Below are 112,569 nucleotides of genomic sequence, written 5' to 3' on the forward strand. Positions count from 1 at the left end.
TATTCGGTTCCGGTTTAGCGCGTGGTGATCTGCTTGGCAAAACCTCAGCGAACCCTTAGATGAAGCGCATGGCAAAAAACAAGTTTCATGAGGGCTCAGGCCCGTCGCAACGGCAGCTTCGCGTAGGCGAAACCATTCGTCGCGCCTTATCGGATGTTTTGGCGCGTGGTGATGTCCACGATCCCGAGCTGAACCGGATGTCGATCACCGTAGGCGAAGTACGTGCCTCTCCCGATCTAAAGATCGCGACGGCCTATGTGCTGCCTCTGGGCGGTAACGGGCAGGAGGACGTGCTAAAGCTGTTGGCCCGCAACAAAGGCGAACTGCGGCGCATGATGTCCAAAAAGCTGGCGTTGAAATTTGCGCCCGACTTGCGGTTCCAGCTGGACGAGACGTTCGACCGGATGGACGAAACGCGCAGGATGCTCGCGCAGGACGTGGTGCGCCGCGACGCCGACGCCCCGGACCGCGGATCGGATGACACGTGAAACGGTTCTGGGCAGCGCTTGGTTTCATGGGCTGGGCCGCTGCGCCCGTCCATGCGGAAACATGTGAAACGCTGACCTTTAACGGCACCGGCTACACCATATGCGACGTCGACCTGACGCAGGACCGGCTTGAGCTGTTCCTGTATGACCCCGATGGCAAACCGCACGGGTATTTCAACACTCTCAACACCGCGTTGAAAAAGCAGGGCCAACAATTGGGCTTTGCGATGAACGCTGGCATGTATCACGATGACCGTGCGCCGGTGGGGTATTACCTTGAGAACGGCAAAGAGTACCAAAAGGTCATCAGCAGCGACGGCCCCGGCAATTTTGGTTTGTTGCCCAATGGTGTGCTGTGTCTGCGCGATGGTCGGGCCGATGTGATCGAGACCAAAGCGTTTGTGCGAAAGGCCCCCGATTGCCGCAGCGCCACCCAGTCAGGGCCGATGCTGGTGATCGACGGCAAGCTGCACCCGCGTTTTCTGAAAGACGGGACGTCGCGCTATATTCGTAATGGGGCTGGCACCAGCGCCGACGGCAAACGAGCGGTCTTTGCCATTTCTAACGAGACGGTGAATTTCTACAACTTTGCGCTGCTGTTTCGCGATCATTTGAAACTGCCGAATGCCCTGTATTTCGATGGCAATATCTCGAGACTGCGCGCCCCCGATCTGGGACGCAATGATCTAGGTTTCAGCCCGCTTGGGCCCATTATCGGCGTCGTGAAACCGGACGCACCGTAGCGCATAAGAGTTTTCTTGCCGTCGGCGAGGATTTTTCACCATTTGGAAGCCAGAGTCTCTGGGCAATCTCGCCGGACCTTTGATAGGAGGCCGGTAAATCAATTAAGGGCATTTGATATGGGTCGCAGGCGCAAGGGACGGGATATTTCGGGGTGGTTGGTGGTGGACAAGCCTGCCGGACCGACCTCTACCACCGTGGTGAACAAGGTCCGTTGGGCGTTGAACGCAAACAAAGCGGGCCATGCGGGGACGCTCGACCCCGAGGCGACCGGCGTTTTGGCGATCGCGCTCGGCGAGGCAACCAAGACCGTACCCTTCATCACTGATGCGCTGAAAGCCTATGAGTTCACAGTGCGTCTTGGCATTGCGACGAATACCGATGACGCAGAGGGCGAAGTGATCGCGACCTCGGAACTGCGCCCTGACGATGATGCCATCAAGAACGCCTTGGGCAAGTTCATCGGAGATATCCAGCAGGTGCCGCCGCAGTTTTCTGCCGTAAAGATCGACGGCCAGCGGGCCTATAAACTGGCGCGCGAAGGCGAAACCATGGAACTGGCAGCCCGCCCGCTTTTTGTCGAGCAACTGTTGCTGCTGGACCGTCCCGACGCTGATCACGTGACGCTTGAGATGGTGTGCGGCAAGGGCGGTTATGTCCGTTCTATCGCGCGCGATCTGGGGCAGACTTTGGGATGTCTGGGGCACGTGCGCGAATTGCGTCGCATCTGGTCGGGCCCGTTTGAGGCGTCCGAGGGGCTGACCCTGGCGCAAATCGAGGAAATTGCCCGCACTGACGCCTTGGACGCACATCTGTTGCCGCTAGAACAGGGGCTGCAGGATCTGCCCGAGGTCAAAGCCACGGCCGAGGGGGCCACACGTCTGCGCAACGGGAACCCCGGCATGGTGATTGCCCACAATGTCGAATACGGCGACGAGGTCTGGGCATCGTTCGAGGGCCGCGCGATTGCCGTTGGGCGGTTCAAAGCCGGAGCGCTTCATCCGTCGCGCGTGTTCAATCAACCAAACCCTGCGTGATCACACGCAGCCATACCAAGGGTGATGCACCCTCGACGGCTGTTTACTCGGATTGCGAAAACTACCGCTACAGCCTGACCCGCGTGTGGAATCCCGATGCGGAGCGGGTGCTGTTTGTGATGCTAAATCCGTCAAAAGCGACAGAAATTGAGAATGATCCTACGGTCGAGCGTTGCGAGCGGCGCGCGCGCGCCTTGGGGTTCGGGGGCTTTCGCGTCACCAACATTTTTGCTTGGCGCGAGACCAGCCCAAAGCTGATGCGCCAGGCTAAAGACCCCATTGGAGGGGATAACGACCTGATTCTAAAAGAAGGCATCCTGTGGGCCGATCAGGTAATTGCAGCTTGGGGCACCCACGGGGCGCATCTTGGGCGGGGGCCTGAAGTGCAGGAGCAGCTCTCGCGCTGCGATAGGCCCGTGTACCATCTGGGCCTGTCAAAGGACGGGCACCCGAAGCATCCTTTGTATATCCGCTATTCTCAGGTGCCGATTGTGTGGAAGTCTTAGCGTCGACTTAACTTTATTGCGTCTATGCTTGTGACGCGACCCTGGGGTACCGGGGTTTCTTCATGAGTACGCCTGCCATTTTTGCGGGCAATAAAGTCGGGTTTTCAAATGCTATTTCTTGCTGGGTTAATGGGGTTGATCACCGTGGGGGCCGCCGCCTTTATCGACATCAGTGTCGAGGAGGAGGAAGAAGAAGACTCTGGTCTCGATGAAGATACCCCTACGTTCCAACTGATCTCTGGCACACCTGAGGATGACCTGATCACCGGCTCAGCCAGCAGCGATCATGTCGCGGCCTATGACGGCGACGATTTTGTGCATGCGGCGGGCGGCGATGACACTGTCTTTGGGGACGGCGGTGACGACACAGTGATCGGCGGTTCGGGGGATGATGACCTACACGGGAATGACGGCGACGATGTCTTGGCAGGTGCCGAAGCCGCGGATAGGCTTACCGGCCACAATGATGATGATGTGCTGCAAGGTGGGGCGGGCCAAGATACGCTGAATGGCTCTGCCGGGCAGGACTGGTTGTATGGCAACAGTGGTGCCGACGCCTTGATGGGCGGGCTTGGCGACGATGTGCTGACAGGTGGGCGCGGGGGGGATGCGCTATTTGGCGGGTGGGGGAACGATACGATCAACGGTATCGTTGACCAAGACCCGCAAGACGCGCGCATCAGCGATACCGACGAAGGTGATTATCTGAATGGCGGTGGGGGTGATGATGTGATCCTTGCTGGATCCAACGACACGGTGACCCCGGGTGACGGGCGCGATGACGTGATCCTCGGTGATTGGGTCAGCCCCGACGGCATCGTCGACATTCGTGCTTTCGACATCGTAGATGACAGCCTGTTGCTGGTCTGGGACGACAGCGATGCAACCGCAATAGCGCCGAGTGTTTTGATAGAACCGGACCCGAATGATTTACACTCTCACCTGATTTCGATGGACGGGACGGTCGTGGCGATGGTGCAATCGGAACAGCTTCTGATGCCCGGCGACCTATCGCTTATTCCGCTCAGCTCGGCCTTGGCTGCGGGACTGACGCGCGGATGAAAATTAAAATTGCACGCCCCTGCCCGCCCTTACCCCATGCGGGTTACACCTCGACCGGACAATAATGCTTTGCCAAGCGGGCTAAACTTTCCTATACGCCCCCATCGCCCGTTGATTCCTGTCAGCGGGGGATACTCCATGGGCCTGTGCTGGACGACATCCCGGCCTGAGCCATCACTTTAACCTTTCAAAAAGGAGACCCCGATGTCGATTACGCCAGAAGAAAAAGCACGCGTCATGAAGGAATTCGGCACCACAGAAGGCGACACCGGTTCGCCCGAAGTACAGGTTGCCATTCTGTCCTCGCGCATCGCAACGCTGACCGAGCACTTCAAAACCCACAAGAAAGACAACCACGGTCGCCGTGGCCTTTTGAAAATGGTTGCGACACGCCGCAAGCTGCTGGACTATGTCAAAGGTAAAGATGACGCGCGTTATCAGGACCTGATCAAACGTTTGGGCCTGCGCCGCTAACCCGCGCTGCAGTACCGCTAAGATTAGAACCGCACCCTGACAACAGGGTGCGGTTTTTTCATTTCATATCTTTATGTTCGTAAAAGCCCCCCCCCATGCCGATCCACCTGCGCGACCTGACCCCCATAGATACCAATGAGGCCGCCTTGCTTTTCTTTGCTGCGGTGCACCGGGGCACAGCTGATGTATATTCTGCCGCGCAGCGAGAAGCCTGAGCCGGAAAAGCACCTGCACCAGTGGCTTGGGAAAAGCGTTTTGATGGCGTTTCAGGTGTCGCCGCCGAGAGCGGTGGCGGGATGATCGGCTTCATGACCATTGATGCCAGCGGGCTGATTGATCTTGCCTTTGTGCATCCAGACCACACGAGAACAGGCGTCGGCCGATCAATGTACCATGCCGTTCAAATCCGCGCCCGTGTTTTGGGCGCGCCGCGGCTGCGGACCTTTGCCAGCGAACAAGCAAAACCGTTTTTCATTCGCATGGGCTGGACCGTCGACGCACCTAACACGGTGATCAAAGGCAAGGTCACCTTGCAAAACTACAAGATGTTCAAGAGCTTGCCTGACTGACCTCGTCAGCGTCCTCTGCCCGAGCCTGCGCAGGACGCGTGAAAGCCCCATGTCACACGGGCAACGCTTCCCTTCCCATCGCATCGAAACTGCTGTATGGCCGCACAATCTGAAAGCCGGCGCCCGGACTCCAGCGCCCGACAAAGAAGATACCGGAGTCAGGGGGAATATGCCCTCTACGCAAATGGCCCGATCCGGGCCGAAACAGGAAACGTAGATGTTTAATGTAACGAAAAAATCCATGCAGTGGGGCGAAGAAACGCTGACACTGGAAACTGGCAAAGTGGCCCGTCAAGCAGACGGTTCGGTGATCGCGACACTGGGCGAAACCAGCGTCATGGCGAACGTCACCTTTGCACGCCAGCAAAAACCCGGTCAGGACTTCTTTCCGCTGACCGTGCACTACCAAGAGAAATACTATGCCGCCGGTAAAGTACCGGGTGGCTTCTTCAAGCGTGAGGCCCGCCCCACCGAGAAAGAAACCCTGACAGCCCGTTTGATCGACCGTCCGATCCGCCCGCTGTTCGTTCCCGGCTTCAAAAACGAAGTTCTGGTGATGTGTACCGTTCTGTCGCACGACCTGGTTAACGATCCCGATATGGTCGCGATGATCGCCGCCTCGGCCGCGCTGACCATTTCCGGCGCGCCGTTCCGTGGTCCGATTGCTGCCTGCCGCGTTGGTTTTGAAGGTGGCGATTACGTTCTGAACCCAACTGTCGACGACATGCAGGACCTGCGCTTGAACCCTGACCAACGTCTTGATCTGGTTGTCGCTGGCACCAAAGACGCGGTGATGATGGTTGAATCCGAAGCCTACGAGCTGTCGGAAGAAGAAATGCTGGGTGCGGTGAAATTCGCGCACGAGCAGATCCAACCGGTTATCGACCTGATCATCGATCTGGCCGAAGACACCGCGAAAGAGCCGTTTGACTTCCAGCCGGTTGACTACTCGGATCTGTCCGCAGCTGTCAAATCCGCTGGCGAAGAAGCCATGCGCGCCGCGTTTGCAATCGCAGACAAGCAAGAACGCACAGCCGCTGTTGCCGCCGCCCGCGAGACAATCAAAGCAGCCCTGACCGACGAGCAAAAAGACGATGCGAACCTTGGTTCCGCGTTGAAAGGTCTTGAAGCGTCCATCCTGCGCGGTGACGTTGTTAAAACCGGTACGCGTATCGACGGTCGCAAGACCGACGAGATCCGCGATATCGTGGCTGAAACCGGCATCCTGCCCCGCACCCACGGGTCGTCGCTGTTTACACGTGGCGAAACGCAGGGCCTGGTTGTGACCACTTTGGGCACCGGCGACGACGAACAGTTCATCGACGCGCTGCACGGCAACTTCAAATCCAACTTCATGCTGCACTATAACTTCCCGCCCTACTCGGTTGGCGAAGTTGGCCGCGTTTCCGGCCCTGGTCGTCGCGAAATCGGTCACGGCAAGTTGGCTTGGCGCGCGTTGCAGGCGGTTCTGCCTGCCTCCACCGACTTCCCCTACACCATCCGCGTTGTGTCCGAGATCACTGAATCGAACGGCTCCAGCTCGATGGCGTCGGTTTGCGGTGGCTCCTTGTCCATGATGGACGCGGGTGTACCCCTGAAAGCGCCCGTTGCGGGTGTTGCAATGGGCTTGATCCTCGAAGACGACGGCTCCTATGCGATCCTGTCCGACATCTTGGGTGACGAAGACCACCTGGGCGACATGGACTTTAAGGTTGCCGGTACCGAAGCAGGGATCACGTCGCTGCAGATGGACATCAAGATCGCAGGCATCACGCCCGAGATCATGGAGAAAGCTCTGGCACAAGCCAAGGTTGGCCGCGTTCACATCCTTGGTGAGATGAACAAAGCTATCTCTGGCGCGGGTGAATTCTCGGTTCACGCACCACGCATTGAAACGATGCAGATCCCAACCGACAAGATCCGTGAAGTTATCGGGTCCGGCGGTAAAGTGATCCGCGAGATCGTTGAAGTGTCCGGCGCGAAAGTCGACATCAATGACGAAGGCATCATCAAAATCGCATCGCCAAACGGCGACTCGATCAAGAAAGCCTACGACATGATCTGGTCCATCGTGGCCGAGCCTGAAGAAGGTGCGGTTTACACCGGTACCGTCGTCAAGATCGTTGATTTCGGTGCGTTCGTGAACTTCTTTGGCAAGCGCGACGGTCTGGTCCACGTATCCCAGATCGAAAACCGCCGCCTGAACCACCCTTCGGATGTTCTGAAGGAAGGTCAGGAAGTGAAAGTAAAGCTGCTTGGCTTTGACGATCGCGGCAAAGTGCGCCTGTCGATGAAAGTTGTCGATCAGGAAACCGGCGAAGAGATCAAGAAAGAAGAAGGCAGCGAAGAGTAATCTTCCTCCTCGCTCTGAATACAGAAAGCCCCGGCATTAGTGCCGGGGCTTTTTTGTATCCTGTCTACGATACGTGTTTGCCGTCTTATCCCTCCATAAAGCCGTCCAGACGATCCCAGAGGGAGTTGTCGAGTAGCAGCTTGAACCGAAGGTAAAGCCCTTCCTGATACAGGTCGCTGCGCAGGGAGGATTTGTTCGTCGCGCGGTTATAGCCCAAGGCGATCAACGCACCCTTGGTCGGGGCAAAGCCGATCTCTGCACCGATGCCGTTGGTCATGTTGCCTTGGTTGTCCCACAGATGCGCGACGTTCATGCCAATCTGGAACCGGTTGTTGCCAAACTCGTAGTTAAAGCCGGCCTGAAGCAGCTGGGTTAGGGCACGGGCAGAGATGCCGCCCGATGTCGTCACCCGTTGCGACTGGCCCGCGTATTTAGCGTTCAAGCGCAAATCGGCATCCATTTCGTAGGAAGCATCAACAGACCACATATGGGTCACTGACTTGGTCTCGCGCTGCTCGATGCGGTGCTCATACCATGCCAGAACTTCGAGGCGTGGATCGTGAACCGGGCGATAGGCGATCCCGGCGCGCGACCGGATACGCCGGTGGTCACGGCCTTCACGCTTGTCCAATGCGACGCGGGTGCGCCCTAACATGGTGAAGTCCGGCGTGATCTTACCCGCGATACCAAAGCTCGCATAATGGGTGTTGCCGGTGTCTTCGAACGTTGTGTCCGCATCGGCATCCCCCACCCAGCTTTGCGCACTGGAACCCCATTTCGCGCCAAGGGCCACGCTGGTCAGGCGGTGATCGTCGGTTTCCATGCTGCGGGAATGTTCGATTCCGAAGCTGAAAGTCGTGTTCCCGTTCATCGCCCATTTGCCCATCATTGCTTGGGTAAACAAGGTGTCCGAAGACCCCAAGCCTTTGACGAAATCCGTGCTTCCGCGCAGCCAGTCGTTCAGGTCGTAAGAGAAACCAAGCTTGGCGTGTGTGGTCACGGTGTCGTCACCAAAGGTCATCTCGACCTCGCTATAGGCGCGCCAGCCAGGAACGGGCTCGCGGTACATGCCCAAGGTCAGCTCCGTCGGTCGGTCAGAGCTGCCAAAGGGATGACGCAGCTCTGCGGTGATGACGGTGCCGGGGCGGTTCGCCGGGGTCCAGTGGCCACCAAGGATCAGACCGGGATGGGTCTTTTTGGAGGTCGCAGTGTGGTCCAGGCGGTACTCCAGCCCGATGTAGCCCTTGAAGTTTGTGCTGAACTCCTTGGCATAGACAGCATCGACAGTCAGACGCTCTATGGCAGAGGTGCGGTCACGCACATAATCCACACCGAGCACAAAGTCGCTGCTCCCGTCGATTTCAAAACCGTAGTTCAACCTTGCACGGGTGGTACCGGGCAGCGCCAGACCACCGCGCGCGGCGAACTTGGTCCCTGTGTGCACCATTTCAAAGTTGAAGTGACCGGTTTCCTTGCGGATGTCATAGGACAGGCGGTAGGCGGTATCCGATACACCATTCGCATCTTCGGAACGCGCGGCTTCGGCTTCCCATACGCCACCCTGCGTCCCCTCGTGGCGAATATAGGCTGAATGCAGCCGCTCTCGGGCGGCATTGCCCCGTTCGGCGTCCGCATGAACAATACGCGCGCCAACGGTGGTGCGGTCGGTCAACGCGACGTTTACCTCCCCGCCATAGAGCCAGTAGCGATCAGCCCCTTCCACGTCCACTTCGTAGGTCACGCGGACCGACACAGGATTGCCCTGACCGTCGAACTGGCGCACGGCATCGTCAAAGGTGATCGAATTGCCAAAGAAATCGAGCAGGTAGTCGGTGCCACGGCGCAGTGCGGTGGTAGAGATCACATCACCGCCCTCTTCGTCACGCACCAGCAGTTCGACCCGTTCGGAGCCTTGAACATAGCCGTCCAGATCCAGATCGTAGGGGCCGGAAACACCACGCCCGGGGAATTCCTGCACGCGTTGCTCTTGGGCGGTGCGGGCACCGAAGAGTGTCACGCCGACCTTGTCGTTTTCCCAATGTGCCTTGGCACCGGTCACCACACGCCGCATCCCGTCAAGCTTCAAGGCGCGGGCTTCGGGTTCGATCGCGATGTCACCGTACAGGATATAGGAACGCCCCTTTTCGACTTTGACATAGAGGTTTTCCGAAGATTGCGCGTCAAAGCCGCGTTCGGAGTTATCGCCATAGACCGGATAGAATTCATCGCCGCGGATGTCGCGGAACAGGCGATCTTCGGTGTCGCGGTCCGAGCTATACCGCAAGGTCAGCAGCGCATCGCCCGAGATCACGCCCTTCAGATACACTTCGCCGCGCAGACCGGTGGTGGTATCTTCGAAAGAGCTGAAGCGGTCCGCGTTCAGCAGTTCGCCCTTCGCACCACCCAAGGCCACGGCTCCTTCGATCACGCCAATCATGATGCGTTGGTCCAGATCAGGAGTGAACGTGATGGTCTCTTCGGCGCGACCAAAGGCACCGCTGATGGTGATACGGTCCGTGCCGGCAACCTGTGGCGGGATCAGCCCAAAGGTCGCCTCGCCGTGGTCGAGATAGACCTGCACGCCGGGGGTGCCTTCGCGGATGTCTGTCACGTCCCACAGTGCCAGCTTGGCGCTTAGCGTAACGGTGCCGGAGGTAGGCACAGGCAGGCCACGGGCATCCAGAACACGCACCACAACCGGGATCACATCGGTCGGCGATGCAGGTGCGGTGGCGGGCAAGATCACCTCGAATTTTGCGGGCTTGCCGGGGGCAACAACAGTGATCTGCTGGCGCACACGTTCGATGCCGAAACCGTCACGGCCAACCAGTGTCAGGGTGTTTTTCCCCGCGTTCAGCTTAACCGCCACGAAATCCAGCGCCTGCGTGTTGTTTTTTTCGAAGCGCGTACGCTCGCCCACTCGGTCGCTGCTCAGCTCGCGTCCGTTCACCAGCAGGCCCAGCGACAGGTCGCCCTTGCCTTTGACCCGTACACTTTGGGTGCGGCGGTCTAGCGTCTGCCCGTCGGTCAGGTCAATAAAACCAGGCGCGTCGTCGAGGGTCTTGATCAGCAGCTCAAGCGATTGGCGCTGTGCCCTACCGGACGCTTTTTCAGCAACGGAGTTCGCCGCGCGGCTTTCGTCCAACCGCTGCATCAGGCGCGGTGTCAGCTGAGTGGTCGTCGCCACGCCGGCTTCGCTGCGCACGGAACGCACAGGCGCACGCTGGCCTTCGATGGGCAGATCGGCCGCCGTCAGCGCATTGGATTGAGGCTGCTCTTCGAAATCCTTCCGACGCTGCGCAACTTCGGCCATCGCTTCGGGGGTGCAGTCGCGCACAGCAAAATGTTCGGCTCGCAGTTCCCCCTTGCGCAGCGGGATCAACCGCGAACCACCGCGCAACAGATCGTTGGTGCGTGTTACGGTCACTTCGGTGCCTAGGGGCAGGGTCTCTTCCTGCACCAGAAACGCATGGGTGATAGGGCGCAGGCCGAACAGAGAGTATTTACCATCCATATCAGTCACGACCGACAGGCCTTCTTGCGTCACGATACGCACGCCGGGGATGCCTGGCTCTGTGTGGTCGCCGCGGATACCGTTTTTGTCGCAATCCAGAAAGACCGACCCGATTACAGTCGCTTCGCGGGCGAAGACGCCACCGCTGTTGTTCAGCTTGACCATCGCACGGGCGGTCTGGGACTGGATCACAATCCCGGTGCCGGCCTGACGCCCGGTCAGCACTGCCGTGTTCTCGTTGCGGCCTTCGCGGGCAGCTGCGGTGAACTGCATGACATAGCTCACCTCGTGGCTCGAGAGCGGTGCAAGCGGCCCCAAGGCATAGGTCATGTCACCCGATGGATCGATCGTGAGGTCTTCGATAGGTTCACCATTGAAGGTCACCGAGCCTGCAACCAATTGGCTGCCATAAGGCGGGCGATCCAGGATCTCTGCACCGATCAGCGCTTGGTTCATGTTATTAGAGAAATTCAGGGTATAGACGACGAACTCGCCTGCGCCGACCGTGTCTTTGTCTGCCTGCTTTCCGAGCGTGAGTGGCAGGCTGTAGTGCGGATCCGCAGGGATATCCGATACCGCCAGCATACCCCCGCTATGACGGAAGCTCGCCATGAAACCGGCACTGGCAACGCGACGGTTAAAGCCCGGGAAATCGGCACGCACCGAAGGCACGTCCCATTCAGGGGCGTTCATGACTGCGAACTGGAACTCACCCCCAGGCATCACCCCGAAGCTAAAGAAGCCGCGGGCATCGGTCATGCGACGCGCCATTTCAGCGCCCGTGTTCATATCCATGAGCGCAATGGTCACATCGCCAATCGGCTCGTTGGTCAGGGAGTTGAACAGAAAGTTACCGGGAGTGATCAGCAATTCATCTTCAAGCGCGGCATCGGCGCAATCAGCGGTGGCGATCAGGCGGTCCCCATCAGTGGTCGCAACGACATTGTCACCGGACGCAGGCATGTCCATCCGCGCCATGGGTACGGCCGGCGTAAGGAAAATGCCGCTGTTAGGCTCTGTTTCGGTCGCGGTCACACGCTCTACGTCGCCGGTCAAAAAGCTGCGCAGGGTAACGATCACACGGTCCACCGACATCGTGTCGTTGCAAGCACCCGCGGTCAGACGTAGGCGCGTATCGCTATTGGGCACAGCATGAGGCTGGTCCTCTGCGGTTTCAGGATGCTCGAACCGCAGGATGCCCGCGCCAGATGAATCGCGGCGATAAACAGTAGTGTTAGAGTCTATATCGACAGTGCGATCTTCCATTTTCATAAAGCTGCGGGCGGTGTTGGCGACCTCTATATCGCCCAGGCCCATGGGCGCGCTCACCATAAAGGCGGGGTCGCGGGCAAACCCGATTTCGTAGTCACCCTCGTGAAAGAACGCTACTGCGTCGACCTCGCCGGCGGGGCGCGTGGTCTGGTAGTCATGACGCGCGTCGCCCGCTGCGTGGTACAGTGCAACCATGGCGCTTGGATCGGTGATGCTGTGGAAGCGGGCGTTCAGCGGGATCTCGTCGCGCAGCAGAACCCCTGTGGCACCCGTCCCGTCGATGCGGATCTGCGCCCCATGCACGTCACCATAGGCCAGCACGTCCCCGTCAGAATCGTTGCGCAGGCGCAGCGTGTAGGTCAGCTGTGTCTCAACCTCCATCTCGCGAATGGTCTGTTCCTTTTGCAGTTCAAGCGTGCTGCCCACAATGGTGGTCTTGCCAACCGCTGCGCCCGACAGGATGCGACGGCTGGCGATGCGCGTGGCGCTGGTGGCCGACACCGACAACACCGACTGCATCAATGTGGCAGGCGTGGCGTGAAACGAGGTGCGGAATTCGTAGATAAGCTGAGCGGTGTCACCCACATCCATAAACATCGGCGCGCCGGAGTTCATCGTGGCCTCGCCATTGTCGATGCGCCCGTTGGCATTCGCGTCATGGACAAGACGCGTGTCGTTCATCATCGCCGCCCCGGTCTGGTGGCTCATGGTCATGTCGGCGTTCAGCGGCACGTTTCCGATGTTGGTGACCTCAAAATAGTATTGGGCCATCGCGCCGCGGGTCAGCATCAATTCAGAGTATCCGTCTACATCCAGCGCAGGCACTGCGGCGACTTTGGCGTCCACGGCATTCGAATAAACCGTTTCGATGATGCCCAGCGCTTCGTTAAAATAGATCGTCTGCGCGACGTTGCGGATAAGGGTTCCTGCGGGGACCTGCTTGGCAGCGGTACCTTGTGGCAGAAGGGAGATCACCAGCGCGAAGGTCCAGAAACACGACATCATGCGCAGAGCGGTTTTGTGAACGGTGCGGCCCATTTGATCTAACCCTGTTTTATTTTTGTTAAGAGGAAATGCGGCCCCCCGGAGCGAGGGGGGGGAAGGTGCTCCGGGGGACCAAAGGTACGCTTACTCGTCCACCTGAACGGTGAATTCGAGTTCAGCGGACCAACCCGGAAGAACCGTGCCGTGGTCACTCGAGATGTTGCTCGGCGTGACTGTGGCGGTGCTGCCTGCCGGGATGAGCGTCTCGCTGCATGTGCCGCCACAATCGACAATCGACGTGTAGGCGGGTGCGGCATCAGAGATGATGACGTCTGCAGCGGGAGAGGAGCCGGTGTTTTCAGCTACAACCTTGTAGCGGATACACTGACCTGGTTCGACGTCTTGACGGGTCTTGGTAAAGGTCCCGACAGCGCCAGTGCAGCCGGCGTCGATGTACTGGAACTTGCTCAACGTGATGTCACCAGAGATGATCACGATACGGTCTTCTACTGCGTTGTCAGTCGCATCCGCGTCGGTCGCTGTGGCATTGTTCAGCGATGAACTAAGCGTGATAACGCTGTTCTCGGTCACACCGCTTGTCGCTGTCGATGGCGTCTGGACACGGTAGATCACCGAGATGCTGTCACCGGGGGCAAGCCCGTTCACACCAGCCGATACCCCGTCCGTTAGATCATCAAAGTTGTCGATCACCAATTCGGTGGGGTCGATCACACCGTTGCCATTGGCATCCCAGAACAATGCGCCCGAGAAGTTGTCTAGCCCTGCGTCATCGATTGCACCCTCGGTGATAGCAACGTTACCGGTGTTGGTGATGGTGTGGATCATATCGACGATCCCACCGGGCGAAGCTTGAGCCGTCTGATCGTCGATGATCTCTACGTTGTAGACTTCCCTTACGGTGACTTCGTTGACGATCCGGTCGCCTTGGCCCGATACAGAAGAGACCAACGCGATGTCTACCAATGTGTCGCCGGGGACCTGATCTTCAGGCGGGGTGATCACAACGGTGAAGGTATCGCTTGAACCAGCCGGGATGGTCCCGGTGTTGGTAATCGCAGACCCGTCAGCAGAGCGGAATTCGACGGTCCAGCCAGCGGGCAAAGCTTGCGCAAGCGAGAGGTTGTAGCTGTCGGATACCGGACCGTTGTTTTGAACGACCATGTCATAGGTGACCGGCGCACCGGGATCGGTGGGGTAGTTCACCCAGGGCGCGCCACCGTTGGTGGGGTCAAGGCCATCGCCTTCGGACCCTACGACCGCGTTCTCAAGATCAACTGACGACGCGAGGATGGCACCCGTGAATGTCGCTGTCGATATATCCGAGACACCCGACGCATCCGATGTGGTTGTCACGGACGCGCTATAATTGGCAGCGGCGGTTGGTGCGACGTCTGTTGGCAGCGTAGCGATCAAGGTGACCTTGACGCTGTCACCTGCAGCTATCGGGCCTACAGAACCGATGATCGGTGTCACCCCATCTGCGCCTACAAACCGGAAGGTTGTGCCGTCTGGGTAGGTATCGGTAAGGGTGTCGACGTCGAGCGTCAGGCTGTCGGTCTGGTTGGAACGGTTGGTCAGAACGAACTCGTGTTTGACTGTGCCACCTTGGGCCGCATCGCCGGTCTCTGTCACGATATCGTCGTTCAGCCCGTCATCATCTGTTCCAGAAGCTGTGGCTGGAACCGCAGCACCGGCACCGTCAATCGCTGTATCAGAGATGGAAACTGCGAACTGGTCATCTACGATGATCGAAGCTGTGTTCGATGGCGGGAAGTCGACGGTGTCAATTACCTGTGTCGCGACGTTTTCGATGATACCCGCATCCGCAGTGCCTAAAATCACCGCTTGGAAGGTCACACTACCAGAACGGCCGGAGCCGATGCGCGAGATGGTGAAGTTCACGCTTTGACCGGCGTTGTCAAAGGTGATTTCGTCCGGCGTTGGACTCGCACCGTTTTGATCGTCGACTTCAGAAGACGGATTGGTGTCATCTAGCGGGTCAGCGACGTCAGACCACCGAGCCGAGCCCGGGACGTACTCCAAGCGGCCGTCAAGGATGTCGTCGACAACATAGTTTTCCGCTGCAGCAAGACCGGTGCTAGAGTAGGTCAGCTTGATGGTCACTGTGTCACCGGCGTCGACGATGTTTGTGTTACCGCCTGAAGCTGCATCCGCAACCATAGACTTAACCAGTTCGACGATCGCACCGTTAGAAATGGTCAACTTATCAGTATTGAGGGCTGTCTCGGTGCCATCGAGGTTCGAGACCGCAGTGACGGCGATGTCGTCGGTGCCTGTTGCATTCGATGGGACAGAGACCTCGATGACGACGCCGAATTGTTCACCTGGTGCCAATGTAGGTGTCTCGCCCAGCGGCGTGGCGCTATCGGCGACACCATCCATATTCGCATCCGGATAGAAGACGATGTCAGAGGTATTAAGAAAGCCTGCACCTGTATCGGCTGCGTCAAGTATGAAGAAGTCTGCGCCATTCCCGTCGTTGGTGATGATGTGCGGTAGGAAGGCTTTGCCACCAGGTGCGATGGTTTCGATGTTATTCGACGTCATTGTGACGCCAGCAACCTGCTGCACGATCGTTTCAACTGTGTTTGACGTGACCGTAATGGTATCGCCAGCTTCGTTTGTATACGTCGCAACCGCTTGGTTGCCGATCACGGACCCAGCATCTGGCGAGGCAGCCATGGCGACTGCGCCAAATGCGGCTGTGACCGCCATCGCGCTTGCAGAGCGCATGAAGAATGATTGATGTTTCACGTTAGTCGTTCCTTTGATTTAATTTGAGATAAGCAAATTCGATCAGGTTCCCCCCGATCAGTTGACGCGCACCCGGTAGCTGTTGAGTGCGATTTCGCCTGACTCCAAAGGTTCGCTTAGCGTCCAACGGACGGCAGCGATCTGATCCTCAGGAAGCGGTTCTGGTTGAAGTGTGCCATCTGTACCGGCGACCATGCGTGTGGCGGGGAGTGTGGACCATTCGAGGCCATCGTTTTCAGGGTCGAGGTCGGCCTGCACTTCGAACACAGCCTTGATGGAGGTGCTTTCGGCGCCCAGCGTCAGGGTCACCCCTTCGGGTACCGGCGCCGCAATGACGATCCCTGCAAGTGCTTGCTCGGTCGTGTTCTCGTGCTGCAGCTGGTATTGAATGACCTCGCCGGGGCGTACCGTACCCCGTTCGATCAGAGCTTCTTCGCCCTCGGTTGCTTCAACGATGCGGAAGGAAAAGGTGCTTGAAAGTGCGTCCGCAAAAGCCGGCACACCGGCGACAGAAATCGCAACACCTGCGAGCAACGCACGGGCAATCTGGTTGGTTTTAAGTGACATATTGTTTCCCCTTTAGACCGGCCCTCGCCGGCAGTTTTGATGAACTGTCCCAGTGGCTGGGCTGTCCTGAATTCATCATCACGGGAAATATCTCGCGGTGCATTCTCGCTTAGGGTTAGATTTTTGATCTGCTGGGCAGCCTTCTACCCGTCCGTATATGCGGCGCTATCAATTCGAGGGCACAACACGCAATTCGCGCGGTGATTGCAGCTGCAATCCCGCGCCGCACTGCGCAAGGCAGGCGGTTCGCCCGCGTGAAACAGGGCGTTGATTCTATCTATTCGGGGGGATTATCGCCCCGATCTGGGGCGAAGAATATGCGACACCCCGTCCGGATAACTGGACAGGGTGTTTCGTATAGTTAACGATTAGTGAGAGTGACCGTGCCCACCGTGGTCGTCCTCATCCAGCGATCCGTGCACGGCAAATTGGTCAATCCCCGCATCCTGCGGTTCGATGAAACGATAGCTTTCGCGCACACCACTGTCGGACAGTTCGCGTGCGACGGTCAGCAGCGTGTTGGGGGCGTGGTCGGCGCAAAGCTCCATCATCTGGGCGACTTCCTCTTCCGCCACAGGGCGCGCGGCTTCGGGAGAGGGGGCACCATAGATCTCGACGAAGTGCCTCATCAGCTGCAATGTGATTGCCTCGACCTCAAACGGTTCCGCCTTGGTCACCGCGACAAATGTCACGCGGCCAAAGGTTTCCACGCCAATCCAGCCGTTCGCAAACGCCTGCCGCGCCTTGCCGGTCAGATCGCCTTGGGACCAGTTTGAAAACTCGAACCCTCCGGATACGCACCATTCGCCCGTACGCGCCGGAGAATGAAATACATTACGGTCGCTTTCATCAAAGTGGATGGCGCGGGCGAGGAATAGATCACTCATGAGGCTGGCTCCAGCAGGTCGGTCAGTGGAATAAGATGCGTGGTCGAGTCGGTTTTCAGCAGCAGGCCAAAGTTTTCGTCAACACCGGTAAAGCTGCCGGTCAGGTCGCCATGGGTCATCTGCTCTCTCATGGCCCAGGCCAGCCCCGTCCATTCTTTATGGAGCGGGCCTGCGCCGTCATCCATCCAGCGGTTCAGCGCAACCAGCATATGCCGCGCCCAGGCCTCGAGAAGGTCGACCGGGCTCACTTCGGCACAGCCTTCGCCATACAGCGTGGTGACATCCGGCGTGTCGCCTGGCGTGTCATTTTGCGGCAATAGCTTCACGTGAAACGCTACAACCAGCCAGTCAGGCACTTGGGTCGGATTGCTTTCAGAGGACGCTGCACGCATCTGCCCGCAAATCGCGCCATTCAGCCGCAAATCACCGTTCCATGCCAGATGTACGCCCACCTCGGGCGGCGCTAGCGCGCCAAGGGCATTCTGGAACCCCACGGCGCAAAGCGGCAGCATCGCCATTGCTTGGGCCAGCGGCACCTCGGGCGCAAAGACGATGGCGACCTGCAAAACGCTTGACCCCAGATCATACAGCACCAGCCCCGCATCACACCCCTGCCGCGCCTCTGCGCAGGCCTGCGCGAAGGGGTCATCAGCCTGCGCACCCGCCAGCAAGGGTGGAAAAACGGGGCTGTCGCTCATGCGTAACCGCCTGCGATCAGCGCTTTGGCGACCTTGCGGAAGCTTTCGGCCTGCGTGCTTTCGGGTTTGGAGACGACAATCGGCGCGCCGCCGTCAGCGGCGACACGAATGTCCAGATGCAGCGGTATCTCTGCCAGCAGCGGCACGCCCAGCTTTTCTGCCTCGGCGACGACACCGCCATGCCCAAAGACATGTTCCTCGTGCCCGCAGTTGGAACAGATATGGGTGCTCATGTTCTCGATCATCCCGATGATCGGAGTCTTGAGCTGGTTGAACATGTCGATCCCCTTGCGGGCATCCAGCAGCGCTACATCCTGCGGCGTGCTGACAATAATCGCACCGTCTAAATGGGCTTTTTGCGCCAAGGTCATCTGCACATCGCCGGTGCCGGGCGGCAGATCGACGATCAACACATCCAGCGCGCCCCATTGCACCTGCATCATCATCTGCTGCAACGCGCCCATCAGCATCGGCCCGCGCCAGACGACCGCCTGATCGTCATTGGTCATCAACCCGATAGACATCATTGTCACGCCAAAGTTGCGCATCGGCAGGATCGTCTTGCCATCAGGCGACGCAGGCCGTCCGGAAACACCCAGCATCCGCGGCTGCGACGGGCCGTAGACATCGGCGTCCAGCATGCCCACGCGGCGGCCTTCGGCGGCCAGCGCACAGGCAAGGTTCGCAGCAACGGTAGATTTTCCGACGCCGCCCTTGCCTGACGCGATGGCAATAATCCGGTCCACGCCCGGAATTTTCTCTGGCCCAGCGGGTTCGGATTTGCGGCCCAGTTTCAAATCGGGCGGCGGTGCCTGTTTCGAATGGGCGGTCAGCACAGCCGAGACAGAGGCAACCCCCTCAAGCGCTTTGACCGCGGCATCTGCCTCGTCGCGCAGCTTGGCGTAGGCGTCGGCATGGCTTGGGTTCACCTCAAGCACAAAGCGCACCGCGCCCTCGTCAACGGTCAACGCTTTAACGAGGCCCAGTTCGACGATGTCCTTGCCGGACACGGGGTCATTCAGGGTTTTCAGGCAGGCCAATACGGCATCACGGGTGACGCTCACGCTTCGGACTGCCCTTGGATTTTGCCGGTCACGACATGTTCAAGGTCCAGCCCGTCAACGGTCAGCACTACTTTGGCCTCGAATGTCTTGCCGCCGGTATCCCCGTTCTCGCGCATCGCTTCTTCGATGGCTTGCTGCGAGGTCACGCCGACCTGCTTGAGGAACTTGCGCATCGACATGTTGAAATCATCGCTCATGATTTTCTCCTGTTCTGGGGTGGGTCTGCACAGCGCCTAGTGGTCTTTGCGCTTGCTAAAATAGTCTTCGGATGTGCGTACGCGGGGGCGTTCTTTGCCCGCTAGCGGATTGTTCTGCGCGTGGTACTGCGCGTTGATCCTGCAATTGTCGCACATCTGGATCATCTTTGCCGCCTCGGACGAGGCGAACATAGCGTGCTTGCCCGCCAGCTTTTCGGTGATCTTTTCCACGGTGGATTTCACGCCGAACAGCGACCCGCATTCGATGCAGGCAAAGGGTTCTTCCTCGTGCAGCACCACTTGGGTAAAGGCCTGCGCGGTCAGGTTCAGCTGGGGTTTCAGCGTGATCGCGTCTTCGGGGCAGATATTGGCACAGAGCCCGCACTGCAGGCAGGCATCTTCTTGAAAGCGGAGCTGCGGTAGATCGGGATTATCGCCAAGCGCGCCCGACGGGCAGAGCGACACGCACGACAAGCACAGCGTGCAGGCATCCGTATCCACCAGCACGGCACCATAGGGAGCGGCATCGGGCAGATCGATCACCTTGGCCTCGGGCTGCAAGGTCTTGCCCGCAAGCCGCGCGACCTGACGACGGGTGCCCATGGGCAGCAGGGTGTCATGCGCGGGTTGCAGCGTTTCGGTGACCAATGCGGTTTCCAGCGCATCGGGGTCGGCAACATCAATCAGGCGGATTGTATCGGTGCCACTGATGGCACGGGCAAGCTCGGCCTGTACCTCGATCACGTCGCGCTCTGTGCGGGGGGACAGCAGCACATCGACATGCACAAACCCGCAGCCAAGTGCGGCCAACATTTCAGCATGGCCGAACCCTGCAAGCGCATCTACGGCCAGCGGGATAACATCAACTGGCAAGCCAGCGCCGAACCGCGCATAAAGGCGGATCATCTCGGCCCCGTGGTCTTCGTCATGTACCAACAAGCGCGGCGCGTTGCCGCCTGCCTTGCGATAGGTCGATGCCAGCGTCGACACCCGGCGGAACAGCGTATCCACGGGCGGCGCGTCATAGGTGATTGCGCCGGACGGGCACACGGCCGAACAGCTGCCACAACCCGCGCAGATCATCGGGTCGATTGCGACATGTTCACCAGCAGAGGTAATGGCCCCCGTCGGGCACAGGTCCAGACAGTTGGAACAGGCGGGCTGTTCGGCCCGTGAATGGGCGCACAGGCTTTCGGTCAGCCGGACATACAGCGGCTTTTCAAAGGTCCCGACCATCTGCATGGCGTCGCGCACGGCCTGCGCCACGGCGGGTTTGCTGCCCGGGTCGGCCCGCAAATAACCGTCTCGTTTGTGCGGCGCGGGGAACAGCGATGTATCTCCCGTCAAATCCAGAATGATATCGCATTGCGATTTTGCCCCGTCCCGCGGCGCGGTAAACGACGGCGCACCCCGTCCACCGGGGATCAGCATCTGCAAGCCATCGAAGGTCAGGTTGAAATTGCCTAACGCGCCCGACGCCTTGCGCAGGTCGCCTTTGACCACGTCGAAACGCGGATCAACCGCCGTGTCATAATCACCCTGCCACAACACCGTCACGGCCAATGTATCGGCCACGGTTTCAGCCACCTCAAGCGCGAGGGCGGGGGGGGCCATGATCAGGCAAGTGCCTTCGGACACCACATCCAACACACGCGGAGCCGGTGCCGCCAGTTGCTGCTCTGCCATGAGCGCCGCCATCTTGGGCGTCGCGTCACCCTTATCATCATGCCAGCCGGCGCGGTCACGGATATCGACGAACTCGGGCACTTGTGCCTCAATCTCGGCGGCAAGCTCTTCAAAGCGGGGGCGCTCTTGCTGGCAGGCGATCACGGTGTCACCCGCCGCCATCGCCTCTGCGACAATGCCGATCTGATCTGTACACAGACAGTTATACACTTTCGAACAGGGCAAACCCGTCGCCTTAGACAAGGCAGGCGCGTCAATATCCTGACTGCCCAAACAGTCGCAAAGCAGAAAAGTCTTTTCCATAATCTCCTCAGGGACAGCACCGATGGGTATCAAGCAAGCGTCAGGGTGCTGTCAGCGCTTGCCCGACAAGCTAGTGGTGTTCGCGACCCGCCGCAAACCCCTATTTACCACCCTTGGCCACGAAAGGGACGTTTGCACCCACAGCATGAATTACCCAACAAAAACAGTCAGAAAGGGCCAAGCCCCAAGCAAATATGGTAAATATTGACGTTCGGTAAATGCTGCATTGCGGCATTCACAAAACTGTGTGATTCAGCCCTAGAATCCTCTTTGATCCGCGTTATGATTACGTCAATATGGGGCCGGAAACGCCTGAAACATCATTGGAAACTGAAATTGAACGCACCGCTTAAATCAGCGCAAACGATGCCCGTCGGGGTTGTCCTTCGCAAGTCACCCGGCGTGACGCGGTGGGCGAAAGTCGTTTGGCGTGCGGTTTGTGTTCTGCCGGGTGCCGACCCTGCCGACTGGAAGCTGCTGCGCACCGAAGGCGGCGTTTCTGATTATCACGTGACCACCGTGCCGCTGACGCTGTACCGGTCGGATACAGAGGCTTATGTTCATGGCCTCGCCGCCAATGTGCCCTGCCTTTACATCATCTGCCGCGAGACCCGTGACGCCGACCGCCCGCTTGACGTGGTGATGGTCACCGCATCGCCCTATGAGGCGCAAGACTACAGCGACAATGGCGAAGACATCGTTGAAAAGGTGATGATGACGCCACAGGTTCACGCGTGGATCGGCGCTTATGTCGACACGCACCACGAAGAAGAAGCCTTTGTGAAGCGGCGGCGCGACAAGTACCAAGAGCCGAAACAGGACGGAATCGGGGATGCGCGCATCTCGCAGACCTCTGATGTATACCGTGCGCCGCGTACGGCCCGTTCGGGGTCATCGCAATGACCCGTCAAACCTCTTTCTGGGATCGTCGCCGCGCTGCCGTCAAAGCAGAGCAGGCCGCCGAACAAAAAGCCGCCGTTGCGCAGACCGAGGCAGAGCATCAGGCCACGCTGGCAGAAAAGACCGACGAAGAACTGCTGGCAGAGCTTGACCTGCCCGATCCCGACACGATGAAGTCCGGCGATGATTTCTCGGCGTTCATGGCGCGTGCCATTCCTGAACACCTGCGCCGCCGTGCGCTGCGCAAGCTGTGGGTGTCTGATCCGGCGTTGGCCTGTCTGGATGATCTTGTAGATTATGCCGACGACTACACCCAAGCGTCTGCAGTAACGAATTTCACCACAAGCTATGAGGTGGGCAAGGGCCTACGCCGCCATATCGAAGATGTCGCACGCAAAGCGGCGGCATCGCTAGAAGCTGCATCTGATACGGCAGAGGCTCCTGCGATCGACGAAGATACACAGCCCGCTGCACCGGTAGAGATCGACGCGCCCGCCGCAGTCGCCCAAGCGGACGCCCCCGCAGAAACCGCTATCGCCGACGCCGCGATAGAGGGACCCGCCGCCCTGCCCCCGCGCCGGATGGCCTTTCGTTTTGAGGAGCACCGCGCATGACCGCTGCCGCCAAAGCCATACAAGTCACTGCCGAAGATCGCCTGCGCGCCGATTTGTACAACTATCTTGGCGTGATGCTGGCACGGCCCGCCGACCAGATGCTGCTGGACCAGACCGCTGGCCTGTCGGGGGATGACAGTTCCTTAGGCGAGGCGATCAATGGGCTGGCGCGTGTGGCCAGGGCCGTCACCCCTAAAAAGGTGCAGACCGAATTTAACGCGCTGTTCATCGGGCTCGGGCGGGGCGAACTTTTGCCATATGCCAGCTATTACCTAACGGGTTTTCTGAATGAAAAACCACTGGCTGCCTTGCGCAGCGACATGGCCGCACAGCGCATCAGTCGCGCCGAAAACGTCTTTGAACCCGAAGACAACATCGCCTCCCTGATGGAGATGATGGGCGGCATGATCGTGGGCCGCTTTGGTACGCCCGCCAGCGACGCCGCGCAGCGGGCATTCTTTAACAAACACATCGCGCCTTGGGCAGGTCACTTCTTTACCGACCTCCAAGGGGCCAAAAACTCCGTCCTGTATGCAGGGGTTGCCGCTGTCGGCAGCGCCTTAATGGACATCGAACGCGAAGCATTTCGTATGACGGCGGGATGACCGCACAACATCAGGCGGGGCCTTACCCCCCGCGCAACCAAGGAAAGGGGTTTAACCCATGACCCAGGATACCAAAGGCACCAACCGCCGCAATTTCCTGAAACTGGCAGGGACCGCTGCACCGGCAGCCGCCGTCGCCGTGGCCACCAGCGGCACCGCCGCAGAAGCGCAGCCGGTCGACCTGCAGTCGAACCGGATGCAGGATACCGCGCATACCCGCGCCTATCTGGAAAGCACACGCTTCTAATTCAGTGATCAACGACCCGCGGGCCCAACCGCGGGAGGAAAACTTAGCCCCGATCCGACCCTCGCGGTCAGAGCACGCGGGCCTCTAGGGAGACTATTATGCTTCGGAAAAAAACCAACGGGATGGCACGGCGGCCCCAGCGGGCGGGCATGCTATCCGACATCGCGGAAAAATCCGTTGACCGCCGCGCATTCCTGCGCGGGTCCGGTCTGGCCATCGGTGGCCTTGCGGCCATCGCAGCGACTGCGGGCTCTGTTACACAAGCGTCTGCAGCAACAGCCGTCAGCGGCGCGGTAGAGACCATCAAATCGGTCTGCACCCACTGTTCGGTTGGCTGTACGGTCATTGCCGAAGTGACGAATGGCGTCTGGACGGGTCAGGAGCCCGGTTGGGACAGCCCGTTCAACCTTGGCTCGCACTGCGCCAAAGGGGCCTCGGTTCGCGAACACGCCCACGGTGAACGCCGGCTAAAATACCCGATGAAAAAAGAGGGTGGCCAGTGGGTTCGGATCAGCTGGGAACAGGCGATCAACGAAATCGGCGACAAGATGAACGTGATCCGCGAAGAAAGCGGCCCCGATTCCGTCTATTGGCTCGGCTCGGCCAAGCATAACAACGAACAGGCGTACCTGTTCCGCAAGTTCGCGGCCTATTGGGGCACAAACAACGTCGACCACCAGGCACGTATTTGTCACTCCACCACGGTTGCAGGCGTTGCGAACACATGGGGCTACGGCGCCATGACCAATAGCTATAACGATATCCACAACAGCCAGGCGATCTTTATCATCGGCGGCAACCCTGCCGAGGCGCACCCTGTATCGCTGCTGCACCTGTTGAAAGCGAAAGAGCAGAACAACGCGCCGCTGATTGTCTGCGATCCACGCTTTACCCGCACGGCGGCCCATGCGGATGAATATGTCCGCTTCCGTCCCGGTTCGGACGTCGCATTGGTCTGGGGTATTCTCTGGCACATCTTCGAAAACGGGTGGGAAGACAAAGAATTCATCCGCACCCGCGTTTGGGGCATGGACCAGATCCGTGACGAAGTCGCGAAATGGACACCAGAAGAGGTCGAACGCGTTACCGGCGCACCCGGCTCACAGCTTGAGCGCGTCGCGCGTACGCTGGCCAACAACCGCCCCGGCACCGTAATCTGGTGCATGGGTGGCACACAGCACAGCAACGGTAACAACAACACCCGCGCCTACTGCATCTTGCAGCTGGCCCTTGGCAACATGGGCACCGCTGGCGGCGGCACCAACATTTTCCGTGGCCACGACAACGTGCAGGGCGCGACCGATCTGGGCGTTCTGGCGGATACGCTGCCGGGCTACTACGGTCTGTCCGCAGGCGCTTGGGCACACTGGGCACGGGTTTGGGAAGAAGACCTTGAATGGTTGCAATCCCGTTTCTCCAAGGCGTCGTTCAACGACACCTCGATGATGAACCTGACCGGCATCCCCGTCAGCCGCTGGATTGACGGTGTGCTGGAAGACAAGGAAAACATCGACCAGCCGGACAACACCCGTGCGATGGTTCTGTGGGGCCACGCGCCCAACTCGCAGACCCGTCAAAAGGAAATGGTCACCGCGATGGAAAAACTCGACCTTATGGTCGTTGTCGATCCGTACCCAACGGTTTCCGCCGTTATGCAGGACCGCCAAGACGGGCTGTATCTGTTGCCCGCAACGACCCAGTTCGAAACCCGCGGTTCTGTCACGGCGTCCAACCGGTCGCTGCAATGGCGCGATCAGGTCGTTGAACCCCTGTTTGAATCCAAGCCTGACCACACGATCATCAAACTGTTCGCCGACAAGTTCGGCTTCAGCGATCGCCTGTTCAAGAACATCGCGCTGGACGGTGACGAGCCCAACATCGAGGACCTGACCCGCGAATTCAACCGCGGCATGTGGACCATTGGGTACACCGGTCAAAGCCCTGAACGCATGAAAATGCACATGGCCAACCAGCACACCTTTGACCGCACCACCCTGCGCGCCAAGGGCGGCCCTGCCGATGGCGATTTCTACGGTTTGCCATGGCCTGCTTGGGGCACACCCGAGATGAACCACCCCGGCACGGCGAACCTGTACGATATGTCCTTGCCGGTGGCCGAAGGTGGCCTGACCTTCCGCGCCCGTTTCGGCGTAGAGCGTGACGGTGAAAGCCTGCTGGCCGACGGCGTTTACAGCGCCGGGTCCGAGATCAAGGACGGCTACCCAGAGTTCACCATGTCCATGCTGCGTGAACTGGGCTGGGAAAAAGACCTCACCGACGATGAGATGGCGGTGATCAACTATGTCGCGGGCTATCCCGAAGGCGCACCGGCGAATGCAAAGCCGAACGAGGAAGTCGGCGAGACATCGCAAACCGGCGAAACCCCGTCGGATTACGTTGCCGATACCGGTGGCGTGAACTGGAAAACCGACCTTTCGGGCGGCATCCAGCGCGTCGCGATCAAGCATGGCTGCGCCCCCTTCGGCAACGCCAAGGCCCGCGCCGTGGTCTGGACCTTCCCCGATCCGGTGCCAATCCACCGCGAGCCGCTGTACACCAACCGTCGTGATCTGGTCGCCGACTACCCGACCTATGACGACAAAAAGTTCTGGCGCCTGCCCACAATGTATAAGTCCATTCAGGAAAACGACTTTTCCAAGGACTATCCGATCGTACTGACCTCTGGTCGGTTGGTCGAATACGAAGGTGGCGGCGACGAAACCCGGTCCAACCCTTGGTTGGCCGAGCTTCAGCAAGACATGTTCATCGAAATCAACACCCGGGACGCCAACGATCTGGGCGTGCGTGACGGGGCCGATGTCTGGGTCGAAGGCCCCGAAGGCGGCAAGGTCAAAGTGATGGCGATGGTCACGGAACGTGTCGAAAGCGGCGTGGCATTCATGCCATTCCACTTTGGCGGCCACATGGAAGGCGTTGATTTGCGGGACAGATATCCAGACGGGGCTGACCCTTATGTCTTGGGTGAATCCACCAACACCGCGCAAACATATGGCTATGACTCAGTAACTCAGATGCAAGAGACCAAAGCGACCCTCTGCAAAATCTGGACAGCGTAAGGAGACCAACAAGATGGCAAGAGCAAAGTTTCTCTGCGACGCCGAACGCTGCATCGAATGCAACGCCTGCGTCACAGCCTGTAAGAACGAACACGAAGTGCCGTGGGGCATCAACCGTCGCAAGGTCGTCACGATTCAAGACGGCCAACCCGGCGAACGGTCGATTTCAGTCGCGTGTATGCACTGTTCAGACGCGCCTTGTATGGCCGTCTGCCCAGTAGACTGTTTCTACCAGACCGACGACGGCATTGTCCTGCACTCCAAGGATCTCTGCATCGGCTGCGGCTACTGCTTCTACGCCTGCCCCTTTGGCGCACCGCAGTATCCACAGGCAGGCAACTTCGGATCACGTGGCAAGATGGACAAATGTACCTTCTGCGCCGGTGGCCCCGAGGAGAACCACTCCGAAGCCGAATTCCAGAAGTACGGCCGCAACCGGATCGCCGAAGGCAAGCTGCCAATCTGCGCCGAGATGTGTTCAACCAAAGCACTGCTGGCCGGTGACGGCGATGTCGTTTCGGGCATCTACCGCGAACGCGTTGTCGCGCGCGGCTTTGGCTCGGGCGCTTGGGGCTGGGGCACGGCATACGAGCGTAAGGGCGGCTAATTCCCTTACTGCATATTGATGCTTTCCTTGGCCCGCTGGCACCTGCTGCTGGCGGGCCAATTTATCTTTATCCTGTCGGAGGTCCCGATGACATTGCTGCGCGTTTTGCTGCCTCTCATATTCCTTGTTTCCTTTGCCGGCCTCTCTGCCGCTCAGGACACCACCGGCGATGCCTCGGTTCAGACACCGGGCCAACAATCGCTCGATGACATCATGGCCCGCCAACGCGGCGAAGACGTGCCCTTTGGGGCAGAGCTTCCTTTGCCGCTCGAGGGGGACGCCCCACCGGCGGAAAGCCACCTCGGGCCCCTTGGCGCATCCTCTGATGCCGACCTGTGGCGTGAAGTTCGCGCTGACGCCCTGCCCGATGCGCGGGCCAGCAACCGCGGCCCTGCCGCAAAGGTGCTGATGCAGGACGGTGGCATGTGGTGGCTGAACTTCCGCCACGGCCCCCTACTGACCTATGGCAGCCTGCTGTTGGGCGTCACAGTTGTGCTGATGGCGATCTTCTATCTGATCCGCGGGCGTATCCTAATTGAACACGGGCGCGCAGGCATCACGATTGAACGGTTCAAGTTTATCGAACGGTTTGGACACTGGCTGATCGCCAGTTCCTTTATCCTGCTGGCGATCACCGGTCTGGTGTCGCTTGCCGGGCGTAAACTGCTGATCCCGCTGTTCGGCCACGAGGCGTTTTCGACCTTTGCCATCGCGGGCAAGTGGGTGCACAACAACGTCTCATGGGCCTTTATGCTGGGGCTGGTGATGGTGTTCGTCATGTGGATCGTCCACAACCTGCCGGACCGCACTGACATCAACTGGATCCTCAAGGGCGGCGGTATCTTCGGCAAGGGCCACCCGCCCGCCAAGAAGTTCAACGCCGGTCAAAAGCTGATCTTCTGGGCCGTGATCATTCTGGGCACCTCGATCTCTGTCTCGGGTATCTCGCTGCTGTTCCCGTTCGAGCTGACCATGTTCGAACCCACGCTGGCGCTGCTGAATGATATGGGCGTGCCGCAACTACTGGGCCTCGGCACAGTGGATGCAACGCTGACCCCGCAAGAGGAAATGCAATACGCCCAACTTTGGCATGCCGTTATCAGCTTTGTCCTGATGGCTGTGATCATCGCGCATATCTATATCGGGACGCTCGGTATGGAAGGCGCGTTCGAAGCAATGGGATCGGGAGATGTCGACCTTGAATGGGCACGCGAGCACCACAGCATCTGGGCCGACGAAGTTGTCGCCAAGCAGGGTAAACCTGCCTCTGGCACACAGCCGGCAGAGTGATATGATGCAAAAAACGCCCCACCCCCAGCGTGCCGCTGCGCATCAACGAGGTACTGAATGAAAGCTTTTATCACTGCCATCGTCGCCTTGGTGCTCCTTGCTGCGGGCATGAACTTTGCGTTGGACAACGCCGGGTTCTCCGCCGCCGAACAGACCTCTTCGGATCGTAATGTCCGGCTGGGCGACTAAGACCGCATCCTATGCATAGCAAACTCCGACGGCCCGCCCGATGAATGATATCTGGGCGGGCCTTTCTTCTGCGTTCTGGCTGGTTGTCACCGGTGACCCTGATCTGATCGAGATTACGCTCAGGTCGTTGCAGGTCAGCCTGACCGCGCTGGTGATCGCTTCAGCCATCGCGCTGCCGTTTGGCACATGGCTGGCCATCCGCCGTTTTCGCTTCCGTCGCACTGCGATCGCCGTGCTGAACTCCCTGATGGGTCTGCCGCCCGTCGTGGTGGGGCTCATCGTCTATCTGTTGTTGTCGCGGTCGGGTCCCTTTGGCGTGTTGGGTCTGCTGTTCACCCCCACAGCGATGATCATCGCGCAGGTGATCATCATTACCCCGCTTATCGCCTCTATTACCCATCAGGCGATGCGCGATCTTTGGGCCGAATACCATGATTTGCTGATCTCGCTGAACACCACGCCGACGCGGCGTATCCTGACGTTGATCTCTGACGGGCGGCGCGCCTTGCTGACTGCGGCGCTGGCAGGCTTTGGCCGCGCCATCGGCGAGGTCGGCGCGATCATGATCGTGGGGGGCAACATCGACCACGCCACCCGCGTGCTGACCACCGCTATTGCGCTGGAAACCGGTAAAGGTGATTTCGCGCTGGCGCTTGGGCTCGGCTTTGTTCTGATCGCGCTGGCGCTGACCGTTAACCTGATCATCCACGCACTGTCCCGTACCGAAAGAGAGGGCAGATGGTGACCCCCTTGCTGCCAGCCCATATGCGCGATGTGACCGTCACCCGTCAGGGCAAACAAGTGCTGGGGCCTGTGGACCTGACCCTTGGTCGATCGGGGTTCACGATCCTGCTGGGGCCAAATGGCGCCGGCAAGACGACCTTCCTCAAGGCGTTGCACGGGCTTGAACGGCTGTCGACGGGGTCGGTCACATGGTCCGCGCCGGATGAGGTCGCGCAGATGAAGCAGGCCTATGTCTTCCAAAGTCCCGTGATGCTGCGCCGGTCCGTGCGCGCCAATCTGGGCTATCCGCTTGCGATTCTGGGCCAACCAAAGGCGCAGGTGAATGACGCGGTAGAGGCATGGGCCACACGCATCGGTCTGACGGCGGCGCTGGACCGTCCTGCGACGGGGTTGTCGGGGGGGGAAAAACAAAAGCTCGCCCTTGCCCGCGCATTGATCCGCGACCCTGAAATCCTGCTGTTGGACGAACCCTGTTCGAACCTTGATGGCCGATCCGTGAAGGACATCGAGGCTTTACTGACCGCCGCCCATCAGGCCGGGACCCGCATCGTGATGGCGACCCACGATCTGGGTCAGGCGCGGCGGCTTGCAACTGAAATACTGTTTCTATTTAAAGGTCGTATTCACGAGGCAAGCCCGGCGCCCGATGCGTTTGACGCCCCGCAGACCCCGGAATTCAAATCCTTTTTGAACGGAGACATTTTGATATGAAATCCTTGATTACCGCCCTTGTTGTGGCGCTTGGCACCACTGCTGTTCAGGCCGATACGATGAAAATCGCCGTTACCACGTCCTTTAACAACTCTGGTCTGTCCGACGTTCTGCTGCCTGCCATCAAAGAAGATCTGAATCTTGACGTACAACTGCTGATCGTCGGCACGGGTCAGGCCTTGCGTTTGGGCGAAGCGGGTGATGTCGATGCGATCCTCGTCCACTCCAAGAAAGCCGAAGAGGCGTTCGTCGCCGACGGATATGGCACCCACCGCCGCGAGATCATGTATAACGATTTTGTCCTGATTGGCCCCAGCGACGATCCCGCCCAGATCAAGGATGCCGAAGCCGCCAAAGACGCGCTGGCCAAGATCGAAGAGGCCCAGGCCCCCTTCGTTAGCCGTGGCGATGACAGCGGCACCCACAAGAAAGAGCTGTCCCTTTGGGCCGGCGCCGATCTGGATGCCGCAATATTCGGTGAATGGTACAAAGCGGTCGGCGCGGGTATGGGCGCGAGCCTCAACACCGCTGCGGGGATGGGGGCCTATATCATGTCCGACCGCGCGAGCTGGCTGAACTTTGACAACAAGGCCGACTTGGCGATCCTGTTCGCGGGCGATCCGGTGCTGTTCAACCAATACGCCTATATTCCGGTGAACCCTGACAAACACGCGCATGTGAACAAGGACGCCGCGGCCCAGCTGGAAAACTGGTTGGTCGGTGACCGCGCAAAAGACCTGATCGACAGCTATACGATCAATGGCGAAAAGCTATTTACCTTTAACGCACAGCAGTAATCCGCGCCTTTAGAAGGCTACGTTTATCGCTCCGGTAAAAACACCCGTATCGGCATATCGCCGATACGGGTGTTTCATTTCAGGGGCTTTGACCCCGGCTTTAGCTCGGCGCTTTGGTGGTGCGCAGATAGGGCAGGATTTTGTTGAAGTCACCGAATTTCGCTTTGGCGTCATCGTCCGACAGGGTTGCGGGGATGATCACATCGTCGCCGACAGTCCAGTTCGCCGGTGTTGCCACGCCCTTGCCTGTCGAGGTTTGCAGCCCGTCCAGCGCACGCAGCACTTCGGCAAAGTTGCGGCCCACGGTCATCGGGTAGGTCATTGACAGTTTCAGCTGCTTGTCAGGACCGATGATAAACACGGCGCGGACTGTGGCGCTGTCATTGGGCGTGCGGCCGTCGGGCAGATAAGCGTCGGCGGGCAGCATGTCGAACGCCTTGGCCACGGTCAGATCGCTGTCGGCAATGATCGGAAAGCCCGCTTTGGCACCCGCAAAGGTCTCGATGTCGGCTTTCCATTTCTTGTGCTCTTCGACGCCATCGACGGAAATACCCATCACTTTGGTGCCACGTTTTTCCCATTCATCGGCAAGCTGGGCAACAGCGCCGAATTCGGTTGTGCAAACGGGGGTGAAATCCTTGGGGTGCGAAAACAGGATCGCCCAGCTGTCGCCAACCCAGTCGTGCAGGCTGATCGTGCCCTGATCGGTTTCGACGGTCAGATCGGGGATGGTATCGTTGATGCGCAAGGACATAATATACTCCGGCTTCATGGTTTCGGTTTGTCGTTCAGTACTTATGTAAGACCTTGCGCTGCCGGTTTCACCCCCTCACTTGCGGGTCTGCAAATGTGGTGACATGGTACGCGCAACAGGTTGGGGAAATGCCCCCGACACCGCATGACAAAAGGAGTTTTCCCATGCTGGAGAAGCGCGAGTTTTACATCAACGGTGAATGGGTATCCCCCGCCAATCCGAATGACTATCACGTGATCGACCCCACCACAGAGGAGCCCTGCGCGGTCATCTCTCTCGGCGATCAGGCAGACACCGACGCCGCAGTTGCCGCCGCCAAAGCGGCCCTGCCCGGCTGGATGGCGACCCCTCCGGCTGAACGCATCGCGCTTTTGGAAAAGCTGCTTGAGGTCTATCAGGCCCGTGCCGAAGATCTGGCCAAAGCGATGAGCACCGCCATGGGTGCGCCGATGGATCTGGCCCGCACCGCGCAGGTCGGTGCCGGCGCATACCATCTGGGCAACTTCATCAAAGCCGCGAAAGAGTTCAAATTCGAACAACCGCTTGGCGATCACGCGCCAAACGACCGGATCATCCGCGAAGCTGTTGGCGTCGCCGGCCTGATCACGCCATGGAACTGGCCGATGAACCAGATCACGCTCAAGGTCGGGGCTGCGGTCGTATCCGGCTGCACAATGGTGCTGAAACCCTCCGAGGAAAGCCCGCTGGACGCGATGATTTTTGCCGAACTGATGGACGAGGCAGGCTTCCCCAAAGGTGTGTTCAACCTTGTGAACGGTGACGGCGTCGGCGTTGGCAGCCAGATGTCGTCGCATAAAGATATCGACATGATCAGCTTCACCGGATCGACCCGCGCGGGCACGCTGATTTCGAAAGCAGCGGCCGATACGCTGAAAAAGGTCCATCTTGAACTGGGTGGCAAGGGCGCGAACATCGTCTTTAACGATGCGGATGACAAAGCCGTCAAACGTGGCGTTCTGCACATGATGAACAACACCGGCCAGTCCTGCAACGCCCCCAGCCGTATGCTGGTGCAATCCGATGTCTATGACAAAGCCGTCGAAGAAGCAGGCGCTGTTGCGTCGCAGGTCACTGTTGGTCCTGCCTCCGAAGATGGTCGGCACATCGGCCCCGTTGTGAATGAATCGCAGTTCAACAAGATTCAGGACCTGATCCAGAAGGGCATCGACGAAGGTGCGCGTTTGGTTGCGGGCGGCACCGGACGTCCCGACGGCTTGAACCGCGGGTTCTTTGTTAAGCCCACCGTCTTTGCCGACGTGACCCCCGACATGACCATCGCCCGCGAGGAAATCTTTGGCCCGGTTCTGTCTATCATGAAGTTCGACAGCGAAGAGCAAGCGGTCCAGATCGCCAACGACACGGTCTATGGTCTGACCAACTATGTGCAGTCGCAAGACGGCGAGCGCCGCAACCGTCTGGCACGCCAGCTGCGCTCGGGCATGGTCGAGATGAACGGCCAAAGCCGCGCCGCGGGCTCGCCCTTTGGCGGCATGAAGCAGTCGGGCAACGGGCGCGAAGGCGGCATGTACGGGATTGAGGACTTTACCGAGATCAAAGCCGTCTCGGGTTGGGCCGCTGAATAATCAGCCCCTCGGCATCCCCCACAAACACCAAGGCCACCCTGCGGGGTGGCCTTTTTCGTTCGCGCAACTGTGCCTTTAAAACGGCGCTTTGGCGCGGACCTTGGTCGAATGCCCGCCCTGAGGGTGGTTGAACCGCAATTCTTCTGAATGGAGCATCAGGCGTGGATAATCCAACGCTGGACCCGTGGCATAAAACGGGTCCCCCAGGATCGGATGCCCGAGGCTGAGCATATGCACCCGCAGCTGGTGGCTCCGCCCTGTCTTGGGGCTGAGCCGGACGCGGGCGGTGTCGCCTTCGTCTTTCAGCAAACGCCAGTCGGTTTGCGCGGATTTGCCCGTGTCGTGACACACCATTTGGCGCGGGCGGTTGGGCCAGTCCACGATCAACGGCAGGTCGACGGTGCCGGTCTTTTCTTGCGGCACGCCCCAGACCCGCGCCACATAGGTTTTGCGCGTCATCCGCTTTTCGAACTGCAACCCCAGATGCCGCTGCGCATAAGGTGTCAGCGCAAAGATCATCACGCCTGAGGTATCGCGATCCAGACGATGCACCAGCAATGCGTCAGGAAAAACATCCTGCACCCGTGCGATTAGACAATCGGCCAGATGCGGCCCCTTGCCTGGCACCGACAGCAAGCCTGCGGGTTTATCGACCAGCAACACTTCGGCATCTTCATGCAAGATCACCAGCGGATCGTGGGGCGGATTATATTCTGTTTCCATAGGTGTCCGTCTCAGATGTAGGGTGGTTTTTCAACCCAATCTGTACCAAAGGATCCGGAATGCACCCTACTATTACCCAGATGATTGATGTGGTCGCCAAGGGAGAGTCAGACAAGATCGCCCCGCTGCTCGCCGAGGACGTCACCTTTATGCCGCCGACCTACTACAAAACATGGACCGGTCGCGCCCCAGTGGCCGCCGTACTGGGCCACGTTGGCAATGTCTTTAGCGACTTCAAATACCGCCGGATCATGGGCGAAGGCACAGATTGGGCGCTGGAGTTTCAATGCAAGATCGGAGATCTGGATGCCGTTGGCGTCGATCTGATCACCTTGGGTGACGACGGTCTGGTCGCCAAATTCGAGGTGGTGATGCGCCCCTATAAATCCATCGGCGCCCTACGCGAGGCGATGAACGCGCGCGTGATGAAAGACCCGAGCTTTCTCGCGTTCAAAGACGCGCTGTCCTAAACCCCCTACGCAGCAAACGGAGGGCACCGCAGCTGAGGTGCCCTCCGCCCCGATCACGCTCGCTTGTGACGCATCTGCTGGAATAACGAGATCGAATAGATCACCAAAGCCGCCCAGATCAATGGAAACGCAATCATACGTGCCCGCCCGAAGGGTTCGTCAAAGACCAGAACCGCGCATAGGAAGATCATCGTGGGGGCGATATATTGCAAAATACCAATGGTAGACAGCCGCAGCCGTTTGGCCCCATTGGCGTAGAATATCAACGGCACAGCCGTGACCACGCCGCAGCCCACCAGCATCCATGTATCGAACGAAACGCCCTGACCAAAGTGGTTCTGCCCCGTCATGATCAGATAGACCAGATAGGCAAGCGCGGGGGCAAGCAGGATCAACACCTCAAGCAGGAAGCCTTGGTTGGGCCCGATGGGCAGCCGCTTTTTCGCCAGTGCATACAGCCCGAAAGTCACTGTCAGGCTGAGGGCCACCCAAGGGAAACGGCCTGAATCGAGGGTCAGGATCGCAACGGCCACCGCCGCCAGTCCAATCGCCGCCAGTTGCAGCCGCGACAGACGTTCCCCCAGCAGCAGCGCCCCCAGCAGAATGCTAAACAGCGGGTTGATATAATAGCCCAAGGCCGCATCCAGCGCGTGACCCGAGTTCACCGCCCAGATGTAGATCCCCCAGTTGACCGAAATAAGCGTCGCCGTGACGCAGCCCATCGCCAACGTGCGCGGAGACCTGAACGCCTCGCGCAGAGTGGCGGTACGGCCCAGCAAGATCAATACCAGCGCGCCCACGGGGACGGACCAGATGACCCGATGCACCACAATTTCAGCCGCAGGAATATGGGCCATGGCCTTCATATAAAGCGGCAAAAACCCCCACAGACCATAGGCCCCGATGGCAAAGGCAAGCCCTTGGGGCGTGTCTTCGGGCGGGGCGGGCTGGTTGGCGGATAGGGTATCGGGGTTGCGCATATCGTGTCTCCTTGGGGCCTGCTTACGCCCGCAGGATCACAGGGACCAGAGGGAAACACGGGGCCCCAAGGCATTCACGGGCCGCGCCCGCCGTGGTCAGCCTTTGAGCGTAGGCGTATGCGCACTGCCCAATAGCACCCCGTAGATGATAAAGCTGACAGCCATCACGCGGCGGAACCAGACGTTAAACACCGCGCCCAATGCCGCGCGCCCCAGTCCGGCACCAAGCGCGGTAAAGCCGGTATAGCTGGCTGCGGTCAGGGTCAGCGCGGTGGGCACAATCACGATCATCTGATCCCAGATCGGGACATCCGGCTGCACGAACTGGCTGAAGGCCGCAAGGTATCCCGCAACGGATTTCGGATTGATCGTCGCAATCGCAAAGGACCGCCAATAAATGGACGCGGCGGGACGGTCATCCATCACCACGGGTTTGCCCGCCATGATCAATCCGCGCACGCCGAGGTAGATCAAAAACCCCGCCCCGATCATCTTGGCCACAAAGAACGCTGTCGCCGAGGCCGTCAGCAGCGCCGTCACACCGACTGCAGACAAGGCCAGAAACAAAGACGCTTGCGTCAAGATCCCCAACACCCCGACCATGGCCCGCGAAAAGCCCAGGTTCATACCGTTGCTGATGCAGTTCACCGCATTCGGCCCCGGCGTGGTGACAAACACCACCCAGAACAGGGCAAAAATGATCCATGCGTCAAAGCTCATGGAGTTTCCTTTAATCAATGGGCAGGTTCACCGGCCTAGACGTTCGCAAAGACAGATTTCAAGATCACGGCGAGTTCGTCTGCATCGGTCTGGTCAAATGCCGCCGGTTGGTTGCTGTCGATATCGAAGACACCCAGCAGCTCCCCTTTGCCGTCCCAAACCGGCAAGACAATTTCGGACCGCGTGGAAGAGGCGCAGGCGATGTGCCCTGGAAAGGCATCCACATCTTCTACCAGTTGCGTCTCGCCAGTGCGCGCCGCAGCACCGCAGACACCACGCGTGAAGGGGATCACCAGACAGCCGTGCCCGCCCTGATACGGGCCGATTTTCAACAGCTCGGGGTCTGTTACCCGGTAAAACCCCGTCCAGTCGAAACGATCATCGGCATGGTGGACCTCGCAGGCGACGGTGGCCATCAGTGCCACGCTGTCGGTTTCCCCTTCGGTCAAAGCCTGTAGGGTTTTGGAAAGGGTCGTATAGTCAACGCGCATAAAAGTGCCTTTTGTTACTGTCGGACCGGGGGGCTGTCTGCCCCCCGACCCCCGAGGATTTTGTCCATTTGGAAATTCAGGGCCGCTCGATGGCGATCGCCGTGCCTTCGCCGCCGCCGATACATATCGCCGCGATCCCCCGTTTCAACCCGCGTTTTTCCAAGGCATTCAGCAGGGTGACGATGATGCGCGCGCCCGAGGCTCCGATGGGGTGCCCCAATGCGCAGGCACCGCCATTCACGTTCACGATGTCATGGGACAGCCCCATCTCGTGCATGAAAGCCAGGGGGACGACGGCAAACGCCTCGTTCACTTCCCACAGATCGACGTCATCTTTCTGCCAACCCAACCGGTCCAGCAGTTTTTGTGCGGCTGGAACCGGTGCCGTCGTGAAAAGCCCCGGTGCCTGCGCATGGCTGGCATGGCCAAGGATATGCGCGCGCACGGTCAGCCCTTGGGCCCTGGCCGCGGTTTCAGAGGCCAGCACCAAAGCGGCCGCCCCATCCGAAATAGAGGACGCGTTCGCCGCCGTCACCGTGCCGCCTTCGCGGAAGGCAGGTTTGAGCTGGGGGATCTTTTCGGGACGCGCGTTGCCGGGCTGTTCATCCGCCGAGACGGTCACGGAGCCCTTGCGCGTTTTCAAATCAAGCGCTGCGATCTCGCCGTCGAAGGCACCGCTATTTTGCGCCTCGAGCGCGCGCGACAGGGAGGCCAGCGCATAGTCATCTTGCACGGCACGGGTGAATTGAAATGTCTCTGCGCAGTCTTCGGCAAAACTGCCCATCAGCCGGCCCTTGTCATAGGCGTCTTCGAGCCCGTCAAGGAACATGTGGTCGATCACCTGCCCGTGCCCCAGCCGCGCGCCGCTGCGCATCTTGGGCAGGACGTAGGGCGCGTTTGTCATGCTTTCCATGCCGCCAGCGATCATGACGCCGGTGTGCCCCAATGCGATCTGATCAAAGGCAATCATCGCCGCCTTCATGCCAGAGCCGCACATCTTGTTCAGTGTCGTGGCTGGAACGTCCTCACCCAGACCCGCCTTGAAGCCCGCCTGCCGTGCCGGTGCCTGTCCCTGCCCCGCAGGCAGAACGCAGCCCATAAGCACCTCGTCCACGGTGTCCGTTCCGGCCCCGTCCATCGCGGCCTTGATCGCATGCCCCCCCAGATCGGCGGCGGTCAGGTCGGCAAAAACCCCCTGAAAACCGCCCATCGGTGTCCGCGCGGCACCTGCTATCACGACTTTTTCCATTTCGTCCCCTCCCCGGGAAATGATCATCTTTTGGTAAGGTATCGGCGTTATGCATTTAGGCATCAGGGAAACCTTGGAGATGACCATATGAAACTCTCAACCAGAACAGAAGGGCAGCTGCAAATCATATCCGTCATGGAAGACCGCATCGATGCCGCCGTTGCGCGTGCCTTTAAGGAAGCGATGCGTGACTTGGTCGAACACGCGCCGCCTGTCGTTATTCTGGATCTGGGGCAGGTTTCGTTTATTGATTCCAGCGGGCTTGGGGCGATTGTTGCCACGCTGAAACTATTGCCCCCGGGCAGTAAGTTGTCGCTGGCGGGCCTGACGCCGGCGGTGGACCGGGTGTTTCGGCTTACGCGGATGGACAGCGTCTTTTCGCTTTTTCCGACGATGGATGCAGCCATGGCCGGGTGCGCAACGGCATGAGCGCCCTGTACCGGCAAGATGACGCTGTGAAACGGGCCTCCGCACCCTATGGCTTTGAGGTCACCCTTGAAGAATCCCCCGATGCGGTATGTGCGGCCCTTGGTCATATTCGCGCAGAGGTGGCCCGACACCGCCTATCCCAAAAGAACCTGGAGGTGATCGAACTGGTGATGGCAGAAACATTGAATAACGTGGTCGAACACGCTTATGCAGGCGCGCCGCAAGCAGGGCTGATCGGGGTGCGGGGAATATATGCGGCGGATGATCTGCGGCTTCGCATCACGGATATCGGCAAACCGATGCCCGGGTTCGCCCTTCCCGCTGGAAAGCCGTTCAAACGGCATGAAATCGCAGATGTGCTGCCCGAAGGTGGGTTCGGTTGGGGGCTGATCCGGCTGCTGAGCTGCGATCTGGAGTATTCTCGCATGGGTGATATGAATCTGTTGACCCTGCGCATACCTCTTGCCGCGGGGTGAAACTAATACATAGTGTGATGCAAACGGGCGAGCGTCTTTGCTGCTCGTCGGTGTAAAGCGTTAGGCCATCGATACCCCAGTGCCTCCGAAAGCTTCGCATTGCCGCCTCAAAGGTTTCATATTTCCGCCCATTTTTGCGGGCAATGTCGGTCTTGTAGCTGCATATAGCTTCCCTCGGCGTTGCGTTTTAATAGCCCCCACCCAGTACGCAATGCCGAGGCACATTTTCCTGCCCAAATATTTTTTAAAAGATTGCCCACGCAATATCGCCCACGCTAGGCTCGCCCGAATGCTTTGCAACTGAGGGCCTACATCAATGCGCGATTTTCACCTTCCCGGACGTTCCCCTGTTTTGGCCCGCAACGGCATGTGCGCCACGTCCCATCCCCTTGCGGCGAAAACCGCTATCGACATTCTGGAACGCGGTGGCAACGCGATGGACGCCGCGATTGCAGGGGCCGTGTTGTCGGGGATTTGCGAACCGCAGATGACGGGGATCGGCGGCGACTGCTTTGTGCTTTATTCGCCCGCGGGCAGCGAAGAAGTTCATGCGTTGAACGGTTCAGGCCGCGCGCCCGCTGCGCTGGACGCCAGCCATCTGCGTGACGCCGGTGAAACGAACGTACCCCTGCGCAGCGCCCATGCCGTCACGGTTCCTGGCGCGATCGACGCCTTTTGCCACCTGTCTGAAAGTGTCGGCACCATGGGTCTGGATGCGCTTCTTGCCCCAGCGATCCGCTATGCCGACGAGGGCGTGCCCGTCGCGCCGCGCGTCGCTTTTGACTGGGGGAACGACGCGGACACCTTGCAAGGGGCTGCGCGTGATTTCTACCTGTCCGGTGGCCAGCCCCCCAAGACCGGCGACATGTTCCGTGCGCCTGGCCAAGCAGAGGTGCTGCGCCGCGTCGCCAAAGACGGGCGGGATGCTTTCTATTCCAGTGAGATTGCCGAAGATATGGTCGCGTCCCTCAACGCCCAAGGCGGGCTGCATACGGCAGAGGATTTCGCCGCCGTGGCCTGCACCCCCGGCGACCCTATTGCTACGCGTTATAAAGATGTCGAGGTGCTGGAGCATGCGCCGAACGGTCAAGGGGCCACCGCGCTGTTGATGATGAACATGCTGTCGCATTTCGACATCGCATCAATGGACCCGTGGGGCGCAGAGCGTGTGCACCTAGAGGCGGAAACCGCCAAACTGGCGTATGATGCACGCAACCGCTTTTTGGCCGACCCTGATCACACCGCGCGGTTGGCCCATATGCTTGCGCCCGAAACGGCGAAGCAACTGGCGGGCTTGATTGATGTAAAGAAAGCCATGCCCGACCCCGTCGCCCCGTCCGAAGCGGTGCATAAGGACACGATTTATATCACCGTGGTGGACAAGGACGGCATGTCGGTGTCGCTGATCTATTCGATTTTCCACGGCTTCGGGTCCGGTATCGCGTCGGATAAGTTCGGCATCCTGCTGCAAAACCGCGGCGCGGGCTTCACGCTTGAACAGGGCCATGCGAACGAACTGAAGGGCGGCAAGCGCCCGATGCACACGATTATTCCGGGGATGATCAAACGCGACGGCAAGGTGATTATGCCCTTTGGCGTGATGGGCGGTGCGTATCAGCCCAACGGCCACGCGCGGTTTGTTTCCAACCTCACCGATTTCGGGATGGACCCGCAGTCCGCGATCGATGCGCCACGCGCGTTTTCCGACAAGGGCACCCTGAAGGTAGAGCGCGGCTATAGCGATGCGGTCCGCGCGCAACTGTCAGATATGGGCCACAAAGTCGCGATTCCCGACACGGCAATCGGCGGTGCGCAGGCAATCAAGCTGCATGATAGCGGGTTGCTAGAAGGGGCGAGCGATGCACGCAAGGACGGATGTGCCTTGGGCTATTGAACAGGGCGGCATGGCGCGGATGATCCGCGCTGTGCCTCAGTTCAGCTGGAAGTGCAGCGGATAGGCACCGTCAGTGAACGGGCCGAACAGATCAGGGATGTCGGGGTGGTCTACCGGCTCTCCCGAGTAATCAGCCACGAGGTTTTGTTCAGAGACATAGGCCACATAATAGCTCTGCTCGTTTTCGGCGAGCAGGTGATAATACGGCTGGTGCTTCTCTGGGCGGCTGTCTTCGGGGATCGCCTCGTACCACTCTTCGGTATTGGCAAATTCGGGGTCCACGTCAAAAATCACCCCTCGGAAGGGATGTTTTTTGTGCCGGACGATTTGGCCCAAGTGATATTTCGCGCGCGTTCTTATCATAACTTCGGTGCACCTACCGTTCGTTCGTAGTCCCTTCAAGGGGCTTTTGTCCAATCCTGCCACGCCAAACCAAGGAAACAGTTCGTGAACGCATCCCATGTACGATGGACAGATTGCAGTTGTGATCTGTTTGAACAGCCAGTGTAGTCCTGAAAGCGGAGGGCCGGATTTTGATGTCTCGACCCTATGGCGTGACGCCTTAGTCCTAGCAGACCGGCCCAGCACCATCCGTTGGCCGCCCGTTCTGGATTGAAAACAATGGCGAAATACAGGTTGCCAAATATGCGGGCCGGTCGTTTTGCGCATGCCGTGGTGTGTGGAAATACCGCTCATACTGGGGTTTCTAGGGTAAATTTCTGGTGGGCGTCTGGCGGCTGATCTGATAAACTAAGGACAATAAAAACACGAAAAATGTGAGAGGCCGATGAGCAGAACCTTTTGCGCCCTGATAATTGCTGTGCTTTTGGCATCATGTAGTGGCGGCCCGACAAGCGCCCCACGAGACCTTGATAATGCATGTGCGATTCTCAAAGAGCGCCCAGAATACTACCGTGCATTCCGTGCAGCCGAACGCCGTTGGGGTGTGCCTGTGCATGTGCAGATGGCAACGATCCATCAAGAAAGCAAATTCATTGCGGATGCCCGTACGCCGTTTCGCTATGTGATCGGCGTCATCCCCATGGGCCGTCAGTCCAGCGCCTTTGGCTATAGCCAAGCGCTTGATGCGACATGGGATGAATACCTTGCCGAATCCGGCGGTTTTCGCGCCAAGCGGGACCAGATCAACGATGCCTCTGATTTCATGGGCTGGTATATGAACAAGAGCCGGGAAAAGAACGGTATCGCGCTGCATGACGCCGAAAACCAGTATCTTGCCTACCACGAAGGCAACACCGGCTATGCGCGCCAAAGCTATAATTCCAAACCTTGGCTGGTCGCTGTGGCCCGCAAGGTACGTGCGCGGTCTGATATGTACCAACAGCAGATCGCAGGGTGCCGTTTGTCACGTTGGTAAGCCACCCGACACCGCATAAAGAAAGGGCCCCTCGCTGATGCTGGGGGCCCTTTTTCGTTTAGCGGTTCGTTTTGCCGGGGCTGCCGACATCAAACAGGCTGTTAGACAGGCTGCCGCCCTTTTGTAGATCACCCAGAACGACCGTGGTTCGCGTGCCATTGCCATCGTTGATGATCCACTGGCGCAGCTCTACGGGGCTGCCGGTGAACTTTAGTTCGATGTTACCGTATTCAGGATGCGCGGGATCTTGGGCGCGTACGGTGGTCGCGGTGCCATCATAGCTGTGGCCCGTGACCATCTTGGCCTGACCGAGGTTCACATTCGCCGCCAATATGATCGACAGCGGGGTCTTGGACAGGGGATATGTCTCTGCCGGCTGGTTCGATTTCTTGTCATAGATGACGACGGTGTTGCTGCCCGCGATAACAGTACCGGAATCCGGCGCGTTATATTCAAAGCGCACCTTGCCCGGACGCTTGATATAGATCGTGCCCGTGCTGATTGATCCGTCATCGTTGATCTGGGTGAATTCGCCCTTGGCGGTCTTCAGTTTATTCAAATAGCCGGAAATCTCGTTCAGCGGCAGTTTGTCGGCGGCGGCGGGCATCACAGCCGCGAGCCCCAAGCCTATGGCCAGTACGGTGGTTGTCACAAAACGCATCATAGTCTTCCTATTCTTATTCCAGTGCCTTGCCTTGCCTTGCCTTGCCTTCGACATAGGGTTTCGCATCATGATATACGATATCACGCAGCAGGATATCGCTTAACACGGCGCAAATGCAAAAGGGGTCGGCCTGTTCCCAAGCCAACCCCCAACGTCGCTATGACGTTCCGATAAATTTTGCCGGTTAACCCTGTTCTGGTATCAGGATTTCGCGTTTGCCCACATGGTTCGCCGGCGAAACGAGGCCTGCGTCCTCCATCTGTTCGACCAGACGTGCCGCCTTGTTATAGCCGATGCCCAGTTTACGCTGGATGTACGACGTCGAACATTTGCGGTCCTTTGCAACGATGGCGACAGCAGTATCATACTGTGCGTCTTCGCCGTCAGTGTTCCCGCCAAGACCTAGTACTGCGTCGATGCTGCCCTCTTGGTCGTCAGACGGCCCTTCGACCACGCCCGATACATAATCGGGTTCGCCGTATGCCTTAAGGTGGTTCACGATCTCTTCGACTTCTTCATCGCTGACGAATGGCCCATGGCAGCGCACAATCTTGGACCCGCCTGCCATGTACAGCATGTCCCCCATGCCAAGCAGCTGTTCCGCCCCCATTTCGCCAAGGATGGTGCGGCTGTCGATCTTGGACGTCACTTGGAAGGAAATCCGGGTGGGGAAGTTCGCCTTGATCGTACCGGTGATCACATCGACCGACGGACGCTGTGTTGCCATGATCAAGTGGATACCGGAGGCCCGCGCCATTTGGGCAAGACGCTGGATACAGGCTTCGATCTCTTTGCCTGCCACCATCATCAGGTCCGCCATCTCGTCGACGACGACAACGATGTAGGGCAGTGCCTCGGGCTTGAACTCATCCGTCTCAAAGATCGGCTCGCCCGTATCATCGTCAAAACCGGTCTGAACAGTGCGGCTGAACATTTCGCCCTTGGCCAAAGCATCGCGCACGCGGCCGTTATAGCCCTCGATGTTGCGGACGCCCATCTTGGACATCTTGCGATAGCGCTCTTCCATCTCTCCTACGGTCCATTTCAGCGCGACAACGGCCTTTTTCGGGTCGGTCACAACAGGGGACAGCAGGTGCGGGATGCCGTCATAGACGGACAGTTCCAACATCTTGGGGTCGATCATGATCATCCGGCACTCTTGCGGTGTCAGCTTGTAAAGCAGCGACAGAATCATCGTGTTGATTGCAACCGACTTACCCGACCCCGTCGTCCCCGCAATCAGCAGGTGAGGCATCTTGGCAAGGTTCGCAACGATAGGATCCCCGCCAATGTCTTTGCCCAGGGCCAGCGGCAAGCGCATGGTGCTGTCGCCGAAATCACGGGCAGCCAGAATTTCGCGCAAGACGACTTTCTCGCGGTTTTCGTTGGGCAGTTCGATCCCGATCACGCTGCGGCCCGGCACGGTGGAAACACGCGCCGACAACGCCGCCATCGAGCGCGCGATATCGTCTGCCAGACCGATCACACGGCTCGCCTTGAGGCCCGGTGCCGGTTCGAGTTCGTACATGGTGACAACCGGTCCGGGACGCACGGCGACGATTTCGCCCTTCACGCCATAGTCGTCGAGAACGTTTTCCAGCATGCGCGCGTTCTCCTCCAGCGCGTCATCGCTCAGATGAAGACGTTCAACCGTGTCGGGGCTTTCCAACAGGTTCAGAGGGGGCAGCTCGAACCCGGGATGCGTGTCCTCAAAGGTCAGCGCAGGCTGCGCCTCGACCTGAGCCTGCTTGCTGGGTTGAACCGGTTTGCGGACCAGCGGCTGCACCACTTTGCGTGGTTGCGCGACAGGGATCTGCATGGCCGTGTCGGGCTCTGCCTCTTGCAAAGGCAGCTGGCTGTCGAACATTGGATCATCATCCAGAACCGCCATATCCGCATCGTAGTCGGGTTCGGACGGGGTCAGCTCAAGCACAGGCCGTTCGGCGATCAAAGGGCTACGGCTTGCGCTCAAAGGGGGCTCTGCCCGGGTAGGGGAGGGGGCCTGAGCACCGGTGAGCGGGGGTTCTGCACGATGGCCACCCCGCGCTGTGGTATCCAGCAGCAGTGGATCGGGACCACGCCCGCGACCGCGTGTCAAAGGCGCGGTGGACGGGGTGTGCACGCCGCCGCCTTTGCGCACACGGCTTTTAATCACATCGGCGATCTTGGATTTGATGCGGTCATCGCTCGGACCTTCGTCCAGTTCCGGATCGGCCCATGTTTCGACCAATTCAGGTTCGGGCAGCGTATCGGAACGTTTGACCAGTGCCGGCATCTTCGACAGCAAACCGGTTCTGGGCGCAGGTGCAGGCGCATTATCATAGGCCGACGCATCGTTATAATACCCTTGGCTTGCAGCAAACTCAGCGTTCTCTTCGGCCTCTATGCGGTTGCGTTCGCGACGTTCCAGCTGACGTGACTGAAGCCCCTGTGCCGCTGAAACCGCACCCGAAGCACCGCGTCCCAAGAGGGTCATCAAACCGGCATAGCCCATGATCAGCCCCACCAGCATGAAGCGGAACAGGCGTTGCAGTTCAAGTCGGGTAAAGCCGAAGACAAAGGCACCGAACACGAGGATCGATACGCCCATGAGCAGCGACATCAGCTTGATCGTAAAGGTCGACCCGATGGGTAGAACGGTCAGGATGACCCCCATCACGGTATCACCGAACAGCCCGCCCAAGCCAAAGCTGTGGGTTTGCAGCCAAGCCGCATCCGGCGTCAGGGTCGCGCCATAGATCGAACAGAGCGCGACGCCAATCGGGGCAAAAATCAACCGGCCCACTGCGCGTTCTTCGCCACGGTGCAGGGCGAAACGTACGCCCCACGCCAGCAAGACTGCCGCAACAGACCACGCGCCCCAGCCCACGATCATGAACAGCGGTGCCGCGATCGATGCGCCCATGCGGCCCAGCCAGTTTTGAACCGGCGCATCGGTCGAAACCATCCAGTTCGGATCATCGGGGGTGTAGCTGCCAATCATCATCGCGGCCATCAGGCCAAGGGCTATCAACCCAAGTCCCAGCAATTCCTTGCCGCGCTTTTCGATCGCTTCTGCCATGTTTGTGTCCAGCAAAGGGTCGCGCCCACGTGTCTGATATGCCATTGCTCTGATCCCTCGTCTTACTCTGGATAGAGACAGCGGCGGATCGCTTCGATCCCGCGCGTCGTCTCTTCTTTTGGGGCGACCATCGCCACCCGAATATACTGTTTACCGGGGTTTTCGCCGTTTACGGTTTGCGCCAGATAGCCGCCCGGCAGCACCCGCACGCCGGTTTCACGCCAAAGTTTCAGTGCCGCAGCCTCGTCATCCTCGACCGGCAGCCACAAAAAGAACCCTGCCTCGGGGCTTTGGTATCCGGGAACATTGCCCAGAATCCGGTCGGCGACTTCGTATTTTTCGACATACAGCGCGCGGTTCTCGGCCACATGGGCTTCATCGTCCCACACCGCAGCAGAGGCCGCTTGCAAGGGCTGCGGCAGCGGCGCACCGGCGTAGTTTCGCAGCTGCTTGATCTCGCGCATGGTATTGACACCTGATGCCGCAAAGCCGGACCGCAGACCGGGCAAGTTCGACCGCTTTGACAGCGAATGGAAAATCACCACACGGTCCGGATCAGCGCCGACCTCTTGGGCGACCTGCAACGCACCGACGGGCGGCGTGTCGCGGTAGATTTCGGAATAGCATTCATCCGCGAAAATCTTGAAATCGTATTTTTCAGCCAAAGCGATCAGATCGGCCCAATAGTCACGGGTGGCGACAGCGCCCTGCGGGTTGGCGGGCGAACAAATATAGGCCGCTGTGGTCCGGTTCAACACGTTTTCGGGCAGATTGGCAAAATCGGGCAAATGGCCGGTATCGCGCGTCGCGGGGACCATGACCGGATCAGCCGCACCGGAAATCGCGGCGATCATATAGACTTGATAAAACGGGTTCGGCATCAGAATGGCCGGCTTCTGGCCGTTCTTCGTTTCCGGACACACGGCCATAACCGCGTTATACAGCCCTTCGCGGGTGCCATTCAGCGGCATGACCTGCGTATCTGCGTCCACCGCCACGCCGTAGCGCCGGTTGATCCATCCGGCAATCGCACCACGCAACTGGGGTGTGCCATCGTTTGCGGGATAGCTGATAAACCCAGCCGCATTTTGCGCGATCACATCGGTGACCCACGCCGGAAAAGCATGTTTCGGCTCGCCAATCGTCATATGGATCGGCGTGCCACCGCCTTCATGCGCATCAAGCAATGCGCGCAGGCGCGGCCACGCGTGGGCCGGAAGGTTCGAAAACCGCTCGGGGTACATCATTTCACTGCCTCGGGTTCGGGATCATTCATGCCCCGTTTGTTCCAGAGTACCCAAGGGCTTGCCCCGCGTCCAGACATTGCAGGACGCGGGGCAGCGTTTGTGTCATTTAGGCCAGTGCTTCCTCGGCGGCTGCGGCGACGCGCAGCAGATGCTCTTCGCCGTAGGGCGTGCCCATCAGCATAAGGCCGCAAGACGGGGTACCGGTGGGCAGCGTCACTGCTGCTAGCCCCATAAGATTCCCGATACGCGTGTTGCGCAAGGTCATGAGGTTGGCCGAAACATAGTAGTCGTGTTCCGTTTCCAACCGGTCCAGTTTCGGCGGCAACAAGGGCGCGGTGGGGATCAGCACGGCATCAAAGCCCGCCACAGCTTTTAGGTACTCGACGCGGATTTTATCAATTTTCGCCCAGGCCGCCACATAATCGGGACCGGAGTGGGATTTCCCCAGACGAAAGCGTTCAAGGATTTCGCCGTACATCGCATCCGGATTCGCCTCGATCACGTCACGCCACAGCCCATAGGCCTCGGCAGTATAGAGACACCCGCTGAGCGGCATCGCCTCGTGCAGCACCTCAAAGCTGATGTCCTCGATCACGGCTCCCGCATCTTTCAACCGCGCGACCGCATCGTCGAAAGCCGTCGCGGGGGCTTCATCGATATCGTCAAAGGCCACCGTCCGCAGGATAGCAAAACGGCGTCCTTCGATTTCAGTGCTGCCCAGGTCCATCGGTTTTGAGCCTTCGGTGAGCGCCAGCAGCAGGCTTGCATCCTCTACCGACCGGCAAAGCGGCCCAACGGTATCGAACCTGGCGGCCAAGGGCACGACGCCCTCAAGCGACACACGGCCCGATGTGGTTTTCAGCCCCACCAGATCGTTCCACGCTGCAGGCACGCGCACCGATCCCCCCGTGTCAGAGCCGATCGCCGCCGCCGCTAACCCGAAAGCGACAGAGGCCGCGGCCCCCGAGGATGACCCGCCCGCAACAGCGGCTTCGTCGTTCACACAAGGCGGCGTGGCGGTGCTGGGGTTATATCCGAGCCCCGAAAACGCCAGTTCGCTCATGTGGGTTTTGCCAAGACAGACTAGCCCCATTGCCGTCGCATTCGCCAGCACACGTGCGTCGCGGTCGGGCACGCGGTCTTTTAGCAGGGCGCTGCCTGCCTCTGTCGCGACGCCCGCTGTGTCAAACAGGTCTTTCCAGCTGATCGGCACACCATCCAGCAGTGACAGACGCTGGCCTGCGCGGGCGCGATCCCGCGCGGCACCGGCTTCGGTCAGCGCACGGTCAGCCGTCACGCGGGCATAGATACGGTCCCGCAGCGGGTGTGCGTCAATCGCGTCAAGATAGGTCTGGCACAGCGTAACCGGGTCAATCTGGCCGTCACCGATGCCCCGTCCCAGATCTGCGGCTGTCATGGATAACCACTCTTGCATGTTGTTTCCTCGAATAATGCTATGGAAAAGGGACGGTAGCGACGCTAGCGCGCATGGACAATCCCTGCTGCACGCCCATATCTAAAGCTATGGATTTTGATACAGATATCGCAATCGTTGGTGGCGGGCTGAACGGCCCTACCCTTGCCTTGGCCTTGGCACAGATCGGCCTGCGGGTCACGCTGATCGACAGGCTGCCTGCCGCCATGCGGGAAGATGCGGCGTTTGACGGGCGATCCTATGCGCTGGCGCTGACGTCGACGCGGATGCTGGGCGCGCTCGGCCTATGGGATGATGTGAAATCCCACGCGCAACCGATGCTCGAGATCAAGGTGACGGACGGGCGCGCGGGCGAAGGCCCCTCCCCTTTCTTCATGCATTTCAATCACGTGGAGATCGAAGAAGGGCCCATGGGCCACATGGTCGAAGACCGCCATCTACGGCGCGCCCTGGCGGATGCTGTCAGCAACGAGCCACTGATAACGCGGCGGGATGGTGAAACGGTTGTCGCGCAGGACGCGGCACCCTCGGGTATCACCCTGACCTTCGCAGACGGCAAGTCCCTGCGCGCACGGCTGGTTGTCGGCGCGGATGGCCGCGCATCCGGTACCGCAATTCGTGCGGGGATCAAGCGGATCGGCTGGGACTATGCGCAAACCGCGCTGGTCTGCGCCATCGCTCATGAAAAACCGCATCACGGTGTCGCGCACCAGTTCTTTATGCCACCCGGCCCGCTGGCGATCCTGCCGCTCACTGACAACAGGTCGTCCATCGTCTGGAGCGAAACCGCTGCCGGTGCCGCACATATCAACGCGCTGCCAGACGACGGATATCTGGACGTGCTCCGCCCGAGGTTCGGTGACTTTCTGGGCGAGATCTCCCTTGCCGGCGCGCGCTACACCTACCCGCTGAGCCTGTCATTGGCGCACGCGATGATGGCCACGCGTGTCGCGCTGCTGGGGGATGCCGCGCACGGCGTACATCCGATTGCCGGTCAGGGATTAAACGCCGGTATGCGCGATGTCGCCGCATTGGCCGAAGTCATCGCAGATGCGCACCGACGCGGGCAGGATATCGGCAGCACCACAGTGTTGGAACAGTACCAGCTGTGGCGCCGGTTCGATAACACCGCGCTGGCCTTGGCGACAGATAGCTTCAACAGGCTGTTTTCGAACGACAATCCGCTATTGCGTCTGGCGCGTGATGTTGGAATGGCAGCGATCAATGCGCTGCCCGATGCGCGGCGTGGCTTTATGCGCGAGGCCGCAGGGCTGACCGGCACCCTGCCCCGTTTGATGCAGGGCAAAGCGCTATAGCGCAGTGCCAGCATCATCTGAAATTCAATCGATAATCCGCGCCTCGTCGACCAGCATCACGGGGATACCGTTGCGGATCGGATAGGCCAGGCCGGCGGTTTCAGAGATCAGCTCTTGTTTGTCGGCATCATAGGTCAGACGCATCTGGGTGCGGGGGCAAATCAACGCCTCTAGCATGCGGCGGTCAAACTGTATCTCTTCGGCGTTCAATTCATCATCTCCCCTTCTTGGCCACCACGCAGGGTGTATTCGATCAACGTCAACAGCGTCTCGCGTCGGGTAGACAGGGAGGGCGCTTCAAGCAAGGCCTGTTTGTCCTCACTGTCCAGATCAAGCATCATCGACAGCGAGTTGATCAACAGTTCATCGTCGGCCTCTTGCAGCGTATCCCAATCCGCCGACAGGTTGCGTGCATCGAAATAGCGGCTAAGTTTGTTCAAGAAGGTATCACGGTCGAACGTGCCGTCCTGTTCATCCTTGCCAAGGTCGCGTTCGAACCCGTCCCAGCTGACATCGCAGCGGCGGTATGGGGCAAAGCCGTCGACCTCTTTCACCACACGAAAGCGCGACATCCCCGCAAGGGTGATCATATAGCGCCCGTCCTCGGTTTCAGAGAACTGGGTGATCCGCCCTGCGCAACCGATGGTCTGCAGTCCCGGGCCTTCGCGGCCCGGCACGACATTAGGCTGCACCATGCCGATCAACCGTCCCGGCGTTTTCAGGCAGTCTTCGATCATCTGCAGATAGCGCGGTTCAAAGATGTGCAGCGGCAGCCGCGAGCGCGGCAGCAGCAAAGCGCCCGACAACGGGAAGATCGCGATTGTGTCTGGCAGGTCTGATTGCTGTATCATGTTAGATTACCTAGGGCGCAGCCCGCCTTATGCAAATATCATCGAGCTAAGTTTGCGACGGCCATTTAACGCAATGGGATCGTTCGCTTTCAGCGCATCGAAAATGGTGAAAAGCTGGGTTTTGGCGGCGCCATCATTCCACTCACGGTCCTTCCCAAAGAGCGTTAGCAGCTGATCCACGGCGGCTTGGGTATCGCCGTGCGCCTGAAGCGCCTGCGCCAGATCGAAACGGGCCTGCATGTCGTCGGGGTTGGCATCAACCGCGGCCTGAAGCTCGGCCACCGGACCGGCATCCGCCGCCTGTCGCGCCAGTTGCAGCTGTGCATGCGCTGCTTCAAGCTCGGGCGCTTTGGAAATTTCCATCGGGGCGCCATTCAGATGGGCTTCGGCCTGATCCAGCTGCTCCAGCGCGATGTACGCACGCACCATGCCGCCATAGGCACCAGCGTGGTTCGGGTCTTCGCCCAAGATCGCAGTAAAGGTGTCCAGCGCGTCTTGGGCAGCGCCCTCGGCCAACATGTCATCAGCCGCGGCCACAGCTTCGGAAAGCTCTTCGCCAGGGGCTTCGCCGCCACCTGCCTTGATCACGCGATCGATAAACGCCTTGATCTCGGATTGTGGCAAGGCCCCCTGAAACCCGTCAACAGGCTGGCCTTTGAAAAAGGCATAGACCGTCGGGATCGATTGAATCTGCAACTGCCCCGCGATCTGCTGGGCTTCGTCGACGTTAATCTTGACCATCTTGACCGCGCCTTTGGCCGCGCGCACCGCGTCTTCGAGCATCGGACCAAGCGTCTTGCACGGGCCGCACCAAGGGGCCCAAAAGTCGACAATCACCGGCACGGTTTGCGACGCCTCGACGACATCGGCCATGAACGTCGCTTCGGTGGTATCTTTGATCAGATCGGCATCACCGGCGGCAACGGGGGAAAGGTTCAAATCCATCATATCAAAATCCTCGCTTGGGGTTGCCCTTTATATGAGGGCGCGTCTGTCTATTTCAAAGGTCGAATGTCGCAAAGACCGGCGCGTGGTCGCTGGGCTTCTCCCATCCACGGGCTTCGCGTAGCACACGGCTGGAATGCGCCGCACCCGAGATATCGCCCGTGGCCCAGACATGGTCCAGACGGCGCCCTTTGTCGGCAGCATCCCAATCTTTGGCCCGGTAGGACCACCAGCTATACAGGTTGCCTTGGGGGACATCTTGCCGCGTGACGTCGACAAAACCGCCCGCGTCCTGGGTTTCGGCTAGTTTTTCGACCTCGATGGGGGTGTGGCTGACCACTTTGAGCAGCTTCTTGTGGTCCCAGACATCATCCTCGCGGGGGGCAATGTTCAGATCACCGACCAGAATGGATTTCTCGGGCTTGTCGCCATGAAACCAGTCGCGCATATCCGCCAGATAATCGAGCTTTTGGCCAAACTTCTCGTTCACCTCGCGGTCAGGCACATCGCCACCCGCTGGCACATAGAAGTTGTGCACTGTCACCCCGTTCTCGAGCTTGGCCACAACGTGGCGGGCATGACCAAGGGTGGCAAAATCATGACCGCCGGCATCAACCAGCGGCAATCGCGACAGGATTGCAACACCATTGTATCCTTTTTGCCCACGCGCCACCATATGGGTATAGCCTGCTTCGATAAACGCGGCGGTCGGGATCTTATCAACGGGGCTTTTGCATTCCTGCAAGCACAGAACGTCGGGCCCATGTTCTGCCAGCAACTTAAGCACAATCGGTTCGCGCAACCGGACAGAGTTGATATTCCATGTGGCCAGCGTGAATGGCATGAGGCAGCTCCCTTGGGTCAAATCGCGCACACCCTACCGCGAAATGAGCGGTATCCACCATGCCGAATTCCAGAGACTTTGGAGTGCAGACAAAAAAAGACCGGGCACAAAGGCCCGGCCTAGTCCAACAGGGAGGTATGTATCATTTCCCGGATACAAACTTCGGGTTCAAACCGATCGACGGGTCATGAAAACCCCGTCTCTCGAAGGAATAACAACCGGACCCGCTTTGGGTTCCGAAATTAAGAAACAATTCTGTATCCACCTGATTCCGTTAGAAGAATCCGCGCATTCGAAGGATCGGGTTCGATCTTTTGGCGCAGACGGTAGATGTGCGTTTCCAGCGTATGCGTCGTGACACCGGCGTTATAACCCCAGACCTCGTGCAACAGCGTATCGCGCGGCACCACACCGGCCCCAGCCCGATAGAGGAATTTGAGGATATTCGTCTCTTTTTCGGTGAGCCGGATTTTCTTGTCGTCCTCGGTGATCAAGATCTTGGCCGAGGGCTTGAACGTATAGGGACCAAGCTGAAAAATCGCCTCTTCGGATTGTTCGTGCTGCCGCAGCTGGGCGCGAATACGCGCCAGCAGTACGGGGAACTTGAAGGGCTTCGTAACGTAATCATTCGCGCCCGCATCCAAACCCATGATCGTGTCGGCGTCGCTGTCGTGCCCCGTCAACATCAGAATGGGGCTTTTGACGCCCTGCGTGCGCAGGTCGCGGCACAGATCGCGGCCATCGATATCCGGTAGCCCGACATCCAAGATCACCAGATCATACAGCGCTTCGGCGGCGCGGGTTTTAGCATCCGCACCATTGCCTGCTTCGAATACATCAAAGTCGTCGGTCAGCAATAACTGCTCGCTCAGCGCTTCGCGCAGGTCGTCGTCGTCATCTACGAGCAAAATTTTCTTTAGCTGGGCCATATCAACTCATCCTCTACAACTGACTTACAGATGTGTTCACAAACCCGTGCACACAAGAGCAGCAGGCATTTGATCACAGGACCGTGCGAAATTGTCGCGCAATGTTTCAATCCTCGCGCATCTGCACTAATAAATGTGACAACATAACATGAAAGATTACAAATCATGGTTTTTGGGCCCGACATTACCGAACAACTGGCACGCGCCCGCGCCGATCTTCGTTTGGGCGTTCCCATTGTACTGGCCGGATCGCGTCCGGTTCTGGTAATGGCCGCCGAAACGCTGACGCCTGCGCGCTTGACCGGGCTGCTTGCACTGGGCGGCGAACCGGTGCTGGCGATCACTTCGCGTCGGGCCGAAACTCTGAAAGCGCACGCCTATGATGGCAGCTTTGCACGGGTGCTATTGCCGCATGATGCCGCTTTGCGGTGGGTTAAATCCGTTGCCGATCCTGCCGACGATTTGCGCAACCCGATGAAGGGCCCCCTTGCCTGCGCCCGCGGCGGCGATGCGACGCCACATGGGTTGGCGATCGATCTGATAAAATCGGCACGGCTACTGCCCGCCGCCGTGATACTAGACCTTACAGACGCCGCGCAATTCGCGGTGCAAAATGGCCTGACGGTGATTGATCTGAACGCGGCCAAACCGATCCTCGCCGCCCGCAGCCCGCTGCATCCTGTAGTCAACGCCCGCCTCCCGATGGAAGTGTCAGAGGCAGGACGTCTGCATATTTTCCGCCCCGATGATGGCGGAGAAGAGCATTATGCCATCGAAATCGGCCGCCCCGACCGTAGCAAACCGGTACTGGCACGGCTGCATTCTGCCTGCTTTACCGGCGACATCATGGGCAGCCTGAAATGTGATTGCGGGCCGCAGCTTCATGCGGCGATGGCCCAAATGGGGTCCGAAGGAAACGGCGTATTGCTGTATCTGAACCAAGAGGGGCGCGGCATTGGGTTGACCAACAAGATGCGCGCCTATTCCCTTCAAGATCAGGGATTTGACACCGTCGAGGCCAACCACCGTCTTGGGTTTGAAGATGACGAAAGGGATTTTCGTCTGGGCTCGGATATCCTGAAATCGATGGGGTTTTCATCGGTACGCCTGCTGACCAATAACCCCCGTAAGGTCGAGATGATGGAGGCAAGCGGCGTCAAAGTGGCAGAGCGCGTCCCATTGAAGGTGGGCGAAAACCGTCACAATCACGCCTACCTTGCGACGAAAGCCGCTAAATCCGGTCACCTGCTGTGACGCCCGACGATCTGGTCCTCACGCGGCGAGGCGTCCGGTTTCAAGGGCGGTTGTACCCCTGCACGATTGGCAGAACCGGCGTTACTGACACCAAACAAGAGGGCGACAAGGCCACGCCCGCCGGCATTCACCGCATTGTCGGGATGCTATACCGGCCCGACCGTATCTCCGCCCCCGTGCCGTGGGCCGCGCCCATCGGGCCGCGCGATCTTTGGTCAGATGATGTGACACAGCCGGATTACAACAGCCTTGTACAAACCCCCTACCCGCACAGCTACGAAGCACTGCGCAGGGCTGACCCGCTTTATGATCTGGTGATCCTGACCGATTGGAACTGGCCCAATGCCGTGCCGGGGCGTGGATCTGCGATCTTTATCCACCAACAGCGCCGCCCCGGATATCACACCGAAGGCTGCGTCGCGTTTTCACGCGCGCACCTTCATCAAATAGCGACACGGCTGACCCGCCATAGCCGTTTAATCGTCTAGCAGGCAGCCTTAGCCCGCGCTGCGTTCCCCAAAGATGGCAGAGCCGACGCGCACATGGGTCGCACCAAGCGCGATGGCCTTTTCAAAGTCGCTGCTCATCCCCATCGACAAGTCGCCTACCCCGTTTCGCGCCGCAATCTTGGCCAGCAACGCAAAATGAAGCGCGGCTTCCTCGTCGACCGGCGGGATACACATCAATCCGCGCACGGGCAGATCAAGCGACTGACATTCCTTGATAAACGCATCCGCATCTGCCGGTAGAATGCCTGCCTTCTGTGCCTCTTCGCCGGTGTTCACCTGCACGAACATATCAGGGCAGTGGCCCAGTTCCTGCGCCAGCCGCGCGAATGTTTGGGCCAATTTAGGACGGTCGAGCGTGTGGATCACGTCGAACAGCTCCATCGCGCTGCGCGCTTTGTTACTTTGCAGCGGGCCGATCAGGTGCAAGCCCACTCCGTCATACTGTTGTTGAAAGGCGGGCCATTTGCCTTCGGCCTCTTGCACGCGGTTTTCGCCAAAACAACGGTGCCCTTCGTCCAGCACAGCCGCCACGCGGGCGTCCGGCTGCACCTTGCTCACCGCAATCAGTTGGACGCTGTCCGGCGTGCGGCCTGCGTCAGCTTCGGCTTTGGCGATGCGGGATGTGATGTCGTGCAAGCTCATGTCAGTCGGCCCTCGTTGTTAAGGGCGCACAGAACAACAGCTTGGCGCAAAAGAAAAGGGGCAGACCAATGGCCCACCCCTCTTTTAGACTGTTGCGTTCAACTTAGAAGTTGAAGCGAACACCCATGTCTGCAATCGTATGGCCCGCAAAAAGCTTCGCAACACCACCACGGAGCGACGTGCCGCCACCCAAGTCGTGGTTGAAATCGATACCGTAACCAGTGTTCTGCGTCGGCGTACCAAAGATGGTGTCCGCGTCAGAAATGTAGGCTTCGATATTTGTTGCTGCGCCAACATCAAAGCGTGCAGCCAACGTGAATTGTTCACCGTCGGTGCCGTTATCTGCCCAAGCAAGGGAAACAAACGCTGGACCGATGTTACCACCAGCAGATGCTGCCAGTTCCGTATCGGACGCACTGTTGGAATCTTGACCACCCAGTGCAAATGTCCAACCGTTCCATGCGTATGCAACATGTGCTGCAACACGCTCGTTTGCACCGTCTGATGCGGACACATGAACTGATAGGTCGCCAGCGGAGTACATAACCTCGACTGCGTTGTTGGTCGAAGCCGCGCCAGCACCGTCGGAGTCGTACGCGTCACCACGAAACTGGTAGGGTGAGTATTCGTATTGCAAACCGGTCAAACCCAAGTCGATCGGGTACATGCCAGGCATGAATTCCAAAGCGCCGAAGATGTTACCAACACCAACTTCTAAACCGCCGGAACGGGCAAAGAAACGGGGCGCGTTGATACCAGTACTGTTGTACGAACCATCACCAGCAGGTGGTACGAAAATCTCGTCATTTTCCTGCTCGATCCGCACACGCGCACCAAACGTAACGCCAGCGTCCGATTCGGCTGTGGCGTCGATCTGAAGGCGGAAGCGGCTGGTGATATCCACAGAGCTGTCGCCAGTGCCGTCATCGCCGTATGTCTGGGCGATACCGTTGGCACCCGCTGCGCTTGAATATATAACACCAAAACGGCCGTAGCCGCCGAATGTAACGTCTGCAGCTGCAACGCCGGCGGTCGCAACCAGAGCTGTTGTAGCGAAGAGAACTTTTTTCATGAGTTATCCCTCGGTTTGAATTCATATGCCCATACCGGGGAATCCGGTAGAGGTATGAGTGTGTTTTCAGCGTTTGCCTTTGTTTTGGCAAGGATCGCGGAGGCCCCCACAACATTGGGCAAAACTGTGATGCAGCTATGTCACAGTCATATTCGCGCCCGAAAGTCGCCCAGACCCAGAAGGCAAGAGCACAGTCGCCCCATACTCTAGTATATACAGACATTGCGCTTGCCGACCGAACCCTGCTTGGATAGACCTGTGCGCAAACAGGCAAAGGACGGTCGAGATGGTGCGCAGTTCGGTATTCAAATCTACACTAGCCCTCGTGGCGGTCTTGTCGCTTGGCGCATGCGGCGCGCTCAACTTCGGCCCGCCCGCAGAGCGCGATCCGAATCTGGGCCTATCCTCCACCAACCCGAACTATGTCGAGATGGATCCGGACAATACAATCTGGTCGATCTTCAACCGTAAGAATACCGACACCAGCGTCTCGGTGAACAAGTACCTGTGGTCTGCGTCGCTTGAAGTGCTGAACTTCCTGCCGGTGCAATCCATTGATCCCTATACCGGGGTGATCGTCACGGGCTATGGCACGCCTCCGGGTGGCAGCCAGTCCTACCGCGCGACTGTCCTGATTGACGACCCTGCCCTTGATGCACGGTCCTTGAACATCGCGCTGCAAACCCGCGGCGGTCGCACGGTGAGCAAAGCCACCTCTCGTGCTGTCGAGGATGCGATCCTGAGCCGAGCGCGCGAGATGCGCATCGCCGACGCCAAATTCTAAGCCCGCACCCGTCCCTTCCCCATTACAACGCCGGGCCACGCGCTAGTCGCTCGCCCGGCGTTTTTCGTTCATAAGGTCTGCCAAGATGTCCTCTTACTCCCCCGCCGAAATCGAAGCCCGCTGGCAAGCCGCCTGGGAAAAGAACGATGTGTTCCAAGCGGTACGCAATGCCGAAAAGCCCAAGTATTATGTGTTGGAAATGTTCCCCTATCCGTCGGGACGCATCCACATGGGGCACGTGCGCAACTATACGATGGGCGATGTCATTGCGCGCTATAAGATCGCGACGGGCCACAACGTATTGCACCCGATGGGCTGGGACGCCTTTGGGATGCCAGCTGAAAACGCGGCGATGGCGATCGGTGGCCACCCCAAAGACTGGACCTACGGCAACATCGCCGACATGCGCAGCCAGATGAAACCGCTGGGGCTGTCGATTGATTGGTCTCGCGAGTTTGCGACCTGCGACCCGGAATATTACGGCCAGCAACAAGCGCTGTTTCTCGATTTTCTGGCCGAGGGGCTGGTTTATCGCAAAAATGCTATCGTGAACTGGGACCCGATCGACATGACCGTGCTTGCCAACGAACAGGTCGAAGCAGGGCGCGGCTGGCGTTCCGGCGCGCTGGTTGAACGGCGCGAACTGACGCAGTGGTTCTTCAAGATCTCTGACCACTCCGAAGAACTGCTGGCGGCGCTAGACACACTTGATAATTGGCCCGCCAAGGTCAAACTGATGCAGGCCAACTGGATCGGCCAGTCGCGCGGGCTGCAGTTTGCGTTCTCTACCATCGATGCCCCCGAAGGCCACGACCGGATAGAGGTTTACACCACGCGCCCCGACACCCTGCTGGGGGCTAGCTTCGTCGGGATCTCGCCTGACCACCCGCTGGCCAAGCTGCTAGAAAAAGATTCGCCCGAGATCGCGGCCTTCTGCGCTGAATGCCGCAAAGGCGGCACAACGGAAGAAGCGATCGAGACCGCCGAAAAGCTCGGGATGGATACGGGCCTGCGCGTGCGGCATCCATTTGACACCGCGTGGGAACTGCCGGTTTATATCGCGAACTTCATCCTGATGGATTACGGCACGGGTGCTATCTTTGGCTGCCCTGCGCATGACGCGCGGGATTTCGAATTTGCCACCAAATACGGGCTGCCGATTACCTCGACCTTCCTGCCTGACGAAGATGCGGACCCTAAACTTTCCGCCCCCTTCGTGCCGGCAAAATCCGAAAAAGTTTATTACAACGGCGGATTCGCAGGCGAGAAATGGCAAACCGGCGAAGACGCCATTGTGGCAGCCATCGACGCCTGTGAAGCGCAAGGCGTAGGCCAGGGCGTGACCAAGTATCGCCTGCGTGATTGGGGCCTGTCACGGCAACGCTATTGGGGCTGCCCGATCCCTGTCGTCCATTGTGACGCCTGTGGTGTGGTGCCCGAGAAGAAAGAGAACCTGCCCATCGAACTGCCCTATGATGTCAGCTTTGACACGCCGGGCAACCCGCTGGATCGCCACCCGACATGGCGCAATTGCGCCTGCCCGTCCTGTGGCGCACCTGCAAAACGCGAGACCGATACGATGGATACGTTCGTCGATTCCTCGTGGTATTTCGCGCGGTTCACTGCGCCACACGCCGACACGCCAACCAATATGGCGGATGCGGAATACTGGATGAATGTCGACCAGTATATCGGCGGCATCGAACACGCGATTTTGCACCTTCTGTATTCGCGCTTCTTTGCCCGGGCGATGCAGATCACCGGCCACTTGCCCGAAAAAGCAATCGAGCCGTTTAATGCTCTGTTCACCCAAGGCATGGTAACCCACGAAATCTACCAGACCCCCGGTGACAACGGACGGCCTGTCTACCACCTGCCGGAGGATGTGACCGACGGCAAACTCGCCGACGGGACACCCGTTGAAATCATCCCCTCGGCCAAAATGTCGAAGTCGAAAAAGAACGTCGTCGACCCGCTGGGGATCATCGCGAACTACGGGGCCGATACAGCCCGCTGGTTCGTCCTGTCCGATTCGCCCCCCGAACGCGATGTCGAATGGACTGCATCGGGTGCCGAGGCCGCCTATAAGCACCTCAACCGGGTCTGGAATATCAGCACCCGCATCGCGGAAATGGACGAAAGTGCGGCCGGCACGGGCGACGATGACCTGCTGCGTGCGATGCATAAAACCGTTCACGACGTGACGATGGGTGTTGAATCCTTTGGCTTTAACGCCGCAATTGCCAAGCTTTACGCCTTTACTGCGACGTTGCAAAAATCAAAGGCGGGCAAAGCCACGCAGCGCGAGGCGATCATGACGCTGGCCCAGCTCATGGCCCCGATGACCCCCCACCTGGCCGAGGAAATCTGGGCCGCTCAAGGCGGTGCCGATCTCATCACCACCTCTGCTTGGCCTAACGCCGACGACGCAATGCTGGTTGATGATACCGTTACCCTGCCAATCCAGATCAACGGCAAGCGCCGCGCGGAAATTCAGGTCCCTGCGGATATGTCGAAGGAAGAGGTTGAAAAGATCGCGCTCAACCACGAAGCTGTCATTCGTACCCTGGATGGGGCCACGCCCAAAAAGGTCATTGTTGTACCGGGACGGATCGTCAATGTCGTTGCTTAACCGCCGTTTTCTTTTTGCTGTGCCACTGCTGGCGCTGGCGGCCTGCGGGTTCCAACCCGTTTATGGACCCGGCGGCAGCGGTACCGCGTTGCAAAATGCGGTGCAGGTCGACGCGCCGGATGACGCGTTCTCCTATACCCTGGTCCGCGAGATCGAGACACGGTTGGGCCGCGCCGCCAGCCCCCGCTATGCGCTGGCTCTAACGGTCGATACCTCGCAAGAGGGGTTGGCGATCGACAGCGAGGACAACACCACACGCTATAACTTGGTCGGCGATGTCGATTTCGCCTTGCGCAACATCTCCACCGGCCAAGTTGTCACGTCGGGAAATGTCGAAAACTTTACGGGCTATTCCGCGACCGGATCGACTGTTGCCACCCTCGCAGCAGAACGGGATGCGCAAAAGCGGTTGATGGTCATGTTGGCAGAGCAGCTGGTCACACGCCTTTACGCGGCTGATCTGACCCGATGAAGCTGCCCCCGCGCGACGCGAATGCCTATTTCGCCAAGCCCGATCCGAACAAGACCGGGCTTTTGATCTATGGCGGCGACGCGATGCGTGTCGCGTTGAAGCGGCAAAGCTTTCTGAAAAACCTATTGGGTCCCAACGCAGAAGAGGAAATGCGCCTGACCCGTATTCAGGCCGCCGATCTGCGCCGTGACGCGCCGATGCTTCTTGATGCGATAAAGGCCGTCGGCTTTTTCCCCGGTCCCCGCGCGGCCTTCGTTGAAGATGCCAATGACAATATCGCCAAAATCCTGTCTGATGCGCTGGCCGACTGGCAGCCGGGCGATGCGCAAATTGTGGTAACAGCCGGCGATCTCAAGAAAACCTCTAAGGTGCTCAAGGCGTTTGAAGCGCATAAAAATGCTTTTGCGACCCCGATTTACGACAATCCGCCTGACCGGGCAGAAATTGAACGTGTGCTCGCCGAGGCAAAATTAAGCCCAGAGCCCGACGCCATGGGGGTGCTGACCGAATTGGCGCGTGTGCTGGATCCGGGCGATTTTCGTCAAATGGTTGATAAGATTACACTCTACAAGATCAGCGACTCAGGCCCGCTTACCGCCGAGGATGTCGCCAATTGCGCGCCCACCTCTACCGAAGCAGAGGTCGACGACATTCTGCATGTCGTAGCCGAGGCCCGCGCAGGAGACATCGGGCCGGTGATGGCAAAGCTGCAGGCACAGGGTGTAAACGCCGTCACGTTAATCATCATGGCGACACGTCACTTTCGCACGCTTTACCGCATCGCGAGCAATCCGGGCGGGCAGATCTGGGGCGTGCGCGATCGAGACCGCGCTATGCGGCAAGCCAAAAGCTGGGGGGCAGCCAAGCTTGAAACGGCGCTGACCGTGTTGACGGATACCGACCTGACGCTCCGGTCGGCGGGGCAACATGCGCCCGCAATGGCGCTGGTCGAACGCGCTTTTATCCGCCTCGCGATGCTGGGCGCACAACGCTAGATTCTGGGTAATTTTTGGGAGGGAATGTCGATGTATAAGGTAATCGGAGCAACAAAATCGCGGGCGATGCGCGTCATGTGGATGCTCGAAGAACTTCGTCAGCCCTATGAACATGTGCCCTGCGGGCCGCGCTCGGACGAGGCGAAGCAATACAACCCGTCGGGCAAAATTCCGGCGCTGGTCGACGGCGATGAGGTTCTGACCGATTCGGTTGCGATCATGCAGTATCTTGCGGATAAACACGGCGCGCTAACGGCCCCTGCCGGGACCCCGGCGCGTGCGCGTCAGGATGCGCTTACCTTTTGGCTGATCGACGAGATGGACGCGATCCTTTGGGCGGCCGCCAAACACAGCTTTGTTTTCCCCGAAGAGCAGCGCGTCCCCGAAATCAAGGACAGCCTGAAAGCGGAGTTCGCACGATCCGCAGCGAATTTGTCCGACAGATTGGACGGTCCGTTTCTGATGGGCGAGCAGGTGACGATACCGGATTTGCTGGCGACCCACTGCATCAACTGGTCCATCGGCGCGGGCTTTGCCCGGGTGGATGACAAGCTCGGGAATTGGGCCAAATCCATGCGCGACCGCCCTGCGTTCAAGGCCGCGGCGATCCGCGAGGATTAATCCCGATGCGCCCAAGCGGCGGCATGTTGGCCCGCCCATCGGCCTGTCGCAAGGCAGGCCGAAATCAGATACCCGCCAGTAGGCGCTTCCCAATCCAGCATTTCGCCCGCAACGAACACACCGGGGCGTGCGCGCAGCATCAGCCCGTCGTCCACCGCATCGAATTTCACGCCACCAGCGGTGGAAATTGCTTCGTCCAGCGGCCGCAATCCCGCGTGTTTCACTGGCAACGCCTTTAGCAGTTTTGCCAGTTCCACAGCATCCCCTGGTAAGGGCCGCGCCATTTCTTGTAGCAGCGCAATCTTGGCCACATCCAGCTTGAGCGTTTTGCGCAAATAGTTCGCAAGACTCATCTTGCCTCGTGGCTTAGCGAGCTTTTCTGCCAGCGTCTCGCGGGTTTGATCGGGCAGCAGGTCCAGCATCAACGGGTGCCCCTCGCGCAGCCCGCGCGAAACCGTGTAGATCCCGCCCCCTTCCAATCCCCGAGCAGAGATCACCGCCTCCCCCCGGGACCGGTAAGTTCCTGATTTCAAACCAATGCCTTTCAGCGCCGCACCGAAGTGCGCCCCCATATGCGCTGACCATTTCATCGCGATACCGGCATTGGCAGGCGCGAAGGGGGCGATATCAACGCCCGCGTCACGCAAGGGTAAGGCCCATGAGCCAGTGGCACCCAGCCGTGACCAACTTGCCCCGCCCATGGCCAGCACAATCACGTCGGCCGGTAGATGGTGCATCCCGTCAGGTGTATCAAAAACCGGCGTGCCTTCGTCCCATCCGGTCCACCGCCAGCGTGTTTTCAGCTCTACACCATTGCCCGACAGACGTGCCAACCAAGCGCGCAGCAACGGCGACGCCTTCATCACTGTTGGGAAAACCCGCCCCGTCGTTCCGGTGAACAGGTTTTGCCCTAATTCTTCTGCCCAGCCTTGCACCGCAGGCGCATCGAAACTGTTCAGAATAGGTTCAAGCGGCCCTTTTGCCGTCGTAAACGCGTTTAAAAACTTGGTGTGTTCTTCGGCCTTGGTAATATTCAGCCCTGATTTTCCGGCCATCAGCAACTTGCGCGCGACCGACGATTTGTGATCGCAGACAGTGACAGAGAGCCCTGCGGCCGCCATCATTTCGGCCGCCATCAACCCAGCAGGCCCCGCGCCAATGACAACCCCGCGCCGGGCGGGAAAAATATTTGATGTCATGACATGCTCTTTCAATCGAATTAAGGATATAGCTGTTTGTTACAGCGACACCATTAACTTGACCTTAAACCAAATGCACGACGATCGTGTTTATTCCAACAAGAAGGCAGAATATGCGCATTATTTTAATCATCTCGGGTCTCACCCTACTTGCAGGCTGCGGCGTACCCTTTGTGCCGTTTATCTAGGCTCGACTGCTAGAAAATCTCGGCTGGGCTGCCTGACGCCGCGCACATTAATTTTATCCCGCTCGCGATATCAGGCGCAGCGGCAACGGTGTCGGACACGATAGAACGCGCGCTTTCCATCAACGCATCGTCGGCGACAATGCGATCCACCAAGCCGAAATTCAGCGCTTCGTCAGCGGTGATTTTCTGGCCGCCCATCAGAATGAGCTTGCTACGCGACGGGCCAATCAGCGCCGCCATCCGTGCAGGATCACTGGGTTGTGGCAAGAACCCCAGCTTCATCACCGGATAAAAGAACTTGGCACTCGGGACGCAGATCCGCAGATCGCAAGCCAGCGCCATCCCCATCGCGCCGCCGGCCAGCGTCCCGTTCATCGCGCAGATGCTCAGCCCCGGCAACGCGGCAATCGCACCGGACAGCCGCTCCCATATGTCGGAAACGGCCAGCCCTGCGCGGGCTTCGTCCAGATCGGCCCCTGCGCTGAACACCTTGCCATTACCGGTCAGGATCACGGCACGCGCGGCTTGGGCGTCCTCCATGAACTCGGCCAGCGCAACCAGCATATCATGGGTCAGGGAATTGGCTTTGTCCGGCCGGTTGATCGTCGCAACCCAGACGGGTCCTTCGCGGTCGAAATCAATCATACCAGACCAATCGTTTTGCGGATGCCTTCGTCGCGCAGCGAGATTTCCTCGCCGCAGTATGTGTCGGCGTCGGCACTGCACATCCACAGCAACGCTCGCGCGGGCCAATCGGCGGGGATGTGATCCTCCCATGCCAGCTCGCTTACGGGGTTCACGCCGCTTGCTTTGATCTCGCGTTGCATCTGGGTCGCCACGGTGCCCGGCGACAGGCCGATGGCGCGGATGCCGTTTGCGGCTTCTTCCAGATGGATCGACCGCCCCATCATATTCACTGCCGCTTTGGACGCGCAGTAATGGCTCCAGGCTTCGATGGCGTGATGCGCGGCACCCGAACTGATCGTCAGGATTGACCCACCGCCAGCGTTCTTCATCACCGGCAGCACAGCGCGCATCCCGTTATAGACGCCCTTGAGGTTGATATCGATGACCTGAGACCACTCGTCCGGGTCCGATGCGGCAAGATGCGAGATCGGCTCGATCACGCCGGCGTTGTTGATCAGCACATCAACGCTGCCAAAGGCCCCAAGCGCGGTTTCCACAGCCGAGGACATCTCGCCGAAACGGGCCACGTTGCAGGGGATCGCGATGGCCTGCTTGCCGATTTCCCCAGCCAGATCAGCAATCGCATCTTGCGACCGCGCCATCAGCACAACGTTCGCCCCGGCGGAGGCGAAAACCCGCGCAGCTTCGGCACCGATCCCGCGGCTTGCACCTGTAATCATCACGGTTTTGCCAGTCATATCCATCGTATAATTCCCTTTGTCCTCAATATGCCCCCGTCCGGAGGCCACCGCCTTCGGCGTTTGGTGACATCGTTAGCAACAACATCGACCAGCGCCAATCAAAAGCGCCCGCGCGGGCGGAAGATCGCAGATTGGCGCGGGCCGCATTGCCTTGTAAGCTGGCATCGGGCGATTACCTTTAGCGCAACCGCGCTATCACCGAATGGCCGCCCGCGATTTGCGATAAAGGAATTTTTCATGATCCGCCCCCTCTTTGGCAGTGCCGCCCTTTCAGTTCTTTTCACATCATCCAGCGCTTTGGCAGATGTCACCCCGCAGGATGTGTGGCGCGACTGGCAGGACCATATGCAAAGCATGGGCTACACCCTGACCGCGACCGAAAAGGCGACCGGTGACACGCTTGCGGTAAGCAATGTCCGCTTTGACCTATCAAGCGAACCTGATCTGGCCCAAATCTCGATGTCGCTTGAACAGTTGAGCCTGGTGCAGAACGACGATGGGACCGTGTCAGTCGTGATGCCCGAAGCGATGCCGCTGGTGCTTGAGATCACCCCAACCGACCCCGACGAAGACCGCGTCCGCGCCGCAGTGACCGTGAACCAGACAGGCCATGACATGCGCGTCAGCGGCACACCGACAGACCTGAGCAGCGCCTATGCCGCGGGTCTGCTGGGCCTGTCGCTTGATCAGATGACAGTGGGGGATGAAACCTTTGGCCCCGATAACGCGACGTTGAACGTGGTGCTCAATGACGTCGAATATCTGTCGAAATCGGTACTGACGGACATGCGCGCCTATGCGCAGGACGGCTCCGTCGCGTCGATGACCTTTGATATGCGGTTCAAAGACCCCGAAGAGCCCGCCATCGCGACGCTTAACGGCACGTCGGCCAATATGACCTTTGACGGCGACGGGCGGTTGCCGCTGGGTGTGGCACGGGCCAGCGATATGGCAGCGATGCTGCGGTCTGGCATGACCGGCGCAGGCACGCTCGCAAGCGGCAACAGCACGCTTACGGTGGACATCGAAGACCCCGAGAACGGCAATATGTCCGCCGCAGTCGCGTCTGAAGGCGGCCGCTTGACGGTTGAAACCAGCGCCGACGGGATGAGCTATGCCGGTTCGCGTCAGGGGATGGCACTGTCTGTGCAACCACAGCAGTTCCCGTTCCTGCTGTCCTTCGGCCTCGACAATGCGGCGTTCAATCTCAGCGCGCCGGTGCTCAAGACCGATGACGCGCAGGACGTGGCGCTTGGGTTGAACCTCGAAGGGTTCACCATGTCGGATATGGTCTGGGGCATGATTAACCCCCAAGGTACCCTGCCCCGTGATCCTGCGAACCTGTCGCTGGATGTCTCGGGCAAGGCACGCCTATTGATGGATTACTTTGACCCCGAGGCCGCGGCTAAGATGGCCGAAACCGGAAACGTTCCTGCCCAGTTGGATAGCGTGAACCTGAATGCATTGATCGTGGATGCATTGGGGGCCAAGTTGACGGGCAACGGTGCGGCAACCTTTGACCATGACGAAAACGACCCCACCGCGCTGAAGCCGTCGGGCGCAGTTGATCTTAAACTGGCGGGCGGGAACACCTTGATGGATACACTTGTATCTTCGGGGTTGCTGCCTGCGCAGATGGCGATGGGGGCCCGGATGATGATGGGCATGTTCGCCGTCCCTGCCGAGGGCGAAGATACATTGAAATCCAAGCTCGAATTCACCCGCGACGGGCAGATTCTCGCGAATGGCCAGCGGATCAAATAACGCCCTCTAGCCGCATCCCTTCACGGACGGGCGTCCCTTGCGCAGGTGCGACAGGGACGCTAGCAGTCTTTTCACCCACCCAAGGAGTATTCCCCCATGTCGCAATCCATTGAGGCGCTGACCAAGTCCTTGCTCCATGCCGCCAGCCGCGCAGGTGCAGATAGCGCCGATGCGATGGCCGTGCGCGGGACGTCGGTAAACGTCGATGTGCGCGGCGGGGTGCTGGAACAGGCTGAACGCGCCGAGGGCGTGGATATCGGGCTGCGCGTCTTTGTCGGGCAACGGTCAGCCAATGTGTCTGCGTCTGACACGTCGGACCGCACAATCGAGGAAATGGCGATCCGTGCGGTTGCAATGGCAAAAGAAGCGCCCGAAGACCCCTATGTCGGGCTTGCCGACCCCGACCAGCTGGCGACGGATTGGGATATCGAAGCGCTGGAGCTTTACGACCCCGCGCCCGAGCCCTCGCCCGAAGCGCTACAAGATGACGCCGCCCGCGCCGAAGCCGCAGGGTTGGCCGTCAAAGGCGTCAGCCAAGTCCAATCTGCCGGTGCGGGATATGGGGCGCAGCAGGTATTCATGGCCGCCAGCAACGGGTTCGAGGGCGGATATCGCCGCACCGATCGCGGGCTGTCTTGTGTTGCGATCGCCGGAACGGGCACGGGGATGGAGCGGGACTATGACGGCGACAGCCGCATTTTCCAGACCGATCTGCGCAGCCCCGAAGACATCGGCACCAAGGCAGGCGAACGCGTTCTGACACGCATGGGCGCACGCAAGCCGCCTACAGGGGCCTATCCGGTGTTGTTTGATGAACGCATTTCCTCTGCCCTGATCGGGCACCTGCTGTCGGCCATCAGCGGTAGCGCGATCGCGCGTGGCGCATCATGGCTGCGCGGCGCTATGGGCGAACAGGTTCTGCCCAAAGGCCTGTCCCTGATCGAAGACCCCTTTCGCCCCCGCGTCGCAGGCTCGCGCCCCTTTGACGGGGAAGGCCTCCCCACATCGTGCCGCACCATCGTTGAAGACGGGATGTTGCAGGGTTGGACCCTTGATCTGGCGACAGCTCGTAAGCTGGGGCTGACCCCCACTGGCAATGCGGCACGCGGCACCGGATCGAACCCCGGTCCGGCCACCTGGAACATCGCGCTTACCCAAGGCGACGCCACCCGCGCTGACCTGATCGGCGATATGGGCACCGGCTTGCTTGTGACCTCGATGATCGGCTCTACGATCAATCCAAATACCGGCGACTATTCTCGTGGGGCGTCTGGCCTGTGGATCGAGAATGGCGAGATCACCCATGCGATCAACGAATGCACCATTGCGGGCAACTTGCGTGACATGTTGCAATCCATCGTTCCGGCAAATGACGCACGCGCGCATCTCAGCCGCGTGGTGCCGTCTTTGCTTGTCTCGGGAATGACCCTTGCCGGCGCTTGATGACCTCTCCCTCCTGATAGAGGCCGCGCACCGATCCGGCGAGATTGCGACCTCTTTCACCGGCAAAACCGCGCAGCGTTGGGACAAGCCCGACGAGGCCGGCCCCGTGACCGAGGCGGACCTTGCAGTCAATGCGATGTTGCACCAGACGCTGACAACGGCCCGTCCGGATTATGGCTGGCTGTCCGAAGAAAGCGACGATGGCCCGCAGCGGCTGGGGCAGCGCGATCTCTTTATAATTGATCCCATTGATGGCACGCGCAGCTTTATCGAAGGGTCCGACACATGGTCCCATTCACTTGCCATCTCGCGGAACGGGAAGATCACGGCAGCGGTGGTGTTTTTGCCCATGCTGGACCGGCTCTATGCGGCGGCTGCGGGGCGTGGGGCGACGCTGAACGGCCAACCGATTGCCGTCTCCGACATCGCCACCTTGTCTGAGGCGACCGTGTTGGCAACCAAACCGGTGATGGAAATGCAGCATTGGGCCAAGGGCGACCCCGGCTTTAAACGCGCGCACCGTCCCTCGCTGGCCTATCGGCTGGGGCTGGTGGGACAGGGCCGGTTTGATGGCATGGTCACGCTGCGCAAAAGCTGGGAATGGGACATCGCCGCGGGCGCGCTGATTGTTACCGAAGCAGGCGGGCAATGCACTGACCGCACGGGGCAACCGTTGCGGTTCAACAACCCCGACCCGCGCCTGAACGGTGTTGTCGCGGGGGGCGGTGCCGTCCATGCGGCGCTGCTAAGCGGCCTTGCCCAGACCCAAGCCACCCCGTAGATTGGGCCCAAGGCCATCTGTTTGAAAACAAAGGATCGCGATATGACCCAACGCCTGCACCTCGTTTTCGGGGGTGAATTGATTTCGCCCACCGGCACCGCGTTCAAGAATGTCGATGACATCCACGTCGTTGGGATCTTCCCGAACTATGCCAGCGCCTATGACGCTTGGAAAAACGAAGCACAGCGCACGGTCGATAACGCGCATATGCGGTACTTTATCGCGCATCTGCACCGTCTGCGCGACGAAGAAGCTGCAGCGTCCTCTACCGAAGAGTTGGGGTAACCTCTTATGGCGCGGTCGCTTGGGCTGTCAGCCTATCGCGCCTTTACCGGTCGCGGGGGCGTGCCGCCATTCACCCCCGTGGCCAAGCGCCCCGCAGGCGAACTTGTCTGGTGCCACGCCCCCGAACCCGGCAGCTTGTTCGCGATACAAGACCTCGCCATACGGCTTTGCCGTAGCCGTCCGGGGCTGAGTGTTCTGATCACCGTCCCCCAAGCCTCAACGCCGGTGGACCTGCCGCCGTGTAGCGAGGCAGACGTGCTGATCGATACCCTGCCCGAAGACCACCCGACGCTCGCCAAGACCTTTATCGATTACTGGCAGCCCGATGCCTGTGTCTGGGCGTGGGGGCGACTGCACCCGAATATGATCGCAGAGATGACCACACATGCCTGTCCGATGTTCCTGATCGACGCCGACAGCGACGGCTTTGACGGGCGGCGCGACCGTTGGCTGCGCGATCTGACCCGCGATCTGCTGATGCATTTCTCGGCCATCATGACGCGATCGGACGCGGGGCTGCAGCGGCTGGTCCGGCTGGGACTGGCCCGCAAAGACATAGAGCGGACCCCCGCACTGCAAGCCGGCGGACGCGTTCTGCCCTGTATGGAATCTGATCTGGCGGATCTGTCGGCAGCCGCCGTAGGGCGCCCGATCTGGTTTGCCAATCAGGTGCTCGAGGGCGAGCTGAACACGGTGCTCACTGCGCACCGTCAGGGTCTGCGTCTGTCGCACCGTTTGCTGCTGATCCTCGCGCCCGCCGACCCTAAACAGGCCGATGCTTTCGCGCAGCGCATGGACGATCAGAACTTTCGCGTGCTGCGATGGGGTGATGCGGGCTATCCCGACGCCTCGACCCAAGTGATGATCGCCGATGATCCGGCAGAGATCGGGCTGTTCTACCGGCTGGCTCCAGTGTCCTTTCTGGGGAATTCCTTGATCAACGGCAGCGGCGGCTGTGATCCGTTCGAGGCCGCCGCCTTGGGCTCGGCTGTGCTTTATGGGCCCAAGGTCCGGCGCTATCTGCCGCTTTATACCCGTCTCGCTGCCGAGGGTGCCGCGCGTATCGTGAATGACGCGACGGCCCTTGGCACTGCCGTGACCCGTCTGATCGCGCCGGATCAGGCCGCTACGATGGCGCAGGCGGGGTGGGATGTCATCAGCCGTGGTGCCGCCGTTACCGACAGGGTGATCGACCTTGTGCAAGAAACGCTTGATCAGCGAGAGGCCAAGCCATGAAACGCGCCCCCGCCTTTTGGCACCGCCCGACACCCGATTGGCGCGCACGTCTGTTGCAACCCTTGGGCGCACTTTACGCCAAGGCCACAGCACGGCGGCTGACTGGGGGCACACCGTTGCGTCTGGATATTCCGGTGGTCTGCGTCGGCAATATCAACGCCGGCGGAACGGGCAAGACACCAACAGTCATGGCCGTCGTCGAACATCTGCGTGACCAGTATCACACGCCCCATGTGGTTTCGCGCGGCTATGGTGGCACGCTAAAAGGACCGGTGCAGGTCGACCCCTCGCGCCACAGTGCCGCGCTGGTGGGGGATGAACCGCTGTTGCTGGCCGCTTTTGCTGATGTCTGGGTCGCGCAGGATCGCGCCGCGGGCGCACAGGCTGCTGCGGATGCAGGTGCCTCGGTGATTGTGATGGACGACGGGTTTCAGAACCCCGCGCTGCATCAGGACCTGTCGATCGTTGTGGTGGATGCGGCCAAGGGATTTGGCAACGGTCTGTGCCTACCGGCGGGCCCTTTGCGTGAACCGGTCGCAACCGGTCTGGCGCGTGCGGATATCATACTGTCCATCGGCAGTGCGTTAGATCAGGCGCAATTCGATACCACCGCGCTGCCCCAAAAATTGCCGCATGTCCGTGCCGAACTCGCCCCGCTACAAACGGGGATGGATTGGTCCGGCACGCGGGCGCTGGCATTTGCAGGGATCGGCCACCCCGAGAAATTCTTTGCCACCCTGCGCGATCTCGGGGCCGAGATTGTCCACGCCGAAGCGCTGGAGGATCACCAGCCGCTGAACCCCGCCTTGATGGGACGGCTTGAGGCCGACGCTGCCTTGCGGGGGGCACAGCTGGTCACAACGGAAAAAGACGCGGTGCGTCTGCCCGCGTCTTTCAGAATGAAGGTAATCACCCTGCCCGTGCGTCTGAAATTCGACCCTGACAACGCGCTATTTGCGGCGTTGGACCAACTGCCGCCACCCAAATAGCACGCCGGACCCTGCAACGAGGCTCCGGCTGCGATTTGCGTGTGACCTAGTCGTCCTGACCAAGCTTTGGCGCTGCACGATGCAAAGCCAGCTCGGCTCCCGAGAATTTGAACGGCGACCGGATGCCCGGCACCCCGTCCAGTTCGACCTTCATGCCACGCGCGATGACTTGGGGGTCTTCGAACATATCGGCCATATCGTTGATCGGCCCTGCCGGCACGCCCTCTGCCTCGCAGGCGGCGAGCAGATCGTCACGGGTGCGCTGGCTGGTGGCCCCTGTCAAACGGCGGATCATCTCGGGGCGGTTGGCGACGCGGTCGGCATTCTTGGCATAGTCAGCCGAGGTTGCCATGTCATCCAGCCCCAACATCCGGCACAGCCGTTGGAACTGCCCGTCATTGCCCGTGGCAATGATCAGATGCCCGTCAGAGGACTCGAACACCTCGTAGGGGGTCAGGTTCGGGTGCGCATTGCCCATCCGCGTGGGCGCATTGCCCGTTGTCAGATAGTTCATTGCCTGATTGCCCGTGACCGCAACAGCACAATCCAGCAAGGCCATGTCGATATGCTGGCCCACACCGGTCTGGCCACGCTGGTGCACCGCTGCAAGAATGGCCGTGGTGGCATAGATACCGGTAAAGATATCCGTGATCGCCATCCCGTGTTTCTGGGGCTGGCGGTCGGGTTCACCGGTAATCGACATCAGGCCGGACATGCCTTGGATGATGAAATCATAGCCCGCGCGATGCGCATAGGGCCCGTCCTGACCGAAACCGGTAATCGAACAATAGATCAGCTTGGGGAACTGCTTGGACAGGCTGGCATAATCCATCCCGTATTTCGCCAGCCCACCGGTTTTGAAATTCTCGATCAGGATATCGGCATCGGCCAAAAGCTCTTTCATCTTGGCCTGACCTTCATCGGTGGTCAGATCGACCACAACCGACGCTTTGCCCCGATTGGCCGAATGGAAATACGAGGCAGATTTATCCTCGTCGCGTTCAATGAACGGGGGCCCCCACTGGCGGGTGTCGTCGCCCGCCGGGCTCTCTACTTTGATGACCTCGCAGCCCAGATCCGAAAGGGTCTGGCCGGCCCAGGGGCCTGCCAGAATACGAGCCAGCTCAATAACCTTGAGCCCTGCCAGCGGGGCCGCCATTATTCTTCCAATGCTGCGTCGATGATCTCTTTCATCTCGGCATAGGGCATGTTGGAATATTTCTTGCCGTTGATCATGAAGCTAGGCGTGCTGGTGATGTCGTCCGCCTTTTGGTTTTCTTCCCACCATGCGACCAGCGACTGTGCTTTTTCACCGTCCTGAAGGCAGGCATCCAGTTCTTCGTTGTCCAAGCCGGCAAGGCGGCCGATCTTGCGCAGCTCTTCGACGATAGCTGTGGGCTCTCCGGCGCGGACCCATTCGGACTGGCCGGCATAGATCATGTCGGTGATGCCAAAGAACTTGTCCTCGCCCCCGCAGCGCGACACCATCGAGGCCCAAAGACCGTAGCGGTCAAAATAAACCTCGCGATAGGTAAAGCCGATTTTGTCGTTGTCGATGTAATCCGCCTTGAGCTGCTGGAACGGGCCTTGGTCAAAGGCGGCGCAGTGCGGGCAGGTGTAGGAGGCGTATTCGATGATCTGAACAGCTGAATCGAGTTTACCCAGTGTCATGTCCTCAATAGCAGCGGTTTCGGCAGTCGTTTCGGATGAAGCGGTGTCTGCTTTGTCCGCGCTAGCTGTTTGTGCGTTGGCTGCGCTGACCAGAGGGGTGATCTGCGTGCTATCCACGGCATTCGTACCGCTGAAAGCGTACCAGCCACCTGCGGCGGCCACGGCAACAGCGGCAAGGATGGGGAATGTCGGTTTCATGTGATTTCCTTTTTCAGCGTTTGGTCTTGTTCAATATGTTCTCGCCCAGACGTGCAAGTGCATCGCGCAGGGCGTCGTTCGCGACAGGGCCGACGGTTTCGACAGCGCGCTGATGCAAGACGGGATCGTTCGGCGGTTCGGGATGGGTCTTGGGTTGCGGTGCAAAGGCGACCTGCCCTTCGGCAAAGCCCGTCGCGGCGGTCTGTGTCACCCGCACACGCGCTATCGCGTTAAAGCCGTAGATGGCGTTTACCTTGGCGCGCAGTTGTTCTTTTTGCATTTCCAGCATCGGCGCATTCGCCCCTGTCGTCAGCAAGGTCAACGTCGCCCCCATGCCGCCCCGGCCATAGCTTACCTCAACGGGGCGCGAAATGGCCGCGGTGTCTTGGCCCACGATCTCGGCCCATTGGGTCAACAAGCGGGACTGGGCAAAACCACGGGTTTCGCTCGCCTGACGGATTTTGGCCGAAAGCAAGCTATCGGTCCTTTTGAACCCTTTTGTACTGGTACGCCGTGGCGGCATGACTATCTTTCCCGAATGACTAGCCACAACATAGCGATCCCGCCTCGTATCACCAGCCATACCCAACCGAAAAGGTTATAAACATTGCGTGACACCGACCCATCCGGCGACCTGCCGCTGATCCTTCTGGAGTGGTACGATGTACATGCCCGTGCGATGCCGTGGCGGACACCTCCGGCGGACCGTGCGGCCGGCGTGCGCCCCGATCCCTATCGTATCTGGCTGAGCGAGGTGATGTTGCAGCAAACCACGGTTGCGACGGTGCGCGACTATTTCCAACGGTTCACCGCACGCTGGCCTACTGTGGTTGATCTGGCGGCGGCGGCGGATGCCGATGTGATGGGGGAATGGGCTGGCTTGGGATATTACGCCCGCGCCCGCAACCTGCTGAAATGCGCCCGCGCCGTGGTGGCCGAGCATGACGGCCAGTTCCCCGCCGATCACGCCGCCCTGCTACAGCTACCAGGGATCGGGCCCTACACCGCTGCGGCCGTATCCTCTATCGCGTTTGATCTGCCGTTCACGGTGCTGGACGGCAATGTCGAACGGGTGATGGCCCGGCTTTATGACATTCACATGCCACTGCCCGCCGCCAAGCCAGATCTAATGGCACGTGCAGAGGTGCTGACCCCACCCATCCGCCCCGGAGATTACGCCCAAGCGGTGATGGATCTGGGGGCCACAATCTGCACGCCGAAATCCCCCGCCTGCGGCATTTGCCCGTGGCGCGATCCCTGCCTTGCCCGCCGCAACGGCACCGCAGCCGAGCTGCCAAAGAAGACCCCGAAAAAGCCGAAACCGATCCGGCATGGTACCGTTTATCTGGGGCAGCGGGCGGACGGGGCATGGCTGCTTGAGACGCGCCCCGACAAAGGATTGCTGGGCGGTATGCTCGGCTGGCCCGGCACCGACTGGATCAACACCGACACCGCGCGCCCGTCCGGTACGCCGCCTGCTTCCGCCGACTGGCAGCCGCTCGCGGGCGAGGTGCGCCATACCTTTACTCATTTCCACCTGATGCTGACCGTCATGCACGCGCCCCTACCGGCCGAGGCGGATCCGGAGCGCGGGCATTTTGTTGCGCGGGACGACTTTCGCCCCTCGGATCTGCCCACGGTGATGCGCAAAGCCTACGACTTGCTACGGTAGCGGCTGCACGTCATAGTTTATCGCAGCCAAACCTGTGCCCGTCCATCGGGGCCAAACACCCTCAAAAGGCCGTGCAGCATGACCTTGCCCACAACAAACGTAAGCACCCATCAACTGTCGCAGTTCCGCCGTGCATTGCCCTTTGCTCTGTCATTTGGGTTGATCCCGCTGGTCTGGATATCGGCCTATGTTGGTGGGTGGACTGTGATCGTGATGCCGGTGGTCACATGGTACCTGTTTTCGATCATCGACGCGATCGCGGGGCTGAACCTTGATAACGCCGATCCGGACGCGTCCGATGACGATCTGTTCTGGTACCGCATGATTACGACCGCGTGGATGCCTGTGCAGTTCCTCACGTTGTTTGGGCTGCTGTGGTACGTGCCGCAGGCCGCGCATCTGTCCGGCTGGGAGAAGGCCGCGGTTTTCTTCGGGGTGGGCGTCATGACCGGCACCATCGGGATCAACTATGCCCACGAGCTGATGCACCAACGCAACAAGCGCGAACGGTTCTGGGCCGATGCCCTGCTGGCGATGGTGCTTTATTCGCACTTCCGGTCCGAACATTTGCTGGTGCACCACCGCTATGTCGCCACCCCGCGCGATCCGGTAACGGCGCGCTACAATGAAGGGTTCCACCGCTTTTATCCGCGCGTGCTGCGGCAATCGCTTGTGTCCAGCTTTCAGGCTGAAAAAGCGATGCTGGCACGCAAGAGCAAACCTTGGACCGACCTTGGCAACCCGTTCTTCAAATATTGGGCGCTGCAAGCGGGCTGCCTGATCCTGGCTGTGGTACTTGGAGGCTGGGTCGGACTGGCCCTGTTTCTGCTGCAAGCCGGCGTGGCGATCTGGCAGCTCGAACTGGTGAACTATATCGAACACTACGGGCTGACGCGTAAACATCTGGGCGAGGGTAAATACGAACATGTCCAGCCGCGCCATTCATGGAATGCCGCGCATATGGCGTCGAACTGGCTGCTGATCAATCTACAACGCCATTCGGACCACCACTACAAACCGGACCGTCGGTTTCCCGTACTACAAACCTATGGCGACGCGCAGGCACCGCAGCTGCCCTATGGCTACCCTATTATGACCATGGCCGCGATGATGCCCTGGGTCTGGCGGCGCGTGATGAACCCGCGGGTGCGTGCATGGCGTCGGACCTACTACCCCGAGATTACGGAATGGGCCGACTATAATGCGGGCAAGACCCCCTATCCGCGCTAACGCCCCTCGGTTTGAAACGAAAAAGACCCCGCCAATGAAAGGCGGGGCCAAGGTGAGTGTCCTTATAGGCACGCCTTCTCATAAGGCGGCAAGGACACCGGCGGTGTTCGTAAAAAGGGTGTAAATGGGGGGGGGAGAGGCCTAGTTGGCCATCTCCGCCCGGATTTGCTGACGCAAGATATCGATCGGCACACGTTTGCCGTCTTTCTTGTAGCACCAGTATGTCCAGCCATTGCAGCTTGGCGCTTTCTCATACGCCGCACCAACCTGGTGGATCGATCCTTTGACCTCGTTGCCGATCAGCGTGCCATCGGCACGGACCTTGGCAGAGTAACGGCCGTTGAGGGAATAAAGCTCTTCACCCGGACGCAGCATGCCACGCTCAACCAACTGGCCAAACGGCACACGCGGTTCTGCACGCTTCGACGTGGTGGTCTGCAACGCCTCTTTGTCGAATTTGCGCACGGATTTGATCCGCTTTTCAGCGACCTTGCGGTAGGCTTCTTCGCGTTCGATCCCGATGAAATCACGGCCCAACATCTTGGCAACAGCGCCTGTGGTGCCGGTACCAAAGAACGGGTCCAGCACGACATCGCCGGGGCTGGTAGAGCCGACGAGAATACGGTGCAGAAGGCTTTCGGGCTTTTGGGTCGGATGTGCCTTGTCGCCCGCGTCGTTCTTCAGACGTTCGTGGCCGGTGCAGATCGGCAGCACCCAGTCGCTGCGCATCTGGATGCCTTCGTTCAACGCCTTCAGCGCTTCGTAGTTGAAGGTATATTTCGCGTTTTCGTCCTTGCCGGCCCAGATCATCGTCTCATGGGCGTTGGTAAAACGCTTGCCGCGGAAGTTTGGCATCGGGTTCGACTTGCGCCACACCACGTCGTTCAAGATCCAGAAGCCCGCATCCTGCAATGAGGCACCGACGCGGAAGATGTTGTGGTAGCTGCCAATGACCCAGATCGCGCCATTGGGTTTCAGCAATCGACGTGCGGCTTTCAGCCATTCACGCGTAAATTTGTCATAGACGGCAAAGCTGGAAAACTGGTCCCACGCATCGTCTACGGCATCGACTTTCGAGTTATCGGGACGATGCAAGTCACCCCGCAACTGAAGGTTGTAGGGTGGGTCTGCAAAGATAAGGTCCACCGACTCCGCAGGAAGCGCATTCATCGCTTCGATACAGTCGCCAGAAATGATCGTGTTTAAAGGGAGTGCTGCCGCACCCTTGGTCATCGTCTTCATAATAGCTGCCTCTTGCCCGGCACATTGTGTGCTCTTGGTTATCCACAAGATGCCCTGACAGACGATTCATGGTCAATTTCTTTTTTGAATCAAGTGGTTAGTTATTTATCTTGATACAACATGTTGTGTACCGGCTTGAACAAACGTCTATGGTGTGGGGTCACACCAATTTCCTGCAACGCTTCCATGTGCTTTTTTGACCCGTATCCCATGTTGGTTTCCCAGCCATATCCGGGATGCTGTTGCGCCAATGACAACATGACACAATCTCGACATATTTTAGCCGCAATAGAGGCCGCAGAAATCGACTGCGATCGGGCGTCTCCCTTGATCACGGTTTCAGCGGCTACCGTCAGATCGCGCGGGATCATATTGCCGTCGATCAGCGCATAGTCCGCCGGCGTCTTCAGCCCCTCCAACGCGCGCACCATCGCAAGGTGGCTCGCCCTCAGGATGTTCAGCTCTTCGATTTCCTCGACCGAGGCATGGGCAACGCTTACATCTGCGACCTGCAAAATCTGCTCGTACAGCCGTTCGCGCGCCCGTTTGGTCAGCTTTTTTGAATCGTTCAGCCCCTCGGGGATACGGTGCGGGTCCAGCACCACGGCAGCGGCTGTGACCGGCCCCGCCAATGGCCCGCGCCCCACCTCGTCAACGCCAGCGACCCGCCGAAAGCCGCGCGCATGGGCGACCCGTTCAAATTCAAAATCTGGTTTCATAGAGTGTGCAAACCCCAACCCGCCCCAAAGCTCAAGCCCCGACACCGCGAATTGTGACATTGCGAAGACCGCGGTGCCACAATCGAAAAAGATATCCACAGACAATAAGAAAGGGAGGAATGCCCGAACATTCCTCCCTTCCCCGATGAAGGACACCTAGATGCCCCCCGGTATTGACACGCGGAGATTAACCGCGCGCCAAACTGTATCCCGCACCACGAAGGCAGCGGGCGTCATAACCATTGCGGGTGCCGCGATGGGTCCGGATTTGCTGCGCACATTGCTGCGGCAAACGGTCGGCATGACGGAAATTATTCTCGAGACAGCGGCGGCCGAACATCAGCACCTGACCGCGACGCGTATCGAAACTTTGGAAACATTGCTTGGGCAACAGCTTGGCATTGGCGTGCCTGTCGTACTGCTGGCGCTTGTACCCCTTTGGCAGCGGGCGCGGCTCTACATGGCGCTGCGCTTTGGGCGCGCGGTAGACCGGTACATGTTCAGCCCGAGGGGGGCGGGGCGCGCGGTACACAGTGTCGGGCGCATGGCGATGCTTTGACACTTCCTGCCGTGCCCGTTCATCGTCGCGCTTGTTCTTGTCGTGAATGATCTTACCGACAATGGCCACACCCAGCACCCCCACCGCGATCTTTGCCAGGTCCCTATTGCGATCACCCGCGGCGGCTGGAACGGCGGTAAAAGCCGTGATTGCGACAGCTGCGGCTGCAATCGAGGCGATGAATTTATGGTGCAATGTAAAGCGCATTGTCTGATCCTTTCGGTTAAGGGCACCATGGGAAGCACCCCATGCAAAGCCATCAAGAGCGAGGCCGTGTGATCAAAATGGGCAACCCCCCTCAGACAGGCAATAACACCCCGCTGTTATCGGATATCAAGGCCCCCCAGCCCCAATGGATATTGAATATCCGCCCGGATAAGCGCAGTCTTATATACATGAAACACATCCTCCTTTCTCTGGCCGCGGCGGGGCTGCTCGCCCTGTCCGCCCCCTCTGCCCAAGCGGCAGAATGCTTTGCCGATTATAAGGCCAAGCAGGAAAACCCCTTGCGCCTGCATTATGGTGTGGCGCAAGTATCTGGCGACTGCAGCCGCGCCACGGCACAGTCACAACTGACCAAACGCTTGGCCGCACAGGGCTGGACGCTGCTGACGGTTGTTTCTGTCTTTGGCGAAGATGGGCTTAACCAAAGGAAAGAGAGTGCCGGAAAAAACTTCCTCCGCTTCTGAGATGCGGCGCACGGGCGGACGTTTTGTCGGCGGTGGTATCTCAGCCGTCGTGGCGATCATTCTGATCGGCGCGGGGCTTTTGCTGTGGGCTCTGCCCGACGCCAACGCCTTTAACGCACAGGTCGAACGCATCTTTGTCGAAAACGACGATCTGACCACACAGGCAGAAATCAAGCTGCTTGAAATCCTTGCGCAATCGGGCACGGCTTTCTCTGAAACCCTGTCGAGCTACCGGATCGTGATCATCGTGCTGCTGGTCTTTGCCACCGCAATGCTGGTCGCGGCGCTGGTGTTCCTGATCATGCTCGTCGGCTTCAACCGCCGCATGGCGCAGATCGAACGGGTGGGGATTCAGGTGAACTCCCTGCTGATCAGCCGCGAAGAGAACACCGTCTATCTCAATAACCTCGGTTTCAAACTGACCGCCGCCGCGATGGAGACGATGTCGGTTCTCGCCGAAGCACGTATGGATGATGACGTTCTGTCCGGCTCGGAAATCGAAGGCGTCATTTCAGGCCGGACCGCCGCCGATTGTGACGAAGCGGCGGGGGCCACGCGCATCAAACGTCTACGCGACACGCTCGGCAACCAGATTGTGTCTGAACTGCTGGTCAAGAATATCGCGCGGCGCGGCTACATGCTGGCCATCGACAAGGATGTGATCAAGGTCATCTGACCCCTTCATTTTGCCCTTTAAACTCCGGGGGAGGCGCGCCCGCGCGACGGGGGCAGCGCCCCCTCTGGACACTTCGTAATGCTTGACCCTAGGGTACGCTGAAACAGCACCAAGGATCATGCCCATGCCAGCCCCCTTCAACGCGTTCAAACAGGCTTTGAAACAAGGCGATACCGTCTTTGGCTGCTGGCTGGGGCTTGCGGATACCTATAGCGCTGAACTGATGGGGACTGCGGGTTTCGACTGGCTGGTCATCGATGGCGAACACGCCCCCAACGACCTGCGCTCTATCTTGGCGCAGCTGCAGGTGCTCGAAGCATCAGACAGCCATCCGGTTGTGCGCCTCCCAGTGGGCGAGACCCACCTGATCAAACAGATGCTTGATGCCGGGGCGCAGACTTTGCTGGTGCCAATGGTCGATAACGTCGATCAGGCCCGCCAACTGGTGCGCGACGTCACCTATCCACCCCATGGCGATCGCGGCGTCGGCTATGCGCTGACCCGCGCAGCGCGGTTTTCGCAGATCGCGGATTATGGCACCACAGCGGACGACGAAATCTGTCTGCTGGTGCAGGTTGAAAGCGTTAAAGGGCTGGAGAACCTCGACGATATTTTGAAAGTTGACGGGATCGACGGGGTGTTCATCGGGCCCGCGGATCTGGCGGCGGATATGGGGTATATGGGCAATGCGCTCCACCCCGAAGTGCAAGACGCGATCATGACCGCGCTGCACAAGATCCACGCGGCGGGTAAAGCGCCGGGCATCCTGTCGACCAACGACGACATGACCCGCGATGCCCTAGAGGCAGGGGCGCAGTTTGTCGCGGTCGGGGCCGATGTGTTGATCCTTAGCCACGCGGCCCAAGCGCTTGCGGGCAAATGGCGTGATACCCTGAAATGATGCGCGGGATTGCCCTGTTGGGGTTGGGCTATGTGCTCAGCCAGTTTTTCCGCGCCTTTCTGGCCGTGCTCAGCCCCTCTTTGCGGGTCGATCTGGGGGCCACGCCCGAAGACCTCGCCTTTGCGTCGGGGCTGTGGTTCTTTTCCTTTGCGGCGATGCAACTGCCCGTTGGTTGGGCGCTGGATACAGTCGGGCCACGGCGCACGGCGGCCAGCCTGCTGCTGATTGGCGGTGGGGGCGGGGCTGCGCTTTTTGCGGTGGCAACGCAGCCGCTGCATATCAATCTGGCGATGGTGCTGATCGGGATCGGTTGCGCGCCGGTGCTGATGGCGGCCTACTATATCTTCGCGCGTGAATTTGCGCCGGGCCGTTTTGTCGTGCTGGCGTCTGTCATGGTGGGGGTCGGCACATTCGGAAACCTCGTGGCGTCCTATCCAATGGCGATTGCGGCTGAAACGATCGGCTGGCGCGCCGCGCTTTGGGGGCTTTGCACCATCACGACGCTGACGGCGATTGGCATCTGGTGTGTCGTGCGCGACCCCGCCACCCCCGAAGGGGAACAACGTGGCAGCCTGCTTGGCGTCTTTAAGATCAAAGCACTGTGGTTCATTTTCCCGATCATGAGCGTCAGCTACGCCCAGGTCGGCGCGTTGCGCGGGCTTTGGATCGGCCCCTATTTCGAGGACGTCTTTGGCGCGAATGCCCATCAAATCGGGTGGGCTACCCTACTGATGGGGATCGCGATGGTTACCGGCAGCCTTGCCTACGGCCCGCTGGACCGCTTTATCGGCAGCACAAAGTGGGTGATCATCGGGGGCACTGCGCTCAACCTTCTTACGCTGATCGCTCTTGTGATGTTCCCCGACAGCGGCATCATCCTTGCCACAGCCTTGATGGCGGCGATCGGTCTTTTTGGCGCGACATATGCAGTGATCATCGCGCATGGGCGCAGCTTTATGCCACCGCAGTTAATCGGGCGCGGCATGACCCTGCTGAACCTGTGCAGCATCGGCGGCGTCGGCGTGGCGCAGTTTCTGTCGGGCCGCGTCTATGCAGCCAGCCAGCCCGCTGTCACGGCTCAGGCCCCTTATGTGATGATATTTACCCTGTTTGTCGCGCTCATGGCGGCGGGTCTGTTTGTCTATCTGTTTTCGCGTGACGCAGGTGAATAGGCCACGACCCCTTCCCCCGCGCCCCCAAGCGGTATAAGAGGCCCGCACCATCACATTTTAGTATTGGAGTTTTAAGATGGGTTATCGCGTCGTCATCGCGGGTGCCACAGGTAATGTGGGCCGTGAAATGCTGAACATTCTGGCCGAGCGCCACTTCCCTGTAGATGAAATCGTGGCTCTTGCTTCGCGCAAGTCTATGGGATCCGAAGTCAGCTTTGGCGATAAGACACTCAAGACGAAAGACTTGGATACGTTCGACTTTACGGGCTGGGATATGGCGCTGTTTGCCGTCGGGTCAGAGGCGACAAAGAAATACGCGCCCAAGGCTGCCAAGGCCGGTTGTGTCGTGATCGATAACTCTTCGCTGTACCGCTACGATCCGGATATCCCGTTGATCGTACCAGAGGTGAACGCCCACGCGATCCACGATTACGCCAAGAAAAACATCATCGCGAACCCGAACTGCTCGACCGCGCAGATGGTTGTCGCGCTTAAGCCGCTGCACGACCGCGCCACGATCAAACGTGTTGTCGTGTCGACCTACCAGTCGGTGTCCGGTTCGGGCAAGGACGGGATGGACGAGCTGTGGGACCAGACCAAGTCGATCTATAACCCCACCGACAGCAAGCCGCCGCGCAAGTTCACCAAGCAGATCGCCTTTAACGTGATCCCGCATATCGACGTCTTTATGGACAGCGGCGACACGAAAGAAGAGTGGAAGATGATGGTTGAGACGAAGAAAATCATCGATCCCAAAATCAAGGTCACAGCGACCTGCGTGCGCGTCCCCGTCTTTGTTGGCCACGCCGAATCGATCAACATCGAATTCGAGGACCATCTTGACGAGAACGAGGCCCGCGACATCCTGCGCGAAGCCCCCGGCATCATGGTGATCGATAAGCGCGAAGACGGTGGCTATGTTACCCCCGTTGAATGTGCCGGTGATTTCGCGACCTTTATCAGCCGTATCCGTCAGGACAGTACGATCGATAACGGTCTGAACCTGTGGTGCGTGAGCGACAACCTTCGCAAGGGTGCCGCGCTGAACGCCGTGCAGATTGCTGAACTGCTGGGCCGCGAAGTGCTGAAAAAGGGCTAAGCTCCCTACCCTGAATTAAACAAAGGCCAGTGCGATGCGCTGGCCTTTGTTATGTCCGACTGCCGGCGGGCGACCCTTGGATCATGCAGCGTTATGCGCGTCTGACACGGTCGCAAAATCAAACCACAGTTTTTGTTGCCGGTACCCGCCTTTGATCAGATGCCCGAGACCCAGCACTTCGGGGAAATCCTCTGCCCAGTCACGGTAGCGATCATTTGTGACCACGACGGCCCCCATCTCGCGCGCAGCGGTCAGGATATACGGATCCGCCGGAGAGCCGCTCGGCACGACCATCACCTGATCCACCGGCAGCTTGAGCATCGCCGCAAGCGCCACATCGTCCTTAAAGGCATTCGTCAGCAGGTACCCTGCGTTTGCATCGAACACCACGCCCGTCTTGAAACCAAGCTGCGTCAGGGTGCGCACCACATCCTGCACTGGCGCGATCGACGGCGTGCCGCCCCACCAGTACATGACGTTTGACCCGTCGATCACCACCGCCCCGCGGGCACTGCGCCGGGACTGACCCGCCAGCCAGACCCGCGCTTCGCGCAGCAGCAAGATCGCGCTGGCGATGGCGCTTGGCCCCGCCAGCAAGACGAGATCCCCCCAGACAGGCTGGGAGGTCGCGATAACCGTGCCAATGATCGACACCAACAGTAAAAGCGCAGGAACAATCACGCGTCAGCGCCGCCAAAACCGCGCTGGCCTTGCTGGTCCATTATACCGGCCGGAACATCTTCTTGTCGGCGCTATAGCATTCCAGCCCGCCTTCGCCGATGTTGTGCCACAGTCCGTGCAATGTCAGCTCGCCCGCATTGACCTGCTCGGCCACAAAGGGGAACGTCATCAGGTTTTCAAGCGAAGTCATAACAGCGTGTTTCTCAAGCTGGCGCGCCTGCTCTTTCGGGTCTTCGATATCCGCGACAACTTCGTATTTCGGGCGCAGGATATCCATCCACCGTCCGACAAAACTGTCTTTGGCGTCCAGTGCCGGAGCATTGCCCTGACACATATCCAGACAGCCCTGAACACCGCCACAGCTGGAATGGCCCAGCACGATTACATGCGCGACTTTCAACGCCTGAACCGCATATTCAACCGCGGCAGAGGTACCGTGCTGCTGGCCGTCGGGCTGATAAGGTGGCACCAAGTTGGCGATATTACGGTGAATAAAAAATTCACCCTGATCTGCGCCAAAGATTGACGTCACATGAACTCGGCTGTCGCAGCATGAAATGATCATCGCACGGGGATGCTGCCCGTCGCTGGCCAACCGTCGGTACCACGACTCGTTTTCAGCGTAACTGGTTGCTTTCCAACCGAGATAGCGCTGAACCAGGTAATTCGGGAGCGGTTTCGCCTTATCCATCTGTGTCTCGCCTTTACTAAATTTTAACCGAAATACCCTGAATTCGCATCGTATTCGAGCGAAAACGCACGCGGCCGTTAACGAACTGGACATCATTTGGCCGACATAGTGCCGATGCGCTGTGGGGGCGTTATGATGAGGTGACACGAATGTATGTATTGCAAATGCGGCCAGTCGAACAAGTCCGCGTAGATCAGGAACGTCTGGGTATTTTATATGACCAACTGGGCGAAACAGGGGCCGAGGATGTGGTTTGCCGCGCGATGGAGGAATTGGCCCTGCGCATGTCACATTGCAATCGCCTATACCAAGCGTCCAACTGGCCCGAACTGCGTAAAAACTGCCGATCCCTGATCGCGATTGCCGAACAGGTCGGGCTGGAAAAACTGGCGCATGTCGCGGGGAATGTCATCTGCGCGATAGACCAGACCAGCCCGGTTGCCATTGGCGCGACGCTGACGCGGTTGATCCGCATCGGCGACCGGTCGCTGACCGCGATTTGGGACACGCAGGACTTCCCCCTTTGACGGGCTTGCAGCGGCACAGGATACGTCTAGGCTGCGGGCGAATACCACGCACGAAAGGCCTTGCCCCATGCCCGCTCTCTTCGCCGATCCCACCGCCTCTGCGATTCCGCTTCATCTGATCGGGTGCGACGCCCTGCCCGGCTGGCTCGACGGCCAGCCCGCCGCAGTGCGTAAATGGGTCGAGGTGCAGGGGTTCACCGGTGCCTTGGGACAGGCCCTGACGCTGCCGGGCGATGACAGGTCGCTTCGCATGGCGCTGGCGGGGTATGGCACAGCCAACAGCCGCACACGGGGGCGCTTTCATCTTGCAGGGGCCGCGGCCAAGCTGCCCAAGGGTGACTATGCGCTACACGCCGACCTATCCCCGGCTGACTTGGCCGTTGAAACGCTGGGTTGGTTGCTCGCCTCATACCGGTTCGACCGTTACGCCACGCAATCGCCGATGGCCGCACGCCTTGTCGCGCCAGACGGAGTTGACGCCGATCACATCCGCGCCCTCGCCGAAGGGGAAATGCTGACCCGCGATCTGATCAACACGCCTGCCTCTGATATGGGGCCGCCCGATCTGGAAGACGCCGCGCGCAAGCTTGCCGACCGACACGGGGCCCGCATCACTGTGATCACCGGCGACGATCTGCTGACCCAGAACCTTCCCCTGATCCACACCGTGGGCCGCGCCGCCGACCGCGCACCCCGCCTGATTGATATGAACTGGGGCAACAGCGGCAAGACACTGACGCTTGTCGGCAAAGGCGTCTGCTTTGATACCGGCGGGCTGAACCTGAAACCGGGCGCGTCGATGGGTCTGATGAAAAAGGACATGGGCGGTGCGGCAGCGGTGCTGGGGCTGGCGCATATGATCATGGCCACGGGAATGGAAATGCAGCTACGCGTGCTGATTCCCGCTGTTGAAAATTCGGTCTCCGGCAATGCCTTCCGCCCGCAGGATATCCTGACATCACGCAAGGGCCTCACGGTCGAAATCAACAATACCGATGCCGAAGGGCGGTTGGTGCTGGCCGATGCACTCGCACTGGCGGATGAGGACAAACCCGACCAGATCATCTCTATGGCGACGTTGACCGGTGCCGCGCGGGTCGCTGTGGGTCCTGATCTTGCGCCCTATTTCAGCGATGACCCCGATTTCATCGCCGCACTTGAAACCGCCGCGGTCACGCAGGCGGACCCCGTCTGGCGCATGCCGTTCCACGCGCCCTACGAACCATTGATCGAACCCGGCATCGCCGATCTGGATAACGCCCCCTCGGGCGGGTTCGCGGGCTGCATCACGGCGGCCCTTTTCTTGCGTCGCTTTGTCACCGACAGCCCTTACGCGCATTTCGACATCTATGGCTGGCAACCCGCCGCAGCGCCCGCCCGCGCCAAAGGCGGCGTCGGACAGGCAACCCGTGCGCTACATGCTAGCCTTGAGACGTTCCTATCCAAATGACCGACCGCCGTCTGTCTCCCAACCCCGAGCTGATCACCCAGAAAACTCCGGCGCAAATCATCGTGCCGGTCACCGATCTTGACCGCAGCCCGACCGGCCCCCGCGACCGGCAGGCGCTCTACGGTGAGATGCTGACCGTGCTGGATCGCGTCAACGGCAGCGCCTATGTGCAACTGACCAAGGATAGCTACTGCGGCTATGCCAACGAAACTGCCATCGGCCCTGTGACCACACCAACCCATGTCGTGACCGCACCGGCCACCCACGCCTATGCCCACGCCGACCTGAAATCACCCGATGTCAGTGCGCTCAGCTTTGGCAGCCGTGTTGCCGTGACCCAGACAGAAGGCCGGTTTGCGCAAACCGCGCTCGGCTATATCCCGACCCAACATCTTGCGCCGCTGCCGCACCACTTTAGCGATCCCGCCGCCGTGGCCGAGATGTTTTTGGGCACGCCCTATCTGTGGGGGGGGAACAGCCGCTGGGGGATCGATTGCTCGGGCCTCGTGCAGGCCGCATTCCTTGCCTGCGGCATTCCTTGCCCCGGCGACAGTGACCAACAGCAGTCCAGCTTTGCCGACCCCGTGCCCGATTCAAGCCATATCCCCCGCGATATTCGGCGCAATGATCTGCTGTTCTGGAAAGGTCATGTCGCACTCGTGCTTGACCCCACCACGATGATCCACGCAAACGCGCATCACATGGCCGTCACACGCGAACCCGTTCAGGACGCGTTGACACGTATCGCCAAAATCGACGGCCCGCTGACCGGACACAAACGCCTAAGCCCTTCCAAATGGCCTTAGATCCATCCCCGGTTACCGCGCACGCGATCGGTTAGTTGTCTACCGCACGGATCATCTTGCGCTCGAGCACCCGCAGCACGGAGGCAAGGTCCTGACCGCGCCGCAGCACTTGCCCGTTGGCACCAATGACTGCGTACATCCCCTGTTTCATCCGTAACTTGGGGCGTTTCTCGATGCGGTACAGTGGTATCTCGGCGGTCCTGTGAAAGATCGAAAACACAGCAACCTCTCGCAGCAAAGAGATGCCATAGTCGCGCCATTCACCCGCCGCGACCATTCGGCCGTAAAGCGACAGGATCGGGCCAAGTTCGGTCCGGTGAAAGGAAACCTGCTCGGGCGCGCGTTCGTTCTGCGGGTGTGAGGGATGGATATGCACTGTCATACTTTGACAGTTGCGCCCTTCGACGCTCAAATCAAGAGAGCCCGCAGATCAAATCTCTTGAACGCGTTACATTATCTGTGCAAGCATTCAAAATGTGAAACATAAAGGCCCGTCATGACCCCGCAACTCCGTGCTGAAAAATCCGCTGCCGCCATGTGGTCAACCGATACAGCAAGCCAGTCGTTGGGCATGCGGGTCGACCATATCGGCCCTGGAGAGGCAGACCTGTCGATGGTGATCACCCCGGTCATGCTTAACGGCCACGGCATCGCACACGGCGGGTATATCTTTACCCTCGCGGACAGCGCATTTGCCTTTGCCTGCAACAGCTACAACCAGCTTGCCGTGGCCCAACAGAACCAGATTTCCTACCTCGCCCCCGGCAAACCGGACGAACGACTGCTGGCAACAGCGCGGGAACAATCAAAAACCGGACGCTCCGGCGTTTATGACGTGACAGTCACGGGGGAGGACGGGCGCACCATCGCCTTGTTCCGTGGCCTGTCACGCACCATCAAAGGCCACCATTTCGAGGAGGAAATGACCCCATGAAAGACCTCACGCCCGCCCGATCATCCCTCGACCCGATCGAGCTTGCCAGCCGCGATGAAATCAGCGCCCTACAGCTGGAGCGGCTGAAGAAATCACTGCACCACGCCTATGCGAACGTCCCCTTTTACCGCCAAAGCTTTGACACAGCGGGCGTACACCCCGACGACCTACACAGCCTGTCGGATCTTGCAAAGTTCCCCTTCACCGTTAAAACTGATCTACGCGATAATTACCCTTTTGGCATGTTCGCCGTGCCCCGCGACCAGCTGGCGCGCATCCATGCGTCATCGGGCACGACGGGCCAGCCAACGGTCGTGGGTTATACGAAAAACGACCTCGCCAATTGGGGAACTGTCATGGGGCGGTCCCTGCGTGCTGCGGGGCTCAAACCCGGCGACATGCTGCACAATGCTTATGGGTATGGGCTGTTTACGGGCGGGTTAGGGGTACATCTGGGGGCTGATAACCTCGGACTTAGCACGGTGCCGATCTCGGGCGGGATGACCCCGCGGCAGGTGCGCCTGATCGAAGATTTCAAGCCCGACGGCATCACGGTGACGCCTTCTTACGCGCTATCGATCCTCGACGAATACGCGCGTCAAGGCATCGACCCGCGCCACTCCTCGCTACAGGTGGGTATCTTCGGGGCCGAACCCTGGACCAACGCCATGCGGATCGAGATCGAACAGGCGTTCGATATGCACGCCGTTGATATCTATGGCCTGTCCGAGATCATGGGCCCCGGTGTCTCTTGCGAATGCGTCGAGACCAAGGACGGGCTGCACATCTGGGAGGATCATTTCTATCCCGAAGTGATCAACCCCGAAACAGGCCAGCCCGTAGCCGACGGCGAAAAAGGCGAACTGGTGTTTACATCGCTCACCAAAGAGGCGTTTCCGATCATCCGCTACCGCACCCGCGACCTGACCCGCCTGCTGGCCGGCACCGCGCGCAGCATGCGCCGGATGGAAAAAGTCACCGGCCGCAGCGACGATATGATCATCCTGCGCGGCGTCAATGTGTTCCCCACGCAGATCGAGGAAGCCCTGATGGCGACACCCGGACTCGCCCCGCATTTCCAGATCGAGCTGAGCAAACCGGACCGGATGGATCAGATGCGCGTGCTGTGCGAATGTGCCGACGCCACCGTTGGCGGACTCGCCCGTGAGGCTGCAGCGCAACAACTGGCCGCGCAGATCAAAGAGACCGTGGGCATCAGCGTGCAAATCGACGTGGGCGATGTGAACAGCATCACCCGCTCCGAAGGCAAAGCCGTGCGCATCATCGACAACCGCCCCAAAGGCTAGCCGCCGCAGCGCGCCTGCAAACCCATCGGCCGCGCACGCCACCACGCGGTCGATCTAGACCTCTGAAATTGCGGGGACGCTGCCGAATAGACTGCCACGCTCCGCCCCCTGAACTGACAGCGTCCCCCACCCAAAGCAGATGTATTTGCATCACAGCACTGTTGCCCCGTTGCACGAAGCACAAGCAGCCGCTACCAATTCCACATGCTGGCGATCTTTCTCAAAACACTGCCCTTTTTCGCGCTGATCGGTCTGGGCTATTGGGCCGGGCGCACACGGTTCTTCACCGCAGAAGCCACGGCCTATCTGACCAAGTTCGTCTTCTATTTTGCGCTCTCCGCCATGCTGTTCCGCTTTTCTGCCAATCTGTCCCTGGCAGAGGTCTGGGACACACGGCTTGTCGCGGCCTATCTGTGGGGAACAGGGTTCGTCTATGGCATCGCCACGTTGGTCGGCTTTTGGCGCGGGCTTGACGTTCCCAGCACCGCAATGGAGGCGCAATGCGCCGTCATCGGCAACACCGGCTTTCTTGGCGTCCCCATGCTCACGCTTTTGCTCGGGGCAGAGGCAATCGGCCCTGTGGTACTGGCACTGGCGGTAGATCTGATCGTCTTCTCCAGCCTCATCGTCATCCTGATCACCGGGTCGCGCGACGGCCAACTTAGCTTGCGCGCCTTGCGCACCATTGGCTTGGGGCTGGTGAAAAACCCGATGATCGTTGCGATGACATTGGGCTTCTTCTGGTCCGGCCTGCGCATCCCCATTCCGGCCCCGATGAATGACTTTCTGGCGATCCTGGGCGGTGCGGCAACCCCTGGCGCGTTGTTCGCAATCGGCGCCTCGCTGGCCACAAAATCTGCCGAAAAACTGCACGTTGCAGGCTGGCTGTCTTTTTGCAAGTTGGTGCTGCACCCCGCGTTTGTCGCCCTTGCTGCGCTGTGGCTGTTCCATGTGGACCCGTATAAGGCAGGTGTTATCATCGCCACCGCCGCGCTGCCCGTTGCGGGCAATGTCTATATGCTCGCCCAACACTACAACGTAGGGCCGCAACGTGTCTCTGCTGCGATACTGGTGTCAACGCTGTTCAGCATCCTCAGCGTCAGTCTCGTGATCGCATGGGTGACGGGCCTGTAGCCTTCACCCTTTTCGCAAATACGCGCCGCGCAGCGTCCCGCCCTTGCCGCCCGCGTCGATGCCCGATAGCCATATACCAACCAGACACAGGAGACGCCCGATGAAAACGATTTCCGAGAACACCAGCTTCAGAGGCACCCAAGGCGTCTATTCCCACCGCTCCACGGCCTGCAGCTGCGATATGACCTTTGCCCTGTTCCTCCCCGAAGAGGCCAAGCAGGGACCGGTACCGCTGATGTGGTTCCTGTCAGGCCTGACCTGCACCCACGAAAACGCGATGACCAAGGCAGGGGCACAGGCATGGGCCGCTGAACACGGGATCGCAGTCGTTTTTCCTGATACATCGCCGCGCGGGGATGATGTGGCCGATGATGACGCCTATGATCTGGGCAAAGGCGCGGGCTTTTATGTGAACGCCACACAAGACCCGTGGAAGCCGCATTTCAAGATGTGGGACTATATCGCCGACGAACTGCCTGCGCTGCTTGGCGAAAATTTCGCGCTGGATATGGACCGTCAGGCGATCTGCGGGCACTCGATGGGCGGGCACGGGGCGCTGACGCTGGCGATGAACTTGCCGGGACGGTTTACCTCGGTCTCTGCCTTCGCACCGATCGCCCACCCCACCAGCAGCGATTGGGGTCGCAAACAGCTGGCCGCATACCTTGGCAATGACGAAACCACATGGGCCAAACATGACGCAACGCTTTTGATGGCCGAACGCGGTTTTGACGGCCCGATCCTGATTGATCAGGGCACGGATGATCAGTTCCTTGATCTGCTCAAGCCCGAAGCATTGGCCGAGGCGATAGCGAAGGCGCGCCAGAATGCCACACTGCGGATGCAACCGGGGTACGATCACAGCTATTTCTTCATCTCGACGTTCATGGAAGACCACATCGCGTTCCATGCCGACGCCCTGTATGCGCGATAGGCTGGGACAATGACCGCGCTTTATATCGACGCTGATGCCTGCCCCGTCAAAGCAGAGGCCGAACGCGTGGCCACCCGTCACAAGGTACGGATGTATGTGGTGTCCAACGGCGGGCTGCGCCCCTCGCAGAACCCATTGGTCGAAACGGTGATTGTCCCCGACGGCCCCGACATCGCCGACATCTGGATCGCAGACCGCTGCGGCCCTGACGATGTGGTGGTCACGGGCGATATCCCCCTAGCGGCGCGCTGCGTCGAAGCGGGCGCACGGGTGCTGAAACACAACGGCGAAGCGCTGACCTCGGCCAATATCGGTAACGTATTGGCAACCCGCGATCTGATGACCGACCTGCGCGCCGCCGACCCGTTCCGTCAGGGCGGTGGCAAAGGGTTTACAAAGGCAGACCGCTCCCGTTTTCTGGAAGCGCTAGAGCGCGAACTTCGCGCGGCACAACGGTAGGGCTCGGGGCAGCAAGACCCCTTCGGACCCGGCAAAAGGAAGAGCACATGAAACCAGCAGCAGTCGTCTTTGACATTGGAAATGTGCTGATCGAATGGCAGCCCGAACGGTTCTACGATTCCGTCATCGGAGAGGAACGCCGCCGCGCCATGTTCGCCGAAGTCGACCTGCACGGCATGAACGACCGCGTCGACAGCGGGCAGCATTTTACCGACACGATCTATGCCGCCGCCGAGGAAAACCCCGCGTGGCGCGCTGAAATCCGCATGTGGCACGACCGCTGGATCGAGATGGCAGCGCCCGTGATCCCCCGCTCATTGCGGCTGAAAGAAGCGCTGCAGGCCAAGGACGTGCCTGTTTTTTCGCTGACCAATTTCGGCATCCAGTCCTATGATCTTGCGGCGCAGCACTACCCTTTCTTGCGTGCGTTCGATCGCGATTTTATCTCGGGCCATATGGGCATGATCAAGCCGGACCCTGCGATCTATGCCGCACTTGAAGAAACCTCAGGCCTGTCAGGCGACGCGCTGTTGTTCGCCGATGACCGCATTGACAATATCAACGCCGCAAACGCCCGTGACTGGCAAACCCACCACTTCACCGGACCGGACGGGTGGGCCGACAGGCTGGTCACCGCAGGTCTGCTGACCGAGGAAGAAGCCGCATGACCCAGTTCGATATTATCCCCTTTGACCAAGGCGAGGCGCTGCTGGACTGGATCGGCCTGACCGATGCGCTGGCCGCCGGCCACAAACTACCGCGCGCCGAGATTGCGGATACGTTTTTGTACCGTGGCAAGGACACGCTGCTGAACCGCGCCGCCTGGATCGACGGGCTGGGGCTGGCCGTGAAATCCGCCACCATTTTTCCCGACAACCCCGCCAAAGGGGCACCGATGGTGAACGGTGGCGTGTCGCTTTATGCCGACGATCACGGCGCGCTCGAGGCGCTGGTGGATTTTCACCTTGTTACCAAATGGAAAACCGCCGGTGACAGTCTGCTGGCGGCCCGCAAGCTTGCCCGCCCTGACAGCCGCAAAATCCTGATTGTCGGCGCAGGCACCCAAGGGCGCGGACTGCATGCCGCCTATAGCGCGGTCTTTCCCGATGCCGAATTTACCGTGTGGAACCGCTCTGCCCCGAATGCGCAAGCGATGGCCCGCGATATCAAGGGTCTGAAGATCGCCGACAACCTTGAGACCGCCGTGCGCCACGCGGACATCATCACCAGCGCCACCATGTCGATCGAGCCGCTGATCAAGGGCGCGTGGCTGCAACCCGGCCAGCACCTTGACCTGATCGGAGCCTATCGCCCCGACATGCGCGAGGTCGACGACGCGGCGCTGACCAGAACAAGACTATTCGTCGACAGCCTCGACACCACGGTCGACCACATCGGAGAGCTGAAAATCCCCATCGCCCAAGGGGTGCTTTCTGCCAATGACATCGTCGCGGATTACTATGATATGGGATCCTTTACCCGCCAGTCAGACGACGAGATCACCCTGTTCAAAAACGGCGGGGGCGCGCATCTGGACCTGATGACCAGCCGCTACATCCTTGACCGGTGGCGCGCGCGTAGATGATCTGGTTTCTCCTTCTTGGTATGCTGGTGGTTGCGATCCCGCTTGTGATTGAACGCAACCGCGCCGAGATGGAGGACGCGGACCGGGGCAGCGCTTCTGGCCAGTTTGCAGAGCTGCCAGGCGGCGTGACCCACTATGAATGGATCGGCCCAGCCCAAGGGCCTGTTGCTGTCTGTGTGCACGGGCTGACCACCCCCAGCCTTGCCTGGCGCGCTGTGGCCCGGGGGCTGGCATCGATGGGCTATCGCACTTTGACCTATGATCTTTACGGGCGGGGATATTCAGACCGCCCTTCCGGACCGCAGGACCGACAGTTCTTTATCAAACAACTACAAGACCTGCTGGAAGACCAGGACGTGACCGGCAGTTTTACCCTGTTGGGCTATTCCATGGGGGGCTCTATCGCGACCTGTTTTGCCGCGGCCTTCCCCGACCGGGTCGAACGGCTGATCTTGCTGGCACCGGCAGGCATGGGGCTGGCGCACAACAAGCTGGTAGATTTCATGGCCAAAACGCCGGTTATTGGCGATTGGCTGATGCTGGTGCTTTTCCCACCCACATTCCGCCGCGGCATCAAGGCCGAACGCGACACCCCCGTGCAGGTGCCACATATCCATGACCATCAGGCAGAGCAGCTGGACTATAAGCATTATGTTCCCGCGGTGCTGGCCAGCCGCCGCGGTATTCTGGCTGACGTGCTACGCGACGAACACCGCGCGATCCAGTCGTTCGACATCCCTGTACTGGCGGTGTGGGGCGACGAGGATCGGGTGATCCCCGCCTCAGCCATCGGCAGCCTCGCCGAATGGAACCGGACCGCCGAACACGAGGTGATCGCGGGTGCAGGCCATGGCCTGCCCTATACCCACGCGCCCCAGATTGTCGCGGCGATCAGGGCGCATATTAGCGCAACGCCCTAAGTCGTCACCAGTCCGGGCAACCGGCGTTCGCGGATCGGCAGATGGATCAGTGCGCTAAACGCGCCGACGGCCACGCCGATCCACCATACGACCGTGTAATCGCCGTAAGCATCGTACATCCGCCCGCCCAGCCAAACGCCTAAAAAGCTGCCCAATTGGTGGCTGAAAAACACAATTCCGTACAGCGTGCCCATATAGCGCAGCCCATAGATATGCGCGACCAAACCACTGGTCAGCGGCACCGTTGCCAGCCACAACGCCCCCATGCCGACAGAGAACAGAATGACCGATACCGGCGTGATCGGCAGCATAATGAAGAGCGCCGCGATCACGGTACGCCCCGTATAAATCGCCGCCAAAAGGTATTTCTTGGAATACCGCTTACCGGCCCACCCCGCCAGCAAGGTACCGGCGATGTTGGCCAGACCAATCAGCGAAATCGCAACCGCGCCAAGCGCCGAAGTCGTCGTGATCCCGATATTATGCAGCAGGCCACCGGCAAGGATCGGACCGCAGAGCTCTGTCACGAAGGCGGGGAAATGCGCGGTGATAAAAGCCAGCTGATACCCGCAGGAGAAAAAGCCGATAAAAATGAAGGTAAATGTCGGATCGCGCAGCGCTTTGCCCAAGATTTGTGACAGGCTTTCCTCCAGCTCGGCCTTGCTTGCCATGGCAGGCGTGCGCATCAACGGCAGCGTCAAAAGCATCGCCATGATCGCGCCGGCAAAGACGAGGAATGTCGCCTGCCAGCTGAGGAAACCCAGCAGCCATTCAGCCACCGGTGCCCCAAAGACCTGACCCGCGCTGCCCGCAGCGGTGGCGATGGCCAGCGACATCGACCTGTTCTCGGCGGTAGAGGCGCGGCCAACCACAGCCAGAATAACGCCAAATCCTGTCCCCGCGATCCCGAACCCGACCAGCCACGCATAGGTCTGATGTTCGATGGGGGACACGGAATTGGCCGATAGAACCAGCCCCACGGCATAGATCACGGACCCGATGATGATGGCGCGACGGTCACCGATTTTTTCTGCCATCGCGCCAAAGATCGGTTGCCCGATGCCCCACGCGAGGTTCTGGATCGCGATGGCTAACGAAAACTCTGACCGGAGCCAGCCGAATTCTTCTGCGATCGGGATTTGAAACACACCAAAGGATGCGCGCACGGCGAAGCTGACCATGATGATCAAACACCCGACGATCAGCACTGGTGTAAAGATTGATACGTTCTTTTCCACGACGCCCCCCGAAGCTGTTGTCGCCACCGTAGCTTTGAAACCGAGAGGGTCAATTTCAATCATACGGTCAGGTCAGCCTTCAGTGCTTCTTTTCAAAGCAGGTGGCACGTTGTAAGTCGGGGATATGACCGATTTACGTTCCATTTACGAAGACCGAATTGCCGATGGCAGCCTGTCGCCAGATGCGGCACAAGAAGCCGTTCTGCCAGAGCTGGACCGAATCCGAAGTGCGTTGATGGCCCCGCAGAAAAAAGGGTTGTTCAAACGCGCACCCGAACCGCCGCAGGGTCTTTACCTTTGGGGGGGTGTGGGGCGCGGCAAGTCGATGCTCATGGATATGTTCGCAGCGAATATGGGCGATGTGCCCACGCGGCGCGTGCATTTTCATGCGTTCATGCAGGAAATTCACAGCGCGATGCACGAGGCCCGGAAAACCGGTGTGGATGATGCTATTGCACCCGTGGCGGCAGAGGTCGCGGCAAATGTGAAGCTGCTGGCGTTTGACGAGATGCAGATCAGCGACATTACCGATGCGATGATTGTCGGACGCCTGTTCGAAGCCCTTTTCGCCGCTGGCGTGGTTGTGGTGACGACCTCGAACCGGATACCGGATGATCTGTACAAAGACGGGCTGAACCGTCAGATTTTCTTGCCCTTCATCGAATTGATCAAAGAGAAGATGAAGGAGATTGAGCTTGCCAGTCCGCGGGACTACCGACAGGACCGGCTGGCTGGTACGAAATCCTATTTCACCCCCGTCAATCCTGAAAGCCGTGCTGCGATGGATGCTGTCTGGAACGATCTGGCCGGCGGACCGGGGGAGGAGCTGGTCTTGCGGGTTAAAGGTCGCGATGTCGTGGTCCCGGAGTTTCGCAACGGGGTGGCCCGCGCCAAGTTTCACGCGCTGTGCGGTCAGCCCTTGGGTGCAGCGGATTACCTGACCTTGGCAGAGGCCGTACGCGTGTTGATGCTGGATGACATCCCCAGCCTTGGCAGGTCGAACTTCAACGAGGCAAAACGTTTCGTGACCCTGATTGACGCGCTTTATGAAGCCAAGGTGCGGTTGATCTGTTCTGCATCTGCCGAACCCGAAATGTTGTATCTAGAGGGTGAGGGTACCTTTGAGTTTGAGCGTACAGCGTCCCGTCTGCGCGAAATGCAGGCGGAAGGCTGGGGCGCTTAATTGCGCTGCTGCCCCCCTGAGGTCACCCAGCTGCTTGATGGGTCAAACGCTGCCAGACGCACTGGTGCAGCCTGACTGTGATAGAATGCGACCGACCGGTTGATCCGCTGGCCTTCCTGCGATGTGGCTTGTTGATCGCTGGCCGCCCCACGAGCTGCAAGTGCTTTGCGTTCCGCAATAACAACCGAGGTGAGAAAACCAGCAGTATTGAATGCACCTGACGTGGTTGTCAGCGCCATCGGAACATTGAAATCGCCCTTGGCTGCCGCGCTATTTAATAGGGTGTCGATATAGCTGTCCGACCGTTCTGTACTGATTGCCCAGATCAAATAGGATTCAAGCACTTGTCCCTGTCGTGTGTCGTCAAAAGACTGCACGATCGCGCTTACCGCATGAGCGACGTCGAACGAAGCATCCTTGTGCATCTTGTTCAGCAGCGCTGCCGGCGACAGCGGCACAAAGGCGGGCCCACCGACAGACGGGCGTGACACCCCCCCGTTGATATAGCCCTGCACAACATTAGCGCCATCCGCCGACCGCCAGTGATCGACGATGAACGTCACCCCTATAAAGATCGCAATCAGTTGTAGATGTCCGAAAGCGATCCTGCGCAGCGCAGGGAAATTCTGATATGGTTTGATCATTGCATTGGCCCCCCAAAGGCAAAAAGTTACCCTCGGAACCTAGAACGCAAATCCCCTATAAATCGTAAATATAGCCAATTCTATTAGTTAAAACGCTATCCGTTTTCCCGCAAAATCGCTCCGGCCAGATAAAGCGATCCACAGATCAGCACCCGTGCATGAGGCACATCCGCGACGATCGTCGCTAGTGCCTCGGCCACCCCGAGCGCTTCATGTGCGGACAATCCGGCCTCGGCTGCAGCCCGCGCGGTTTCTTCTGCGGGCAGGGTCGCCGCCTCTCCCGGAATGGAAACCGCAAACAGCTTTTCTGCATGCCCCGCCAATGGGCGCAGATAGCCGCCGATGTCCTTTGTATTCAACATGCCACAAATGAGATACGTCGGCCGCGCGGGAAGTTCGTCCAGAACAGCCGCGATCGCATCGCCCGCAGCCGGATTATGCCCCCCGTCCAGCCATAATTCAGCCTTGGGTGCGCTGTCGACCAATGGCCCTTCGCGCAACCGCTGCATCCGTGCAGGCCACGCGGCACGGGTGACGGCTGCCTCGCAGGCCTCGGCCGAGACACCCAACTGCCTTAGCGCTGCCAAAGCCGCACCCGCATTAGAAATCTGGTGTGCGCCCAATAGGTTAGGTTTGGGCAGGTCAAGCAGCCCCGCGTCATCCTGATAGACCATACGACCGGCCTCTTGCCCGACATGCCACTGCTGGCCGTAGGCGAGGATCGGGGCGTGGTGGCGGGCGGCTTGCGCCTCTATCACCTCGAGGGCCGCGTCTTGTTGAGGGCCGACAACGCAAGGGACGCGCCGCTTGATGATGCCAGCTTTTTCGCCTGCGATCTCGGGCAGGGTCGTGCCCAGAAACTGCTGGTGATCAATGGACACCGGCGTGATCACTGTCAACGCAGGTTGGTCCACAACATTCGTCGCATCGAGACGCCCGCCAAGCCCGACTTCAAGCAAGGTATACTCCGCCGGAGTACGGGCAAACGCCAGCAGTGCGGCGCAGGTTGTGATCTCGAAATATGTAATGCTTTCGCCATTGTTCGCGGCATAGCATTCATCTAGAAATTCAGTCAGCGCGGCTTCGGAAATCAGCTCTCCGGCAAGGCGAATGCGTTCGTGAAAACGCGCGAGATGCGGTGAAGTATACGCATGCACGCGATGGCCATCGGCCTCAAGCCCGGCGCGGATCATTGCTTGGGTAGAGCCCTTGCCGTTGGTCCCAGCGATGTGGATGACGGGCGGCAGATCATTCTGTGGGTTACCCAAAGCATCAAGCAACCGCCACATGCGATCCAGCGTCAGATCGATGATCTTGGGATGCAGCGCCATCATGCGCGCCAGCACTGCATCCGATGTCTTCTGCGTCATTTCGCTTTGGCGTCCGAAGCCGTACCCTTGGTCGGCGCAGCAACAGCTGGGGTGTCGGCCTCAGGTGCGGGGGTCAACGCATGGGATAGATCGCCGCCCTCGGTGGGTGCCGGCAGATCACCCCGTACCGCAGGAGGCAGCTTCATCAGCATGCGCGTGATATCTATCAGCTCGTCGCGCATCTTTGTGCGCGGCGTCACGCGGTCCAGCATCCCGTGATCCAGCAGATATTCGGCACGCTGGAACCCTTCGGGCAGCTTTTCGCGGATGGTCTGTTCAATGACCCGAGGTCCGGCAAAGCAGATCAGCGCATTAGGTTCGGCAATCTGCACGTCACCCAACATCGCATAGCTCGCAGTGACGCCGCCCGTGGTGGGGTGCGTCAGCACGACAATATAGGGCAGCCCCGCTTCTTTCAGCATCTGCACAGCGATCGTCGTGCGGGGCATCTGCATCAGGCTCAGGATGCCTTCTTGCATACGCGCGCCACCTGCGGCGGAGAAGAGCACTAGCGGGCATTTCAGCTTTACCGCCTTTTCGGCGGCGGCAATGATGGCGTTCCCGACATACATGCCCATGGACCCGGCCATGAACGAGAAATCCTGCCCCGCCGCAACGATTTGCGTGCGGCCGATTTCACCGGTGGCGACCAGCATAGCCTCGGCTTCGCCCGTCTGCTTTTGGGCGGCCTTCATGCGGTCAGGGTATTTCTTTTGATCGCGAAAATGCAACGGGTCCGGCGTTGGCGCGGGGACTTTTACCTCGGTAAAAATGCCGCCGTCGAACAACGCTTTGAACCGTTCGCGCGGGGTAATCGCCATGTGGTGACCACAGCTGGTGCAGACGTTCAGGTTGTCCGACACCTCGCGGTGGAACAGCATGGTGCCGCATTCTTCGCATTTCGTCCACAGATTGTCCGGCGTCTCGCGACGCGAGAAGATCGAATTAATCCGGGGACGGACGTAGTTGTTGATCCAGTTCATGGTGAACCTTTGCTTCCAGTTTCGCTTTCCAGATAAGCTGACGCGATGTAAATTGCAATCAACGCCGGATCGCCAGCCGCGCGGCAAGCCAGCTGACCATCATCAGCGCGAAATCGACGGGCAACCAAGCGCGCAAGGCCTCGGTGTCGTTCATTCCAAAGGGGGTCAGATACAGCGCCAGACCCGACAGATCATCAGGCATAGAGGTGATCACGATGGCCGCGACATTATTGCAAAAATGTACGGCAATAGCGGGCCCCAACGACCCCGCCCGCGCAGTCAGATCCGCCATCAGCATGCCAAAAACACCGGCCCACAGCGCGATAACCAGCGCATTTTCGCCGGCCTGATTAGGCAGATAGTGGCCAAGCGCGAAAATCACCGCCGGCAACACCATCCACACCAGCGGAGAGCTAAACCGTGCCGCAAGCTGCTGTTGTACATATCCGCGAAAGACGATCTCTTCGGCGCTGACCTGTACGAGCACCCCCAACAGAGAAAATGGGAGCAGCAGCAGCCACGTGCCAAGCGCAAGGTTGGGCACATAGGGTGCCCCAAGGTTCCACGGTGGCAGCAGATATGTGACCACCCCCAGCAGCACCAGTATCTTGAGCACGGACCAGAATTGCGGTGCCACCAGATGTGCTGGCCCCATCAGGCCGCGCACGGGACGTTTGTGGATCAGGCGCGCCACCACTGCCACGCCGACAGTCATCAGGCCGAAACTGCCAAGCAGCAAAAGCATCGCCATGGGCGTTTGGCCCGTCAACAAACTGTCATAGAAACCATCCGCACGCGGGCCCATCAGTTTGAACAGCGTCGTGAACATCAGGTTGTTCAGCAGCAGATAGATCGCGGTTGCCGCCAGAAATCCGACGATCAGACGCCACGGTGCTGCCGAAGGGATCGCCGGCGCGATAAAGGCTTTGTGGGCAGCGTATCGGGTCACGTGGGGTCAACTCCTACGGGCGGGGGCAACGGTTCATCTTCGCGCGGGATATCCACCCGTGCCGCACGAAGCAAGTCGGCGGCGTTGGTCAGGTGGCCCGACACCGTCCGCAGGAGGCTCAGCAGAATGACACGATCGTTTTCGACCACCGATCGGAACTGATCTGCACCGATCCGCAGGAACCGGCTGTCTTCAAGCGCGACAAAATCCATCTGCCGCGGCTCGTTGACGATGACCGCAAGGTCACCGATCAAGCGGCCCTTTTCGACGGTCGACACGTGATGCGCCAAGCCTTCGGGGTCACGCCAGGTCAGCTCTCCCTTGCCCGCCAGACACAGATATACCGCATCCGGGCGCTGGTCCTGCGCAAAGATCACCTCTCCTTTGTCGACAGAGAACCACTGCGCTGCAAAAGCCAGCAGCCTTTGATTGCGCGAGTCGAGGTTTCCGAACAATTCGTTGCGCGCGATGATCCGAAGTTTGCGCCGTAAATCATCGGAAATACTGTCATCCTGGTTCGGCGTATCGACCTGTGCCAGACCATCAACGCGCCCGCCGCGTATTTTGATGTAGACGTCAAAATCATCGGGATTGGCGAATGTGGTGTTCATGAAAATCTGGGTCGTTTCGGGCAGCAGTTCACCTATCTTGTTGCGCAAGCGCGAAAGACCTTCGGCATCATGACCCGCGAGGGACTGGTTCAGGATCAAAATATCGGGGCGCTTCATCGCTGCGCGGCTGAACCCTGCCCGTTCTTGAAACATCGTCGATATGTTCGACCCGCCGATACTGACTGGTAGATCAAAGACATTCAGCGCCACATCCTGTTGCAGACCGTGTTTCTTGAACACATCCGACACCACATCAAGGATAAGATCAGCCTGCAGACCCGCCACAGCAGATATCCGGCCGTACAGCGCGTTTTCAAGCACAGTCAGGCGCGGCAAATATTGGTCGGACGCAATCGGTACGAACAGGTCGCGTGCCCGTTCGCGCATCGCGGCCCCCTGATTTTTACGGATCCTGAGGATTTCATCCTTAAAGGTTTCGGGAAATGCAGGGCCGATCTGTTCGGCGGTAAAGGCAAAGGGCACCGTCAGAAGCAGCGAAAATTCATCCTCGCTTAGCGCTTCGTCACCGTTGGCGCGGCGGCGCAGCGCAATGTCGACCAGTTGATCGTACAGCTCTTCTTCGATGCCAAGGGCGGTAAACAGCGGGTGGTCTGTGCCATCGCGGCCAAAGGTTTGGTGCAGCGTTTCCACCAGCGTCTGGGAAATCGCGATGCCCTGCTCGGCAAGCCCCTGTTCAATGATCATCGCCAGAAAGCTGCGTTCCAACGCGAGGCCGGCTTGCGAAATGCTGCGGATCGGCGCGGCGAACATCAGGTTACCCCCAAGCGCCAACGCCGGGTTGAACCGGTCGGGATCAAAGCGGTGCACCACTTTATCAAGCCCCTGTTCCTTGAGCCGCTCGTGCACCTCGTCACGCAAGGCTACGACACGCGCCGCAAGTTTGGGGTGTTTCTCAGGATTCATCCGGTCGACGGCCATGGCGCGGAACATCACGTCCTGGGTGCCCACGGCGCTGACCAGTTGATACCACCAGTCATAAATATCGGAGCGGGTGTTCAAATTGGCCAGCCCCGGATCTAGCCAATCGGCTTTGGTGCTGTCCAGACTGTTGCCCGATCGCTGCGTTTCTATCGCCGCGCGGTCGGTCATTTTCGGGTCCCATAGCACGGTCTTGGGGCTCGACCTGAGCGACATCAGCAGGTTATCCCCGATAGTGCCCTGAAACAAATAGGGGTTCGAATGGGCATAGCCGATGCGTGCGGCCAACACCGCCTGATGCAGCTCTGCAAGATTATGCCCTGCCATGGTGATCCGACCGCGGCTCGGTAACGCCTCTCGGGTCAAAAGCTCTGCCAAGGCGGTGCGTTCGGTCTGGTTGGGCATCTCGATTGCCACCCGTGCGCCCTTGGGTATCTCGAGGTTGAGATCGTCCAGGATCGTATTGCCATCCGGTGTGCGCAGGGACACGTGTTCAAGCACGATAGCTCCGCGCAGGTGGGGGATTTCGGCAGGCTCGCCCTCGAACAGGCTTGCGTCAATCTCTCCGCGTGGCGCAAACCGTTCAACGACCACATCCCACCGCAGCGACATATCCTGCGTTTGGTTGTAGTAGGTTAGCAACTCTTTCCACGGGCTGGACAAATCCTTGTAGGCTGCCAGCGCCGCGACCAGCGCGCCCACGGTGATCTGTCCCTTAATCGCAAGATAGCCCCCGACAGCATAGAAAAAGAACGGCGTAAGCTGGGTGATGAAGTTGTTCAGAAACTTCATAAAGAATTTCTTTTGGTAGATCTGAAAGCGGATCTCGAACAAGTACCCCAGCCGGTCGGTGAACAACGCCAAACGGTAGCGCCAGCCGCCATTGGTGCGCAGGTCCGTGATGCCGGCCGCGGTTTCGCCAATCTCTGACGACAGGTGCCGCACCTCTCTGATGCGGTCTTTGTTCAGCAGGTTGATCTGCCGCTGCAACATCGGGATCAGATAGGCCTGCAACGGGATCAGCGCGACGCCTGCCAGTCCGAACCACGGGGATTGCAAAAAGAGGAACAGCAAGATGATCAACATCTGCCCCGCCTGAAATACGGGTTGGGCAACGGCATCGCCCATCAACCCCCCCATCGGCTCCGCCTCCGAGGTTACCATCGACACCAGTTCGCCTTGGCTGGTATTTTCGTAATAGCTGCGTGGAAACCGCATCATGCGGGCGATCAGCTGATACCGGAACCGCCGCAAAAGCCGTTCAGCCAAGACGCCTTTCATCGTGTTCAGACGCATCTTCATCAGACCGTGGATCAGCACCGCAAACAGATAGGCAAAACACAGCAGCATCAGGAATTGCACCTGACTGAACGACATTCCAAAGGCGTCGATCACATCCGTCTCGGCCCCGATTGCGTCGTTGATGATACGCTTGGGCAGTTCGAGTGTGACATAGAGGAAGGGGAAGGTAATCAGCGTCAGGACAAGCAAAACCAACTGTTCCCGACGGGAGTATTTCCAAATAAAGGAAAAAATCGACTGCTCCATGCAGGGTCGCTTTCGCTAGGGGGCGGCACAGAGCCAAGGTTCGGCTAAACACCTACGCGCAGAGCCCCCGCTGTTCAACTGGTGGCTTGAGCCTTGCAGCGGCAGGTCTGGGTGGCTATTCCGGTGTAAACGTCCACTCAGAGAGGCCTGCCACATGTCCACCAACACCCGCTTTGATAAATCCAGACTGCCAAGCCGGCACGTGACCGAAGGGCCAGAGCGCGCGCCGCACCGGTCCTATTATTACGCAATGGGCATGACCGAAGAAGAGATTCACCAGCCTCTGGTGGGCGTGGCAACCTGCTGGAACGAAGCGGCCCCGTGTAACATCGCGCTGAACCGTCAGGCCCAAGCGGTCAAGATCGGCGTCAAGGCGCAGCAGGGTACGCCGCGCGAATTCACCACCATCACCGTGACCGACGGTATCGCTATGGGCCACGAGGGCATGCGGTCGTCGCTCGCATCGCGCGAGGCGATTGCCGACACCGTGGAACTGACCATGCGTGGGCACTGTTACGATGCGATCGTCGGGCTTGCGGGCTGCGACAAATCGCTGCCCGGCATGATGATGGCGATGCTGCGTCTGAACGTGCCGTCTGTGTTCTTGTATGGCGGGTCGATCCTGCCGGGCAAAGTGCCGGAAGGTGCGGATGTGCCTGCCGAATTCGCCAGCCGTGATTTGACCGTGCAAGACGTGTTCGAGGCCGTGGGCAACTACCAGAACGGCAGCATGTCGCAAGCCGCCCTCGAGATATTGGAACGCGTGGCCTGCCCGACGGCCGGTGCCTGTGGTGGCCAGTTCACCGCCAACACTATGGCCTGCGTCTCTGAGGCGATCGGCCTTGCGCTGTTGAACTCTTCGGGCATGCCCGCACCCTATGTATCGCGTGACGCCTATGCGGCCGCCTCGGGCGAAGCGGTGATGCACCTGATCGAAAAGAACATTCGTGCGCGTGACATCTGTACCCGCGAAGCGTTTGAAAACGCGGCACGCATCGTTGCATGCACAGGCGGGTCGACGAATGCCGGCCTGCACCTGCCAGCCATGGCCGCCGAGGCGGGCATCTCGTTTGACCTCAGCGATGTGTGCGAAATCTTCCGCGACACGCCCTATTTCGTAGACATGAAACCCGGCGGGTCACATGTGGCGAAAGACCTGTATGACGCGGGCGGTGTGCCTGTTGTGATGAAGGAACTGCGCAAGGCTGGGCTGCTGCACGCTGACTGTCTGACAGTTTCGGGCCGGTCTATCGGCGAAGAGCTGGACATGATCGAACGCGAAGCAGACGGCAAAGTCATCCACGCCATCGAAACGCCGATCAGCAAAACCGGTGGCGTCGTGGGCCTGAAGGGCAACCTGGCCCCCGAAGGGGCGATCGTGAAAATCGCGGGCATGTCCGAAGAGGACATCGTGTTTACCGGTCCGGCGCTGATCTTTGAATGTGAGCAAGACGCTTTCGAAGCCGTGCAAAACCGCGCCTACAGCGAAGGCGACGTGTTCGTGATCCGCAACGAAGGCCCCGCCGGTGGCCCCGGCATGCGCGAAATGCTGGCGACAACAGCGGCACTTTCCGGTCAGGGCATGGGCAAAAAAGTCGCGCTGATCACTGACGGCCGTTTCTCTGGTGCGACACGCGGTTTCTGCGTCGGTCACGTTGGTCCCGAAGCCGCACATGGCGGCCCGATTGCCCTGCTCAAGGCGGGCGACATGATCACGTTGAACGCGATCACCGGCTCTATCTCGGTCGATATCTCGGACGATGAAATGGCAGAGCGTAAAGCCGCTTGGCCCGGTGCGCGCAAGACCAACTACCAAAGCGGCGCACTGTGGAAATACGCGCAGCTTGTGGGCCCAACCTATCTGGGTGCGGTCACGCATCCCGGCGCAAAGGCGGAAACCCATGACTACATGGACCTGTAAAGGTCCGCTCGCGGCCCTTGGGCTGGTGCTTCTGACCGCCTGCGAGGGCGGTCAGGGGTTTGGCGCGTCTTCGGGTGCTGCCAAGCCACCGCTGTCGCGTGCAAAAATGGCCGGCGGGGTCGAATTGGTCGCCCCCGACGGTTTCTGCATCGACCAGACCAGCCTCGAAGCCCGCTTTGCCGTGGTTGCACGCTGTGACGGGTTAGGGGCACCTGCCTCTGCGGGGGCGGCACCGCGCGGGTTGATCACAGTCAGCCTGACCCCGTCCAAATCCGGCCCCTTGCCAAGCGCACAGCAGATCGCGGCAGAAACCGCGCTGCAAAACGTGAGCAATGTGGAAAAGGGCGTAAATCACGTCACTTTCCGCGCTCAAGGGCGTATTCCTGTGGGCGGTCTTTCCCCGAACCAATGGCGAGGCGTGGCGCGGATGGGCACACAAACCGCCGGCATCGCGGTCTACGGTCCGGAACGCGGCGATATCGTAAGCACCTCTGGGCGCGGGGTGCTGTCTCAGTTGATCACTCGTAGCATGAAGGCAAGCGCACCCGCGCAAACCACCGTCGCCAAGCGCAACTAACGCGCCAATTACACCCCGCCCATTTCATTTGTGCCCCCAAGCCGCAGCCGGTAGGGTACGACCAACAACCCAATCCTTAATCGGGGTAACAGGCACCATGCGCAAACTTGGGAAAAAGCTGATCGACAGCGCCATGATCGCGCGGTTCACCCGCCGCTGGTCAGCCAAGGCAGACCGTGCCCCCCACACCGACATCTCGGTGCTGCGCAAGCAAGCAGGTCAAGCGCGCGCGTTGCGCCGACATCTGGACAAGCTGATCTATACCGCCGAAGACCGACTTGCCCTGCCCCGCGTCGGGTCCACGAAATTCTTCCGCCCGCATAACACCGACTGGTCCTGGCGTCCGCAGCTGTGGCGCGCACCATTGGCGCACTCTGGCCTGTCGTCAGTTCAGCCCAAAGCGACCATGGGCGACGAGGTCACGATCTTTCACGATTGCATCCTGTCAGAATTGGGCATCCGGCAAATCCGCAACCTCGAAGAGACCCACCTGGCACCCTATGGGCTGAGGCTGGAGGTCTATCGGTTTGACGGGTCGTTCCTGTCGCTGGTTCTGGATTTGCCGGATGACTGCGTCGAGGGGCTTAAGCGGACCCATGTCCTGCGTGTGGATGCTGTGATCGAGATGGAAAAACCCATCGAGATCTTCGCCCGTCTCAATATCCGCCACGGCCCCAATACAGAACAGATGGTTCAGGAACTGCCGCTGGACAAAACCGACATCACAGCAGAGTTCGACCTCGCTTATTCCAACCTGAATGAAAAGCGCGTGGAGAAAGCCTGGATCGACCTGATTTTTGAAGGGCCCGAGATGAACCAGATCATGCTGCGTGACCTGACCTTTTCGCGCCGCCCGCGCGCCCAGTTGTAGGAGCCCCGCATGAGCAACCTGATCCTCACCAAGACCCATATGATCGATGGCACGTGGCAAGGGATAGTCACCGGCGCGGGCGACGCCCAACCCGATCTTGCAGTCACCCACGCCGATGCCGACGTGGCGGGCATAAAGCTGGTACATAACGCGGGGTCTGACCATTGGGTGCTCAGCATCCCCGTTCCCGCTGCGGCAATTGCCGACGGCATCCATACCCTGCTGATCGCAGATCGGACATCCGGCACGACACTGGCCAAAATCACCCTGATCGGGGACGAGGTGACGGGCCCGCAGCTGCGTGCCGAGGTGGATTTGCTGCGTGCAGAGCTGGATATGCTTAAACGGGCCTTTCGGCGGCATTGCGTCGAAACCAGCTGACGGACGCTTCGTGCGCCAACCCTATGGTGAGGCTGGGGATGCCCCCGCGGCCGATCGCTTTAGTTGGCCCCGACGAAACCCGGGCAGAAATAACAAAAGGCCGGCCCGCATGACTGCGGGCCGGCCTTTTTTCATAGCTTTTGAGTGCGACGTTTACTTTTTCGGGCCAAGTGCGGACAGGCCTTTGAGGATGTCGATGGCATAGGCCAGCTGATAATCCTCTTCGCGCAAGGACGCGGCTTTTTCGGCTTTGGCACGGTCTTCCATGATCTGGTCGACCTGATCGTCGGTCAGGCTGTCATTGTTGAGGCTGCCACGCAGATCTGCTTCGGTACGCAGGGGGCGTGCTGCTGTATCCTCGTCTTCGGGGTCCGCAGGTTTGGTCGGAGGCTGTGCGACGATGATGTCAGGGGACACCCCGAGCGCCTGGATAGAGCGGCCCGACGGCGTGTAGTACCGCGCCGTGGTCAGGCGCATCGCCCCTTCGCCCCGCAGCGGCATGATCGTTTGCACCGACCCTTTACCAAAGCTTTTTGTGCCCACCACAATCGCGCGTCGGTGGTCTTGCAAGGCACCGGCAACGATCTCGGAGGCGGAAGCAGAGCCGCCGTTGATCAGCACGACAATCGGCTTACCCTCGGCCAGATCACCCGGCGTCGCATTGGTGCGGTCGCCATTTGCCGCATCACGGCCACGTGTGCTGACGATCTCTCCTTCTTCAAGGAAGGCATCTGACACGGCGATCGCTTGGTTCAGCAACCCACCGGGGTTGTTGCGCAGATCGACCACAAAGCCGCTGACGTTCTCGATCCCGCCGGCGGCTTTGACCTGCTCGTCCAGGCCTTCTTTCAGCTTGGGGTAGGTCTGTTCATTGAACGTCGTGACACGCAAGACAACAGCGTTGCCCTCGGTACGCGCCCGCACCGCGGTCAGCTGGATGGTATCCCGCACCAGCGACACGTCAAACGGCTCTGTCTCGCCTTCGCGCACTACGGTGATCGCGATTTCGGACCCGACAGGTCCGCGCATCAGTTCAACGGCGTCATCCAGGGTCAGACCCAGCAGGCTTTCGCCATCCACATGGGTGATGAAATCGCCCGCTTCGATCCCCGCCTCAGAGGCAGGCGTGCCGTCGATGGGGGAAACAACTTTGACGAAGCCCTCTTCCTGCGTCACCTCAATGCCAAGCCCGCCGAATTCTCCGCGCGTCTGGTCGCGCATTTTTAGCGCGTCCTTTGGCGATAGATAGCTGGAGTGGGGATCAAGCGAGGTCAGCATGCCGTTGATTGCGGCCTCGACCAGTTCTTCGGTATCAACCTCTTCGACGTATTGGGCGCGGATGCGTTCAAAGATGTCACCGAACAGATCAAGCTGTTCATAGACGTTGCTGCTTTTTTCGGTTTCCTGCGCCAGCAAAGGGCCCGCAATCTGCGTCGTGGCAATCACCCCTGCCAGCGTACCGCCCACGGCAGCCATCACGAACTTCTTCATCGTTTATCCATCCTTATCAGTTCGGAACCAGTCTGACGGGTCCTGCGGAACATTGTTCTCTCTTACTTCTATATAGAGCGTTTCTGAACGCTCTATGCCAGCCCCATCACCATTTGGTGAGAGCGCCTGTTGATTTACCCCGGTCGGGCCGCCCATCAGACCGATAGGCGTTGCCGCCGCGATCACCTGTCCTGCCTCGCCATACACCACATCCAACCCCGCCAACACAAACAACGCGCCGGCCCGAGGTTCAAGAATGACCACGTTGCCAAGGTCCAAAAGGGGGCCGGTGTAGCGGATTGTTGCCGCTGTTGGCGATGTCACGATGGCACGCGGGCGTGTGGCAAGGATAATACCGGGGCGTGTCACCCCTGCGGCATCGGTTTCATTGGCGCGGCGCAGGATCACGCCTTGCACCGGCATGGCAAGTTCGCCCTTCTGCCCTTCGAAATCAGCCGGCGCGTCCGCGATCGGCTCTGAGGTCATTTCCGAAAGGCCGCTGGCAAACCCCGACAGTGTTTCCGAGGTGGAAATCAGGATCGCGGTGCGGACCGGGTCTTCGCTAAAGCGTTTGGGCAAGTCGGTTCGGTTGGCCATGGCCTGGTTCAATTCGGTACGGGCCCGCTGGATTTCGGTCAGCCCGTCCTGCAGGCGCTGTGCCGCATCAGTTTGCAGTGCGCGCAGCGTCTGGACGTCTTGCAAATCCTGCCGCAACACATCGGCGCGGGTGTTCAACGCGGGTGTCAGCTCGGCCAACAACATGCCCGCGCGCGCCGTGCCTACCGGCCCTTCGGGGTGCAGGAACAACGTGGGCGACGGGTTTCCGCCAATGCTTTGTAGCACACCCAGCAACTGCGCGACCTCGCCATCGCGGGCCTGTAGTTTCTTGCTCAGTTGGGCCTCGTTGATGGCCGCCTGACGCAGCCCCTCGCGCATGGCACCAAGACCCGTTTCAAACGCCTGAATGGTCTGGGTTAGTGCCTGAACACGGTCCCGCGCACCACTCGCTGCATCCAACTGGACAGAGGCCGCCTCAAGATCGGCCATCGCACGACGCGCCTGTTCAGCCGCCTCTGTCTGCGCAAACACGCTGACCGGCCAGATCATCAGAGCAAGGGCACAAAAGCGGATCATTCGAGCAAGGACTTTCCCGTCATCTCGGTCGGCTGTTTCAATCCCATCAACTGCAAGACCGTGGGGGCCAGATCGGCCAACCGACCTGTGCGCAGACTGGCCCCTTCGGGCCCGCCCACAACCGCAACCGGCACGGGGTTCAATGTATGTGCCGTGTGCGCGCCGCCGGTGTCGGGATCAATCATGGTTTCGCAATTGCCGTGGTCCGCCGTGACGATCATCGCCCCGCCGACATCCTCTAGCGCCTCGAGCACACGGCCAAGGCCCGTATCCACCGCCTCGCAGGCGGCAATGGCGGCATCCAGATCGCCGGTGTGCCCTACCATGTCGGGGTTTGCATAATTCACCACGATCAAGTCATAGCGGTCCTTGATCGCCTGCACGAAATGGTCCGTCACCTCGCCGCATGACATCTCGGGCTGCATGTCATAGGTGGCCACATTGGGCGACTTTGGCATAAAGCGGTCTTCGCCTATCAACGGCGTTTCCGCACCGCCGTTCAGGAAGAACGTCACATGGGGGTATTTCTCTGTCTCGGCCAGACGGAACTGGCGCAGGCCATGCTGCGCAACCCATGCGCCAAGCGTATTTACGATTTCGGGCTTGGGATACATCGTGGTCATGAACGCCATATGCGCATCGGAATATTCCGCCATTCCCATGACCGCAGACCACTTGGGTTGCGTGCCCGTGTCGAACGCATCAAAATCAGGAGCTGCAAGCGCCGACATGATTTCGCGGGCGCGGTCGGCGCGGAAATTCAGACAAAACACCCCGTCCCCGTCTTGCACACCCCCATAGCCATGCAACACGGCGGGCGTGATAAATTCGTCGTTCTCTTCCAACCCGTAGGCATCCGTCACCGCAGCGGACGCGGTCGGCGCGGCACGGCCCTTGGCCAAAACAATCGCCTCATAGGCTTTGGCCACGCGGTCCCAGCGGTTGTCGCGGTCCATCGCAAAGTAGCGCCCCAATACTGTCGCGATGGACGCCCCTTCGGGCAACGCCGCTTGCAACGTCTCGAAATAGCCCAGTGCCGACCGTGGAGCCACATCGCGCCCGTCCGTCAAAGCGTGGATCACCACCGGAACACCGTGATCGCAAATCGCGTGCACCGCGGCGATCATATGCGTGAGATGCCCGTGCACGCCGCCGTCAGACACCAGCCCCATCAGATGGGCCGTGCCGCCGGTCTTTTTCAGCGTCGCAATAAAATCGAGCAAAGGCTGATGCTTCGCAAACGCCCCCTCTTCGATAGCCAAATCAATCTGACCCAGATCCATCGCCACCACCCGACCGGCCCCGATATTGGTATGCCCCACTTCGGAGTTCCCCATCTGCCCCTGTGGCAACCCGACGCCAGGGCCAAAGGTGGTCAGCGTGGCCGAGGGGCAGCTTTGCATGATCCGGTCGAAATGCGGTGTCTTGGCCAGCAGCGGTGCGTTCCCTTTGGGATCATCGCACAGGCCCCACCCATCCAGAATGCACAATACGACAGGTTTTGGGGTGTTCATCCTAAGACCGCTCCGAAGATTTTCAGTGGTTTTCCGTCTTTTAGCGGCTCTGTGACGGATGGTGAACCTAATTCATCGCAGATTACAAACTTGTAAGCAGGCGCTGGCCAAATCACGCGGCGCACCCTTGCCCTGCCGGCGCGGTTTGGTCATAAGATGGGCGCATCAAAGCCAAGGACGACAGCATGACATTCCAAGCACCGGAAACCCGCATTGTGACCACCTGGCGCGTCGCCTGTGACGGCAGCGAAGGTGCCTTGGGGCAC

At 59.6% G+C, this 112,569-nt stretch carries 110 protein-coding genes (1 of these 110 running past the window's edge); 63 read left to right on the forward strand and 47 right to left on the reverse strand.

Features of this window, described 5'->3' with window-relative positions:
* Positions 1–68 precede the first annotated feature (68 nt).
* The 8 genes from rbfA to pnp all read left to right on the forward strand — a co-directional run bounded on the left by rbfA (position 69) and on the right by pnp (position 7,230).
* The gene (rbfA, locus tag ACVBAU_RS00510) at positions 69–488 is read left to right on the forward strand and encodes a 30S ribosome-binding factor RbfA (protein WP_138924878.1); all 420 of its coding nucleotides are present in this window, start codon (positions 69–71) and stop codon (positions 486–488) included.
* Complete coding sequence (locus ACVBAU_RS00515; protein ID WP_448327267.1) at positions 485–1,231, forward strand: phosphodiester glycosidase family protein; 747 nt, start codon at positions 485–487, stop codon at positions 1,229–1,231. Before rbfA ends, ACVBAU_RS00515 begins: the two co-directional genes overlap by 4 nt.
* Positions 1,232–1,348: 117 nt before the next feature.
* Complete coding sequence (gene truB / locus ACVBAU_RS00520) at positions 1,349–2,266, forward strand: tRNA pseudouridine(55) synthase TruB (protein ID WP_448327269.1); 918 nt, start codon at positions 1,349–1,351, stop codon at positions 2,264–2,266.
* Positions 2,263–2,772 carry a DUF1643 domain-containing protein gene (locus ACVBAU_RS00525; protein WP_448327271.1) on the forward strand — a complete coding sequence of 170 codons (510 nt, stop codon included), beginning with the start codon at positions 2,263–2,265 and terminating at the stop codon, positions 2,770–2,772. The genes truB and ACVBAU_RS00525 overlap by 4 nt, the downstream gene beginning before the upstream one ends.
* A 108-nt stretch (positions 2,773–2,880) precedes the next feature.
* Complete coding sequence (locus ACVBAU_RS00530; RefSeq protein WP_448327273.1) at positions 2,881–3,834, forward strand: calcium-binding protein; 954 nt, start codon at positions 2,881–2,883, stop codon at positions 3,832–3,834.
* Between the two features lie 204 nt (positions 3,835–4,038).
* On the forward strand, positions 4,039–4,308 hold the full coding sequence (rpsO, locus tag ACVBAU_RS00535; RefSeq protein WP_093731948.1) for a 30S ribosomal protein S15: 270 nt from the start codon (positions 4,039–4,041) through the stop codon (positions 4,306–4,308).
* A gap of 236 nt (positions 4,309–4,544) precedes the next feature.
* Positions 4,545–4,877, forward strand: a complete 333-nt coding sequence (locus ACVBAU_RS00540) for a GNAT family N-acetyltransferase (RefSeq protein ID WP_448327276.1) — start codon at positions 4,545–4,547, stop codon at positions 4,875–4,877.
* 217 nt (positions 4,878–5,094) lie between these two features.
* Complete coding sequence (gene pnp, locus ACVBAU_RS00545) at positions 5,095–7,230, forward strand: polyribonucleotide nucleotidyltransferase (protein WP_138924872.1); 2,136 nt, start codon at positions 5,095–5,097, stop codon at positions 7,228–7,230.
* An 85-nt stretch (positions 7,231–7,315) separates the two neighbouring features.
* Here pnp and ACVBAU_RS00550 read toward each other — a convergent pair whose 3' ends face one another.
* The 8 genes from ACVBAU_RS00550 to ACVBAU_RS00585 all read right to left on the reverse strand — a co-directional run bounded on the left by ACVBAU_RS00550 (position 7,316) and on the right by ACVBAU_RS00585 (position 21,198).
* Positions 7,316–13,054, reverse strand: a complete 5,739-nt coding sequence (locus ACVBAU_RS00550) for a hypothetical protein (RefSeq protein ID WP_448327278.1) — start codon at positions 13,052–13,054, stop codon at positions 7,316–7,318.
* Between the two features lie 90 nt (positions 13,055–13,144).
* Positions 13,145–15,796: an NEW3 domain-containing protein gene (locus tag ACVBAU_RS00555; RefSeq protein ID WP_448327280.1), complete on the reverse strand. Its 2,652-nt coding sequence runs from the start codon at positions 15,794–15,796 to the stop codon at positions 13,145–13,147.
* 57 nt (positions 15,797–15,853) lie between these two features.
* Positions 15,854–16,363, reverse strand: a complete 510-nt coding sequence (locus tag ACVBAU_RS00560; protein WP_448327282.1) for a hypothetical protein — start codon at positions 16,361–16,363, stop codon at positions 15,854–15,856.
* A gap of 368 nt (positions 16,364–16,731) precedes the next feature.
* Entirely contained in the window at positions 16,732–17,250 is a 519-nt protein-coding gene (locus tag ACVBAU_RS00565; RefSeq protein WP_448327283.1) for a DUF6505 family protein, read from the reverse strand.
* Complete coding sequence (locus ACVBAU_RS00570; protein ID WP_448327285.1) at positions 17,247–17,948, reverse strand: DUF4444 domain-containing protein; 702 nt, start codon at positions 17,946–17,948, stop codon at positions 17,247–17,249. The genes ACVBAU_RS00565 and ACVBAU_RS00570 overlap by 4 nt, the downstream gene beginning before the upstream one ends.
* Positions 17,945–19,012, reverse strand: a complete 1,068-nt coding sequence (locus ACVBAU_RS00575) for an Mrp/NBP35 family ATP-binding protein (RefSeq protein WP_448327287.1) — start codon at positions 19,010–19,012, stop codon at positions 17,945–17,947. Before ACVBAU_RS00575 ends, ACVBAU_RS00570 begins: the two co-directional genes overlap by 4 nt.
* The gene (locus ACVBAU_RS00580) at positions 19,009–19,209 is read right to left on the reverse strand and encodes a DUF6494 family protein (protein WP_093731957.1); all 201 of its coding nucleotides are present in this window, start codon (positions 19,207–19,209) and stop codon (positions 19,009–19,011) included. The genes ACVBAU_RS00575 and ACVBAU_RS00580 overlap by 4 nt, the downstream gene beginning before the upstream one ends.
* A 36-nt stretch (positions 19,210–19,245) precedes the next feature.
* Positions 19,246–21,198 carry a 4Fe-4S binding protein gene (locus ACVBAU_RS00585; RefSeq protein WP_448327289.1) on the reverse strand — a complete coding sequence of 651 codons (1,953 nt, stop codon included), beginning with the start codon at positions 21,196–21,198 and terminating at the stop codon, positions 19,246–19,248.
* A 366-nt stretch (positions 21,199–21,564) separates the two neighbouring features.
* Here ACVBAU_RS00585 and ACVBAU_RS00590 point away from each other — a divergent pair, with 366 nt between their 5' ends.
* The 11 genes from ACVBAU_RS00590 (at position 21,565) to ACVBAU_RS00640 (ending at position 30,979) form a co-directional block, all read left to right on the forward strand.
* Complete coding sequence (locus tag ACVBAU_RS00590; protein ID WP_335744582.1) at positions 21,565–22,101, forward strand: DUF3305 domain-containing protein; 537 nt, start codon at positions 21,565–21,567, stop codon at positions 22,099–22,101.
* Complete coding sequence (locus ACVBAU_RS00595) at positions 22,098–22,712, forward strand: DUF3306 domain-containing protein (protein WP_448327291.1); 615 nt, start codon at positions 22,098–22,100, stop codon at positions 22,710–22,712. Before ACVBAU_RS00590 ends, ACVBAU_RS00595 begins: the two co-directional genes overlap by 4 nt.
* On the forward strand, positions 22,709–23,317 hold the full coding sequence (locus ACVBAU_RS00600; protein ID WP_448327293.1) for a TorD/DmsD family molecular chaperone: 609 nt from the start codon (positions 22,709–22,711) through the stop codon (positions 23,315–23,317). The genes ACVBAU_RS00595 and ACVBAU_RS00600 overlap by 4 nt, the downstream gene beginning before the upstream one ends.
* 58 nt (positions 23,318–23,375) lie before the next feature.
* Entirely contained in the window at positions 23,376–23,564 is a 189-nt protein-coding gene (locus ACVBAU_RS00605) for a twin-arginine translocation signal domain-containing protein (RefSeq protein WP_448327295.1), read from the forward strand.
* A 98-nt stretch (positions 23,565–23,662) separates the two neighbouring features.
* Positions 23,663–26,641, forward strand: coding sequence for a formate dehydrogenase subunit alpha (locus ACVBAU_RS00610; protein WP_138924863.1), 2,979 nt, complete (start codon positions 23,663–23,665; stop codon positions 26,639–26,641).
* 13 nt (positions 26,642–26,654) lie between these two features.
* Positions 26,655–27,248, forward strand: a complete 594-nt coding sequence (fdh3B, locus tag ACVBAU_RS00615) for a formate dehydrogenase FDH3 subunit beta (protein WP_138924862.1) — start codon at positions 26,655–26,657, stop codon at positions 27,246–27,248.
* An 87-nt stretch (positions 27,249–27,335) separates the two neighbouring features.
* On the forward strand, positions 27,336–28,538 hold the full coding sequence (locus ACVBAU_RS00620; RefSeq protein ID WP_448328863.1) for a formate dehydrogenase subunit gamma: 1,203 nt from the start codon (positions 27,336–27,338) through the stop codon (positions 28,536–28,538).
* A gap of 57 nt (positions 28,539–28,595) precedes the next feature.
* Positions 28,596–28,727: a hypothetical protein gene (locus tag ACVBAU_RS00625; protein WP_302664628.1), complete on the forward strand. Its 132-nt coding sequence runs from the start codon at positions 28,596–28,598 to the stop codon at positions 28,725–28,727.
* Between the two features lie 40 nt (positions 28,728–28,767).
* Positions 28,768–29,472 carry an ABC transporter permease gene (locus ACVBAU_RS00630; RefSeq protein ID WP_138924861.1) on the forward strand — a complete coding sequence of 235 codons (705 nt, stop codon included), beginning with the start codon at positions 28,768–28,770 and terminating at the stop codon, positions 29,470–29,472.
* Entirely contained in the window at positions 29,466–30,182 is a 717-nt protein-coding gene (locus ACVBAU_RS00635) for an ABC transporter ATP-binding protein (protein ID WP_138924860.1), read from the forward strand. Before ACVBAU_RS00630 ends, ACVBAU_RS00635 begins: the two co-directional genes overlap by 7 nt.
* Positions 30,179–30,979, forward strand: coding sequence for a substrate-binding domain-containing protein (locus tag ACVBAU_RS00640; RefSeq protein WP_448327298.1), 801 nt, complete (start codon positions 30,179–30,181; stop codon positions 30,977–30,979). Before ACVBAU_RS00635 ends, ACVBAU_RS00640 begins: the two co-directional genes overlap by 4 nt.
* Before the next feature lie 100 nt (positions 30,980–31,079).
* Here ACVBAU_RS00640 and ACVBAU_RS00645 read toward each other — a convergent pair whose 3' ends face one another.
* Positions 31,080–31,733 carry a peroxiredoxin gene (locus ACVBAU_RS00645; RefSeq protein WP_448327300.1) on the reverse strand — a complete coding sequence of 218 codons (654 nt, stop codon included), beginning with the start codon at positions 31,731–31,733 and terminating at the stop codon, positions 31,080–31,082.
* A gap of 164 nt (positions 31,734–31,897) precedes the next feature.
* Here ACVBAU_RS00645 and ACVBAU_RS00650 point away from each other — a divergent pair, with 164 nt between their 5' ends.
* Complete coding sequence (locus tag ACVBAU_RS00650; protein ID WP_448327302.1) at positions 31,898–33,337, forward strand: aldehyde dehydrogenase family protein; 1,440 nt, start codon at positions 31,898–31,900, stop codon at positions 33,335–33,337.
* A gap of 75 nt (positions 33,338–33,412) precedes the next feature.
* On the opposite strand, the gene ACVBAU_RS00655 is transcribed toward ACVBAU_RS00650, so the two are convergent.
* The gene (locus ACVBAU_RS00655) at positions 33,413–34,060 is read right to left on the reverse strand and encodes a pseudouridine synthase (protein ID WP_138924856.1); all 648 of its coding nucleotides are present in this window, start codon (positions 34,058–34,060) and stop codon (positions 33,413–33,415) included.
* A gap of 59 nt (positions 34,061–34,119) precedes the next feature.
* Between ACVBAU_RS00655 and ACVBAU_RS00660 the strand changes: the two genes are divergently transcribed.
* Positions 34,120–34,530 carry a nuclear transport factor 2 family protein gene (locus tag ACVBAU_RS00660; protein ID WP_138924855.1) on the forward strand — a complete coding sequence of 137 codons (411 nt, stop codon included), beginning with the start codon at positions 34,120–34,122 and terminating at the stop codon, positions 34,528–34,530.
* 53 nt (positions 34,531–34,583) lie between these two features.
* Here the strand turns inward: ACVBAU_RS00660 and rarD are convergent, their stop codons facing one another.
* The 4 genes from rarD to ACVBAU_RS00680 all read right to left on the reverse strand — a co-directional run bounded on the left by rarD (position 34,584) and on the right by ACVBAU_RS00680 (position 37,970).
* Complete coding sequence (gene rarD, locus ACVBAU_RS00665) at positions 34,584–35,510, reverse strand: EamA family transporter RarD (RefSeq protein ID WP_138924854.1); 927 nt, start codon at positions 35,508–35,510, stop codon at positions 34,584–34,586.
* Positions 35,511–35,606: 96 nt separating this feature from the next.
* Positions 35,607–36,230 (reverse strand): LysE family translocator, encoded by a 624-nt coding sequence (locus ACVBAU_RS00670; RefSeq protein WP_138924853.1) that lies wholly within the window; start codon positions 36,228–36,230, stop codon positions 35,607–35,609.
* Between the two features lie 35 nt (positions 36,231–36,265).
* Positions 36,266–36,721, reverse strand: a complete 456-nt coding sequence (locus ACVBAU_RS00675; RefSeq protein ID WP_448327306.1) for a GAF domain-containing protein — start codon at positions 36,719–36,721, stop codon at positions 36,266–36,268.
* A 76-nt stretch (positions 36,722–36,797) separates the two neighbouring features.
* Complete coding sequence (locus tag ACVBAU_RS00680; protein ID WP_448327307.1) at positions 36,798–37,970, reverse strand: thiolase family protein; 1,173 nt, start codon at positions 37,968–37,970, stop codon at positions 36,798–36,800.
* 87 nt (positions 37,971–38,057) lie between these two features.
* Here ACVBAU_RS00680 and ACVBAU_RS00685 point away from each other — a divergent pair, with 87 nt between their 5' ends.
* The 3 genes from ACVBAU_RS00685 (at position 38,058) to ACVBAU_RS00695 (ending at position 40,769) form a co-directional block, all read left to right on the forward strand.
* Positions 38,058–38,399: an STAS domain-containing protein gene (locus tag ACVBAU_RS00685; protein ID WP_448327309.1), complete on the forward strand. Its 342-nt coding sequence runs from the start codon at positions 38,058–38,060 to the stop codon at positions 38,397–38,399.
* 26 nt (positions 38,400–38,425) lie between these two features.
* Positions 38,426–38,875 (forward strand): ATP-binding protein, encoded by a 450-nt coding sequence (locus ACVBAU_RS00690; RefSeq protein ID WP_448327311.1) that lies wholly within the window; start codon positions 38,426–38,428, stop codon positions 38,873–38,875.
* Positions 38,876–39,191: 316 nt separating this feature from the next.
* On the forward strand, positions 39,192–40,769 hold the full coding sequence (locus tag ACVBAU_RS00695; RefSeq protein WP_448327312.1) for a gamma-glutamyltransferase family protein: 1,578 nt from the start codon (positions 39,192–39,194) through the stop codon (positions 40,767–40,769).
* A gap of 36 nt (positions 40,770–40,805) precedes the next feature.
* On the opposite strand, the gene hspQ is transcribed toward ACVBAU_RS00695, so the two are convergent.
* Positions 40,806–41,132: a heat shock protein HspQ gene (hspQ, locus tag ACVBAU_RS00700; RefSeq protein WP_138924847.1), complete on the reverse strand. Its 327-nt coding sequence runs from the start codon at positions 41,130–41,132 to the stop codon at positions 40,806–40,808.
* Between the two features lie 424 nt (positions 41,133–41,556).
* On the opposite strand from hspQ, the gene ACVBAU_RS00705 reads away from it, so the two are divergent.
* On the forward strand, positions 41,557–42,147 hold the full coding sequence (locus ACVBAU_RS00705; protein WP_171048952.1) for a transglycosylase SLT domain-containing protein: 591 nt from the start codon (positions 41,557–41,559) through the stop codon (positions 42,145–42,147).
* A 58-nt stretch (positions 42,148–42,205) separates the two neighbouring features.
* On the opposite strand, the gene ACVBAU_RS00710 is transcribed toward ACVBAU_RS00705, so the two are convergent.
* The 4 genes from ACVBAU_RS00710 to ACVBAU_RS00725 all read right to left on the reverse strand — a co-directional run bounded on the left by ACVBAU_RS00710 (position 42,206) and on the right by ACVBAU_RS00725 (position 48,554).
* Entirely contained in the window at positions 42,206–42,808 is a 603-nt protein-coding gene (locus tag ACVBAU_RS00710) for a LolA family protein (RefSeq protein ID WP_138924845.1), read from the reverse strand.
* 187 nt (positions 42,809–42,995) lie between these two features.
* Positions 42,996–45,917: a DNA translocase FtsK 4TM domain-containing protein gene (locus tag ACVBAU_RS00715; RefSeq protein WP_448327314.1), complete on the reverse strand. Its 2,922-nt coding sequence runs from the start codon at positions 45,915–45,917 to the stop codon at positions 42,996–42,998.
* A 17-nt stretch (positions 45,918–45,934) separates the two neighbouring features.
* On the reverse strand, positions 45,935–47,116 hold the full coding sequence (locus tag ACVBAU_RS00720) for an aminotransferase class I/II-fold pyridoxal phosphate-dependent enzyme (RefSeq protein ID WP_448328865.1): 1,182 nt from the start codon (positions 47,114–47,116) through the stop codon (positions 45,935–45,937).
* Between the two features lie 109 nt (positions 47,117–47,225).
* Positions 47,226–48,554 carry an amidase gene (locus ACVBAU_RS00725; RefSeq protein ID WP_448327316.1) on the reverse strand — a complete coding sequence of 443 codons (1,329 nt, stop codon included), beginning with the start codon at positions 48,552–48,554 and terminating at the stop codon, positions 47,226–47,228.
* An 89-nt stretch (positions 48,555–48,643) separates the two neighbouring features.
* On the opposite strand from ACVBAU_RS00725, the gene ACVBAU_RS00730 reads away from it, so the two are divergent.
* Positions 48,644–49,870 carry a UbiH/UbiF/VisC/COQ6 family ubiquinone biosynthesis hydroxylase gene (locus tag ACVBAU_RS00730; RefSeq protein WP_448327317.1) on the forward strand — a complete coding sequence of 409 codons (1,227 nt, stop codon included), beginning with the start codon at positions 48,644–48,646 and terminating at the stop codon, positions 49,868–49,870.
* Positions 49,871–49,894: 24 nt separating this feature from the next.
* On the opposite strand, the gene ACVBAU_RS00735 is transcribed toward ACVBAU_RS00730, so the two are convergent.
* The 5 genes from ACVBAU_RS00735 to ACVBAU_RS00755 all read right to left on the reverse strand — a co-directional run bounded on the left by ACVBAU_RS00735 (position 49,895) and on the right by ACVBAU_RS00755 (position 53,439).
* Positions 49,895–50,047 (reverse strand): Trm112 family protein, encoded by a 153-nt coding sequence (locus tag ACVBAU_RS00735; RefSeq protein ID WP_171048985.1) that lies wholly within the window; start codon positions 50,045–50,047, stop codon positions 49,895–49,897.
* Positions 50,048–50,076: 29 nt separating this feature from the next.
* Positions 50,077–50,721, reverse strand: a complete 645-nt coding sequence (locus tag ACVBAU_RS00740; RefSeq protein WP_138924840.1) for an LON peptidase substrate-binding domain-containing protein — start codon at positions 50,719–50,721, stop codon at positions 50,077–50,079.
* Positions 50,722–50,748: 27 nt separating this feature from the next.
* Positions 50,749–51,669, reverse strand: coding sequence for a thioredoxin (trxA, locus tag ACVBAU_RS00745; protein WP_138924839.1), 921 nt, complete (start codon positions 51,667–51,669; stop codon positions 50,749–50,751).
* Between the two features lie 52 nt (positions 51,670–51,721).
* Positions 51,722–52,510: an exodeoxyribonuclease III gene (locus ACVBAU_RS00750; RefSeq protein ID WP_448327320.1), complete on the reverse strand. Its 789-nt coding sequence runs from the start codon at positions 52,508–52,510 to the stop codon at positions 51,722–51,724.
* A 242-nt stretch (positions 52,511–52,752) separates the two neighbouring features.
* Positions 52,753–53,439 carry a response regulator transcription factor gene (locus ACVBAU_RS00755; protein ID WP_448327322.1) on the reverse strand — a complete coding sequence of 229 codons (687 nt, stop codon included), beginning with the start codon at positions 53,437–53,439 and terminating at the stop codon, positions 52,753–52,755.
* 165 nt (positions 53,440–53,604) lie between these two features.
* Here ACVBAU_RS00755 and ribA point away from each other — a divergent pair, with 165 nt between their 5' ends.
* A complete protein-coding gene (gene ribA, locus ACVBAU_RS00760; RefSeq protein WP_448327323.1) occupies positions 53,605–54,693 on the forward strand; it encodes a GTP cyclohydrolase II in 1,089 nt (362 codons plus the stop codon).
* A complete protein-coding gene (locus tag ACVBAU_RS00765) occupies positions 54,690–55,181 on the forward strand; it encodes a L,D-transpeptidase family protein (RefSeq protein WP_448327325.1) in 492 nt (163 codons plus the stop codon). The genes ribA and ACVBAU_RS00765 overlap by 4 nt, the downstream gene beginning before the upstream one ends.
* 9 nt (positions 55,182–55,190) lie before the next feature.
* Here ACVBAU_RS00765 and ACVBAU_RS00770 read toward each other — a convergent pair whose 3' ends face one another.
* Positions 55,191–55,844: a YggS family pyridoxal phosphate-dependent enzyme gene (locus tag ACVBAU_RS00770; RefSeq protein WP_448327327.1), complete on the reverse strand. Its 654-nt coding sequence runs from the start codon at positions 55,842–55,844 to the stop codon at positions 55,191–55,193.
* Between the two features lie 103 nt (positions 55,845–55,947).
* Positions 55,948–56,916, reverse strand: a complete 969-nt coding sequence (locus ACVBAU_RS00775; protein ID WP_448327329.1) for a porin — start codon at positions 56,914–56,916, stop codon at positions 55,948–55,950.
* A 286-nt stretch (positions 56,917–57,202) separates the two neighbouring features.
* Between ACVBAU_RS00775 and ACVBAU_RS00780 the strand changes: the two genes are divergently transcribed.
* The 5 genes from ACVBAU_RS00780 (at position 57,203) to ACVBAU_RS00800 (ending at position 62,420) form a co-directional block, all read left to right on the forward strand.
* Positions 57,203–57,700 (forward strand): DUF3576 domain-containing protein, encoded by a 498-nt coding sequence (locus tag ACVBAU_RS00780; protein ID WP_448327330.1) that lies wholly within the window; start codon positions 57,203–57,205, stop codon positions 57,698–57,700.
* An 85-nt stretch (positions 57,701–57,785) separates the two neighbouring features.
* Positions 57,786–60,332: a leucine--tRNA ligase gene (leuS, locus tag ACVBAU_RS00785; RefSeq protein ID WP_448327332.1), complete on the forward strand. Its 2,547-nt coding sequence runs from the start codon at positions 57,786–57,788 to the stop codon at positions 60,330–60,332.
* The gene (gene lptE / locus ACVBAU_RS00790; RefSeq protein ID WP_138924831.1) at positions 60,319–60,804 is read left to right on the forward strand and encodes an LPS assembly lipoprotein LptE; all 486 of its coding nucleotides are present in this window, start codon (positions 60,319–60,321) and stop codon (positions 60,802–60,804) included. Before leuS ends, lptE begins: the two co-directional genes overlap by 14 nt.
* Positions 60,801–61,799 carry a DNA polymerase III subunit delta gene (gene holA / locus ACVBAU_RS00795; RefSeq protein ID WP_138924830.1) on the forward strand — a complete coding sequence of 333 codons (999 nt, stop codon included), beginning with the start codon at positions 60,801–60,803 and terminating at the stop codon, positions 61,797–61,799. The genes lptE and holA overlap by 4 nt, the downstream gene beginning before the upstream one ends.
* 30 nt (positions 61,800–61,829) lie before the next feature.
* Entirely contained in the window at positions 61,830–62,420 is a 591-nt protein-coding gene (locus tag ACVBAU_RS00800; protein ID WP_448327334.1) for a glutathione S-transferase family protein, read from the forward strand.
* Here the strand turns inward: ACVBAU_RS00800 and ACVBAU_RS00805 are convergent.
* The 3 genes from ACVBAU_RS00805 to ACVBAU_RS00815 all read right to left on the reverse strand — a co-directional run bounded on the left by ACVBAU_RS00805 (position 62,417) and on the right by ACVBAU_RS00815 (position 65,198).
* A complete protein-coding gene (locus ACVBAU_RS00805; protein WP_448327336.1) occupies positions 62,417–63,619 on the reverse strand; it encodes a TIGR03862 family flavoprotein in 1,203 nt (400 codons plus the stop codon). The genes ACVBAU_RS00800 and ACVBAU_RS00805 overlap by 4 nt on opposite strands.
* A gap of 197 nt (positions 63,620–63,816) precedes the next feature.
* Positions 63,817–64,452 carry an enoyl-CoA hydratase/isomerase family protein gene (locus tag ACVBAU_RS00810; RefSeq protein ID WP_448327338.1) on the reverse strand — a complete coding sequence of 212 codons (636 nt, stop codon included), beginning with the start codon at positions 64,450–64,452 and terminating at the stop codon, positions 63,817–63,819.
* Complete coding sequence (locus ACVBAU_RS00815; protein WP_093731998.1) at positions 64,449–65,198, reverse strand: SDR family oxidoreductase; 750 nt, start codon at positions 65,196–65,198, stop codon at positions 64,449–64,451. Before ACVBAU_RS00815 ends, ACVBAU_RS00810 begins: the two co-directional genes overlap by 4 nt.
* 234 nt (positions 65,199–65,432) lie before the next feature.
* Between ACVBAU_RS00815 and ACVBAU_RS00820 the strand changes: the two genes are divergently transcribed.
* From ACVBAU_RS00820 to lpxK, 6 genes are all read left to right on the forward strand, one after another.
* Positions 65,433–66,959: a DUF2125 domain-containing protein gene (locus ACVBAU_RS00820; protein WP_138924826.1), complete on the forward strand. Its 1,527-nt coding sequence runs from the start codon at positions 65,433–65,435 to the stop codon at positions 66,957–66,959.
* Between the two features lie 96 nt (positions 66,960–67,055).
* A complete protein-coding gene (locus ACVBAU_RS00825; RefSeq protein WP_448327339.1) occupies positions 67,056–68,402 on the forward strand; it encodes a TldD/PmbA family protein in 1,347 nt (448 codons plus the stop codon).
* Positions 68,389–69,183: an inositol monophosphatase family protein gene (locus tag ACVBAU_RS00830; RefSeq protein WP_138924824.1), complete on the forward strand. Its 795-nt coding sequence runs from the start codon at positions 68,389–68,391 to the stop codon at positions 69,181–69,183. Before ACVBAU_RS00825 ends, ACVBAU_RS00830 begins: the two co-directional genes overlap by 14 nt.
* Positions 69,184–69,225: 42 nt before the next feature.
* Entirely contained in the window at positions 69,226–69,468 is a 243-nt protein-coding gene (locus tag ACVBAU_RS00835; protein ID WP_005850395.1) for a DUF4170 domain-containing protein, read from the forward strand.
* Between the two features lie 6 nt (positions 69,469–69,474).
* Positions 69,475–70,704 (forward strand): 3-deoxy-D-manno-octulosonic acid transferase, encoded by a 1,230-nt coding sequence (locus ACVBAU_RS00840; protein ID WP_138924823.1) that lies wholly within the window; start codon positions 69,475–69,477, stop codon positions 70,702–70,704.
* Entirely contained in the window at positions 70,701–71,693 is a 993-nt protein-coding gene (lpxK, locus tag ACVBAU_RS00845; RefSeq protein WP_335744608.1) for a tetraacyldisaccharide 4'-kinase, read from the forward strand. Before ACVBAU_RS00840 ends, lpxK begins: the two co-directional genes overlap by 4 nt.
* 46 nt (positions 71,694–71,739) lie before the next feature.
* Here lpxK and ACVBAU_RS00850 read toward each other — a convergent pair whose 3' ends face one another.
* Genes ACVBAU_RS00850 through ACVBAU_RS00860 form a run of 3 tightly spaced genes read right to left on the reverse strand, consistent with a single transcriptional unit; the run spans position 71,740 to position 74,085 of the window.
* Entirely contained in the window at positions 71,740–72,852 is a 1,113-nt protein-coding gene (locus tag ACVBAU_RS00850) for a CaiB/BaiF CoA transferase family protein (protein WP_323803863.1), read from the reverse strand.
* Entirely contained in the window at positions 72,852–73,562 is a 711-nt protein-coding gene (locus tag ACVBAU_RS00855; RefSeq protein WP_448327342.1) for a DsbA family protein, read from the reverse strand. Before ACVBAU_RS00855 ends, ACVBAU_RS00850 begins: the two co-directional genes overlap by 1 nt.
* Positions 73,563–73,575: 13 nt before the next feature.
* Positions 73,576–74,085 carry a DUF721 domain-containing protein gene (locus tag ACVBAU_RS00860; RefSeq protein ID WP_138924819.1) on the reverse strand — a complete coding sequence of 170 codons (510 nt, stop codon included), beginning with the start codon at positions 74,083–74,085 and terminating at the stop codon, positions 73,576–73,578.
* A gap of 84 nt (positions 74,086–74,169) precedes the next feature.
* On the opposite strand from ACVBAU_RS00860, the gene ACVBAU_RS00865 reads away from it, so the two are divergent.
* Positions 74,170–75,234 carry an A/G-specific adenine glycosylase gene (locus ACVBAU_RS00865; RefSeq protein WP_448327345.1) on the forward strand — a complete coding sequence of 355 codons (1,065 nt, stop codon included), beginning with the start codon at positions 74,170–74,172 and terminating at the stop codon, positions 75,232–75,234.
* A 78-nt stretch (positions 75,235–75,312) separates the two neighbouring features.
* The gene (locus ACVBAU_RS00870; protein ID WP_448327347.1) at positions 75,313–76,464 is read left to right on the forward strand and encodes an alkane 1-monooxygenase; all 1,152 of its coding nucleotides are present in this window, start codon (positions 75,313–75,315) and stop codon (positions 76,462–76,464) included.
* A 141-nt stretch (positions 76,465–76,605) separates the two neighbouring features.
* Here the strand turns inward: ACVBAU_RS00870 and ACVBAU_RS00875 are convergent, their stop codons facing one another.
* From ACVBAU_RS00875 to ACVBAU_RS00885, 3 genes are all read right to left on the reverse strand, one after another.
* On the reverse strand, positions 76,606–77,706 hold the full coding sequence (locus ACVBAU_RS00875; RefSeq protein WP_448327349.1) for a DNA methyltransferase: 1,101 nt from the start codon (positions 77,704–77,706) through the stop codon (positions 76,606–76,608).
* 101 nt (positions 77,707–77,807) lie between these two features.
* Positions 77,808–78,425, reverse strand: coding sequence for a ribonuclease HII (locus tag ACVBAU_RS00880; RefSeq protein WP_448328867.1), 618 nt, complete (start codon positions 78,423–78,425; stop codon positions 77,808–77,810).
* A 187-nt stretch (positions 78,426–78,612) separates the two neighbouring features.
* Positions 78,613–79,191, reverse strand: coding sequence for a hypothetical protein (locus ACVBAU_RS00885; RefSeq protein ID WP_138924815.1), 579 nt, complete (start codon positions 79,189–79,191; stop codon positions 78,613–78,615).
* Between the two features lie 188 nt (positions 79,192–79,379).
* Between ACVBAU_RS00885 and ACVBAU_RS00890 the strand changes: the two genes are divergently transcribed.
* The 5 genes from ACVBAU_RS00890 to ACVBAU_RS00910 all read left to right on the forward strand — a co-directional run bounded on the left by ACVBAU_RS00890 (position 79,380) and on the right by ACVBAU_RS00910 (position 83,521).
* Positions 79,380–79,673 (forward strand): hypothetical protein, encoded by a 294-nt coding sequence (locus ACVBAU_RS00890; protein WP_093732148.1) that lies wholly within the window; start codon positions 79,380–79,382, stop codon positions 79,671–79,673.
* A gap of 1 nt (position 79,674) precedes the next feature.
* A complete protein-coding gene (locus tag ACVBAU_RS00895; protein WP_443070053.1) occupies positions 79,675–80,349 on the forward strand; it encodes a winged helix-turn-helix domain-containing protein in 675 nt (224 codons plus the stop codon).
* 124 nt (positions 80,350–80,473) lie between these two features.
* Positions 80,474–81,250 (forward strand): aldolase/citrate lyase family protein, encoded by a 777-nt coding sequence (locus ACVBAU_RS00900; RefSeq protein ID WP_448327351.1) that lies wholly within the window; start codon positions 80,474–80,476, stop codon positions 81,248–81,250.
* Entirely contained in the window at positions 81,247–82,422 is a 1,176-nt protein-coding gene (locus ACVBAU_RS00905; RefSeq protein ID WP_448327353.1) for an MFS transporter, read from the forward strand. Before ACVBAU_RS00900 ends, ACVBAU_RS00905 begins: the two co-directional genes overlap by 4 nt.
* Before the next feature lie 76 nt (positions 82,423–82,498).
* On the forward strand, positions 82,499–83,521 hold the full coding sequence (locus tag ACVBAU_RS00910; protein ID WP_138924811.1) for an aspartate-semialdehyde dehydrogenase: 1,023 nt from the start codon (positions 82,499–82,501) through the stop codon (positions 83,519–83,521).
* 81 nt (positions 83,522–83,602) lie between these two features.
* Here ACVBAU_RS00910 and ACVBAU_RS00915 read toward each other — a convergent pair whose 3' ends face one another.
* Both ACVBAU_RS00915 and ACVBAU_RS00920 read right to left on the reverse strand, forming a co-directional pair.
* On the reverse strand, positions 83,603–84,202 hold the full coding sequence (locus ACVBAU_RS00915; RefSeq protein WP_448327355.1) for an NYN domain-containing protein: 600 nt from the start codon (positions 84,200–84,202) through the stop codon (positions 83,603–83,605).
* A gap of 40 nt (positions 84,203–84,242) precedes the next feature.
* Positions 84,243–84,893 (reverse strand): carbonic anhydrase, encoded by a 651-nt coding sequence (locus ACVBAU_RS00920; protein WP_138924809.1) that lies wholly within the window; start codon positions 84,891–84,893, stop codon positions 84,243–84,245.
* 149 nt (positions 84,894–85,042) lie between these two features.
* Here ACVBAU_RS00920 and ACVBAU_RS00925 point away from each other — a divergent pair, with 149 nt between their 5' ends.
* The 3 genes from ACVBAU_RS00925 (at position 85,043) to ACVBAU_RS00935 (ending at position 87,676) form a co-directional block, all read left to right on the forward strand.
* On the forward strand, positions 85,043–85,420 hold the full coding sequence (locus tag ACVBAU_RS00925) for a hypothetical protein (RefSeq protein WP_254700483.1): 378 nt from the start codon (positions 85,043–85,045) through the stop codon (positions 85,418–85,420).
* A 67-nt stretch (positions 85,421–85,487) separates the two neighbouring features.
* Positions 85,488–86,870: a leucyl aminopeptidase family protein gene (locus ACVBAU_RS00930; protein ID WP_448327358.1), complete on the forward strand. Its 1,383-nt coding sequence runs from the start codon at positions 85,488–85,490 to the stop codon at positions 86,868–86,870.
* Positions 86,867–87,676, forward strand: coding sequence for a C40 family peptidase (locus tag ACVBAU_RS00935; protein ID WP_448327360.1), 810 nt, complete (start codon positions 86,867–86,869; stop codon positions 87,674–87,676). Before ACVBAU_RS00930 ends, ACVBAU_RS00935 begins: the two co-directional genes overlap by 4 nt.
* 31 nt (positions 87,677–87,707) lie before the next feature.
* Here ACVBAU_RS00935 and ACVBAU_RS00940 read toward each other — a convergent pair whose 3' ends face one another.
* A complete protein-coding gene (locus tag ACVBAU_RS00940) occupies positions 87,708–88,058 on the reverse strand; it encodes a DUF2794 domain-containing protein (RefSeq protein WP_335744617.1) in 351 nt (116 codons plus the stop codon).
* A 114-nt stretch (positions 88,059–88,172) separates the two neighbouring features.
* On the opposite strand from ACVBAU_RS00940, the gene paaI reads away from it, so the two are divergent.
* From paaI to ACVBAU_RS00980, 8 genes are all read left to right on the forward strand, one after another.
* Positions 88,173–88,610 carry a hydroxyphenylacetyl-CoA thioesterase PaaI gene (paaI, locus tag ACVBAU_RS00945; RefSeq protein ID WP_335744618.1) on the forward strand — a complete coding sequence of 146 codons (438 nt, stop codon included), beginning with the start codon at positions 88,173–88,175 and terminating at the stop codon, positions 88,608–88,610.
* A complete protein-coding gene (paaK, locus tag ACVBAU_RS00950) occupies positions 88,607–89,917 on the forward strand; it encodes a phenylacetate--CoA ligase PaaK (protein ID WP_138924804.1) in 1,311 nt (436 codons plus the stop codon). Before paaI ends, paaK begins: the two co-directional genes overlap by 4 nt.
* A gap of 204 nt (positions 89,918–90,121) precedes the next feature.
* Positions 90,122–91,051, forward strand: coding sequence for an AEC family transporter (locus tag ACVBAU_RS00955; protein ID WP_138924803.1), 930 nt, complete (start codon positions 90,122–90,124; stop codon positions 91,049–91,051).
* 100 nt (positions 91,052–91,151) lie between these two features.
* On the forward strand, positions 91,152–91,985 hold the full coding sequence (gene fghA / locus ACVBAU_RS00960) for an S-formylglutathione hydrolase (protein ID WP_335744620.1): 834 nt from the start codon (positions 91,152–91,154) through the stop codon (positions 91,983–91,985).
* 9 nt (positions 91,986–91,994) lie between these two features.
* Positions 91,995–92,444: a YaiI/YqxD family protein gene (locus ACVBAU_RS00965; protein WP_448327364.1), complete on the forward strand. Its 450-nt coding sequence runs from the start codon at positions 91,995–91,997 to the stop codon at positions 92,442–92,444.
* Positions 92,445–92,491: 47 nt separating this feature from the next.
* Positions 92,492–93,112 (forward strand): HAD-IA family hydrolase, encoded by a 621-nt coding sequence (locus ACVBAU_RS00970; protein WP_448327366.1) that lies wholly within the window; start codon positions 92,492–92,494, stop codon positions 93,110–93,112.
* Entirely contained in the window at positions 93,109–94,029 is a 921-nt protein-coding gene (locus ACVBAU_RS00975; RefSeq protein WP_448327367.1) for an ornithine cyclodeaminase family protein, read from the forward strand. Before ACVBAU_RS00970 ends, ACVBAU_RS00975 begins: the two co-directional genes overlap by 4 nt.
* Positions 94,026–94,949: an alpha/beta fold hydrolase gene (locus ACVBAU_RS00980; protein WP_448327369.1), complete on the forward strand. Its 924-nt coding sequence runs from the start codon at positions 94,026–94,028 to the stop codon at positions 94,947–94,949. Before ACVBAU_RS00975 ends, ACVBAU_RS00980 begins: the two co-directional genes overlap by 4 nt.
* Here the strand turns inward: ACVBAU_RS00980 and ACVBAU_RS00985 are convergent.
* On the reverse strand, positions 94,946–96,130 hold the full coding sequence (locus tag ACVBAU_RS00985; protein WP_448328869.1) for an MFS transporter: 1,185 nt from the start codon (positions 96,128–96,130) through the stop codon (positions 94,946–94,948). The two genes, ACVBAU_RS00980 and ACVBAU_RS00985, sit on opposite strands and share 4 nt — an antisense overlap.
* A gap of 181 nt (positions 96,131–96,311) precedes the next feature.
* Here ACVBAU_RS00985 and zapE point away from each other — a divergent pair, with 181 nt between their 5' ends.
* Positions 96,312–97,370 (forward strand): cell division protein ZapE, encoded by a 1,059-nt coding sequence (gene zapE / locus ACVBAU_RS00990; RefSeq protein ID WP_448327371.1) that lies wholly within the window; start codon positions 96,312–96,314, stop codon positions 97,368–97,370.
* Here the strand turns inward: zapE and ACVBAU_RS00995 are convergent.
* The 5 genes from ACVBAU_RS00995 to ACVBAU_RS01015 all read right to left on the reverse strand — a co-directional run bounded on the left by ACVBAU_RS00995 (position 97,367) and on the right by ACVBAU_RS01015 (position 104,414).
* On the reverse strand, positions 97,367–98,014 hold the full coding sequence (locus tag ACVBAU_RS00995; RefSeq protein WP_335744623.1) for a hypothetical protein: 648 nt from the start codon (positions 98,012–98,014) through the stop codon (positions 97,367–97,369). The two genes, zapE and ACVBAU_RS00995, sit on opposite strands and share 4 nt — an antisense overlap.
* Positions 98,015–98,109: 95 nt before the next feature.
* The gene (locus ACVBAU_RS01000; protein WP_448327373.1) at positions 98,110–99,384 is read right to left on the reverse strand and encodes a bifunctional folylpolyglutamate synthase/dihydrofolate synthase; all 1,275 of its coding nucleotides are present in this window, start codon (positions 99,382–99,384) and stop codon (positions 98,110–98,112) included.
* Positions 99,381–100,367: an acetyl-CoA carboxylase, carboxyltransferase subunit beta gene (gene accD / locus ACVBAU_RS01005; protein WP_448327375.1), complete on the reverse strand. Its 987-nt coding sequence runs from the start codon at positions 100,365–100,367 to the stop codon at positions 99,381–99,383. The genes ACVBAU_RS01000 and accD overlap by 4 nt, the downstream gene beginning before the upstream one ends.
* 58 nt (positions 100,368–100,425) lie before the next feature.
* Positions 100,426–101,316, reverse strand: coding sequence for a CPBP family intramembrane glutamic endopeptidase (locus tag ACVBAU_RS01010; protein WP_448327377.1), 891 nt, complete (start codon positions 101,314–101,316; stop codon positions 100,426–100,428).
* Positions 101,313–104,414, reverse strand: coding sequence for an ABC transporter transmembrane domain-containing protein (locus ACVBAU_RS01015; RefSeq protein ID WP_448327379.1), 3,102 nt, complete (start codon positions 104,412–104,414; stop codon positions 101,313–101,315). The genes ACVBAU_RS01010 and ACVBAU_RS01015 overlap by 4 nt, the downstream gene beginning before the upstream one ends.
* 154 nt (positions 104,415–104,568) lie before the next feature.
* Between ACVBAU_RS01015 and ilvD the strand changes: the two genes are divergently transcribed.
* From ilvD to ACVBAU_RS01035, 4 genes are all read left to right on the forward strand, one after another.
* Positions 104,569–106,335, forward strand: a complete 1,767-nt coding sequence (gene ilvD, locus ACVBAU_RS01020; RefSeq protein WP_138924791.1) for a dihydroxy-acid dehydratase — start codon at positions 104,569–104,571, stop codon at positions 106,333–106,335.
* A complete protein-coding gene (locus tag ACVBAU_RS01025; RefSeq protein ID WP_335744626.1) occupies positions 106,316–106,912 on the forward strand; it encodes a hypothetical protein in 597 nt (198 codons plus the stop codon). Before ilvD ends, ACVBAU_RS01025 begins: the two co-directional genes overlap by 20 nt.
* Before the next feature lie 97 nt (positions 106,913–107,009).
* Entirely contained in the window at positions 107,010–107,783 is a 774-nt protein-coding gene (locus tag ACVBAU_RS01030) for a DUF6478 family protein (RefSeq protein WP_138924789.1), read from the forward strand.
* 9 nt (positions 107,784–107,792) lie between these two features.
* On the forward strand, positions 107,793–108,164 hold the full coding sequence (locus ACVBAU_RS01035; protein ID WP_448327382.1) for a hypothetical protein: 372 nt from the start codon (positions 107,793–107,795) through the stop codon (positions 108,162–108,164).
* A gap of 153 nt (positions 108,165–108,317) precedes the next feature.
* On the opposite strand, the gene ACVBAU_RS01040 is transcribed toward ACVBAU_RS01035, so the two are convergent.
* From ACVBAU_RS01040 to gpmI, 3 genes are read right to left on the reverse strand one after another with little or no spacing between them, the layout of a single operon-like run.
* Positions 108,318–109,655, reverse strand: a complete 1,338-nt coding sequence (locus ACVBAU_RS01040; RefSeq protein WP_448327384.1) for a S41 family peptidase — start codon at positions 109,653–109,655, stop codon at positions 108,318–108,320.
* 3 nt (positions 109,656–109,658) lie between these two features.
* Positions 109,659–110,789, reverse strand: a complete 1,131-nt coding sequence (locus ACVBAU_RS01045; RefSeq protein ID WP_448327386.1) for a murein hydrolase activator EnvC family protein — start codon at positions 110,787–110,789, stop codon at positions 109,659–109,661.
* Complete coding sequence (gene gpmI, locus ACVBAU_RS01050; RefSeq protein ID WP_448327387.1) at positions 110,786–112,303, reverse strand: 2,3-bisphosphoglycerate-independent phosphoglycerate mutase; 1,518 nt, start codon at positions 112,301–112,303, stop codon at positions 110,786–110,788. Before gpmI ends, ACVBAU_RS01045 begins: the two co-directional genes overlap by 4 nt.
* 185 nt (positions 112,304–112,488) lie before the next feature.
* On the opposite strand from gpmI, the gene ACVBAU_RS01055 reads away from it, so the two are divergent.
* A protein-coding gene (locus ACVBAU_RS01055; RefSeq protein WP_093732042.1) for a zinc-finger domain-containing protein crosses the window boundary here: on the forward strand, positions 112,489–112,569 show its 5' portion. The gene runs 99 nt beyond the window's last position; only the first 81 of its 180 coding nucleotides appear in the window; its start codon is at positions 112,489–112,491; the stop codon falls past the right edge of the window.

This window comes from Sulfitobacter sp. M13, assembly GCF_053474885.1.

Excerpts from the sequence above, each read along its gene's own strand:
- rbfA (WP_138924878.1), top strand. The coding sequence starts at position 69 with ATGGCAAAAAACAAGTTTCATGAGGGCTCAGGCCCGTCGCAACGGCAG.
- truB (WP_448327269.1), top strand. The coding sequence starts at position 1,349 with ATGGGTCGCAGGCGCAAGGGACGGGATATTTCGGGGTGGTTGGTGGTG.
- ACVBAU_RS00530 (WP_448327273.1), top strand. The coding sequence starts at position 2,881 with ATGCTATTTCTTGCTGGGTTAATGGGGTTGATCACCGTGGGGGCCGCC.
- rpsO (WP_093731948.1), top strand. The coding sequence starts at position 4,039 with ATGTCGATTACGCCAGAAGAAAAAGCACGCGTCATGAAGGAATTCGGC.
- pnp (WP_138924872.1), top strand. The coding sequence starts at position 5,095 with ATGTTTAATGTAACGAAAAAATCCATGCAGTGGGGCGAAGAAACGCTG.
- ACVBAU_RS00550 (WP_448327278.1), bottom strand. The coding sequence starts at position 13,054 with ATGGGCCGCACCGTTCACAAAACCGCTCTGCGCATGATGTCGTGTTTC.
- ACVBAU_RS00560 (WP_448327282.1), bottom strand. The coding sequence starts at position 16,363 with ATGTCACTTAAAACCAACCAGATTGCCCGTGCGTTGCTCGCAGGTGTT.
- ACVBAU_RS00565 (WP_448327283.1), bottom strand. The coding sequence starts at position 17,250 with ATGAGTGATCTATTCCTCGCCCGCGCCATCCACTTTGATGAAAGCGAC.
- ACVBAU_RS00570 (WP_448327285.1), bottom strand. The coding sequence starts at position 17,948 with ATGAGCGACAGCCCCGTTTTTCCACCCTTGCTGGCGGGTGCGCAGGCT.
- ACVBAU_RS00580 (WP_093731957.1), bottom strand. The coding sequence starts at position 19,209 with ATGAGCGATGATTTCAACATGTCGATGCGCAAGTTCCTCAAGCAGGTC.
- ACVBAU_RS00585 (WP_448327289.1), bottom strand. The coding sequence starts at position 21,198 with ATGGAAAAGACTTTTCTGCTTTGCGACTGTTTGGGCAGTCAGGATATT.
- ACVBAU_RS00590 (WP_335744582.1), top strand. The coding sequence starts at position 21,565 with ATGCCCGTCGGGGTTGTCCTTCGCAAGTCACCCGGCGTGACGCGGTGG.
- ACVBAU_RS00595 (WP_448327291.1), top strand. The coding sequence starts at position 22,098 with ATGACCCGTCAAACCTCTTTCTGGGATCGTCGCCGCGCTGCCGTCAAA.
- ACVBAU_RS00600 (WP_448327293.1), top strand. The coding sequence starts at position 22,709 with ATGACCGCTGCCGCCAAAGCCATACAAGTCACTGCCGAAGATCGCCTG.
- ACVBAU_RS00605 (WP_448327295.1), top strand. The coding sequence starts at position 23,376 with ATGACCCAGGATACCAAAGGCACCAACCGCCGCAATTTCCTGAAACTG.
- ACVBAU_RS00610 (WP_138924863.1), top strand. The coding sequence starts at position 23,663 with ATGCTTCGGAAAAAAACCAACGGGATGGCACGGCGGCCCCAGCGGGCG.
- fdh3B (WP_138924862.1), top strand. The coding sequence starts at position 26,655 with ATGGCAAGAGCAAAGTTTCTCTGCGACGCCGAACGCTGCATCGAATGC.
- ACVBAU_RS00620 (WP_448328863.1), top strand. The coding sequence starts at position 27,336 with ATGACATTGCTGCGCGTTTTGCTGCCTCTCATATTCCTTGTTTCCTTT.
- ACVBAU_RS00625 (WP_302664628.1), top strand. The coding sequence starts at position 28,596 with ATGAAAGCTTTTATCACTGCCATCGTCGCCTTGGTGCTCCTTGCTGCG.
- ACVBAU_RS00630 (WP_138924861.1), top strand. The coding sequence starts at position 28,768 with ATGAATGATATCTGGGCGGGCCTTTCTTCTGCGTTCTGGCTGGTTGTC.
- ACVBAU_RS00635 (WP_138924860.1), top strand. The coding sequence starts at position 29,466 with ATGGTGACCCCCTTGCTGCCAGCCCATATGCGCGATGTGACCGTCACC.
- ACVBAU_RS00640 (WP_448327298.1), top strand. The coding sequence starts at position 30,179 with ATGAAATCCTTGATTACCGCCCTTGTTGTGGCGCTTGGCACCACTGCT.
- ACVBAU_RS00645 (WP_448327300.1), bottom strand. The coding sequence starts at position 31,733 with ATGTCCTTGCGCATCAACGATACCATCCCCGATCTGACCGTCGAAACC.
- ACVBAU_RS00650 (WP_448327302.1), top strand. The coding sequence starts at position 31,898 with ATGCTGGAGAAGCGCGAGTTTTACATCAACGGTGAATGGGTATCCCCC.
- ACVBAU_RS00655 (WP_138924856.1), bottom strand. The coding sequence starts at position 34,060 with ATGGAAACAGAATATAATCCGCCCCACGATCCGCTGGTGATCTTGCAT.
- ACVBAU_RS00660 (WP_138924855.1), top strand. The coding sequence starts at position 34,120 with ATGCACCCTACTATTACCCAGATGATTGATGTGGTCGCCAAGGGAGAG.
- rarD (WP_138924854.1), bottom strand. The coding sequence starts at position 35,510 with ATGCGCAACCCCGATACCCTATCCGCCAACCAGCCCGCCCCGCCCGAA.
- ACVBAU_RS00670 (WP_138924853.1), bottom strand. The coding sequence starts at position 36,230 with ATGAGCTTTGACGCATGGATCATTTTTGCCCTGTTCTGGGTGGTGTTT.
- ACVBAU_RS00675 (WP_448327306.1), bottom strand. The coding sequence starts at position 36,721 with ATGCGCGTTGACTATACGACCCTTTCCAAAACCCTACAGGCTTTGACC.
- ACVBAU_RS00680 (WP_448327307.1), bottom strand. The coding sequence starts at position 37,970 with ATGGAAAAAGTCGTGATAGCAGGTGCCGCGCGGACACCGATGGGCGGT.
- ACVBAU_RS00685 (WP_448327309.1), top strand. The coding sequence starts at position 38,058 with ATGAAACTCTCAACCAGAACAGAAGGGCAGCTGCAAATCATATCCGTC.
- ACVBAU_RS00695 (WP_448327312.1), top strand. The coding sequence starts at position 39,192 with ATGCGCGATTTTCACCTTCCCGGACGTTCCCCTGTTTTGGCCCGCAAC.
- hspQ (WP_138924847.1), bottom strand. The coding sequence starts at position 41,132 with ATGATAAGAACGCGCGCGAAATATCACTTGGGCCAAATCGTCCGGCAC.
- ACVBAU_RS00705 (WP_171048952.1), top strand. The coding sequence starts at position 41,557 with ATGAGCAGAACCTTTTGCGCCCTGATAATTGCTGTGCTTTTGGCATCA.
- ACVBAU_RS00710 (WP_138924845.1), bottom strand. The coding sequence starts at position 42,808 with ATGCGTTTTGTGACAACCACCGTACTGGCCATAGGCTTGGGGCTCGCG.
- ACVBAU_RS00715 (WP_448327314.1), bottom strand. The coding sequence starts at position 45,917 with ATGGCATATCAGACACGTGGGCGCGACCCTTTGCTGGACACAAACATG.
- ACVBAU_RS00720 (WP_448328865.1), bottom strand. The coding sequence starts at position 47,116 with ATGTACCCCGAGCGGTTTTCGAACCTTCCGGCCCACGCGTGGCCGCGC.
- ACVBAU_RS00725 (WP_448327316.1), bottom strand. The coding sequence starts at position 48,554 with ATGCAAGAGTGGTTATCCATGACAGCCGCAGATCTGGGACGGGGCATC.
- ACVBAU_RS00730 (WP_448327317.1), top strand. The coding sequence starts at position 48,644 with ATGGATTTTGATACAGATATCGCAATCGTTGGTGGCGGGCTGAACGGC.
- ACVBAU_RS00735 (WP_171048985.1), bottom strand. The coding sequence starts at position 50,047 with ATGCTAGAGGCGTTGATTTGCCCCCGCACCCAGATGCGTCTGACCTAT.
- ACVBAU_RS00740 (WP_138924840.1), bottom strand. The coding sequence starts at position 50,721 with ATGATACAGCAATCAGACCTGCCAGACACAATCGCGATCTTCCCGTTG.
- trxA (WP_138924839.1), bottom strand. The coding sequence starts at position 51,669 with ATGATGGATTTGAACCTTTCCCCCGTTGCCGCCGGTGATGCCGATCTG.
- ACVBAU_RS00750 (WP_448327320.1), bottom strand. The coding sequence starts at position 52,510 with ATGCCATTCACGCTGGCCACATGGAATATCAACTCTGTCCGGTTGCGC.
- ACVBAU_RS00755 (WP_448327322.1), bottom strand. The coding sequence starts at position 53,439 with ATGGCCCAGCTAAAGAAAATTTTGCTCGTAGATGACGACGACGACCTG.
- ribA (WP_448327323.1), top strand. The coding sequence starts at position 53,605 with ATGGTTTTTGGGCCCGACATTACCGAACAACTGGCACGCGCCCGCGCC.
- ACVBAU_RS00770 (WP_448327327.1), bottom strand. The coding sequence starts at position 55,844 with ATGAGCTTGCACGACATCACATCCCGCATCGCCAAAGCCGAAGCTGAC.
- ACVBAU_RS00775 (WP_448327329.1), bottom strand. The coding sequence starts at position 56,916 with ATGAAAAAAGTTCTCTTCGCTACAACAGCTCTGGTTGCGACCGCCGGC.
- ACVBAU_RS00780 (WP_448327330.1), top strand. The coding sequence starts at position 57,203 with ATGGTGCGCAGTTCGGTATTCAAATCTACACTAGCCCTCGTGGCGGTC.
- leuS (WP_448327332.1), top strand. The coding sequence starts at position 57,786 with ATGTCCTCTTACTCCCCCGCCGAAATCGAAGCCCGCTGGCAAGCCGCC.
- lptE (WP_138924831.1), top strand. The coding sequence starts at position 60,319 with ATGTCGTTGCTTAACCGCCGTTTTCTTTTTGCTGTGCCACTGCTGGCG.
- holA (WP_138924830.1), top strand. The coding sequence starts at position 60,801 with ATGAAGCTGCCCCCGCGCGACGCGAATGCCTATTTCGCCAAGCCCGAT.
- ACVBAU_RS00800 (WP_448327334.1), top strand. The coding sequence starts at position 61,830 with ATGTATAAGGTAATCGGAGCAACAAAATCGCGGGCGATGCGCGTCATG.
- ACVBAU_RS00805 (WP_448327336.1), bottom strand. The coding sequence starts at position 63,619 with ATGACATCAAATATTTTTCCCGCCCGGCGCGGGGTTGTCATTGGCGCG.
- ACVBAU_RS00810 (WP_448327338.1), bottom strand. The coding sequence starts at position 64,452 with ATGATTGATTTCGACCGCGAAGGACCCGTCTGGGTTGCGACGATCAAC.
- ACVBAU_RS00815 (WP_093731998.1), bottom strand. The coding sequence starts at position 65,198 with ATGGATATGACTGGCAAAACCGTGATGATTACAGGTGCAAGCCGCGGG.
- ACVBAU_RS00820 (WP_138924826.1), top strand. The coding sequence starts at position 65,433 with ATGATCCGCCCCCTCTTTGGCAGTGCCGCCCTTTCAGTTCTTTTCACA.
- ACVBAU_RS00825 (WP_448327339.1), top strand. The coding sequence starts at position 67,056 with ATGTCGCAATCCATTGAGGCGCTGACCAAGTCCTTGCTCCATGCCGCC.
- ACVBAU_RS00835 (WP_005850395.1), top strand. The coding sequence starts at position 69,226 with ATGACCCAACGCCTGCACCTCGTTTTCGGGGGTGAATTGATTTCGCCC.
- ACVBAU_RS00840 (WP_138924823.1), top strand. The coding sequence starts at position 69,475 with ATGGCGCGGTCGCTTGGGCTGTCAGCCTATCGCGCCTTTACCGGTCGC.
- lpxK (WP_335744608.1), top strand. The coding sequence starts at position 70,701 with ATGAAACGCGCCCCCGCCTTTTGGCACCGCCCGACACCCGATTGGCGC.
- ACVBAU_RS00850 (WP_323803863.1), bottom strand. The coding sequence starts at position 72,852 with ATGGCGGCCCCGCTGGCAGGGCTCAAGGTTATTGAGCTGGCTCGTATT.
- ACVBAU_RS00855 (WP_448327342.1), bottom strand. The coding sequence starts at position 73,562 with ATGAAACCGACATTCCCCATCCTTGCCGCTGTTGCCGTGGCCGCCGCA.
- ACVBAU_RS00860 (WP_138924819.1), bottom strand. The coding sequence starts at position 74,085 with ATGCCGCCACGGCGTACCAGTACAAAAGGGTTCAAAAGGACCGATAGC.
- ACVBAU_RS00870 (WP_448327347.1), top strand. The coding sequence starts at position 75,313 with ATGACCTTGCCCACAACAAACGTAAGCACCCATCAACTGTCGCAGTTC.
- ACVBAU_RS00875 (WP_448327349.1), bottom strand. The coding sequence starts at position 77,706 with ATGAAGACGATGACCAAGGGTGCGGCAGCACTCCCTTTAAACACGATC.
- ACVBAU_RS00880 (WP_448328867.1), bottom strand. The coding sequence starts at position 78,425 with ATGAAACCAGATTTTGAATTTGAACGGGTCGCCCATGCGCGCGGCTTT.
- ACVBAU_RS00885 (WP_138924815.1), bottom strand. The coding sequence starts at position 79,191 with ATGCGCTTTACATTGCACCATAAATTCATCGCCTCGATTGCAGCCGCA.
- ACVBAU_RS00890 (WP_093732148.1), top strand. The coding sequence starts at position 79,380 with ATGAAACACATCCTCCTTTCTCTGGCCGCGGCGGGGCTGCTCGCCCTG.
- ACVBAU_RS00895 (WP_443070053.1), top strand. The coding sequence starts at position 79,675 with ATGCGGCGCACGGGCGGACGTTTTGTCGGCGGTGGTATCTCAGCCGTC.
- ACVBAU_RS00900 (WP_448327351.1), top strand. The coding sequence starts at position 80,474 with ATGCCAGCCCCCTTCAACGCGTTCAAACAGGCTTTGAAACAAGGCGAT.
- ACVBAU_RS00905 (WP_448327353.1), top strand. The coding sequence starts at position 81,247 with ATGATGCGCGGGATTGCCCTGTTGGGGTTGGGCTATGTGCTCAGCCAG.
- ACVBAU_RS00910 (WP_138924811.1), top strand. The coding sequence starts at position 82,499 with ATGGGTTATCGCGTCGTCATCGCGGGTGCCACAGGTAATGTGGGCCGT.
- ACVBAU_RS00920 (WP_138924809.1), bottom strand. The coding sequence starts at position 84,893 with ATGGATAAGGCGAAACCGCTCCCGAATTACCTGGTTCAGCGCTATCTC.
- ACVBAU_RS00925 (WP_254700483.1), top strand. The coding sequence starts at position 85,043 with ATGTATGTATTGCAAATGCGGCCAGTCGAACAAGTCCGCGTAGATCAG.
- ACVBAU_RS00930 (WP_448327358.1), top strand. The coding sequence starts at position 85,488 with ATGCCCGCTCTCTTCGCCGATCCCACCGCCTCTGCGATTCCGCTTCAT.
- ACVBAU_RS00935 (WP_448327360.1), top strand. The coding sequence starts at position 86,867 with ATGACCGACCGCCGTCTGTCTCCCAACCCCGAGCTGATCACCCAGAAA.
- ACVBAU_RS00940 (WP_335744617.1), bottom strand. The coding sequence starts at position 88,058 with ATGACAGTGCATATCCATCCCTCACACCCGCAGAACGAACGCGCGCCC.
- paaI (WP_335744618.1), top strand. The coding sequence starts at position 88,173 with ATGACCCCGCAACTCCGTGCTGAAAAATCCGCTGCCGCCATGTGGTCA.
- paaK (WP_138924804.1), top strand. The coding sequence starts at position 88,607 with ATGAAAGACCTCACGCCCGCCCGATCATCCCTCGACCCGATCGAGCTT.
- ACVBAU_RS00955 (WP_138924803.1), top strand. The coding sequence starts at position 90,122 with ATGCTGGCGATCTTTCTCAAAACACTGCCCTTTTTCGCGCTGATCGGT.
- fghA (WP_335744620.1), top strand. The coding sequence starts at position 91,152 with ATGAAAACGATTTCCGAGAACACCAGCTTCAGAGGCACCCAAGGCGTC.
- ACVBAU_RS00965 (WP_448327364.1), top strand. The coding sequence starts at position 91,995 with ATGACCGCGCTTTATATCGACGCTGATGCCTGCCCCGTCAAAGCAGAG.
- ACVBAU_RS00970 (WP_448327366.1), top strand. The coding sequence starts at position 92,492 with ATGAAACCAGCAGCAGTCGTCTTTGACATTGGAAATGTGCTGATCGAA.
- ACVBAU_RS00975 (WP_448327367.1), top strand. The coding sequence starts at position 93,109 with ATGACCCAGTTCGATATTATCCCCTTTGACCAAGGCGAGGCGCTGCTG.
- ACVBAU_RS00980 (WP_448327369.1), top strand. The coding sequence starts at position 94,026 with ATGATCTGGTTTCTCCTTCTTGGTATGCTGGTGGTTGCGATCCCGCTT.
- ACVBAU_RS00985 (WP_448328869.1), bottom strand. The coding sequence starts at position 96,130 with ATGGTCAGCTTCGCCGTGCGCGCATCCTTTGGTGTGTTTCAAATCCCG.
- zapE (WP_448327371.1), top strand. The coding sequence starts at position 96,312 with ATGACCGATTTACGTTCCATTTACGAAGACCGAATTGCCGATGGCAGC.
- ACVBAU_RS00995 (WP_335744623.1), bottom strand. The coding sequence starts at position 98,014 with ATGATCAAACCATATCAGAATTTCCCTGCGCTGCGCAGGATCGCTTTC.
- ACVBAU_RS01000 (WP_448327373.1), bottom strand. The coding sequence starts at position 99,384 with ATGACGCAGAAGACATCGGATGCAGTGCTGGCGCGCATGATGGCGCTG.
- accD (WP_448327375.1), bottom strand. The coding sequence starts at position 100,367 with ATGAACTGGATCAACAACTACGTCCGTCCCCGGATTAATTCGATCTTC.
- ACVBAU_RS01015 (WP_448327379.1), bottom strand. The coding sequence starts at position 104,414 with ATGGAGCAGTCGATTTTTTCCTTTATTTGGAAATACTCCCGTCGGGAA.
- ilvD (WP_138924791.1), top strand. The coding sequence starts at position 104,569 with ATGTCCACCAACACCCGCTTTGATAAATCCAGACTGCCAAGCCGGCAC.
- ACVBAU_RS01025 (WP_335744626.1), top strand. The coding sequence starts at position 106,316 with ATGACTACATGGACCTGTAAAGGTCCGCTCGCGGCCCTTGGGCTGGTG.
- ACVBAU_RS01030 (WP_138924789.1), top strand. The coding sequence starts at position 107,010 with ATGCGCAAACTTGGGAAAAAGCTGATCGACAGCGCCATGATCGCGCGG.
- ACVBAU_RS01035 (WP_448327382.1), top strand. The coding sequence starts at position 107,793 with ATGAGCAACCTGATCCTCACCAAGACCCATATGATCGATGGCACGTGG.
- ACVBAU_RS01040 (WP_448327384.1), bottom strand. The coding sequence starts at position 109,655 with ATGAAGAAGTTCGTGATGGCTGCCGTGGGCGGTACGCTGGCAGGGGTG.
- ACVBAU_RS01045 (WP_448327386.1), bottom strand. The coding sequence starts at position 110,789 with ATGATCCGCTTTTGTGCCCTTGCTCTGATGATCTGGCCGGTCAGCGTG.
- gpmI (WP_448327387.1), bottom strand. The coding sequence starts at position 112,303 with ATGAACACCCCAAAACCTGTCGTATTGTGCATTCTGGATGGGTGGGGC.